This window comes from Dactylosporangium roseum (assembly GCF_025264685.1).
Taxonomy (GTDB): domain Bacteria; phylum Actinomycetota; class Actinomycetes; order Mycobacteriales; family Micromonosporaceae; genus Dactylosporangium; species Dactylosporangium roseum.
Genome location: NZ_CP073721.1, coordinates 1,149,771 through 1,248,299 on the forward strand (window position 1 = coordinate 1,149,771; position 98,529 = coordinate 1,248,299).

Here is a 98,529-nt window from a genome sequence, read left to right on the forward strand (position 1 = left end):
GCCGTGACCGCTGGCTCAAGCGCCTCAGCCTGACCCGTGACCTGCGCAAGTCCCGCAGCATGCGGGCCTCGGTCAACGGCCGTAGCATCGGCTGATCAAGCCGTTTCGCAGAACCCTGTTGCCGCCCGCAGCGACGCGTGCTGTCCTTGGCGCAGCAAATCCGGCTCCCCGTAAGCAATTCCGCCCGGGGTGGCGGTAGCCTGTGCGACGACATGCGCTCGTAGCTCAGTGGATAGAGCAGGGGACTTCTAATCCCAAGGTCGTAGGTTCGAGTCCTACCGGGCGCGCAACACCCCTCCTGCCAGCGGAAACGCTGGGCAGGCGACGACACGCGTAGTAGTACGGCGCTAATACAGCAAAAGAGTGCGGCAAACGCGTATCGTGCCAGCATGCGAGCCCAACGCGTCGCCATCCCCAAGCACCACCTCGAGGAGGACCCCAACGGGCTGCACTGGACAGGCTTCCGCCGCTCCCTGCGTGCCGCCCGCCGATCCGAGGACACCATCACCGCCTACCACCGCGACCTCGCCGACCTCGCCTGGTTCCACGCCGGCAAAGACCTCGCCGACCTGAAAAAGATCGACATCCAGGAGTACTTCAGCGCACGCCTGGAGCGCCTCGCCGCCACCACCATGGCCATCCGCTTCCGCAGCCAGCGCGCCTTCTACAACTGGATGGTCGAGGAGGACATCATCCAGGCATCCCCGATGAAGGGCATGAAGGAACCCGCCGTCGACGATGTTCCGCCCCCGATCGTCGAGGACTCCGACCTGAAAGCCCTCCTCAAGGTGTGCTCCGGCACCAGCTTCGAGGAACGCCGCGACCATGCCGTCATCCGATTGTTCTGCGAGGCCGGCTCACCCAGGGTCGGTGAGATGGCCGGCATCCGCCTCGAGGACGTCGACCTGCGCACCGACGAGGTCACCGTCCGCGGCAAAGGCAACAAGACCCGCAAGGTGCCGCTCGGCCCGAAATGCGCCCAAGCCATCGAACGGTACATCCGGGTGCGTGCGAAACGCCCTAACGCGGCGGCGTCGCCGATGTTGTGGCTGAGCACCCTACGGAAGGAGGCTCACGACCACCTCACTGTGTCCGGGATCGCCCAGATGCTGGAGCGGCGTTGCGGCCAGGCCGGCATCGCGAAGATTCACCCCCACCAGCTACGGCACACCGCCGCGCATGTGTGGATGGACGCCGAAGGTTCGGAGGGCGACGCCATGGAGCTGTTCGGCTGGTCCTCGGATGCGATGCCGAAACGGTATGGGCGCAGCGCAAAGAACTCGCGTGCCCGGCGGGCGGCGAAGCGGAAGACGATCGGCGACCGCCTGTAGGGCGGCCCGGGCGGGGTAGTGGGTGGACGGGCCCGGCGGGTCACGGAGCGGGCTGCTACTCCATCACGTGGTTCCGCCGGGCCGCCCTCGGGGTCGTCCGGAGGCGAACCCGAGCCTGTTCGCTCGGATAGTTGCCCCTGATTGTCCACCGATGTGATTTCTTGCACTGACCCGGACGGCACCCATGCGGATCGATCCGCCGGGATCATCGGCCAGGTGGCAATCAGCCAGTTGGCGAGCAATTCCGGATCATGGCGGGAGCGGGTCGGCAACGAACGTGCCGGCCCTTGTCCGGTCGGTGATCAGGCCCTCCGTCCGCAGCACGACCTTCGCGGTGTCGATAGTCTGCCGGGCCACCCCGTACATCTCCGCGAGTTGCTGGTTCGTGGGCAGCCTGGAACCCGGCGGATACTCGCCGCCGCGAATCTTGGAACGCAAGTCTGAAGCCACCTCGTGATACGAGGTGGCCTTGTTTGCGGGCATATAGGTACTCCCGAGTCGGCACGGGTAGTAGACCATGCCCTTCGCATCGCCTGCAAAGAACTGCTGACCTGCCTGTACGTCTGGGCCGTCCTTGGTTTCTCCTAGGCAAATCGCTACGATCTCGGCGAGGCTTCCCGAGTCGGCAAACTTTGGGCGGGCCTCCGGTCGGCGCGGCCTTCCTGCTCGGATAGTCGCCGCGCCGGCCGCCCCCCGCACCGTGGCGGTCCCGCACCTCCACCCGGCCGTCGCGCCCCCTCTGGAGGTGCCGTGCCCGAGTCCGCGCCCCGTCCGCGTGGCCGCGCCGAGTTGGAGCACCCGGCCTGGTGCGAAACCAGGCTGTGCAGTCTCGAGATGATCGGTGTCGGCGGCTGCCATCAGCGCGAGTGGGTCGTGACCGACGACGAGGGACGCAAGGTGGCGTCGGTGCTGCTGCGCCAGTACGCGTCGGGTGCGGTGACGGTCGGCGTGGTGGGGTGGCGTGGGCGCCAGGAGTGGCTGGCGGCGGCTGCGGCGCGGGTGGCGCTGACGATGATCGAGGCGCGGCGGCATGCGGCCCGGGTGAGCTGACTACTGCTCGGCCGCCTTCTTCACGCCGCCGACGGCATGGTCGACCCAGGTGCGGGACCACTCGTGGTCGATGCCGCGCAGAATGTCGGCCTTCTTCATGCCGTCGGCGTATGCCTCGCGGATGGCCTGCTTGAGTTCGTCGCTGGCCTTGGCCTTGATGTCGTCGGCGCGCTTCTGCTCGCGCCGGTACCTGGTTACGGCACGGCGGAGCTTCTGGGCGCGTTCGTCCATGGTCACGATGATTGCACACTCCAGTTGGCACAGCAATGTGCTCCAAGTGCGGTTGACAGCAACAACTCCAGTTTGCAAACTGGAGTGAGCAGTCATCGAGTCGCTGAGGAGCCCCATGGATCTGTCCACCGTCGACCGCCGGACCCGCGACACCCTGGCCTACCACCTGCGGCACGTCGCCGCGATGGGCGGCTGGGTCACTGCCGCCTACTTCAACCGGATCTCCGAGCACAAGCCCGTCCGTGACCTGGCGTTCACCGAGGGACTGATCGAGCGCGGCGCGCGGGGCCGCATCCCCACGTTCGAGCTCACGGACGCCGGCCGCGCGTGGCTGGCGGGACTGGACGCCTGATGCCCGGCCTCAACGCCTACGTCACCACCAACGCGAATTTCCGGCTCACCGCGGACAGCCGCGTTTACGTCATGCCCCTCGACGACGCCGACGCCCCGCTTGTCCCCGAACGGTCTCCGGTCGGCGGTGTCCTGTTCTGGCACCGCGTCAACGAGGCCTTGGCGACGGTCGGCTGGCGGGTTGACGGGCACACCAGCCACCGCGAGGAGGACGTAACCGCGCTGGACCTGCCGTACACGCACGTCATCCATTTCCGCGCCGCGCCGAAGGGGTCGTGATGGCCGACGTTCACCGCACCCACGCACTGAAAGCCCTCGACGAGATCGGACGCTCCGAGCCTGGCGCCCGGCTCCTGGCGACGAGGGCCGTCCGGTCGGCGACCGGCTGCGACCTCCAGACGGCGCTCGCTGCGGTCGACTGGGCCATGGCCCGGCCGCCGGCGGCCAGCCTGCCGCTGAGATCGGTCATTGCCACTGACTTCGCTGTCTTCCTCAAGTCCGGGGTCACCTCCGAGCCCTCGATGCCATGGGTTGGGACCACGGACGTCATGTACGTCAACCTCTACGACGACGCCGAGGTTGACGATCTGATCCGCTCCGGACGGGCCACCATCCTGCGCGTCGGGGGCGGTGCGTCATGACCGCCACCTACCAGATCGTCGGCGACCACGGCCCGCAGGAATGGCCGCAGCACGAAATCGACGCCGCCGCGGTGCTGCTGATGGACGGCCATGACTGGCTGGATGTGCCCCGCGTGCTGCGTGAGCAGAACCCGGCTATGACGAATGCGATCGTGGTGACGGTTGCCGCGAAGCGCTGGATCGAACAGGGGTGCCCGGCATGACCCGCGACGCGGCGATCGACGCCGAGGTGGTCCGCTACGTCGACGCGGCCCGCCGCCACGACATCCACCTCGCCCACATCCGGCTCGCCACGCCGCGCAGCCTGCGCGGCCTGGCCCCGTACGACTCCGCCCGGTTGGCCGACGACACCGCCGGTGACGCCATGTTCGGCGATGACCACACCATCCGGGCCGTTGAGCCTGTCGCAGCCTGACGAGGAGACCGACATGCCACGGTTCGAGACGGTCCGCTCCAACGCGTACAAGCTGCTCGGCGACGCCCAGGACTGGCTGCACTCCGACGTCGACGACCCGCCGCGTGGCGACCGCGCGGAGGCGCTGCGCCGGGCCCGGCAGCACATCGCCGCGGCGAAGGAAGCGCTCAACGAGGCAGCGCAGGGGTCGCCGTGACCGCGACCCCACCCCCGGACGTCGAGGGCTTCCTGCGCCTCCTCGCTGCGGAGCCGACCCTGTTGCCGCCCGCCCCGGCGGACGGGATCGGCGACGCGACCCGCCGCCGCACCCAAGACGAGATCCACTCATGCCTCCGGTGCGGCCGGCGGGCGCAGGAGGCGTTCATCGCGGGGACCAGACTGGGGCCGCGGTGGCTTGACCTGTGCGCCGCGTGCGGGCACTGGCTGAGGACGTCGGCGCCGTGATGCGCACGGTCGCCGGGACCGGCCACCGCCCGGCGACCCGCACCAACCCGGACGGCATCACGCCCGCCCAGATGCCGTGGGTGCGGGCGAAGGCCAGAGCCGGGCTGTTGTGGCTGGCCGAGCACCACGACACCGAAGAGGTGTGGTCAGGGATGGCGTTGGGCTGGGACCTTGTGCTGGCCTCTGCCGCCGTCGATCTCGGCATCCCGCTGCGGGCCGTCATCCCGTTCGAGTCGCAGCCGGAGGTGTGGCGCGACCCTCGCGACGTCGCCGAGTGGCGCCGGCTGCGGGCCGCCGCGGAGTCGGAGATCGTGTGCGGGCCGAATCCCACGTCGAATCAGCACGCCGCCGCGCTGCTGCATGGCCGCAACGACGAACTCCTCCGCGCCGAAGGGCTGTTTGCGTGCTGGGATGCCCGGAAGCGCAGCGGCGGCACTCACTCGGCGGTGAAGAAGGCGGCGCGGCTCGAGCTGCCGGTCGTGCACCTCGACCCGGCCGCGCAGGTGGTGTGCGGACTGGGCTGCTCGTGCGTCGAGACGCTGAAGCCTTCAACCCTCTTTTAGCCCGCCGGCTAAATCTCACGCAGCTCGCCCACGTCGATGCCGTGCTCGGCGAGCGCCGCGACGAGCGCGTTGAGGCTCGGCAGGTTCCGCCGCACACCGGGCCCGTGCAGCGTGTACCAGACGACCACGGTCCCGGTGCCGCCGACCTCGACCCGCCACTTCCCGTCGGCCGTCTCCATCGCCCCCATGGCCTGAACGTACGACGCCCGCCGGCCCTCGTGGGGCTCGGCGGGCGAACTACACGGCTGTAGTTATCCACAGGGGTTATCCACAAGGCTGGAAGATGCTGGAACCTCAGTCGATCAGGAGCCGCTCCAGCTCGGCACCGGTGGCTGCCTCTAGGTGCCGGATCTTCTCGTCGCGCAGGTGGCTGAGCACGAACGCCTTCAGGTGCTCGAACGGCACCTCGACCCGTTCGACGCGGCCGGGCGTGTGCACCGATATGGTGACGTCGCCACTGCCATCGGCGTTGGCGTGGAACCGCGTCTCGACGCCGTCCCCGGTGGTGTAGCTGGTGGTGTGCGACATGCTGACCATCCTTCCTCAGGTGGCGTCGCTCGGGTCCGCGAGCCGCTCCGACCACCGCCATCCAGGCTCACTCCGTACCTGCTGCTCGTGGCTGACGCACAGCCGGGTGTACGACGTGGCCGGCTCGAACACGCCCTCGGCGAGCATGCCGACCCGGTAGTTGTCGAGGCACACGTAGTGCGCGGCCAGCTCGGGGCAGCGCGGCGCCGTCGACGACCATTGCTCGGCGAGCACGACGCTGCACAGGCGGTTGTCGGGGCGGCTCGCGGTGAGTAGCTGCCGGGCGGCGACCCGCAGGCGCTCGACGTCGGCGGCCTGGTTCGCGGCGGTGTAGTCCATGGCGGGCTCCTTCAGGCGGGGATCTCGGCCGCGAGTCCGGCCCATGCGGTGAGGTAGAGGGGGTCGCCGCCGAACCAGGGGTCGGCTTGCGGCGCGCGAGGGGCGGGGCGGTACGGGTCGGTGATGCTCGCGCGGATCGCGACGAGCACGTCGGCGGCGGGGTAGTGGCGCAGCATCGGGCTGAAGTTCATCGGGGTGCTCCTCAGGCGGCTTTGGTGCGCGGGTAGACGGCGTACGTGTCGTCGGCGTACCGGACGCCGATCGTGGTGAGCGTCCGGTCGACGCGGTGCACAACGATCGGGCGGCCGGTCCGCGGGTGCGCGACGGTCGCGCCGATCTCCGTGGCGGGGGCGGTGTCGACGTGGACGGCGCGCCGGGTGAAGTCAACGCCGCCGGGCCGGAACCCGACGCAGTTGACCTCGGCGTAGTTGCCGGTCCACGTGTGGATGGCGCCGGCGAGGATGTGCAGGACCGCGGCGGGCTCGTCGCTCATGGCGCCGTGCGGGTTGGAGACGGCGACGGCCAGGCAGGCGCCGTGGTTGAGGCACGCGGCGATGTCCTCGACGAGGACGACCTTGGGGAGCTTCACCGGCGTCTGGCGCTGCAGGTCGGCGTCCATCTCCAGCAGGTCGAGGGTGCGGATCCGGTCGGCGGTGTTGGTGACGGTGCGGCGCATGGGGGCTCCTCAGGCGGCGACGTTGATGGTCAGGGCGGTGGCGAGCCGGGCGGCGTGCTCGGCCACCTCGCGCTCGGCGGCGGTGAGCTGGTTGAGGCGGGTGCGGCCGGGGCCGGTGATGGTGCCGCCGGTGACGACGCGGCGGGCGTCTCGGCGGCCGGTCTGGTAGGTGAGGGCCAGGTAGCCGCGCTTCGCGAGGGCGGTGAGAACCTTGACGGACGCCTGGCCGGCCTTGCCGCCGCGCTCGACCCGGCCGTACATCTCGGCCACGGCCAGCGCCGTATGGCCCGGGTCGGAGACCTTGGTCTGGCGGCCCTTCGCGACGGGCGCGAGGCGCTGCGCGGGGATGGCGGGCGCGGCCGGGGTCGGCTCGGGCGCGGGGCTGGCCGGGTACTGCTCGAGCAGGGCGGCCCAGACGCGGCGCGCGTCGACCTCGAAGGTGTGGGTGGAGCACAGCTCCGGGGCGATGAAGTCGTTGCGGCGGGCCTCGATGCGGAAGCCGGCGACGGGGTGGGGACGGACGGCCAGAACGACGTCGCCGTTGGTGTGGACCAGGCCCTCGGCGGGGATGGTGAGCGGGGCGGTCGCCGTGTGCGTCATGTAAAGCAGTATGCAAACTGCTTTACAAGATCACAAGAGTCTACGGTCGTCCAAACGTGTAAAGTCGTTTGCATAGACGATCGCATTTCAGCGTGGGATACTCGCGCACATGGAGTATGACCTGACCCGTCTCACCAGGCTCGGCAAGCGACGAGCCAAACTGCTTGCCGACACCAAGGAGAACCTCAAAGAGATCCAGGACGAAATCCCCGTAGCCCGACGTGCTGGAGTCACCCAGGAGAAGATCGCCGCTGCTACCGGGCTAAGTCGAGTAACAGTTGCAAAGTACGATCCGGTCTCCGGAAACGACTCCGACAAACGGGGGGCGGCAGCGCCATGATCCAGGTTCACATCGCGCCGAAGACGGCCCCCGAGGCGCCCTTCCACGACTACATCGGCGAGTCAGGTGACGTCCCCCGGGTCGGTGACACGATCAGCATCAACCGCGACGACTACAAGGTCACGGACGTCATATGGTCGTTCGCTCCGGGAGGGTTTCAGGCGCCACCAACGCGGGTCACCGTCGTTGTGGAACGATCGCCGGTGGACTAGATTCCGCCACCCACCGCACCGTCATGCCCACCGACGCCAGCGCGCCCCCGACGAACTGGTGGGTGCTCGGCGGGTCGGCGGGCAGCAGCGGCAGCGTGACCACTGTCCCGCCTGGCTCGTCGGCGAGCAGCGCTGGGGAGAACAGCTCGCCCGGGTCGACCCGCATCGCGGCCGCGGCCCCGGCGAGCACATGCAGCGGTATCCGCTGCCGGCCGGCCTCGACGTTCGCCACCGACGACCGGGTGAGACCCGCGGCCGCGGCCAACTGCGCCTGCGTCAGCCCGGCCGAACGCCGGGCACGGTTGATCCGCTGCCCGGCATCGGCGTAGAACCGGTCGATCTGGTCCTCGGTCACGCCGGCCGCCTCTCGTCCTCGACAACCTTCAGCACGATCCGCCCCTCGCGGTTCTCGCGCAGCTCGCACTCCACGTCCCGGTCGGTGCAGCGGCTGACGCCCCGGGCATGCTTCGGCGGCCGGCACTCGCAGGTCAACGGCAGCTCGTCGCCGACACGGCGTGGGTCAACCGTCGACATTGGGCGCCTCTCGAATCATCTGCGCCTGAATCTCGGCCGTCATCGGCCCGTACTGGGCCCGCCGCACCGGCTCGTCGCAGCCCTCGCCGGCCGCCAGGACGTGCACCTTCGCCCGGATCGTGAACGCGCACCCGTCACTGCTCGACGGCTCGTCATGCACGCACAGCGTCGCACCGACCGGCATAACCGCCGCAAGCTCGTCGAGGCGCTCACGGTGCCGGCGGGCCGCCTCACCGACGACGCGGGCCAGCTCGCGCTGGTAGGCGTCCGGCCCGGTCACAACCCACCCGGCTCAACGATCCACGATTCGGCAGCCCAGTCGGCTTCCTCGCCGAACTCCAGCCACACCTCGACCTGCTTGCCGGTCTCGTCGGCCTGGCGCTGCGCAGCGGTGAACGCGGCATCCCGGTCCGGGTATGCCCGGCCGTCCAGCTTCCACGACTCGGTGAGCTGCGCTGCCGCGTACTGCTCAGGTGTCACCCCGCACTCGCGGAGAAGCCGGATCGCATCACGGACGGCAGGGTTCGCCAGAGGACTGTCGCTCATGCCTCCCACCATCGCAGATCCTCCCGGGACGCCTCGTGCGTCAGCCCCGGATCGTCGGCCTCGGTGCGCGCCCAGTCCCGCTCGACCGCGTCAGCCGCCGCCGTCCGCTCCTCGGTGGTCATCTTCTTGGTCAGCCACCGCCAGTCACCGTGCAGCCACACCGACGCCCAGGCCCCGTCCTCGACCCGCCGCACCTCATCCGGGTCGACGTCCATCGCGGCCATCGCCCGGGCGATGCGGTCCAGATCGGTGCCGAGGTGGCTCATCGCGCCGGCGAACCGGCGGACCAGCCCGGTCGCGGCAGCATTCAATGTGGCGCGTTCCGTCGTCAGCTCGCCGATCGGCGCGATCCCATACCCGTGGCTGGTCAGCGCGTCGTGCAGCGCCTGCCCGGCCTCGGCCGCAACCGCGTCCTCGGCGTACTCCTCGAACGTCTCGGCCAGGACCGCGGCGAGGAACGTCGGGCCGGCCCCGGTCACGCCGGCACCACCCAGACCTTGAACACGCCGTCATCGTCCGGCAGTTCCACCGAACCGGGATAGCTGTACGCGAATCGGTACCCGACCTTGGCCAGCGCCTCGGTCAGCTTCTCCTCGGCGGTAGGCTCCTGAGGGGGCACACCTGCCGGGATGTCGATGGTGACGCCGTCGACGGTGAGCGTGCCACCGGCGAGCAGGTTTCCCGGCAGCACTGGATGGTGGCCTCGGACGTACGCGGCGGTGACATTCACGACGTCCTCCCCGCCGGCGCCAGCGCCACCCCGTAGTTCCGGCCCCGCTTCCGCACGATCCACGTCTCCGCTTCCGTGCGCCCATCCCGGATGCCCGTGTTCGAGCGCCGCAGCAGATCGAGCAGGTCGGCGACGAACATCGGGTAGCTGCGTCCGCTGCTGTCGTTGAGCAGCACATACTTCGCCGACCGGCCCGACCGCATGCCGTCGAGCGCCATCACCGCCAGGAACGGCTCGTTCGCACGCCACTGGGCGTCTTGCCAGCGGTCGGCGTAGTGCAGCAGGTTCCCGTCGGCGTCGTACGGCACGTCGGTCACGGACGTCATCGCGCGTACTCCTCGTCGTCGTTCACGACCCCTCCTCGATCTGCCCGGCCAGCGCCGCCAGTAGCGCCCGGCCCTGCTCGTCCAGCCGGGCGACCGCCGCGAGCCGCAACTGCTCGGCCTGCTGCGGCCGGTGGGCGCACAGGCTCGCCAGCGACAGCACGGCACCGGCGAACTCCTCGGCGATGCACTGCTCCGTCCACGACAGGCTGGTCAATCTCCCTCCTCGGCCCATTCGATCGCCGCCCGTCCGGCGGTGATCCCGTTTGTCTTCACGTGCGGCGCAGCCTGCCGAGCCATCTCGAGCGCTGTCTCCAGGTCGAACCGGGTCCGGGCCAGGAACTCGTCGGAACGCTCCGACGGGATCGACTCGTACACCCAGGCGCCGTCGGCGGTGAGGCAGCGGTGCCGCCGGCGGTGAGGCAGCGGTGCCGCCGGCGGACCGCCCACCGGCCGGGCGCGACCCGGTCGACGGTGATCGCGAAAAGCCCCCAGTCCTGCACCGTCTCCGGGACGGCGCACACCGTGTAGCTCGTCGGCTCTGCCCACACGTCGGTCACGTCGCCGCCCCTCCGATCGCCCTGATCTGCGCGGCCCGATGCTCGGCGGTCACTGCGGGCCGCCCGTTGGGAACAGCCGCGCGGCGAGCCGCATCAACCCGGCGAGAATGAACACCACGCCGGAGATGACGGCGACCGACACGAACGCCGCCGGGGAACCGGTCAAGATCCACAGCCCGATCGACATCAGGTACAGGCCGGCCATGACCGAGCCGACCACGAACACGATCTGCTTGACGTCGTTGGCGAGACTCCGCCACCAGGTGGTCACGCCGACACCTCCACGGCGGGCAGTGTCTTGATCTCGGCGAGCTTCGCCTCCACCTGCTCAGTGGTCAGGCCCTGCGCGGTGCACAGCTCGCCGTCGTCGCTGTCCCATTCGACGTCAAACCGGAACGGGTGCACCGTGACGTGCGACGGGGCGACGCCGACCTCGCGGCCGTTTGGGAACTCGTACTGCCACCACAGCGTGCTGCCGCTGCCGTGGTTGGCGAGGTTGTCGACGAGGTACGACTGGTCAACGGGCATGACAGCCTCCTTCAGGCGTAGGGGTCGAATCCGACTTGGCCGCCGGGTTCGGTGATCGTGACGTCGCAGTCCATGTCGGAGATGGCGTGGTCGAGGAGGTGGTCGACCGTCCCGTCGGCTTTCGCCTGCTCGTACTCGGCACGGTTGACGGTGACGGTCGTGGTGCCGTGCTGCTCGATGGTCAGGGTGATCGTGTCGTCGGACATGAGGGCTCCTCAGGCTTGTTCGATGTCGTATTCGGTGATGACGAGCGCGTCCTTGACTTCGGCGATCAGCTCGTCAACGACGGACTCGTACTCGGCGAGCAGCGCGGGGCTGACGGCGGCGTACGGGTCGAGTTGACGCAGCCTTTCGATCCGGCGGACCTGCTGAATGGCGCGGGCCACGCGGGCGTCGGCGCTCACTGATGCCACTCCGGCATGGCCATGACCTCGGCGGCCAGCCTGTCAACTTCCTCCACCGCCGCCGTGACGGTCACCTCTCCGCCTGGGCCGTCGTAGGTGACGATGGTGACGATGGTGTTGTCGCTGCCGACTTCGGCTTTCAGGACCATTCGGCGCCTGTTCGGGAACTCGTAAAACTCCCAGCCTGTTGCCCAGTCCTGCCGGTACTGCAGGAGGGAATCCCAGAACTCCCGGCGTGCTTGTCGATCCATTGGGGCTCCTTCATCAGATGTAGCCGAGGCGTTCGGCAAGGGCCTGAAATGCCTCGGCGTAGTCGGGGCGCTCGGCCGCGAGGTCGCGGCACGGGCCGGCGAGGATCGTGTAGATCGCGGCGTCGGCGAGGCTGTCGTGCTCACGGCCGCCGGCGGCCTGCGCCTGGATCGCGGCCTCGACACGGTCGAACGCGGCGGGCATGTCGGTCATAGCGCACTCGCCGCTGCGTAGGCCGCGCGCTCGATCTCGGCGACCGCGACGATCACGGCCGGGTCGGTGACGATGCCGTGCCGATACAGCGCCTCCAGCATCGGCAGCCGACCGGGGCCGACGCACAGGTCGGTGTGCTCGCCGCCGCGGCAGCCGTTGCCCTTGCAGTGGGCGTCGCAGATGACGCCGACCAGGCGGAAGCAGGGGCACATGGTCAGTCCTCCTCGTCGGGGTTGCACCAGGTGCATTCGGGCAGGGTGATCGCCTTCTCCCACGTGCCTCCGACCAGCCGGTAGACGCACGAGCAGCCGAGGACGGAACCGGGCTGCGGCCCCGCGTAGTAGGACCACGGTGGCCGGGGTTCGGTCGGGCAGCGCAGGGTGACCGTGTCGCGCGGGTCGAGGTTGTCGACGTTCAGGCGGTCGAAGCCGGGCCAGGTGATCAGGGACCGGTCGCGGTGGTCGACGGCGACGACGACACGGACCGTGCCACGGTCGGGGACGAGCCGGTCACCGACACGGATCTGCCACGCGGCGGCCGGCACGTCGATGTAGTCGGTCACTCGGCCAACTCCTCGTCTCGGGCCTGCCGGACCTGCTCGAACAGGCTGCTCGTGAACCGCTCCATCGGGCCGGGGGCGTGCTCGGCGCGGTAGACGATGTTCTCGGCCTCGCGGACGGCCCGCCATTGGACGGCGGCCTCGAAGCTGCGCGGGTCAAGTTCGGGGTCGACGCCCCACTCGCTGGCGCTCATTGCAGCCTCCTGCGGTCGACCATTAGCGTCTCATTTGCAACACTAACAGTTAAGGAGGTTGTGTCAAGTGAGACAGCAGAGTGGTACCGTTCCACGCATGATCAGGCCGAAGTGGCAGCCGGCGAGCGAGGAGCAGCGGAAGGCGCTGGCTGCCGCTGCGGCAGCGGCACGAAAGGCCGATCGAGCCGAAGAAGAGACCTGGAAGCTGATCCTCGAAGCCCGCGACGCAGGCGTGCCGGACACGGTCGTGTGCGACCTGACCAACCGCAGCAGGGCAACGCTCAACCGAAAGTACGGACCACGGCGCGACAACGACTGATTACGACCGGCAGAGGGTTGCCCCATGGACATGGTGCTGTTTAGCAATCTCTCGCTCGACGAGACCCTTCGAGGAGCGGCCCGGAAGATGGTCGCCCGACTTGAGAATTGGGAAGCGAATTCTCTACTCGGAACCCCGGTGGCCGACGTAATCGATGAGCTGATGGACATCGGTTCCGTCGACTGTCCGCGCCTGCATCGCGACCAAGCGTGGCAGGAAGACCCGGTCGAGGACGTCGAACGCCGCGGCCACCACCCGTACCGGGTCGAGAGGCGCTTCACCAAGTTCATCCTCGTGGTGCCGTTCAGCGGCAACCGCTCAGTGCTCGACCTCCGAACCTCGAAGCACACGGGCAGCTATCCGTATGTAGAGAAGATGCGTGAGCAGGAAATATGGGTCTCTGCCGTCGGCGACGGCAAGAGCGCATCCACAGTCGAGGCCGAGCTCAACGCGGCAGTAGACAAAGTCGAGATGTACCTGGGATGGGCGCGGGAAGAGATCGAACGCCATAATGGACAGTTGCAAGCAGAGCTGCCCGAGATGGTCGAGCGTCGGCGCGCAAAGCTCTTGGCTGACCGAAATCTTCAGGCTGCAATCGGATACCCGATCCGGCGCCGGGCCGACGCGGACACCTACGCAGTCCCCATCCAGCGGCGCGCTATCCGGCCGCAGCGCGGTCACCGGCAATCGGCCGCCCCTTTCGTGCCAGAGCCTGTGATGGCCGAAGCGGACTATAGGGCGGCACTCGCGGTACTCCGCACCTCGCGAAACGGGCTGGAACGGTCACCGCGCCTGGCCGCAAAGCTGAATGAGGAAGAGATTCGAGACTTTCTGCTTTTCAACTTGAACAACAACTTCGAGGGTGCCGCAGCAGGTGAGGTGTTCAACGGCGACGGCAAGACCGACATCCTGATTCGCGTCGAGGACCGTAACATCTTCATCGGTGAATGCAAGGTGTGGAAGGGTCCGAAGACGATGGACGAGGCGTTTGACCAGCTCTTTGGCTACCTAGTCTGGCGCGACACCAAAGCGGCGATACTGCTGTTCATCCGCAGCGCCAACGTAACAGACGCGATCCGGAAGGCCGTAGCGAAGATCAAGGCGCATCCCAACTACAAGCGGCCGGCCCCGCCGCCAGCCGAGGGTGAGCATGCGTTCGTCATGCACGCCAAGGACGACCCGGAGCGCGAGATCCACCTAGCACTTCTGCCGTTCGCGCTCCGGCCGCCAAGAGCTACAACTTGACAAGCTGGTCGTGTAGCCGATTCAGCGCCGCGTTCGCGACCCGGATCGCTGCTTCCCGGGCCGCCGTCGAGTCCTCCGGATAGCAGTCGACCCGCCACCGGCCCGGCTCCACGTACAGCTTCCCGCCGAACCCGAGCGAGCCCATGAACCGGAACTCGGTGCAGCCGTGCGTCAGGTGGTGCACGAACTCGTCCCGGCCGTCCCCGCGGGCGCCGGCATGCCGGACCAGGATGTCGTAGACCGCGGTCGCCTGCTCCGGGGTCACACCGGCCTCCCAAACGCCCGGCAGCCGAGCGTGCGGCCGTCCAGGTCCCGCACCACCTCGTGCGGCACGAGCAGGTCGTCGCGGTCCCGGTTGACCATCGCCACCGGGCGCGACACGACCAGCCACACGCCCCGCTCGGGCGCCGGAAGACCCTCACCGCCGCCGAACCGGATGTCGACGACCGGCACCCCGTCGACCGGCCGCACCCTGCCGATCTCCGTCTCGCCGAGCCGCGGCGGGCGGTCACACGGCGGTAGGATCACGACCGGCTCGACGGCGCCGGGCACGATCCGGTCCGGGCAGGTCGACGAGTAGACGTGCATCGGATGCGGGGTCAGGTTGATGATCACGCCACACATCCGGCCAGCAGCACCTCGCGGGCCCGGGCGTACTTCCGTCGCAGCCGGTCTGCGGTCGCCTCGTCGAGGAGCGCCAGCCGCGCCTCGTCGCTGTTGGTCGCGTTGTCTGCGAGCTTCACGAGCCGCCCCAGCGGGTCCGCCGCCGCCCGTGCGATGAGGCCCATGTAGTCCTCGCCCTCGCGCCACGTCACCGCGTCCACGGCCCGCACGACAGCCTCGGGGAATCCCATCGCCCGTAGCTGGTCGAGCGTCACGTCGGTGTCCTCGACGATGTCGTGCAGGTAGCCGGCCATGACCGCCTCGTCGCTGTGATACTCCAGCCGGCGGGCAACCTCGGCGACATGCTCGAAGTAGGGGCGGCCGGCCTTGTCGACCTGGCTGCGGTGCGCCGCATAGGCAAGCTCGCGGGCGTCGTTCACTGTGCGGGTCATGGTGGCCTCCTCAGCCGATGTTGGCCAGCGGGTCGTAAGACTGCCAGGACTCGCTTCCACGCAGCGCAAGAACGGCCTGGTACTGAGCCATGAGCCAGCGCACGTCGCCCATCGCCGTGTGGCGGTCGAACGCGTCCGGGTCAACGCCGATCATGCGGGAGATGTCGTCGGACTTGAGGCCAGCCCCGGCCGGGACGCCGAGCGCGCCGGCCACGTAGGCGGTGACGTCCCACGGGTGATAGTGCCACGACGGGCAGAGTCCATACCGGCGCAGCAGGCGGTCGAGGTGCAGGTCGTCGAACGCGGGGTTCCCGCCGAGCAGCATCGCGCCGCGGGTCATCTGCTCGACCTTGCGGGCGGCGGAGAACTCCGGCAGGTATTCGCCGTCGGCGTCGCTGCGGTCGTCGTGCTGCTGCCGGTACCGCTCGTGGAAGCGGCCGAACTTGAGGGACTGCGGGTCGGCGTGAGTCAGGTCGACGTCGGCGATGAAGAACTCGGCCTCGGTCTCGGTGCCGTCGGGCTCGCGGCGGACCATCGCGATCTCCCAGGCGAGGCGGGTCTCGCGGTGGAGCGAGATCGTCTCCGTGTCGGTGAACGTGAGGGCAAGGGGGGTCATAGAGTCTCCTTGATTCGGTCATTCAGGGCTTGGCTCATGTCGTCGGTCCACCGCCACGACGGCAGCCAGTCGTACATCGGGTCGAGTCGCCCGTCGGCAACGACCGCGGCGGCCTCGAGCGTGCCGATCTCCACCTCGACGAGCGGCCGCATGTCCTCCGGCAGGCCCGGCAGGTACTCGCGGCGCCCCGCGGCGGCGTACCGGAGCAGCGCGGCCAGGTCGCCGGGCGCCGGTGGCGTCCACACGGCCGGCATGAACGCGGCCCGGCCGGCGTCGGTCAGCCGGGCCCGGAACGTGCGTGGCTGCTGCCCGGCCATGATGTCGACGAGCCCGGCGTCGGCGAGCGCGAGCAGCGCCCACTTCACCTTCGCCGGGATGTGCCACCACGTTTCGCCGGTGCGGTGCCGGGCGGCCAGCAGCTCGCAGATCAGGTACTGGGTCGGGGGCAGCCAGTCGACGTCGGTGCCGGCACTCACGCCAGGTCTCCGTCGCACTCGGGGGTGCACACCTCGTGCGTCTGGCCGGCCGGGCACGCCAGGTTGTTGCAGTAGTCGCCGCACTCGCCGTGCATGTAGCCGTGCCGAGGACCGTCCGGCCCGTGGAAGCCGGTGCACTGGTGACGCTGGACCGCGGCCAGTAGCTCGTCCCAGGTGTCGCCGGGTTCGACGGACCGGATCTGGTGGCCGTGGCACTCCAGCCAGAGGGTGTCGCCGTCGGTGGTGATGTGGACGTTGCTCAACGCTCACCGCCTGGGTGCGTCACGGTCATCGACCGCCAGTCGACCCGCACATGCCGGGTGTTGGCCTCGGTGTGGGCGCGCTCATAGTCGGCGTCGCCGAGATACCACAGCGGGCAGCCGCGTCCATCATCGCGGAACCGGATGCCCTCCTCGTGCTCGAACGTGAACGAGGCGACCGGGCCGCGTGGCGCCGTCTCCGGCGAGATCCGGTCGGCCCAGCGGCGAAGCAGGCCAGCGAATCCCGACAGGTAGGTTCCCGAACTCACCGCAGCACCGCCTCAGTCGCCAGCCGCAGCGCCTCGCGGCAGCCCGCGAACTCGGCGCGCATCGTGACCGCGTCCACGTCGGGCAGCTCACCCTCGGCGTACGCCAACGCCAACTGCAGGGCGTCACGAGTCTGGCCGAGCAGCGCGTGGAGGCGGTCGTAGTGCTCCAGCAGGTCGATCGCGTCGTCCTCGGTCACCACGTCGCCGTCGGCGAGCTGCCGGCGAACCCACGCAACCTTTCCGGGCTCGGCCATCAGGCCGCCACCTCCGTCCCCGCGTAGGCGGCCAGCACCCGGTCGACGAGCTCGGCGCGCAACTCCATGAGCACCGGGAAGTCGGCGGCGTACGCCAGCAGCTCCTGCTCCTGCATCTCGTACCGGGCCCGCAGTTCGTCGACGGTGACACCCTGCGCCCGCAGGGTTGTGCAGTCGTTCAGGATGTGTGTCAGCTTCGGCATCAGCTTGTCCAGTGCCCGCACGAACCGGGCCTCCGGTAGCAGTTGGCGCTCGTACTCGCTGATCGTCTGGTCAATCCACGGCAGTTCCAGCCCGAACTCGCTCATGATCCGCGAGTAGGCGGCGTGCTCGCGGGCCTTCTTCTGCGCCTTCTGGTCGCTGCTCAACGCGCGAAGGGTGGGCATATCACCGGCGTACGCCTCGACGAGGTCGTGCACCAGCGCGAACTGGGCGACCAGCCCGACGCGCAGGCCGGGCACGTGCTCGGTGGCGAACGCGCACGCGGCCAGCCCGAGCATGACGGTGTGGTCGGTGTCCGACTCGGGCGTGGTGCCGTCCGCGTGGAACGTGATCCGGTCGATGGTGCCGAACAGCAGCGACAGCCGGGCCAAGTCGACGAGCCTGTCGGCGAGGATCTGCGTGCTCACAGCGTCGGCCTGCTTCCGAGAGCGTCGTTGAGGGCATCCAGGGCATTCCGCCACGGGCAGTTGTCGGAGGAGTGCCCGCCGAAGTCGACGCCGAGGAACTGCCCGACGGCCTCGGTCAGCTTGTTGGCGACTTCCTCGGCCTGGTCGCGCTCCTTCAGAGTTTGGTCCCACATCTGGTCGTCGGTCGGGCGGAGAGCCTTCAGGCGCGCCTCAACGCGCTCCTCGACGTCGGCGGAGGTCAGTGTGTAGCCCATGATCAGTGCTCCTTCGGTTCGTTGATGTAGTAGGTGACGGGTCCATCCAGGTCGGGCAGCGCAGCCAGCAGCGACCGCCGACCGGCAGGCACCGCACGGACCGCGTCCCAGTCGATGTCCGGGCAGGCCCGCAGGTCCCGCAGATCCTTCGCCCGGAACAGCGCCACCCGCGATCCCCACTGGCCGTTCACGTACAGCCGCGGGCGCAGCCAGCCTTTCGCGATCAAATGCCGCCAGTCGCGCTCCCGGCAGCCGAGCAGCGTCATCGCGTCGACGGTCGGCATGAGATAGCCGTCGATCTCGGCCTGGTTGAGGACGGCGACGTCAGCGAACGCCTCGATCGCCCGGCCGTCGTACAGCCGGTGCGTCTTGTACGTGCCGGCCGCCGGGATCACACCGGTGCGGCACAACTCCCGGACCGCGTCGGCGGAGACGGGCAGACCCAGCCGCTCCGACAGAATCTCGGCCGCCCGGTGGACGCCCATGTCGGGGATGCTGCCCGCCCGGGCGGCGAGGGCCTTGCGGCGCCGGTGGAGGCGTTTCGCCACCGCCTGCGACCAGCGCCCGCCCGGCACATCGGGGGCGGGGATGGCCTTGCCGAGCCGCTCCACCTGCCACTCGGCAAGGCCGAGCAGATCCCGCAACTGCACGGGGCCGTAGTCGGCACGCCACTGCACACGCACGCCGGTCATGGCGCTACTCCTCTCGAGGGCCGGCAGGGCGTCTGGTCCATGCCGGTGTTGCGGCAGTTGCCACAGCCCGGCCCGGGCGTCTGGTAGTCCGGCGAACACGACAGGCACACGTGCGTCCAGAACGGCTTCCCGCAGGTGCAGGGCCCGCCGCCGGTCGCCGCGGCGCGGATGTCCCACGGCGTGATCGACAGTTCGCGGATCTTCGCATCCCCGGCAGGCCAGTCGACGGCGTCGCAGCCGTCCGGGTTCGCGTTCAGCCGGCCGATCATCGCCACCACCATCGCCTCCGCGCCGGCGGCCAGCTTCCGGCACGTCTCGGCGTCCAGGCGCCGGTTCGCGCGCGCCTCGTTCGCCTGGGACGCCAGCCACCGGGCGACCGCGTACGCGCCGGTCACATACCCCTGTTCGATGCCGTCGACAGTCACCGGTTGCCCACCACGCTCAGCACGAAGTAGTCGCCGCCCGCCTCGTACCGGTGCACGACCCGGTATACGCCCGGCCCGAGCTGCAGTTCCCGCGCCGGCTCAGGCCAGTCGGGATGCCCGACCAGCCAGCACTCGTCCAGCGGCGTCGACCAGCCCATGTCCAGGTTGCGGTGCCGGATGCCGTGCGCCTCCGGCTCGTCGTCGCCGTCCTCCTCAGACCACTCCAGCACGTCGCGGTCGCAGTCGGTGTCGAGGCACTCCTGCCAGGCCCGGCACGTGTCGGTCACGCCGTCGCAGGTCAGCGTGTACGTCAGGGCGCCGTCGACCTCGGTGATGGTCAGGGTGTGCGGCGGGAAGCCAGTGATCGTGAAGTCGGCGGTCACCGGGCAGCCGCCTCGATGACGCGACCGAACTCCCAGCCGAACGCTGACGTCTCATGCCACGTCCCGGTCGTCCGGTTGATCAGCGTGTCGAACCGGACCCGATGCCGGCACCAGTCCGGGTTCTCCTGCGACGGCTCGCAGCCGCCGAGGATGGTGGCGTCGTAGCCGTGCAGGATGCGGCGCTCACCCTCATGCACCAGGCACGTCTCGGCGGTCACCGGGCACCCGCCCCGGCCCGCAGCGTGCGCCACCGGTTCAGGTCGGCGTCACGGTCGGCGGCGTCGCTGCACAGCCCGCACAGCCGCTTCGCCCACGGCTGACCGTGCTCGCGGCCGATCCCGACCACCTCGCCACCGCAGCGCCGGCACTCGTACGGGGCCGTCGGGTCAAGCGTGCCGGCCAGCACCTCGGCGGCACACGGCAGGCATCGCGGCTGCTGGTCGCCGCCGAGCACCTCGGCCTCGTGGACGCCGCACTCGACACAGCAGCGGGACCCGTCGGTGCCGTTCGACGTCCACCGTGCCCGGCACTGCGGGCAGTAGAACCGGTCACCGTCGTGGGAGGTGGCGACGTGGCAGAACTCGCAGTCCGGCGGCGGGAAGTCCAGATCCGCCACCTCGACCCTGTCCAGCTCGGCGAGCCGGTCCGTGAGCGGGTGAACGCGGACGTTCGCGAGGGGCGCGAACTCGCCCGACGACGGGCGCAGCGTCGGCACACCCTTCAGCAGGTAGGCGTCGGTCCAGGTGGTGCTGGTGGTCCATGCGGCGGCAGGCGTGCGGCGCCACTGGATGAGGGTGCCGGGCCTGTGGGCGGCGTTCCAGGCCGCAACCTCGGCGGCCTGGTCGGTGGTCGTGGTCATCGCCCCGACCCCCGCAGCGTCTCGTGTAGGTCGCGGAGGGTCGAGTCCAGGCTGTCGAGCTGGTCGGCGACCGCGAGGGTCGCGTGCGCCTGGGCTGCGGCGATCTGCAGGTCGTAGTCGAGGCGATCCGGCTTGGGCAGGCCGGCGAGGATCGCCTCCGCCTGGGCGTAGTGCGTGGGCTTGTCAGGTGTGGTCATCGTGGTTCCTTCCGTTGGGGGAATCGGGCCGGTCACACGTGCTCGCGGCTGGCCTGGTGCAACGCCGCCGCAGCGATGGCGCAGAACAACGTCGCGGCGCCGATCGTGGCCCGAACCAAGTTCTCCAGGCCCAGGTGCACGACGGCCGCCACGAACGACGAACCGATCCAGGCGGCAAGCAGCGAGGGCGGAATCCACGCCTTGCGAAGCTTCTTCAGGCAGAACGCCACACCGGCAGCAGCGGACCCGAACGAGGCGAGGGCCGCCACGAGCAGCCAGAACGTCGTCATCGGTTCCGCACCCGCCCCGACACCGACGACGCGTCCAGGTCGATCCCGCCGGCCGCCCGGACCGACCCCGACACCGTCCGCGCGTCACACCGCGCCGACGACGGACCTGACACGTCGATCGACCCCGACGTGGAGTTCAGCCGCGCCCGGCCCGACACCCGCTCGACGCTGATCGAACCGGAGACGGTACGCACGTCGACGTCACGGACCGCACCGAGCTCCACCGAACCCGACGTGGAGTTGACGTCCGCCCGGTCCAGGTCGCCGACGACGCCGACATCACCGGAGATGGTGTTGACGCCGATGCTCGAACCGGACGGGACGCGGGCCACGACGTGTACCGGCGACATCGACACGAATGTGCCGCCCGACACTGGCCGGCCGTTGACGAACACGCCGCCGCCGGCCTGGATGACACCGAAGTTGTCGCCGGCGATGAACACCCCGCCGACGCTGTTGACGCTCACTGACCGGAAGCCACGACCCGACTGGATGACGGTCGTGCCGGCGTTCTGCGGGAAGCGGACGGTGAGTCGGTCGCCGGAGGCGTCGAGGGTTGCGGCGTTCACCGCGTCGGCCGACGAGCCGGAGTCGTCGGTGGTGGAGATGGTCAACTCGGCGTGGGTGCGCTGCTCGGCGATCACCGACAGGGAGAACGCGCCGAGAGAGGCGTGCAGCTCGATCGGGCCGGGGGATTGTGCGGCCAAGGTTCGGGTCGTGGGCATCGAAAGCTCCGTTCTGCAGGTCAGGCGCCAGGGGTGGACAGGACGTCTTCGCGGCATGAGGTGCAGACCGCGAATTGGTAGATCAGCGACCCGAACTGGACCACCGACGGGTAGATCGGGTCGTCGGCGCCGCCACCGGCGCATTCGTGGCCGCACGCGTCGCAGGTCCGGTCGGCCACCGACCCCTTCTTCGGGACCAGCAGGTACGTGCAGGCCAGGCAGACGATCGTGTTCAGCCGCCACGGTGCCGCGGTCACAGGCTGGGGCCGGTCGACGGTCGGGTTGTGCATGCAGGTGTCGGCGGTGCCGGTGCAGTAGGCGATCCACGCCTCGATGACGCCGAGGCGCAGCCAGCCGGGGACCTGTTCGGCGGTGCCGCCGATCCGGGTGCCGTTGAGGTAGGCGCCGATTTCGGTGGCGAGGTTGCGGGTGTGCCGGTTCGCGGCGCCGTGCTGGTCGGCGACGGCGGTCGGGAGGAGGTTCTGGCAGTGCTGGGCGATCTCGACGAACTGCGGGTGGAGCATCAGTTGCTCCAGCGCCAACGTGAATCGGGTGTCGGTCTTCATCGGGCGGACCTCCGGTTGTGGGCGGTCGGGCTCAGATCGGCGGCGAGGAACTGGCAGAGCGGGTGTCCGTACGGACCTCACGGCCGCCATCAGGCGGCCTCGACGGCGGCGGGGCACTCGTCGTGGTAGCCGGACGTCACGTCGATCAGGGCGACGAGTGCCCCGCCGCAGCGGGCGCACGCCGGCTGTTCTCCGGCAGTTCCGGCAGAATCGCCGTACTCCCCCCCGTGCGCGAGATATAAAACGCCCTGTACGTCACCGTCAGTGCCCTCGACATCGCGCGTCTTTCCGGGGTTGGGGACAGTGCGCTCTGAAACTGCCGGAACTGCCGGGGCAAGATCATCGTCGGGGGCTTCGGTCGGCCACTTCTCGTCCGTCTCGGTACGCAGCGTGATGTTCAACGCTCGGATCGAGCCGGGCGTCCGACGCACCTCGAACACGCCGTTGATGCTGGTCACGCGGTCGATAACCTTGCGCTCGCCCATTGGCTTCGCCTGCTGCTGCTCCGCCCAGCGGTTGAAAGCCTGCGCAAACGCACGCTTCGTAATCGTCAGGCTCCCCGGCAGTTCCGTCCCGGCAATAACTGCCGAGCCGTCCGGCGTAACTGCCTGGACCTTGCACTGCTCGGCGACAAACTGCCGGACCCGATCCGACCGCACCTCGAACTCGCGGCGGATCTGCGGGTCGGTCTTTAGGTAGCCGCCGCGGGCCGTCATCCGCTGCCAGGCAGTTACCCAGCGCACGAGAATGCCGGGCAGCTCCTCGGCGATCATCTTCGCCTCGATCGTCGGGTCCTCGCGGCCGGCGAACGACTTCAGGAACCCGAACGGCTTGATCCGCTCCACGTACGCCGACGACGACTCGCCAACCGTCGGCAGCTCGTTGGCGGAGAACGCGAACAGTGCCCGGTTGACGAACGCGAACTGACTGCCGAACTTCCGATCCGCCTGCACCGGATCCTCGCCGGTGAGCATCTTGAAGACGCTCATGTCCTCGACGTGCGCCGACGACAGGTCCGCCGCGCAGTTCAGGATTTTCCCGTACAGGTTCGCCGCCGCGAACCGGTTCTCGGACAACTGGTGCAGCGTCACCGCCGAGTAGTTCTCATCACCGGCGATCTTCTGCATCAGCCGTAGATAGGTGCTCTTCCCCGACCGGGACGGCCCGAACAGGAACACGGCCTTCGTCGGGGTCCGGGACGGGTCGAGCATGGTGGAGGTGGACTCTTCGAGGTCGTTCACCTGGTCGCCGATCGCCTCAGCGAGCCACCTGTCGTAGGTCGGGCACTTCGCGTCCGGGTTCCACTCGATCGGCAACTGCGTACCCGACAGGTAGATCGGGTCGTGCGGCTTCAACGTGCCGGTCGCAAGGTCCAGCATGCCGTTGCGGACATTGAGCAAGGCGGTGTCTCCGTGTTCGGGTAGAAAGCGGCTGATGTTGAACAACTGGCCGGCGGCGAACTCCTCGGCCGCGCCGCGATGCCCGGGCCGGTATCGGTCGCCGAGAAGATCGGAGATGACGCCGACGAAGGCGGTGCCGTCGATGTGGAAGACGCCGCTGCGGTACAGGGCGACCTTCCGTTCGCGGGTCAGCGCGGCCGGGTAGCGGTCGACGATGGCTAGGTAGAGCCGCTGGACGAGTAGTCCGTTGTGGTCGAAGAACCCGATGTCGCCTGCGGTTTCCTGGCGGTCGGTTCGCTTGGACGGTTTGCGGGGGAGCCGGGGCTTCGCCTGGGCGATGAGGTTGGCGAGGTAGGTGGTCCGGCGTTCGGCCGGGCGGGAAGTGAGGACGGTGGCGAGCCGGGCGCGGCCGGGCAGACTGAGGTAGCGGACGCTGCTCGCCCCGTCGGCCATGAGCGCGTCGGTCAGCGCAGTTGCCGCCTGGTGCGCCTGCGGATCGCCGGCAACGTCCATGGCGAAGGCGACGACGACGGGTTTGCCTTCGACGGCAGAGAGGTCTTCAGGCGGGCTGTCGCTGGTTGCCCAGCTTCGACAGCCCGCCACCCCGAGGACCTGCACGCCCGGGGGAGCGCACTCCTCGGCGACTTTGGCCTGCTCAACGCCTTCGACGACGAGGATCGTCGGTGCTTCGTCCGTCACGTGTCCCCCCGCGTGCCGGCCGCCCGCAGGGATGCGCCGCTACGGGCGGCCGGCTGTGTGTTGCGCATGGAGGAGAACCCCTTCCTTGGGGTCAGGAGGGGTGCTGTCAGAAGATGCGGTGCACGGACAGCAGCGGCGCGGCGTCGCGGAGGGCGGCGCGCAGCTCGTTGCTGTAGACGGCGTCGCGGCGACGGTTGCGCTGCTGGCGGTCCTCGCGGCGGGCGCGGGCGTCGGTGGTGATGGTGCGGGTGGTGCCGATCTTGCTAGGCTGAGCGTGAGACATGACGGAAGCTCCATTCCGTTAGGGCCCAGCGCAAAGGTGGTCGGACACCTGCTGGGCCTGTTGTCGTTTCTGGGATAGGGGTCAGGCGGCCTTCGCCGGCTTGGTGCTCTTGCGGGCCGCGCGGCCGTCGAGGGCCTGCTCTAGCTCGCCGAGAAGCTCCGCCCAACGGATCGCGGGTTCGCCGCGGGGGACAGCGAGTCCGTTCTCCCAGCGGGACAGCGCACCGACGGTGACGCCGATCGCGCCGCAGACCTCGTTCATCGACAGCTTCGCTCGCTGCCGGATGGTCCGGCCGCTGCCGCTTTCCGCGTGCTGGCGGGCCGCCATGAGGCTCAGGATGGCCTTGGTGGACATGACCCCATGCTGGCAGAAAATCAAGAGGTTTGCAACATCTGAAGACGCGGACAGACATCTTCGGATCGAACTTGACGCAAAGGATCCTTTGCAGACCTCTTAAAAGGCCATACCTTGGTCCGCGTGGGGGACATGACGAGGTCAGGGCATGCGCCCGCAAATGTGGACGCAACCAGGGAAGACCTGGACGGGCTTGAGCTCGAGCACTTCGCCGAAGACGACGTCACGCTGACCTTCCAGCGGTACCCCGACGACAACGGGCCATGGATGCTGCGCATGTACTGGCAGACCATCGACGGCCGGCGTGAATGCGTCGGGATCAAGCTGTCCTCCATGGCCACCCGCGCCGAGAACCGGGCCGTACCGCCGCCGCTGCAGATGCCGGCCACCGGCGTTCCACTCACCCCGGGCATCGTCCGCGAGTTGAGGATCGGCGACCTGATCCGGGCCGAGCGTGAGCGGCTTGACGAGACGCGGGACGCGCCTGCCGTGCGCCCGGCCGGGCTGCGTGAATCCACGTGGCGGCGCCTGCAGGAGGTGGCTGCCATCTACCGTGCCGCGTACTCGGCCGGCGGCAAGCCGACCACCGCAGTCGCCGAGCGCTTCGGGCTGACCGTCGGCGGCGCGTCGAGCCTCGTGTCGCGGGCGCGCGACGTGGGGTTGCTGCCGCCGACGTCGCGGGGGGCGTCACAGGGGTAGAGGGCAGCATCCAGGGGATCGGGCTGCGAGCCGGGGATCACGGTAGGGGAGGCGTGGCGGCGACGCCAGCCGCGAGGGCCATACCGATCCCGCCCGGGCGCTACGCTGCGCGCGTGACGATGGAGGCGCGGTACGGCGGGACCTGCCCGTTGTGTGAGCGGCCGTACCGGATCGGGCAGGACATTGCCCGAGTCCCCGGTGGTCGGCAGTGGGGTCACCCCGAGTGTGCTGAGGCGGCGGCGAACACGCAGGCGATCCTCGACGGCAAGACGTTCCGCGGGCACAAGCCGTCCGACTGGCGGCTCGGCCGTGGCCCGGGGTCGAGCCGCAAGCAGCGGTGACGACTGTCGCCGCATCGGGTTACCACTAGGCGGCCCGGGGAGCCCGAGGCCAGCCGCGGGGGCCATACGTGGTCGTCGATCGGTGTCCAGCCGTGACCGGCCGCCCGATGCGTTCCGCCCCCTACCGGGTGGACGATCCGACCATGACCCCTCTCCGTCTCATCGCCGCCGCTGCCCTGGTGGTCGCGTTGGCCGGCTGCGGCCCGGACAAGCCGGACAGCACCGGGAAGAACGCGGTTCTGTCGTCGCCGAGCCCGTCCGAGTCGCCGAGCCCGTCGCCGAGCCCGAGCCCCTCGCCGTCGCCGAGCGACGTCACCGCGCCCACCGCCGGGGCGCCCACCGCGGGCCGGACCACCACGAAGCCGCCCGCGCCGAAGACCACGAAACCGCCGGCGCCGAAAACCTCCGCCCCGCCAGCCGGTGGCCACACAGTCACAGCGGGCGCCTACTGCTCGCCGGAAGGCGCGACAGGCGTGACCGTGACGGGAAAACCCATGCGGTGCACGCGGAAAGCGGGAGAGGACCGGGCACGGTGGCGGTCCCCGTGATGCGGCTGGCCGGGATCTCGGCGCCGGGGAAGACCCCTGCGCCGGAGCTGTGTGTGATCTGCGGTCATGGCGCCTATGCGCACCGGGTGCGGGCCGAGGCGGGCGGTTGCGCGCTGTGCCCGGGCTCGGTGTGTCAGCCGCGGGCCGGTCGTGCTTTCACCACCAAGCGCGACCCATCCACCTGATCCGTTCCGGGTCTGGTAGGTGGACCATCCGACGGGTGATCCCTGCCCGATCCCTCGCCGCCGCGGCCGCCGTCCTGTACCGGCAGTGGGCGGGGTCGCCGGTGCAGGATCAGTGTGGGCATCGGGTGGAGGTGCCGTGACGATCGCACCGCCGCACGCCTGCAAGGACATCCCCGACGAGCAGTTCCTGACCGCGGTTGACGACGCGATCCAGATCCGCAGCGACGACGACGGCCGCCAGTGGGTGTGGGCGACCCGGTGGGATGTCGCCGCAGTCCTGGCCGGCCGGCCCGACCTGGTCGGCATCGGCGAGGCGTGCGACCCGAGTCTGTTCCCGCCGGACCTGCTGTCGGCGAAGATCGGGCAGTTGGTGCGGCGTGGCGTGCTCGACGGGTGTGCGTGCGGGTGCCGGGGTGACCTGTCGCGGCCGGGCGGGACGGAGCCGGAACGCATCCTCCGTTCGGACAGCGCCTCTTGAACTTTGCTACGCGACGTAGCATAGTGACTGGCGTGGGAGCTCATGCCACCACTGCCATCAGGAGGGCGCAATGATCGAAACCCGCGAACGCCTCATCGCCGCAGGCCTCGACCCGAGCCTGATCGAGACGCCAGGACCCCTCGTTCCGCAAGGGTCCCTCATCATCAACGGCTGGACCGTACGTCAATGGGCCACGGACCGCTGGGAAGTGACCCCGCCCAGCACCAGCTCCCACACCGGATTCGGCCCCGACGTGCTTACCGCCGCCGATGTCGTGTTGATCGTCCGAGACCGCCCGCCGGTCATGAGCGGCCTGCGGATGAACGACGGCCGCACCACGCCCGCCGCGCAAGCCCGCCCGGTGGCGGGCTGACCGCCGTATGGCAGTCCACATCATTCCCGCCGCCACCGCCGGGGCGCGGAGATCCTGGCGCAAGACCATCACCGGCGTCGACCCCGGCCAGACCAAGGGCTACGCCGTCCAGGGCGACTTCGTCGAGGCCGGCGCCGCCTACGACCTGCCCGCCGGGTCGCTGCTCCTCGGCGTCGACAAGACCGACGACGGCACCGTCGTCACCGTCTGGGAAACCACAGGCGACGAACTGCGCCAGATCAAACAGCTCACCCGAAAAGGCCCCTGGGCGGGCAAGGCCACCATCAGCACCCTGACGAAGCTCGCGGCCGCCCACCCGTGGCCCGCCGGCGCCAAGCCGCGCAAGACGCGGCACGCCACCAACACCACCACCGCGGACTGCCGCCACTGCCACCAGCCCGTGGCGCCGGGTGACGGCATCCAGGGCCGCAACGAACGCGGCTACCCGTACGCCGAGCACCGGCAGTGCCCGCCGCTGCGCAACGCCTACCCGGGCGCCTGCAAGCGCTGCTCCGGCTGGATCGACGTCGGCGAGGGTGTGCTCCACGATCGCCGGGATTTCGAGATGTACGGGCGGCTGGGGGCAGGACTCCCGCCGGTGACCATGGAGCAGTACCAGTCGCTCGGCGGGTTCGTCCTCACCCACGACGGACACTGCCCGCCCGCCGGCCCGACCGCCGACCACGTGGGCGCGTGCCGGCAGTGCGGCGCCGGCCTCGCCGCGGGTGATGGTCTGCACACCCACAAGACCTGCCCGCCGGCCAGCCGCAAACCGTCACCGCCCCCGCCGAACCGGTACACGGAGTCGTGCGCCCTGTGCTGGCAGATCGTCCCGATCGGCCGGGGCATCTACGCCAACCGTGCCGTCACCCACGCCGGGCAGTGCCCACCCGGGTACGACGGGCCGACCTGGACGGTCAGCTACGGCCATCCGGGCCGGTTCCATCCGCGCCCCGACCGCGGCTACACCGATGGCCAGGCGCTACGGGCCACCGTGTGCGACGACGTCCACCCGGTCCCGGCCGACGCGCCCGGCTACCGCCGCGACGGCAGGCTCGTGTCGATGATCGGTGTCGTGGTCGCCGAGGCCAAACCCGTCTACGTCCGCGACGAGGACGGCAACAGCCCGGCCGGCCTGGTCGGCACCGACGGCTGGTTCTTCCAAGCCAAGGTCCGTGTCGCCACCCCGGAGGAGGCCGCGGCGGTGCTCGCCGGCGAGGCGCACGTCGAGCACCGCGCCGTGTTGCGGGCACGGGCCGTGATGGAGTTCGTCCGCGCCGCCGACGCCGAGATCCCGGCGGCCGCCGGCGGGCTGCTCGAGCTGCCCGGTGTCCGGGTCGAGCCCCGCAACCCAGGGTCCCTGGCCTTTGCCGCATCGTTCGGCGCGTTCCTGCACCTGCGGGTCGACCGACCGGGCGGCTGGGTGTGGGTGTTGCAGTACAACGGCGCCGACGGCGACGACTGGTCCGTGTCGAACTACACGACCTACATCGCCCGCCGGGTGCCGCTGACCGGCGACCGCGCGCAGCTCGTCGACGAGCTCGGCGAAGCATTCGGGAGCCTGTGATGGCCCAGTACGACATCATGCACTCGTGCGGGCACGAGCAGACCCACCAGATCTACGGCACCGACGTCCGCGGGGAGCGGAAGCGCGAGGCGGAACGGCTGGCCCGTCGGCCCTGCAAGGACTGCTGGAAGGCCGGCCGTGACGCCGACCGGGCCGCGAAGGTCGCCGCCTACGTCGACGTGACGGCGCTGCCCGCGCTGACCGGCAGTGAACGGCAGACGGTGTGGGCGGCGAAGATCCGTGTCGACGGGCTCGCCGAGATTGTCGAGGTGGTGGATGCCCCGCCGGTCCCGGCGTACGGCACCGCCATCGCCGCGGTCAAGGCCGGGCACCCGGCGCCGATGTTCGGTCCGCAACTGCACCGGCTGCGGCCCGGCGACCGGTCAGAGGTCATTCGCATCCTGCTCGGCGCGGCCCTGCGGCAGACCGCCGCAGGGTGGTGGATCGATCACCGCGGCCGGGTGGCGTGGGCGGCGATGGACGTCATGTCCGAGGCCGAGCACGACCGGCTGGCAACCCTGCTGGGACACCCGGCGTGAAGGCGGCGTTCGCCGCGGAGGCGATCGGGCTGCGGCCCGCCGACGACCGGCTGTACCGGCAGCTCGGCATCCGCGGGGAGATGCACCGGGCGCGGCGGCCCTGGGTGGCCCGCCTCGAAGGTCTGTGCCCGGTCTACGGCTACCGTCGGGAGTTCCTCGACCCGGACATCGACTACACGGACGCGAACGGCAACGGCAGCCGTGGGGTGGTGTTCCGGTGGGTGCTGGAGTCCGGCCGGTTCTACGAGACCCGCTACCCGGTGTCGTGGTCGCGGATGGGGCACCGGTTCCTGACCGCGACGCCGGAGGGGGATGTGGTCGACGTGACGGAGGCGCAGATCAGGGCACGGTGGGAAGAGGAGGAGGTGCGGCGACGGTGGGCAAACGAAGCCTCGGGGTTGACGTTCTGACGGCGGCCCGGCAGCGGATCGCGCGGGTGTTCGACGACTTCCCGCGCATCTACGTCAGCTTCAGCGGCGGCAAGGACAGCGGCGTAATGCTGGAGCTCGTCGCCGACGAGGCCCGCCGCCGTGGCCGGCGGATCGGGGTGCTGTTCGTCGACCTAGAGGCCCAGTACCGGCTGACGATCGACTACGTCGCCGAGGCCTACGAGCGGCACGCCGACGTGATCGAACCGTACTGGGTGGCATTGCCGCTCAACCTCCGCAACGCGGTGAGCCAGTTCGAGCCGCAGTGGATGTGCTGGGATCCGGGCCGCCGCGCCGACTGGGTGCGTGACCCGCACCCGTCGTCGATCACCGATGAGGAGTTCTTTCCGTTCTTCCGGCGCCGGATGGAGTTCGAGGAGTTCGTGCCCGAGTTCGGGCACTGGTACGGCGGCGGGAAGCTGACCGCCTGTTTCGTCGGCATCCGTACGGCCGAGAGCCTCAACCGGTGGCGGACGATCGCGTCTGGCCGGAAACGGCCGTTCGAGGGCCTGCAGTGGACGACGTGGATCAAAGGCGGCCCGACGTACAACATTTATCCGATCTACGACTGGGCGACCGAGGACATCTGGACCTACTACGCCCGGGAGCGCCGCCCGTACAACCGGCTGTATGACCGGATGCATCAGGCCGGTTTGACGATCCATCAGGCGAGGATCTGCCAGCCGTACGGCGATGATCAGCGCAAAGGTTTGTGGCTGTATCACGTGATCGAGCCGGAGACGTGGGCGCGGGTGGTGGCCAGGGTCAACGGAGCGAACCAGGGCGCGCTGTATGCGCGGGAGGCGGGGAACATTCTGGGCCGGATCAAGGTGACGAGGCCGGATGGGATCACCTGGGAGGAGTTCGCGCATCGGCTGCTGGAGTCGATGCCGCTGCCGCTGGCGGACCACTACAAGGACAAGATCGCCGTGTTTCTGCGCTGGTATCAGGTGCGCGGATACCCGGACGGCGTCATTCCCGACGAGGACGTGATCGCGAAAGGCAAGCCGTCGTGGGCGCGGATCTGCAAGGTGCTCTTGAGGAACGACTATTGGTGCAAGGGACTGACCTTCAGCCCGCCGAAGTCGAGCCCCGGCGCGTACGAGAAGTACAAGAAACTCATGACGAAACGACGGGCACAGTGGCAGTTGATATGACGACCACGATTCAGCGGATGACGAACCAGAGCCGCAGCTTCTACCGGCTGCTGGGTCCGTTCCTGGCCCGGCGCGAGGTCGTCGCCGAGGTCGGCGGCCCGATCTGGGACGAGGATGACAAGACGTGGTTCGTGGCCCTCGCAGACGGGGTCGTGGTCGGTTTCTGCGCCGCCCGCGAGTCTGGCAGCGTGGTGACTCTGCAGTCGGCCTATGTGGTGCCCGGCTATCGCCGCTCGGGCGTATATCGGGCGCTGTTCGCTGACCGGCTGGCGTGGCTCGGGGACCGGCCGGCACGCGCGGTGTGTACCGAGGCGAGCCTGCCGGCATTCCTCGACACCGGCTTCACCGAGGCCCGCACGCGGGGCCGGTTCACCGAGGTGCGCCGTGGCTGAGGGTTTGCATGCCGCGTTGTGGGAGGCGCTGCCGAAGCGGATGCCGGGCATGGTGCCCGGTGTTGTGGCGCTGCGGGTGCCGGGCGTGCCGCTGCCGGTGGTGGTGGCCGCCCTGGAGGAGATGGTTGGTGACGGCCGGGTGATCCGGGTGGTGCGCCGCAAGCATGACGTGTACTACCGGGGCCCGTGGTCGCGGCCCGATACTGCGGCACCAGCCGCCAACTACGCAGAGGAGACCCCGCTATGGACCTGATCGGACAGCAGCTCGTCGAGCGCGCCAGCGCGCTGTTCGCCGAGCTCGACCAGATCCCCGAGGCTGAGCGCATCGACGTCATCAATGAGGTGCGGCTGGCGTTGCGGGAGCATTCGCCGATGCAACGGGAACCGGTCGACTGCGTGCTGTGGGTTGACGCGGATCAGGTAGCCGGAAACGAGTACAACCCGAACGTCGTGGCGAAACCGGAGATGGACCTCCTCAAGTTGTCGATCATGTCGGATGGGTTTACTCAGCCGATCGTGGCATGGCCGGTCGACGACGGGGCGTTCGAGGTGGTTGACGGATTCCACCGACACCGGATCGGCAAGGAGGTCGGAGCGATCACGAAGCGAGTCCGGGGGCGCCTGCCCGTCTCGGTGATCAACGCGGAGCGGACGGCGAAAGAGGACCGGGTCGCGGCGACGATCCGACACAACCGGGCCCGTGGCGTGCACCAGGTCGACGCCATGTCGGAGATTGTCGTCGACCTGGCGCGGCGGAACTGGTCGGACGAGAAGATCGGCAAAGAGCTGGGCATGGAGCCTGACGAGGTGCTGCGCCTCAAGCAGGTGACCGGCCTGGCCGAACTGTTCGCCGACCGGGGGTTCTCGGAGGCGTGGGAGGCTGAGCCGCAGGAGTCGCATCGGCGTACGACCCGGACGGTGGTGCGTCGCCGGTGACCGGCCCGCCCGAGACGCTGACGACGAGCGAAGTCGCGGCGCTGCTGCGGCTCGGCTCGGCGGCGGCGGCCCGCGTGCAGCTCGCCCGGATGGGTGTCGCCGCGGTGGGCCGGGACGTGAACAGCGGCGAGAAGCTGTGGCCGCTCGCCGAGATCAGCGCCAGGCAGGCGGAGCGTGACAGGCAGGGCACGAGAAATGATCTACGGCTCCGGAGGGGCGAGTTGAAGTTCGAGCGGTTCCTGATTGCCTCGAACTGGATCGGGGAGGCCCCGACCGGTTTCGAGGAGGCGTACTGGCTGCTGACGACCCCGACCCGGGACGGCGCCCGCCTGATGCCGCAGGTCGCGGCGATCCTCGGCCTGGATCAGGCCCGGCCCGGCCGGCCGAGCGCCGAGGCGGAGGTGCGAGTCGTGCTCGGCGACGGGACGGCGACCCTGCACGCTCCGGGCGGGCAGACGCTTGCAAGGCCGGTGGAGGGCGACTGGCCTGCGGTCGCGACGGCCCGCCGGCAGGTGGTGCTGGTGGTCGGGCTGGAGGCGATGCCGGTCGGGGCGCACCCGTGGGCGTATGTGGAGCGGCACGGGGACCGATGCGTGATCGGTCTCGTTCCGGTGCCGAGATTCGATGACAAAGGAGAGATGCTGTGACTCGTCCGGCCCCCGCCAACGATTTCGGCCTGGTCGCGACAGCGACGTTTGACGACTGGACCTCGAGCCCGCCCTTGTTACGGCAGTTCGCCGAGCAGAGCGTTGAGGTGCAGATCAGGGACTTGCCGCTGATCGCCGGGATGGGCGGCAACGCGCAGTTGGTGTGCTATGTGTCGCCGAGGACCGGGAAGCCGATGACGGTGCTGCTGGTGCCGCACCGGCCGGCTGTGGACCAGTACGCCGAGGACTACTTCTATTTCGAGATGGCGGCGGAGACGGCACTGGCGGGTGATGTGGATGCCCGCTGGGCGGAGCTGTACGACAGATGCATGGCGCTGTCCAGGGGCCACGGCGATACAGCTTGACGCGGTACAGGGTGACGCTGTAGCATTGTGGGTATGACGCAGATCGCCACCTACCAGCCCGGCGCCGAGATCGACATCGACGGCACCGCGATCATCCTGTGCCGCCGCAAGGGCAGCACCGGCATCCGCTGGACGTGGCTCAACCCCGAGACCAACCAGATGGGCGAGGCGTACCAGGCCACCCCCGAGGCCGCCATCGACCACGCCCGCCGCGCGCTCGGCAACCTCTGCGGCTGCGGCAACGTCGCCACCATGACCGCGTCGACCCGCCGGACCTGCGTGGACTGCTACGACCGTCACGCCGACTGAGGAGCCAACCCCATGACCCCCGCCCCCGCCCCCGCCCCCGCCCCCGCCCCCGCCTGCTCCGGCGTCTGCGCCACCCACGGCCGGCTCTGCGAACTCGACGACGGCCACCCCGACCACCACGAATGCGTCACCTGCCCCGACTACAAGGCCAGGCAGCGCAAGGCGATGATCGCCGACCGGGTCGCCGCTCACCGCACCTACGTCGACGTGATCGAAACGACCCCCGACGAGGACTGAACGATGATCGTAGACATCCACATCGGCGACCAGCCGGTCAAGGTCGACCTGGACCGGCTCACCCCGACCGCCCGGGCGCTCGCCGAGGCGGTCGCCGACCACCCCGCCCGCTCCACCGTCGACATCTGGATGGAGGCCGACGCCCCGATCCGCGACACCACCCCCGACTGGCATCTGTGGTACACGGAGGCCGAGGCCGCCAGGCCGGAGCGACGGCCGTGGCGAGGCTGGTCCACCAAGCCGCTCAACGGCACCGGCCCCCACGAGCGGCTCGAGGACGAGGCCGCGAAGATCCCGCCCGGATGGCACGTGCTCGGCGCCCACCCGGCCAGGCCGGTCCCGTCCGGGCCGGTGCGAGAGGCGACCAGCGCCCAGGTGTTGACCTACCTGCGGGAGCACGGCCGGGATATCACCGCAGCCACGTGGAGCTCGTACGTCGCCCGGAACCAGGCGCCGCAGCCGGTGCGGAAGGTCGGCCGGACACCGCTGTGGGACCTCGACGAGGTAGAGAGGTGGCATGCGCGATGACGTACGCGAAGCAGTTCTACGTCTACCAGGGCGAGTTCCGCGCCGAGGCGAAGCGCCTCGGCGTCTACGACTCCGACGTGCCCGCCGGCCCGTGGCTGCGCATGATCCGCGAGTATTTCGACGCGGACATCCCCGTCGCCGAGGCGGCCGCCTGGTACGCGCTCCAGCTCGGGCCGAGCGTCGCCCGGCTGCTCCGCGCCGCCGACCACACCCCGGCCAGCGCCGGCGCCTACATCGAGCGGATGCGGACGTCGTCACGCCTCGACGACCTCGGCCTGATCGTCGAGTGGATGGCCGCCAGCCGCCCGGTCGAGGACGCCGTCGCATGGGCGAACCTCGGCTACCTGCCGTCGGAGGCGGCGCCGCTTATCGCGCAGGACGTCACTCCGGAGATGGCCGGCGTGATCTCGGACGCGGCGGTCGCCGTCGACGGCGGGCCCGAGGGGCACCTGCGCGCCCAGGTGCTGCGACTCGCCGAGGACATTCCGGGCCTGCTCATCGACCCGGACTTCGCCGACCGGCTCGGCCTGGACGAGCCCGACGGGCACTGAACTCCGCTGCCGCCGTTGAGGGTCGCTGTCCGCGACGGCCCCAGGCCGGGCCAGGTGGCCGATGGCTTCCGGGTGCCATCTTCGGCAGGATCGGGTGTCCGCCCACCCCGAGGAGACGTCCGTGACCCAGCCCGCCCGCCGCGCCGGCGGCATCCCGCCCTTCGCTGCCGCCCTCAACGTTCTCGCCGGTGTGTGGGCCATCCTCGGCGTTGTCATCGGGCTCAGCCCCTGGCCGGCCGCCGACAACGGCTACACCAAGATCCCGGCCGAGGCGAAAGCCCCCGCGATCACGGCCATGTTCGTGGGTGGGCTCGCCGCCACCGTCGCGCTGGCTGGCGCCGCGGTCGTCGCCCAACTCGCCAAGCGCGAGGCGGGGGAGTCCTGATGCGTGCGGCCGGGATCGTGCTGCTCATCCTCGGCCTGGTCGTCGTGCTGTGCGGCGCAGGGTATGCGGTTGCCTACTACGCGACCAGCGGATTCTTCGACGGTGGTCCTGAACAGCTCGCCGACCTTGGTTACGGCAACCTGGCCGTCGCCGGGAGCGGCCTGTGCTGCGGCGCCGTCCTCGCCGCGGTTGGCGGGATCATGATGGTCGCGGCGAAACGGCGGCAAGGCTGACTCGGCGTCCCGGCTGTGCAGGTCGAGCGGCTAGGTGAACCTCCCCCGCCTGAAGGCGGGGGCTTCTCGGGGCGCTCATGCCGCGTCCCGATGGGCAGTTCCTGCCCGGAGAATGTTCAGGGCCGCGTTGCGGTCGGCGTGGTCGACGTGACCGCAGGCGAGGCACTCGAACTTGGCCTGTGCGACGCGGTTGCCCGCTGCTGTATGCCCGCATCGGGCGCAGCGGCGGGACGTGTTGGCGGGGTTGACGAACACGACCTCCCGCCCAGCTTCTTCCGCTTTGACGAGAATCGCGTTCACCAACACCCCCCATCCCGCGTCGAGGATCGACTTGTTGAGCCCGGACTTCGCGGCGGCACCGTTCGGCGCGAACGTGCCGTCTCCGTTCGGGACGGGCTTCGGCCGCTTGGTCATGTTGGCGGTCTGGAGGTTCTCCAGCACGATCACGTCGGCGTGCCGGACCAGCGCGAGCGCGGCCTTGCGGGCGCCGTCGACCCGTTGGCGGCGGACCTTGCCGTGCAGGGCGGCCACACGGTCACGGGCCTTGCGGCGCCGGTTCGATCCGCGTTGGCACCGGGAGAGCGCCCGCTGGGCGGTGGCGAGCTTTTCGGTGGCCGTGCGGGCGTGGCGCGGGTTGGGTGCGTGCCCGTCGTGGTCGGTGAGGTCGGGGATCGGCTCGCTGGCGGTGAGCAGGTGTGCGACGCCGAGGTCGACGCCGACCGTCCGGCCGGTCTCCGGCAGTGGTGCCGTGTCGACTTCGACGGGCAGGGCGACGTACCAGCGGGCGCGCGGGCCGGCGCCTTCGCGTTTGACGGTGACCTGGCCGAGCTTGGCGCCGTCGGGCAGGTTGCGGTGCATGCGGACCTTGATCACGCCGACGCCCTGTACGCGGAGGGTGGCGTGGCCGGGGCTGGACTTGGTGGCGTCGAACTTGATCCCGTCGCCGTGTCGGAAGTCGACGGAGTCGAACCGGTGCGCGGACCGGAAGCGCGGGTAGCCGGGCTTCTCTCCGGCCTTGATGCGGCGGAAGAACGCCTTGAATGCCTTGTCGAGGCGGCGGATCGTCTGCTGCTGGGATGTGAACGACCACACGGCCTGGTCGGGCCGGGCGGCGCGCATGTCGGTGAGTTCGGCCATCTGCTCGACGGCTCGGATGCTGGCACCGGCGCGGCGGTATGCCTCGCGCCGGTGTTCGAGTGCGGCGTTGTACAGCTCGCAGTGGTCGTGGAGCATCGCGGTCAGCCGGTCACGCTGCGGGGAGGTGGGGTAGAGCCGGAACACGTAGTTCCTGATCACGTTCACCTCCCTTATGGTAACTGACTTACCATAGAACTCTATCACAACTGAGCTACCACAAGCCGGTATGCTGGCCGGATGCTGGAAGGGTTCCTGACCTCGGACGAGGCTGCCGCGCACCTCGGGATCGCGAGGCAGACCCTCTACAACCTGGCCGCCACCCGCGACGACTTCCCCGAACCGAAACGCGTCGGTCGCACCCTGCTCTGGTCGGTCGCCGGACTCGACGAGTGGCGCGGGAAGCACCCGGCCCGGAAGCGACGCGATTCCCCCGCCCCCTGAAGGGTGCGACCCCCTCGCGCTACTTCGGTGGAGCGTGACGGGTGTGACGGGTTTTCGGCGTTTCTGGGCATGGAGCTGTCATACGCATGAGGTACATGCCGGGAAATCGCGAAAACCCGTCACACCCGTCACGCTCCATACTCCCCAAGCCCAAAAGCTCAGCGAGGAACAGCGCCGAACGGTCCGTGCGGACCCTCGCCCCGCGCCTTCCTCGCCGCCTCGACCCCAGCCACGACGAACCCGGAAGGCCCAGCAGTCCAGCACGACGAAAACGCCCCGCACCTCAAGAAGGGCGGGGCGCTGTTGCGTCTCCAGCTATAGCGAGCTCAGCCAGCGCATCGCGTCGACGATCAGCTTCCGTGCGGCTTCGCCGGTGACCGCCTCATCTTTGATCCGATCCATCGCGTCACTGAATGTCCTCGCCTCGTCGCCGGTCAGCGTGACATCGCCGGCGAAGTGCTCGACGCTGACCTCATCGTCGATCTGCATGAACCGGATCTGCGGCACGAACGGGATGTTGACACCGAACGGCACGATGCCGAACCAGATATGCGACGGTCCGCGGGTCGCCTCTAGGAGGCGGCCGAGTTGGCCGAGCATTACGTCCGCCGGGCAGTACGCCATGCGTAGCGCTGCCTCGTCGATGGAGAACTCGAACTGCTTGCTGGCATCGTCGAGCACCTGCTGGCGCTCGATTCGAGCCGCGACCGTCACGTCGAGCTCGGCCGGGTCGAAGCCGGCCGTCGTCAAGCCCTGTATCGCCTGATGCCTGGCGTAATCGGCCGTCTGCAGCAGGCCGGGGATGACGTTGTTCTCATGATTACGGATGCGATGCGCGGCTCGCACTCGCTCGTCGTAGCTGCGCTGAATAGCGGCCTGTCCAGCGTTGCGGCCACGCCGCCACGACCGGGTGATGACGCTGACCTGTTCACGTAGGTCCAGCAGCCGCTCGACGACGGCCTGATCGAGGTTGAGCGCGGTGCCGATGGCGCGGATGTCGTCGCTGCTGGGTAGCTGCCGGCCGTTCTCGAGCTTGGAGATCCGCGGCTGTGTCCAGCCTTCACCGAGTCGTTCGGCTAGGGCCGCGCCGGTGAGGTCCGCTTCGTCGCGCAGGCGTCGTAGTTCGCTGGCGAGTCCGCCGGGCTGCAAGAGCCTGGCTTCCGTCGGGTTGGTCATGCTCGCTCCTCAGGCTGCTGCGCTGCTGGTGAACGGCGCGCTGTGGTGGACTGCCAGGTCACGCCACGTGCAGTACCGAGAGACGATCGCGGGATCGGTGAGAATGGTGCCGCCGAGCGGTGTGCCGTCGTCGGCGAACCGCATGACGGCGACGGCTTCACTGTCGAACAGCCACCAGTCGGTGTCGGCGGGCAGCCCGGCCTCGACGGCGTCGGGCCTGCTGATGGTACGGAGGGTTTCGCCGGCGGCGACGTTGTACCGGGCCATGTGGAGTTCGAACGCCTGGTAGTCGGTGGGCGGGGTTTCGATGATGCGTACCCGCTCGAGACGGCGCCCGGCGGCGGTGACCTCGCGGACCTTTTCGAGCCAGGTGGCGTAGTAGTCGTAGTCGGTGGCCGGCCGCGGCTCACCCCGCAGGTAGTCGTCGAATGCCTCCCGCTCGACGTCGACGGTGTAGACCGGCCGCGCCTCCAGCCGGAACGCGTCGCGCCGGAAGTACCTGAAGGCGTCGTCGAAGTCGCGCGGGGTGAGCCGTGTCGTCATGGCTACTGGGCCGCCACGATGCCGGCGATGACATCCGCGGGGACAACGATCGCGTCCTCGTCGGGGGCGAGGTCGCGCAGTTGGGCACGCTCCTCGTCGGTGATCCTCCAGCCCTGGATGACGAACCGGCCATCCTCCCGCTTGTAGAGGGCCGGGCAATTGCCCGTCGTCGACTCGGCTGTTTTGCGGATGAACTCGATCTTCATGCCGCGCTCCTTGAAGGTCGCAGGGTCTCGCCACGTGCCCCCGATGCTCCCGCACCGGGGGCTTTTCCGGCAATAATTCGCGGCCCACGCGGGATAGGTGTCGCGTTTGCCGGACTTGGCGGACCTGGCGAGGCAAGTGTATGCGCATAATTCTTGCTATTGATCTCTAGTATGCGCATAATCAGTTGCGGGCGCCACGATCCCGGCGCCCGCAACGACTACCCCTGAAGGACCGACGTGGACGCATCAGCCGGCACCCTCGCAGCCCTCGACGGGCTCAGCGACGCCGACCGCGACACCTACGCCGCGTTCGTCCGCATCGCCGACGACGCCGAGCGCGCGGCCGCCATCACCGCCTGGGGGCGCCAGCGCGGGAACCTCCGCAAGCCGTTCACGACCCTGCGCACCGACGCTCTGATCAAGGCACGTCGACAGGCAGAGCGGGACGGCCGGAAGCTCACGCGGCTCGCCCGCCGGGTCGGCTTCGACCCGTCTCGCCTGTCACGCCTTACCAGGGCATCCTCCGAAGGAGCCGCAGCATGAGCACCGAGTCCACCGCCGCCCGCTCCGCCGCCAATCTCGGCGACCCGCTCAGCCGGACCGCGCTCGCCGCCAGTTTCCGGGACGCCGCCGGCCTCTGCATCGGCACCCGCGACGGGCTCGCCGCAGCCCCCGTCGAGATCGGCCTGCGGATCGACCCCACGCTGATCAGCGACCTCGGCGAGGTGCAGCAGCTTCTCGCCGGCATCGCCGTCCTGATCGAGTCCGGCGACGTGTACGCCGCCAGCCTGCGGACGGTGACCGCGTGACCGCCGCCGTGATCGACTTCGTGACCCGCCGCCCCGTCAACGTTGAAGCGACCGTGATCCACACGCCCGCGTGGTGGACCTGCCCCACCTGGTGCAACGGCGGCGACGACTGCTACGGCGGCGAGACGATCCGCTTCCCCAACGGCGGCGAGATCGTCACCTCCAGGCACCACGCCGGCGTCATCTGGTCCGACACCGTCCACGACATCGACGGCAGCCCCATCGACGTCCGTGTCGAGGTCGCCGCCATCGAAGACGCCGACGACGGGTTCATCGACGGCACGGTCGTCGACATCACCGTGTCGACGGTCACCACCGACCCCGGCACCGTCGAGAAGCTCGCCGACGCGCTCCGCGCCGCGGCCCGCGTCGCGCGGCAGCCGCTCCCCACCAGCCCCCGGCCGTCGTCAGAGGGCGACGGCCGGGCTCCAACGTCCGGCCGGGACGTCCCCCCGTTCGTCCCGGCCGGACCCTCCCTCACCACGGTGGAGGTGCTGTGACCGGCCAGACCGTCGAGTGGGGCGTCCAGCTCACACTCCCGACCGGCGGGATCACCGTCGAGCGGTTCGCCACGTGCGCGATCGCCACCAACTCGGCGGTTGCCTTCAACCGGCGAACGCGTCCTCGGGCCGGGATCTTCGGGCGTCGCGCCAAGAGTGACCGCGCCAAGGTCGTGTTCCGGGTCGTCCGATACGGCGACTGGACCGTCGGCAGTACTGGTGACGAGTGGGGCGTCCGCGAAACCTGGACCGACGGGTACGTCGAGATCCGGGCCTGCCTCGACCGCGACCACGCCGACTTCAGCGCCGGCCTCACCAAGAACGGTTCGACCCGGATCGTCGTGTCCCGCACCAAGCAGACCGGCCACTGGCAGCCCGTAGGGGTGGTCACGTGACCGCATCCCTCACCGAAAGCCCCTGGGCGGCCGGGCCCCCGCCGGTCGCCCAGGCCAACGGCCACCGGCCGATCATCGACCTGCCGTCGTGGACGAGCCGCGACGCGGTCGACGAACCGACCGACGTCGTGCCGGTCGAACCGACCGCCGACCGACCGACTGTCGAGGCGCCTGCCACCCAGTCGGTCACGGAGGCCGACAGCCAGGCGGTCGACCGACCGACCGGCGCCGGCACCGTCAAGGCAGTCGCCCCGCTCGTCGTCGTCAACGCCCTCGCCGTCTACGGCCAGCTCGCCTACGCGCTCGAGCACATCGCACCGACCGGCTGGATTCTGCCCGCCCGGGCAGCACTGTCGGTCGGGTTCGCCGCCGCAGTCGAGTCGGTCGCCCTGTACGTCGGCTGGCACGCCCACGACGCCCTCCTCATCAAAGCCCACGCCACCGCGCGTCGGTTGCGCCGCTGGTCGTTCCTCATCGCCGCGGCGGTCGCTGCGATGAACTACGCCCACTTCGCCCATCCCGGCCTCCGGCCGACCGCCGCCGCGTGCGCGTTCGGTCTGCTGTCGCTGCTGTCGCCGTGGATGTGGGGACTGCACACCCGCCGCCAGCAGCACCTCCAACTGGTCAAGGAACGGAGGGTCGACGAGGCCGGCGCCGAGTTCTCCGCCGAGCGTCGCCGGAACTTCCCGATCCGCGCCTGGCAGGCACGCCGCTGGTCGATCGACCACGGGGTGACGGACCCGCGGGAGGCGTGGGACGGGTACAACGCCGAGCGTCGCCGGAAGGCGGACGAGAAGTGTGACCGACGGGCCGACCGACCGACGGGCCGACCGGATCAGGCGCCGACCGCCACCCGTCCGGCCGACCGTGGCGCCGACCGTCGACCGTCCCCGCGACCGACCGTTGCCCCGACTGCCGGACCCGACCGTGAGTCGACCGACCGACCGGCCGCCGGGGCGACCGACCGACCGACCGGGAAACCGACCGCCGTACCGACTGTCGACCCGACCGGCCCACCGACCGCCAAGGCGACCGACCGGGCCCCGGCCCGCCGCCGACCGACCGTCAAGGCAGTCGGTCGCCACTCGTCGGCAGCGGTCGCTAACGCGGCCATCCTGCGCGAGCGGTACGGCGACCGACTGGCCCAGTCGGAGTACGCGATGCGGCAGGCCCTCGGCTGGTCGCACGGGCGGATGGTCGCCGCGGTCGCCGCGCACAAGGCAAAGGCCGACCTGCCGACCGACACCCCGACTGGAGGTGGAGGCAAGTGATGAGCACGGACCGACCGACTGCCCAGTCGGTCGACAGCTACCGACTGCAGGTGCATACGGCGTCGATGTTCGCCGCGGTGTTCGCGGCGGTCGCCGTGTTCGTCGATCGTCTCGGCTACACCGCGGAAGGTGTCGCCGGTGTTGTGTTCGGCGCGGTCGCCTTCGGTGTGGCAGTCGGTTCCGCCGCGCTGTACGACCGGGCGGTCGCCCGGCAGTCGGTCGGTGGTGTCGCATGAGCAGTCGGCGGACCCAATACCGGTGGGTGTGGCCGGTGCTGCTGGTCGGCATGCCTGCCCTGTTCGCCCTGGCCGCCGCTGTCGGGTGGTGGGCGTGATGGCGCTGCGAGGCACCCCGCAGGAGCGCCGGGAGCAGAAGGCGCGGCAGCGGGCAGCGAACCGGGTCGCGCACGTGCAGGCCAGGGCCGGTGCGGCGCGCGGCGGTCACCAGCTCGTGGTTGTGGCGTGCAACGCGGCGCTCGCGGCGAGCAAGCGGATCAACGACGAGGCCCGGATGCGGCTCGCGCGGGCGATCGCCGAGGTCGTCGAGCGGCACGACACGGCAGAGAACAGGAAGGAGAACCGGTGACTATCAGTGACGCGTTTCCGGTGGCTGCGGCGGCGGCAGACGCTGCGGCAGACCCTGCGGAGCGTCCGGAGAAGGCGCGGGTGCATGCCCGCATGCGCGCGCGAGAATACCGGTCACTCTCGGTGTTGGTCAACTTCCGGCGTCAGGTGTGGGCCGACCTCCGCGACGCGTGGTGGATGCCGGCCTCCCTGCCGACATTCCAGACCGCGTGGGCGGAGCGGATGCCGGACCGCGACCGTGTCCCCGGCGGCAACGGTGTGCTCTACGCCGGCTGGGTGGCCTACAACCACACCGTCGGGCTGCTCATCCCGGCCGTCGCGCTCGCCGTCGTCGGCGCCCTCACCCCGATCCTGTGGGCCGCCCGGCACCCGGCGCGGCTCGCCCTGCTCACGGTCATCGTGACCGCCCTCTACGCACTCACCCTCGGCTGAAGGAGGCCGCCATGAACCAGATCACCGCGTTCCTGTCCACCCTCAGCGGCCTCGTCCTGTTCGGCGCCGCCTACTACATCCACCAGAAAGTCCGGCTCACCCGCACCGCCTGCGTTATCGCCGCCGCCGCCGGGCTGCTCACCTACACCTCGGCGATCGGCACCTGGGTCAACAGCATCGCCGCGAAGGCCAGCATCCTGCTCGTCGCCGCCGTGGTCGTCGGGATCTGCGTCATCGTCGCCGACGTCAAAGGCAAGAAGAAGGGCGCCGACCGGCCGGCCCTGTTCGCGTTCTTCCTGGTGCCGCTGTTCCTCGTCGCGTTCATCTCGACGTTGCCGAACGTCCTCGACCAGGTCGGCGACAGCGTCGACCGCGTCACGCAGCAGACGGTGAAGTAGCCATGGAGGGACTTCTGGCGGTCCTGATCGTCACCTGGCTGCTGTCGAAAGCGGTCGGCGACACGATCGTCGATACGACCCTGGCGAAGCAGGGGAAGGTGTCGCCGCGCCTGGAGGCGAAGTACGGCGACAAGGCCGGAGCGATGGTCAAGAAGTACGGTCCGCTGGACTTCTTCCGCGACGCATGGAACGACTACTGGCCGCGGCGGACGGAGGCGCTGATCGCGGCCAGGGACGCGAAGGCGGCGAACCCGGGCGAGCGGGTTCGGCTGCGGGACCGGTTGGCTGCCGCGAAGGCTGCCGTGACCGCGAAGGCGGCACCGCTCGTAGAGAAGGCCAAGCAGTCGCCGGTCGTGCAGAAGCTCGTCCAGCCGGTCGGCAAGTCCAAGCCCACCGCCGTCTCCGAGCCGGCCGAGTCGGAACCGGTCCCGCGGATCGTCGACGGCGACGACGCAGACGAAGGCACCCGCCGGTTCAACGACGCTGGCCAGCAGGAAGAGTACCGCGACGGCCGGTGGCAGCCAGTCCCGAAGAACCCCGACAGTCCGCCGGAGCCCCCGGCGAAACAGCCCACACCCAGCACGGGAGGACCCATGACCGCACCGACCGGTGAGGCCGTCAACTACGAGACCACCGTCGCCGAGCTTGAAGCGCTCGCGAACGAGCAGCGCGGACACGTCGACCAGTGCGCCGCGGCGCTGCAGGCGATCGGGTCGGCGAAGGCCGCGATCGGCGACATGCAGGAGTCATACCGGGCGTCGGCCGCTGCGGCCGCCAGCACCGCCGAGCATCTGGCGGCGAAGAACCTCGACGGGGTCACCCTCGCCAACGCCGGCACGACCGTGGATGCGATGCCCGCCGGGAAGGTCGACGAGATGTTCGACCAGCTCGAGCTCATGGAGGCCGAGGCGCAGCAGCGGCTCGCCGACGCGGAGGTGGCGTTGGCGGCCACGGAGACGAACCTGCAGCACATCCAGGGCACCTACGGCGACGCGCACGCCACGGTCGCCGGGAATCTCGGCGGCGACTCGTCGTTCCTCGACGCTGGCGGCGGTGCGGCGCCGATGGGGGCGCTGGAACGCGAGATCCGATTCGACCCCAACGACCTGGGGCGGTGGGACGAGCCGCTGTTGATCGTGACACCTGCCGCAGTCAGCGGCTCGTCCCACCGCCAGCCGAACGGGGATGCCGCGCACGACGCGGCTCACACCGCAGCCCGCGAGGCGGGCATGCAGGCCGTCGACGACCGTGGCACGTCACTGAGCACGGTCGAGCAGCAGGAAACCTACCGGCAGGCGTACGACCAGGAGATGCGGCAGCGAGGGTTCGGCCCGGACGGGACCGCCAGCGTCTGACCGTTTCCGCCGGGCCGGACCCCCGTGCCGGCCTGTGCGGTGACGGCCAGTCAGGAGAAGGAGCAGCATCATGACCGCGCCCACCGTCGCCCCGCCGACCGGGCAGCCGTCGGGCCAGCCCGGCCGCCCCGGGCTCCCGGCGGGCACCCACAACATGTCCCGCACCTACTACGACGAGGAAAACCGTCGCCGAACGGCTGCGAAGCCGGTCCCGGTCACCGAGTACGGCCGCATCAACGGCGTTGAGTGGCAATGCCGGAAGACGAAGCGCAGCCGCTGGTACGGGCTGGCCGCCAAAGGCATCCCGGTCTGCGACTGCTGCGGTCGCCAGATGACGAAGCTCGGCGTGAAGCGGGCGCCGCTACTGCCGTGGTCCGACATCTGGTCGGCGGCGAACCGTCCACTGCGCCCGGTGTGGGCGCTGGCCGGGACGGCCTCGGCGGGGTTCGTCATCGACGCCGCGCAGATCCCAGCGCTGCCGCTGGCGGTCGCCGCGCCGCTGGCCGGCTGGGCCGCGACGAAGGCCGCCCGGAAGGTGCTCGCGAAGCCGGAGTACGCGAAGGGCCGCCTCGAGCACGAGGACCCCGACGGCGACAAGCGGCTTCGTGCCGCGATCGACCGGTGCGCCCGCACCGTCGGCTACTCGGCAGCGGGCGGCGTGGCCGCCCTAGCGATGGCCGCGGCGCTCGGCCTGGACCCGTCGACGTGGGTCGGCCGGATCGCCATGGCAGCCCTGGTCGCAGCGTGGCTGCTGCCGGCTGCGACGTGGTGGCGTGCCGAGCGTGAGCGCCGAAACCAGCCGGAGCCGGTCGTGGTCGAGGCGCCGGAGCGTCCGCAGCCGCAGATCGACGAGGTTGAGGCCGAGGTTCGGCGGCGGTGGCGGAACAAGCTGTCGTTCCGGCAGGGAGACCAGGTCGTCGACGACACCGGCCGCACCGTGGCCGCTCAGCGCGACGGGCGGCTGGCCGGTTGCCGTCTCGACGACTGGCACAAGTTGCCGGGCGGCTGGGGCGGCACGATCGTCGGCCCGATCGGCGCGTTCCAGTCGGAGCAGTTCGAGGCGGCCCGGGGTGCGATCGCGTCGGCGATGTCGATGAAGAAGTCGATGATCACGATCATGCCGGATGGGGAGGACGAGAACCTCGCCTACATCATGGCGCAGCGCACGAGCCCGATCACCGACGTGGTCCGTTGGGCCGGACCCGAGTCGATCGACGTCGCGAAGGGCACGGCGCCGCTTGTGCAGTACGCCGACGGCGAGCTCGGCAACTATGAGATCTACCGGCCCGGCTGGGGCGTGCCGCACGTCGCCGTGTTCGGTACCACCGGCTCCGGGAAGGCGCTCGCGCTCGACACACCGATCCCAACGCCTGACGGGTGGACCACCATGGGTGCGCTCGCCGTCGGCGACCGAGTCTTCGACGAGAACGGCAACGTCTGCAACGTTGTTGCAGCGACCGACATCATGCACGACAGGCCGTGCTACGAGGTGGAGTTCTCCGACGGAACCGTCATCGTCGCGGACGCTGAGCACCAGTGGCGGACGACGACGCAGCGGGGTCGGTGGCAGCAAGGCAACCTCCTGCGCCACCCGAACCCCAAGCGTGACCGAACGACACGGCGGGTCATGCTCGATGTTGAGCCGGTTACCACCGAGCAGATCGCGGCGACCCTGTACGCGCCCCGGGGTGGGAGTCAGCCGCGAGCAGTCAACCACGCGGTCGACGTGTGCGGCGCGCTCGACTACCCGAAGCGGGACCTGTCGATTCAGCCGTACACGCTGGGAGCGTGGCTCGGCGATGGCAACAGCTACGGTGCGACGATCTCCAACCCGGACCCGGAGGTACTGGAGGAGATCCGCCGTGACGGCTACATCGTGACCGACCACTCCGACGGGATCGGCCACGGCATCCTCACCGCCAAATTCAACAAGGGTGAGCCGCGTCCCGTCGGGCACCGGTCGTTCCAGGCGCTACTCAAGGACGCTGGCCTGCTGCTCAACAAGCACATTCCCGAGGAGTACCTGCGCTCGTCGATCGGGCAGCGTCGTGCACTGCTAGCCGGCCTGCTCGATACGGACGGAACCTGCGCCCCCAGCGGGGTTGTGTCGTTGGCCTTGTGCCACGAGCGGCTGGCCCGCGACGCGTTCGACCTGGTTCTCGGCCTCGGTTTCAAGGCCACCATGCGAACGAAGCGTGTCAAGGGGCGCACCGAGGCGACGTCGACCTGCTACACCATCGCATTTACAGCTCACGAGCCGGTGTTTCGGTTTCCGCGCAAGGGCGACCGGCAGCGCCCGGTGCCGGTGACATCGACGAGCCGGAGGCGCTACATTGTTGATGTTCGGTCGATCGAGTCGGTGCCGGTGCGTTGCATCCAGGTCGACAGCCCTCGCCACATGTACCTGGCGAGTAGGGCGTGTGTCCCGACACACAACTCCGAGCTCCTCAATGGGCTCTTCACCATCGACCGATGGGCGCACTACGTCGACGATCACGGCCAGAAGCGCGGCATCGTCGCGAACTTCCTCATCGACCCGCAGCAGGGCCAGAGTTTCGCGCCGTTCCTTGACAGCTTGGCCGCGCCGGTCGCGACGACGCTCGCCGAGGCGACGCTGCTGGTGGAGGCCTTGACGGCGGAGATGCTGCGGCGCAACCGCTATCTCGCGCGGGTCGAGTACCGCGACGAGCGTGGTCGGAAGCGGCGTGGTCGGAAGTGGTGGAATCCGCTGACGGACGGGCCGATCCTGTCGCTGACGATCGACGAAGCCCACGCCTTCCTGATCGACAAGGCGTTCGGTGGGATGGTGACCGCGGCTGGCCGGATGTGGCGGAAGTGCGGCGGCCAACTGCGGATCGCGACGCACACGCCGCTGCTCACCGACCTCGGCGGGTCGATGGCGCTGCGGGACATGCTGACCGGTGGCTACGTGTGGGTGGGGCGGACGGCGAACTCACTGTCGGGGCCGACGGCGTTCAACGGCCGGTTGCCGGTGGACCCGCGCACGATTCCGCAGGTGCCCGGCATGGCGTACGTCCTTGCCGGCGCCGATCCGAAGCCGATGCTGTCGCGGGCGATGTGGGAGCCGGACTACTACGACTGGGTGTTCGACGCCGACGACAACCCGATCGGCTACCCGGCTGTCCTGCCGCGGATCACGCTCGACACGTTCGGTCAGGAGTACGCGGCTTGGGTCACGGCGACCACCACCGAGCCGGGCTCGTGGACGCCGGAGGAGAAGACAGCACTGAAGAAGCCTGCGGTCGGCGGGAAGGCGGTCGACGCCGTGCTCGCGGTGTTGGCCGCCGCGAGCACGGCGATGGACATGGACGAGATCGATGCCGCGCTTAACGGTGCCGGTACACCGTTCGCGACGCGGACGGTCCGCGAGGCGTTGAAGGTCCTTCGGGATGAGCGGGGGCTGGTGTTCTCGTCGAAGGGCCGGCATGAGTTGACGCCGCAGGCCCGCGACGAGGATCAGGCGGTCCGGACGGAGCAGCAGGCGCTGTTCGATGCCGAGGCCGGGGAGTGACGCGGCTACCGGCTGCGGATGGCGTCGGCGATGGAGCCGAGTCCCCGTTCTATCGCGGCCGCGACGCCTTTCCAGCCTTCGGCGTGGACGCGCATCAGGTCGCGGTGGCGCTGGTCGGTGTCGCGGTCGCGTTTGTCCTGGTCTTGAGTCCAGCGGAACACGGCGTCGGCGTTCTCGATGATCCAGTCCTCGCTGATGATGCCGCGTCGCAGTTCGATGCCCATGCCGGTCAGGGTAGCGCCCGTCCGGCAATTTGACGTGCTCGCGGCGTAGGGCCGCGGGCTGAGGAGAGGAGCGCGATGAGCGCATACAAGGTCAACTCGGATGGTTCGGTGACCCTGCCGGGCGACAAGAGCGTCGACGACTGGCACATCCGGCCGGAGCAGGGCCGCGTTCGGGGTGGAGGTGCCGGCGTGAGCGCCTCGGTGTTCCGGAACGCGGACGGGTCGGCGCGGGTCGTGAACGGGGCCGGGAACTGGCGGGTGTGGCGGTCGCACCGCGGCTGGATCGCGGTCAACGACGGCCCCGGTGACCGGACGATCACCGACGACAACGGCTCGACCCGGGTGTTCGCGTCGGCCGGCAGGGCGATCGACTACCTGGTCGCCGAGTAGCTCAGCCTCCGGGCCCGCCCACAGCCGGCAAGCACGCGGCGGGCCCGGAGCACCCAACCCCAACAGGAAGAAGGGCATCATCATCATGACTGACTCTTGTGGTACGTGCGGGGCGCCGATCGTCCTGGACGGCAACGTGTGGTCCCACGTGGACCCGAGCGATGACCTGTCTCCGCACGTGCACGGGCCGCACCCGGCCGACCGGGGGAATGGCCGGTGACCGCCCACGAGCTGAAGCCCGGCGACCGGGTCCGTGACCGGCAGTGGGGCGGCAAGTACACCGGGACCGTCCGGCACAGCGACGGCGTTGACGGGGTGTTCGTCGCGTGGGACAACTCGTTCGTCGAGGACCAGATGGCCACGTCCGACGTCGAGCTCATCGAGGACCCGTCGTGAGCGCGTGGCAGCGCCGCAGCCCGGAGGTGGCGGTCGCCGGGCAGGTCGGTGGCGACTGGCAGATCGGTGTGGCGTACGACGCGAAGTGGGCCCGTCTGCTGCCGGGCGGGCTGTGGGCGATCGTGATCCGCACCTGTTTCCGGCAGGAGAACGACGGCGGGGAGTTGTTGACGACGGACACCGACTACAGCGTCCGTGACCACGCGGATGCGTCCGGTGATGCGGAGATCGCTTCGAACGGTCGGGTGTTCGGCACGGATCGGCCGGGCCGGTTCACCGACGCAGACGTGCAGGCCGAGGCCCGGTATGCGCGGGCACCGACCGACGCCGAGTGGAACGCGGCGATGCCCGACTGGACGGTGGCCCGATGATCGTCACCCGTGAACAGATCATGGCCGCGATCCGGCAGGGGCACGCCGACATCCAGGAGATCGGCGACCACCTCGGTGTCGGCGTGTGGTGGCTGCGTGAGCCGCTCGCCTCGATGGAGGCCGACGGCCTGATCTCGTCGTCCGACGGCGGCGGTGTGGTCCGGTACCGGGTCGAGCAGCGGAGGGCGGCATGACGACCGCGCGTGTCACGCTGCACGACCGGTGGCTGACGGTCGACTCGACTGTCGAGATCACCGACGGGGACGCCACGACGACGGTCCGGTGCGGCGACGTGCGGCGCGCGGCCGCGATGGTGGCGTGGACGGGCGTGCCGGGCCGGCTGCCCTGGTCGGCGGTCATGGTGGTGTGCATCGCCGCCGGCTGGAAACCGTCCGGTGATCCGTGGTCGTGGCTGCCGCCTGACGACGGCCAGGCCACCGCCGACGTGCTCGAGGTGCCCGTCGAGCCGGAGCGGGCCGTCGACCCTGGGGTTCTCCTGTGACGCAGGCGTTCCGCCGTGTCCCGGGCCAGCGTGCTGACGTGCGCCGGCCCGGGATCGTCTACGGTCTCAACATCCTCGACCCGGTCACCGGCCAGGTCCACGCCGACTATGTCGGGCAGACCCGGCAACAGTTGCTGAGCCGTGAGCGGCAGCACCGCGACGAGCGACCGTTCGCCGATCTGATCGTCGGGGACGCGTTCGTCGTCGAGCAGGGATCGTGGACCGACGCCGAGCTCGACGAGCGGGAGATGTTCCACATTGCTCGGCTTCGGCCACGGATGAACCACGACGGGAACCTCGACAATCCGGCGCGGATCCCGATCTGGCGGCAGCGGCAGGACCGTGACGTACGGGACCGGGCGAAGGGGCTGCCGGCGCGGCAGTGGCCGGACCCCCGTCCCGGTCCGGCGCCGGTGCCTGCGGTGCGCCGGTCGAGACTGTCGCCGCGGTGGCGTCGCCGCCGAAGCTGGGCGGCCGGGTTGGTCGCGGGCTGGCTGGTGGCGACGGTGCTGCTGTGGTGGGCCGACGTGACGACCGCGGCCGTGGATGTGCCGGGCCGCACGTACCCGATCGTGGGCGCCGGGCTGGTCGCGTTGGTCCCGGCGTTGCGGGTCCGCCGGATGCGGGACCGGCGGTGGGCCGTGGCCGTTATCACCGTGGCGTGCGCTGCGTTGTGGCTGGTCACGGGCTAGCGTCGTCGCGGGGGTGGGGGTATGGAGCTGGTGACGTTCGAGGCGTTACTCAAGGAGCGGGTGGAAGCGACCGGTCAGGTCGAGGTGAGGACCTTCATGGAGCTGTCGGTCCCGTTCCTCTACGGCCTGGTGATCAAGGTCGATGGTGGGGCTGTCGCGTTCCGGCTCACGAAGGGTTCCGGCACCGGTGACCCGCCGGCCACGGGGGAGGAGCAGGCCGCGCACGACGCGAACGTGGCCCGGCTCGACCCGAAGGCGACCATGCCCCGGCTGCAGCACACGCCAGAGCGGGTACAGAAGGCTTCGGGCCTGATCCGGGACGTGCTTGCTGCCGATCTGCCGGCGGGTGCGGTCGGGGTTGAGGGGCGGGCTGATGGGCGCGAGCTGCCCGGCGTCAAGGTCGTCTTCAAGACGGGTTCAGAGATCTATGTAGTGCCGGTCGGCTAGCCGTCGCCGGGAATACCCTAGGGTGTTGCGAATGCCAACACCCTAGGGTATTGTCATGGTCATGGTCGAGACGTTCTACCGCCTCCACAACAACACCGCCGCACCGGCATTCAGCGCCGAGCACGCCTACAGCGGACTGTGGGGCAGCGAGTGGAGCGAGGACGGCACACAGACCCGCTGCCACGAGTGTGATGGCGGCGCCCTGCTCGGCAGCATCATCGACAACTGCCGGACCTGCGACAACACCGGATGGGAAGACGCGCAGTACGGCTACTCCTGCTGCTGGTCCGGCGCGGACCTCATCGCCTACATGGACGAGCACGGCATCGTCGCCGACGACGACCAGGTGGTCGTCTTCGAGGGCCAGCGGGTCGGCACCGGCGGCGACGGCGAGCCCCTCGCGGTCCCGACCGGTCAGGTCCGGTGGACCACCTACGGCGCCCTGCGCGCCGGGAAGGAATGACCATGACCATGCCCGCCGAGCTGGCCGCAGCACTGACCGCCGTCGGCGTCGACGCGGCGGCATTCGAGGTCGACCCCGACGACCCCGACGCCATGGACTACCTGACCCCCGAGACGGTCGAGCACCTGGCGAGCACCACGTACGTGATGGACACGGACTGGGGCTGCGTCTACCTCAGGGTCTACAGGAAGGGTGATTTGAGTGTTTGGGGATGCGACAACGACGGCGAGAGCTGGGACGTCTACGACGGCCAGGATCTCGCCGAGATGGCCGCTCGGGTCGCCGCGGAGTGCAAGTGATCGCCGTGGAGTACGTCAACCTCACCGGCCACCCGGTGATCATCATGCCTGAGGACGGCGAAACGGTCTCGATCCCCCCTACAGGGGCCGTCCTCCGGATCGCGGAAAACGTCCGGCGTGTCGACGGACGGGCCGTCGTCGAACTCGGCGAGATCGCCGGGCTGCCCGATCCGGTCGACGGGACCGTCTACGTCACGTCGATGCCGGTGCTCATGGCGCTCGCGGCCAAGGGCATCCACCGGCCGGATCTGACCTACCCGTACGGGCGGGTCAAGGCCGACGATGGACGCACCCTCGGCTGCCGGGAACTAGCCACGCTGAGGGTCGCATGACCGCCCCCGGCGAGGGCTGGCCGACCACCCCGGCCGACGTGATCGCGTGGCTGCGCGCCCTCCCCGCCGCCGAGCGGTGGCGGGTCGCCGGGCTGCTGGTCGACCGCCACGTCACCGAGGCGGCGATCGGGCTGGAGCGGGCGGGCGCGGTGCACGAACTGACCCGGACCGCGACCTGGGAGGTCGTCGCCGAGCAGTTGGGGACCAGCACCGCGAACGTCAACAAGCTGGTCACCCGCTACCGTGGTGCGCTGGCCCGCGGGGAGTGCATCGCCTGCGGTGGGCCAGGTCCGGCCGACGACATGTGCGACGTATGCGCCGCCTCCGTCGTGCTCGATCCGCCCCACGGCGAAGAGCAGGAGGAGACAAGCGACGCCCCCGGCACCTGACGCAACGACGAAAGAGCGCCCGCCCACCGGTCCGTAGACCAGGGGCGGGCGCTTCACGTTGGTCGGCCGGGAAGGCGCCCGGTCGCGACGTCACGCTACCGCTTGATGTCGAGGCGCAGCCACATCGCGGTGTTCGCCGCGGTGGTGGTCGTGGTGTTCACCCACGACGTCACCTCGTTGCGGGGACGTGGCAGCTCAGGCGAGCCGACGAGGGTCTTCATGCCGCGTCCGTGGCCTTCGAGTCCTCGACAACCGACGGCGAGCCGACCGGGCCGACACCGGAGGACACGATCGACGTCAGCACCGACGCGATCGCGGCGAGCAGGCCGACGGAGCCGACCTGACCCCAGTCGACGTCAAGGACGCCGAGTCCGTCGCCGGTGAGCAGGGCGAGGCCGGCTTGGGCGAACGTCTTGACCGCGCGTTCGGCGGCGGCCTTCCAGAAGCTGGCAGTGAACATCGGTGGACTCCAATCGGGGAAGCGGTCTGCGGCGGTGCGTGATGCGCCACGTGCTGCGTTCGGTGGTGCAGGTGCAGGTCGGATTCAGGCAGGCGTTGGGGTAGCAGGGCCCGGCCGCGCCTCGCAAAAGAACGGCAGGACGTAGAACCCGCCGCCCTCGACCTTCATCCGGCCCGAGTTGTAGAGGTCGATGAACTCGGCGCGCTGGTCGGTGCTGAAGTGCTGGAAGTAGAACTTCGCCACCGTCTCGCCGCGCGACGACCCGAGCGCTACCTCGGCGATCTGCTCGATGTCGGCGGCGATCTGCTCGGCGGTCTTTCCGTCGCGTTCGCCGAGTTCGCGGACCGCGCGGACGGTCGGGTCGTTCGCTTCCCATCGCGCGCGTCGTTCGGCGAGTTCCGCAGCCGAGTAGGGCCGGGCGAAATACGCCTTGTATGCCTTGTCGGTGGGGCCGACGATCCAGCCCTCGGCGACGAGCCGCATGAAGTCGTCGGGGTGTAGCGACCCGCAGAACGAGCACGATCGGCCCGCCTGCGCCTGGCCGACGAGTCCGTGGCCGCTGTCGGCCCAGTGGTCGAGGTTCTCGGCCCGTTCCCATGGTCCCCAGTCGGTCATGCGGCGCTGGCACGTCTGCTGCTCGGGCATCGGCGTGGCGTCCGTGCTCACCGGCGGACCTCGACGTTCCCGGCGATCGGCGCGGTCAGGTTGGTGTCGAGCGCGGCGCGGACGAAGCAGTCCTTCGCCTCCAGCAGCTTCCGCAGGCCTGCTGTGAGTTCGGGCCCGTCGGGCAGCGCCTGGACCATGGCCTGGGCCAGGTCGGCGCACGGCCGGGACACGGTCTGCAGATGCTGGGGCAGATGCCCGTAGCTGAAGTAGCGCAGCAGGTGGGTGGTGCCCGGGTGCCGGTCAGCGGCCATGGTGGTGCTCCGATCGTCGATGGAAATGTCGTACGGGGCGGTTACGCTGCCTGGTTTCGGATGAATCTCGTACGGGCCCGTACGTGTGTGCGAAACTGCTGGTCATGCCCGACGAGTTAAAGGTGACCCGGCTCTCGCGGCCGGAAGGGCTCGCCGTCGCCCGTATCACCGGCACAGCGGAGAACTGCACCCTGCACCTCGGGCAGACCCCGAACGAGGCGCTCCAGCGGATCGCCGCCGAACTCGCGCCACTCGACCCCGCACGGCACCAGCTCGTGCTCAGCCACGCCGCCGCGACCTACATCGAGGGCGACCACCAGTACCAGGCCGACTGCCTCGCGATCCTCGGGCGGTCCGGCGCCGACCTCAACCTGGCGCTGCGCATCGCGATCCACCGCGCGTCACTGCCGAACTGGATACCGACCGACGAGGCGCGACGTGCCCGGCTGTTGGGGCTCGGCCAGTCACAGCCGGAGCCGCCCGGCTGAGATCAGAGCCGGCCGTTGACCTCGCCACCGCCGACCAGCGCCCGCAGCCGCTCGAGCGTTGCCGCCGGCGCCATGATGGCCCCGCGCAAGTTCCGCAGGTCCCGGGCCAGCGCCTCAGCCTCATGGCGGCATTCGGCGAGCTCGCGGCGGACCTCGGCAACCTCGCGACGCGCTTCCGCCGCGTCGAGCCGGGCCCGCTGAGTTTCCTCCTGGAACTCCTGCACCCACTTCAGTGACGAGTCGGACAGCCGGTCGGCGACCTCCGCCTTCCTCGCACGGCGGCCCGTGACGGCCTGGATGATCGCGACCAGCCCGCCGCCGCCGAACAGGATCGACGCGACCGTAAGCAGCGCCGTCAACCAGGTCGGCATCATCGGGGACCTCTCAGGTCTCGGCGGATCTGCACAGCGCGCACCACGTTCGCCGCCGCCCACGCGAACGCGATCCCGCCGGCGAACAGCGCACGCCAGCCAAGCGGCGTAACCGCCGCGCAGTACCAGACCAGCGACCCGGCGCCGACGAGCATCCCCGCCTGCTCCAGTTGCAGCGACCACGGCCGGCGGGAATACACGCCGACCAGACCGATCGCGCCGGAGACGGCCAGCCCGGCAGACCAGACGTGCAGTGCCCAGCCGGGCAGGAGCGCGGCGATCGACTGCGGCGGCGGGGCGCCGATCGTGTAGGCGATGCCGGTGATGAGGGAGACGACGAGCAGCAGGATCTCGTGGGGCCGGTGCCGGCCGCTGACGATGACCAACGGCCGCGGCATGGTCAGCTCCCCGGCACGCCGTTGAGGCCGGCACGCTCGGCCGGGCTGAGGTTCGCCTCGGCGGCTTCGCGGGTCGCGGCCAGCTCGGTCTCCAGCTCGGCGATCCGGGCCGCCTGCTGCTCGACGAGACCGGTCACGTCCGCGGTCCGCTGGTCGATCCGGGCCAGGACGGCGGCCGTGTCGACGCTGGTGCCGCTGGCCACGATCGCGTGGAACGCGTCGATGAGCGCCTGCTCCCGGTTCGCGCTGGCCGCCATCGCGGCGTCGATGGCGTTCAACCTGGCGTGCAGCCGGTTACGGGACAGCTCGGGCGCCTTGTCCGGGGTGAACCGGCCGCCGCGGATCTGCGGCTGGTCGCCGAAGATGGCGTCCATGCGCCACTGCAGGTCATCCCACTGCTGTGGGTCGATCATGTCGTCGTCCTTTCCACGCATGCGCGCGATGGGGTCGTAGTCGTCGGCGCGGGCGTCGTCGTCGACGTCGCTGCGGCCGGAGATGTGGATGTGGCCGTTGTCGGTGGACGAGCGGGTGACGTGGCCCGGTGTCCACCGCTCCTGGCGGCAGGTGCCGTTCTCGTCGGTCCAGTTCAGATACTTGATCCACATGACGCCGGGTACGCCCGCGGTCCGGTCACGGATGATCTGCCGCGCGATGTCGGCGTTCTCCTTGCGGTGCGCGTACGACTCGGACCGCGGCATGACGTCGAGCGCGCGGGCCTTCCACCTGGCGTTCAGGCCGGGCCAGCCGGTGACGGAGAACGGCGTGTGATCCTCGGGCGTCGACGCCGTGAGATGGGCGTCGTTCGGGTAGTCGTACACGGTCAGGCCGTAGGCACGCAGCTTCTTCTGGAGCGCCTTCGCGGGCCTGATCAAGGAGTACGGCTTGCCGGCCTTGAGCCAGTCGCGGTATCCCTGCGAGGCCATGTCATTCCTCCTCGTAGATCTCGTCGATCTCGGCGCCGGGCGCGGCTAGGGGGACTGGACACCCACGGCGTAGATGAGGGACGACCCGACAGATCCCGCACCGGAGGCCACCCGCATCTCGACATCCGCCCGGAACTGGGCCATGTGCGCCACGCCCCCAGGCAGCGGGCCGGTCAGCGTGACGTGCGTGGTCGCGCCGTCGGCAATGGCCAGCGGGCCGGCGATGACCGTGTCGGACACCGGGTCACGTACCTGGATCTCCCCGGTCACGCCGACGTCGGACGACACGAGCAGGTGCGCCTGCACGTTGGGGTGCTGCCGGATCCCGGTGACCGTCCACAGCGCCACAAACGTGGGGCTGGTGGTCGACTGCTGTGGGCTGGCGTGCCATGTCGTGGGGACGCCCTGCAGCGGAATCCACGGCGTGGCGAGGCCGGGCCCGCTGGTGTTGTCCGACAGCAGGAGGTTGCCCGCACGGTCGTAGACGCCGACGAATCCGAGGTCGCCGCTCTCGCCGGTGCCGTGGACCGCGATCGCGGGCGCGCCGCTGCCGGGCCGGTACAGCAGCACGCCCTTGAGGCCGGGCCCGTACGGCGACAGGTCGCCGAGCAGGCCGACGGTGCCTCCCGACTGGTCGAGCAGCCGGATGCTGCCGCCGTCCCGCACGGTGATGACCCCGCCCGCGCCGACGCTGGCCGACTCCAGCCGGCGGGCGGCCCGCAGCTCGCGGAGCTGGGCCTCGAGCCGGTCGACACGTTTGAGCAGCGCCGCGACCGGGTCGGTCTGTGCCTGGTCGGCCCGGATAGCCATCACGCCTCCTGTAGCAGGATCGGGCTGACACGGTCGGCGGCGGGATCCCATTCCCAGCCCCACGCCCTGGCCGTCACCATGACCCCGCCGCGGTGGCGGGGCGACGTGATGACGTGCAGGCCGACGGTGTCGCCGAGCCCCCAGTCCCGGCCGAGCCTTGGCGCCGTCGATGCGACCGCGTTCACGGTCCAGACCTGCGCGCCGGCCCGCATCGCCTCCAGCGCGGCGCGGGCGTGTCCGTCCAGCACGTCCTGTGCCCGGATCGACGTGCCGGGCGTGTAGCGGTGCTCGTAGCGGGGCCAGCCGGCGGCGAGCAGCTCACTGGCGACCATGTCCGCCGATGTGTGCCGGTCTTCGCCCTCGCCGTCGCCGCGTGCCCGGACCAGGTTGGCGCCCTTGCCCGTCTCGTACGACTCGGCGAGGGCATAGTCGGCGACGTTTCCCGGATGGACGAAGACGGCGCCAGGCTGGGCGGGCTGCACGCCGATACGGTTGCGGACCCTGGCCACCAGTTCGATCGTGGTCGGGCCGACTCCCGCCCGCCATCGCGGCTCGACCGTAAACTCGGGGCCGCCGTCAATGTCCATCAGCTCCTGTAGTCGGGACAAGACTGTCGCGTCGGCATCGTCCGTGTACTGGCGGTTCCGCGGCGTGCCGGTGGCCGGGGCGTCGATGGTGAGGCCGAGCCCGTCGACCTGCGTGTCACCGATGAGGCCGGCGGCGATCACCGACGCCTCGTCCTGCTGTGTCCATGCGTGGTTGCCGGCGTATCGGCGGTCGAAATATGCCTCGGGGGTCGCGCATCCGAGGGACGCGGTCGGTGCTGACCCGCCGGTGCGGGTGAGGATGATCCCGGCCCACACCGGCATGTCGTCGGCCAGGGCCACGATCATCGTCCGGCCGGGGTCGGTCGCCAGTTCCCACCGTGCCGGCGCGCCGGCCAGCGGCAGCGAGAAGCCGACGGAGGTGGGGCCGCCGATGCGGCGGGAGATCGGCACGGATGGTGCGAGTGCCGGCAGTTCGGCGGCGATCCGGCCGGTGGCGAGGTCGCAGCCGAGCCACGTGACGGTCATCTACGGCAGCCCGTACAAGGCGAACGATGACCCGGCGACAAAGTTACCCGAACCGGTTAGCAGCGTGAGCGAGTTGACCGCTGCGGTGTTGCGCCACCGGCCGGACCAGTGCTTGCTCTCAAAGCTCCCGCTGGCCGTGCCCAGGATCAGACCGTGGCTCACAGTCACCATTTTGTGCAGCAGTGTGCCTCGATACCACGGGATGTTGATCACGTGGACGGAGCCGGACCCCGCCGGGGTGGATGCCCCGGCGGTCTCGCCGACCAGCAGCCCTGACCCGGCGATGTTCTCGAACGCCGCGACGATCGCTGACTTGCCCGTGATCTGCTGCGAATCGTAGGAGGCGGTCGTGTCCCCGTTGATCCTCAGGATCGTTTCGACAAAGGCCAATGGCGCGTCTCCGCGGGCCGCCACCCATAGCTGCAACTGCCGGTATGTGGTGGAGATCGACGAGAATGTCACGGAGGCCGCGGCGGCGCCGAGGATGTTCTCTGCGATCTTCGCGGGGCGGAACTCCAAATACCCCGACCCGTCGGAGACCTCCAAGCTCTTGCGGTCCTGCCGCCACACCGCCAGGCCGTCGTAGGCGTCGACCGCGTCCCGCTCGGCCTGGTCCCGCACCGGCAGGATCCCGCCCGACGCTACGGTCCATCGCCGCCGGTCGGTGACCGCTACGGGACCGGTCGTGGGGACGAGTAGATCCCCGAGGAGCAGCGACCGTGGCGGCAGGGTCGGCGCCGCGGGCGTGCTGCTCGGCGTGCCAGCAAGGTACTCGATGTCAGCCTTTCGCTGCCCGGACGCGTCGACAGCGTGGTCGTACACGCGCGCGTAAACGCTGTCGATGCGGTTGAACGTGCCGTCCGCTGGGGGGATCGTGCGGGTCTCGGTCGCGGACGAGGCGATCAGGTAGGCGGCCTGTGTCGTCGTCACCGCGGCGTCGACGACACAGGCGCCGGTCTGGATCGTGGCGGTCGACCCGGACGCGGTGACCCGCAGCCCTGTCCCGCCCGGCCGCACGCCGGAGCGGGCGCCGAGGTTCGTCGCGCCGGGGGCGAGCAGCGCCGAAAGAACCTGCCGCACCCGCAGCGCCGAATACTCGACGGTCCCGTCGCCGGGGTCGTCGATCATCCATGCGGTGACTACCACCGTCGTCTCCTCACATCCACGCCGACCGCCACGAGCACGTCAACACGGCTGACGTGTAGTTCGCGGCGGTGAAACCGATCTCGGTGATACCGGGGTCCAGATCGAACCAGTCGCGGGCAGTCATCACCCCGTTCCTGGACGCCTGCCCGTTGATCAAGCTCGTCTTGAGGTCGACGTCCACGTCCAGCCACTGGCCAGCCGACAGGGTCAGGTCCCATCCGAGGGATCGCTGTGAGGCGATGTGCACGATCCGCGGCCCGACCACCGGGCCGTCGATCCGGAACGCCGGCCTCGTCGGGAAGTCCCCGGCGTTGTTCGCGCTGATCACACCGGAGGCCACCGTGGCAACCGACCGGAGAGGCGCCCGCACCGGCGCCCGCAAACCGCCCGACGACAATGGCAGGCCCGTCGATACCGCCGACGGCGACGCCGCGTACTTGCGCGGGTCCGGGGCCTCGACCTGTACCGACCACTCCACATCGCGGGTCGAGATCCACGTGGGGATCACGTCGTCCTGCCGGCGCACCATGCAGGTCCGCGCCAGCCCCGCCTCGGTGATCGTCAACGGTGACAGGGTCAGCGGGATCGCCCGGTAGAGCCGGGACAGGGCATCCACGGCCGCGGCCGCGGACGGCGCCATCAACGTTCCCTTGATCACCATGATCCGCGGGACCAGGTATGCGTCCCCGCCCCAGCCGCCGTGATCCCCCGACCGCTGCGCCACGTCCAGCGTCGAGCCGGGCGACCCCCAGCCCTGCACGTCTTCGCAGATCCACAACACCCCGGCCTCGTCCGGGGTCACGCTGCACAGGATGTCGCCGATCTGCACCAGCGGCATCGCCTCGTCCCCGCCGATCGGGGCCGGCACGTTGAGCACCTGGTCGATGGCGCTGTTCACTGCGGCGATGTAGGCCGCGAACGCGGCGGTCCGCTGCCCGGACTCCCGCATCACCCGGGACGTGTCGCCGCCGGGGAAGAACGCCTCCCGCTGCGCGGTCGACAACTCCAACTGCACGCCCGCACCCCTACGGGACAGGTTGGCGATGTTGCGGGCCTGCTGGCCCTGGATCTCGGGCCGGTCGTCGGCGGCAAGGGTGGCCGTGAACCCGGCGCGGGTCAGGGCGGCCCGGATCGCGTCACGCAGTTCAGTGTCGAGACCGCCGACCCATGTCTGCGCGGTGCCGCCGGACGCCCCGTGCCACGACACGACCCGTTCCACCGAACCGACCAGTTGCAACGCGAGCGGCTCGTCGAACTGGGTCGACGTGATGTGCAGCACGGAGTTGCCGGACGGTTTGAGGCCCTCGAAGGTGTAATAGCCGTGCCGGTCGTCGCCGGAGGCGGCGTCCGCGGCCTCCGTCGTGCCGACCTCGATCCCGCCGCCGTGGATTGAGATGTGCGCCAGTTGCGAGCGGCCGTAGCGGCGTGCAATGCGGTAGTCGACGCCCGCCACCTCGACGCCCGCCAATTCGGCGTAGTTGGCGTAAACCATCAGCGCACCCCCAGGGCAGCGAACCGGCGGGCGGACATCATCGCCAGGGCCCGCTCGTCGATCTGGGCCGCCGGGTAAAAGTTCTGTACCACGGGCCGCGCCGTCGCCGCCTGTTCCATGTCGCCCATCTGCCGGCTCGTCAGGACCTGCTCGGGGCGGCCGGTGCCGTTGTAGGCGATGCTGAGGCCCTGCGGCAGCCGACCACCGGAGTCGTAGACCCCGAACGGGACCGACGCTCCGACGAGGCCGCCGGTTCGCATCGCGATGTGGATGTGGTTGCGGTGCTCCTCCATCAACCGATTGTTGAAGGAGCCCTTGTCCCGGCCGCGGGTGTATGCGTAGTCGCGGGTGTTCGTCCGGTGGATCAGTTCCAGCGGTCGTTGCCGGGCAAGGAACGACGCGAGCGCGTCCTGGTTGTAGCCCATCCAGTCGACCGCCCGGCCGCTGTTGCCGGTCAGGAAGATTTCCTCGCCCTGTCGGGCCGTCCACGTGCCCAACGTTGTGGTCGGGCACCACACGTCCGCGATCCGTTTGTCGACGACGCGAAGGTGCCGGCTTTTGACGACCGGGGTACGGAACCCAATGCACTCCAGTGGCCGGGTTCCGAACCGGTCCTTGTCGAACATGGTCTTGACCCGCGTGTCGGGCCGGTACCCCTCCAGGTAGGCGGCCACTTTGATCGCCTCGGCGACCGGCCCAGACACCTGGAACGCGGCGTAACCGAGCCGCTCGTCGCTGGTGCGCGGGTCGCGTGTGCCGTCCGCGGCCAGGAAGCCCCGGACGAACGCCCGTCGCTGCGACACGGACAGGCTGTACACGAAGTCCAGCGCCTCGGCCTTGGATGCCTTGGACCGGGCCGACAGATCCTGCCAGCACTCCCAGGTCAGGGCGAACCGGAAAACCTCGTACTTCTGGTGACCCTCGGCCGGACGCCGGTACACGCGGTGCGGGAATCCCGCCATGAACGTACGCAGATACCGCACCTGCGCCGGCTTTGACTGGACGATCGTCGGCCCGTAGGGCTCCATGTAGCCGTCCGCGAAGATCCAGCCGATCAACTCGGCCTCATCGTCCGTGATAGGCAGCCGGCTGCCGAGATCCGCCGGCTTCGCCAGATGGACCCGCGTCGACTGCTTGAAGTCGCGGGTCGCGACCAACTGCTCCTCGTATCGCTCGCGGCGCGGAGTGAGCACCCCGTGTACGTCGGCGCGGTGTTTTGTCATGCCGCGCCCTGTGGCAAACTCCCGCCCGCACTCGGTACAGACCGTCTCGGTTTGTACCGTCACCTGCTGATCAGCAAGCCACTTGTGGTCTGGCGTCACCTCGGCCGTGAACCACGAGTTCTGGAGCCTCCAGACCTCGGCGTCCTCGTAATGGTGCAGGGCGACGATGAGGGTCCACTCGTTTTTGCCGGTCTGCGGGTTGTAACCGACGGTCTCATCCTTTCCCACGACGACGTCGTCGTAGGTGAGCCAGCCCCGCCGGGTCAAGATTCGGGTGTCCATCGGTACGCAACCGTGCCAAAGCGGATCTCCCGGCCGGTACGCATTCCCAAACTTGCCGGAAAGCGGCCCAGTGCCCTGGATCATCCGGACGACCGCGCGCCACACGCCGCTGTCGCCGCGCTGCGCGGCGGGGCTCGACGGCCACGTCGAGGTCGAGAACACGTACCTGACCGCGGCCGCGACCTCGGCACGGCTCGGGATTCTGGTCTGCTCCACACCAACGGGATACGGGTAGTGCTCGGCAAGGATCTGCTGAACCAGGCCGCCGTCCGCGTAGCCACGGACAGCCTGCCGTGGGATGGCGCGGCGCCGGATCGCCTCCATGAAGCCCTGACCGTAGTAGTCGACCGACGCGGTGGGCTGCACGAATTCCCCGTTGGACAGCCAGAACGGCGCACCGGTGCCGCGTTCCATCGCGGGCACGTCATCGGAAGTGCCGGTGCCGGGCCCAACAACCGGACCGCCGGTGTGCAGGTGGCCGCCGCGTGACTGGCCCTTGCCGCCGGGCGACGTGATCTGTGGCGAGACCTTGTCGCGGGCCTCGGCGAGGGTGATGCCGGTCCGCAGCGCCAACTGGTAGGCGAGCAGTTCGTCGAGCTGGCTCCTCGTCGCGTCCAGGCCGCGGATCGCGACATCGGTAGTCGCGGACGGGGGCACCTTGCCGTAGATGTCGATGAGGTGCTGCACAGCGCCGGCGTTGACGCCGTGCTGGGTGGCGTTCTTCTTGAGTGCCGCAACCTCCTCGTCGTGCTTCCTCGTCGCCTCCTCGATCGACATGCCGTTTGCAACGTTCGCCCTGAATGTGGCATTGATCGCGCTGAGTTGATCCTTGAGGGACTCCCGTAGCCGCAGGCCGGCATCGGTGTTGACGTCGAGCTGCTTCGCGCCCTTCGCGGTAATCGCAGCCCGATCGTCGAGGACCTTGTTGGTGTTCTGGACCGCGCGGGCCTGGTCGACAGCGGCCTGATCGGCATCACGGGCAGCGCCGAACAGGGCGTCCTCGGCGTCCTTCAACGCCTTGGCCTTATCCGCAGCGGTCGACGTCGAATCCGACAAGATCTTGTACGAGTCGGCGAGGGCCTTGACCGTCGGGTTGGCCTTACCGAACGCCTCCGACGTCATGTCGGTCGCGTCACCGGCCCGCTCGGCGGCGCCGGCGTAGGCGTCGGCGTAGAGCTTCGCGTCGTCATACGACTTCTGCAGCGACTTGACCAGTTCACGGGACCGTTCCGCGCGCTCCCGGAGTTCGGTGTTGCTGCCGAAACCCAGGTCGTCCTGGAACGCCTTGCGGTAGGCGGCAGCGTCCGCTTCGGCGCGTTCCCGGGCGGCGGCGAGGACCCGCCCCTGCAGTGCCAGGTTGCTCTGGTAGGACCGCCCGAGGTCCTCGACGGTGAGGCCCTGGTCGCGGAGGATCTCGGTCAGGTCCCGCAGTTGCGGGTTCTGCCGCACCATCTGCGCTATCGACTCGGCCGAGACCTGACCGGTTCGCTTGTACTCGTCGCCGATGTCCCCCAATGACCTGGCGTTGGCGTCGATGCGGGCCTGCACCTGCTCATACGACGTGATCAGGCTCATACGACGTGATCAGGTAGCCGATCGCGGTGATTCCGAGGCCGATCGCGATGCCCCACGGTCCGCCGAGGAACGCCGAGGTTGCCGAGAGTCCTCGCTGAAAGCCGGTGGTGGCCTTGCCCGCCTCGTCGGCGACAGTCTTGTACCGCACCATCCCGGCTGCGCCGGTGAGCATGTCGGAGTTGAGGAGGCGTTGCGCTCCGCCGGTCACGAGCGTGACCGTCTTGTATGCGGTGAGCGCGGCAACGAGCGAGGTGATCACCGACACGGGGATGGCGTTGATGACCTGGCCGAGGATACGCAGCTCGGTGACGACGACCGACCCGACCGGGGCGTACGCCTGCACGATCCGCAGGCCGGCACTCGCGAGTTCGCCGATCGTGGCGAGGACGCGGGGGCCTTCGGTTTCCGCGTACCGGACGAAGTTTTGGAAGCCCTGATTCGTCTCCAGGCTCCGGGACCAGTCGCGGAACCGCTCCGAAAGGTCGACGAGACCGCCGCCGACCTGCCGTTCGACGGGCGTGAACTCCAGTAGGACGCGGGCGAACCCCTCGGAGACGTTGATCGACGTCTCGTACATCTTGTCCAGGGTCGGGGTGGCCTCACCCGCGAGGTAGCCGAAGAATTGGCGCCAGAACGGGTTCGTGAAGGTCCGCGCCGCGCGAACCTCGAGGTCGCCGATGGTGCCGGCGACGTCGCCCACAAACGCGTCGAGGTCACCGAAGTAGGGCAGCAGGGTTTCGATCGACTGCTGCGCGCCGGGCAGGATGCCATCGGCGGCGGTCTCCTGCAATTCGTCGAGACGTGGCTTCAGCCCGAACAGGACCCGCGCGAACGCCTGCGCCGAGACGGGCAGCGCCCGCATTGACTCGTCGAGCTTGTCGACGGCCGCGCCGCCGGTCGCCGCCGCGGCGACCGTGGCAGCGCCCGCCGCCCGCTGCGCGTTGATGACCGCCTGCTGTGCCTGCGCGATGGCAAACGCCGACTGGCGGGCTTGCGCCGCCGCCTGCTGCCGGGCTTCCGTGACGCCGCGCTCGGCGGCGGCGACCCGCTCCTGCGCCTTGACGATCGCGTCCTGCGCGGCGACGACCCGCTCGGACCTATCGACACCGGTCTGGGCGTTGCGGTGCTGCTCGGCGGCCAGCCGCTCCCCGGCGACCCGCAGTTCCTCCTGCCGGAGCAGCGCCTCGTCGAGCGCGTCCTTCGTCCGTTCGCCGCCGCCACCCGCGGCGGCCTCGGTAGCGGCCTCGACCTCGGCGGCGGCCCGCCGCTGGTCGATCGCGTTCTGCCGCAGCCGGAACGCGACGTCCTGCTGGGAGCGCCGCTCCTCCTCGCGGGCGTCGTTGAGCGACTGCTGGGCGCGCAGCACTTCCCGCTGCGCCTGCCCGACCTGCCGTTCGGCGTCAGCGATCTGCTGCAGGCTGCGGCGTTGGGCGTCGGCGGCGTTCGCCCTGGTGTTCGCGAGGCTCGCCTCGGCGGATCGGACCTGGTCAGCGGAGGAGGCGATCGACCGCTGCTGCTGGGCGAGGGTGCCGCCGGTTTTCGCCGACTCCTGCTGGGCGGTGGAGAGGGCCTTGACGGCGGCACCGACCCCGCGGAACGCGAGTGCGATCACGCCGACAGCCGGTGCGGCGGACAGGGCGGCCGAGCCGAGGGCGAGAACACCGGCTGCGGCGGCGGCAGCGGCGGGCACGATCGCCGGGCCGAGAGCGAGCCCGGCACTGACCAGCGCCTGCATGTGCCCCATCGCCGTGGGGGCGTTGGTGTCGACGTCGACGGTGGCGTTGGCGCGGCGCCCGTCGAGGCGGGCGATCTCCCGGTCGACGGCGGCGAGTTCGATCGCGGCGTTGGCGGTGTCGACACGGACCTGCGCCGACGGCGACGACCCGGCGAGCCGGTCGAGTTCGGTCTTGAGCCGGCGGACTTCCTCAAGCGCTTCGGTGGCGCCGATGTCGACGCCGATGCGCTTGCTGGCCAGCGACGCGAGTTTGCCGCGCAGGTCTTTGAGCCTCTGTTCGGCCTCGGTCGTCGCGACACCGATCTGCGGTGTCGGCAGTGACCGCAGCGCGGCCTCGATCCGGCGGCGCGCGGTGTCGGCGAACGTGCCGCCGAACTCTTGCCCGTAGCGGCCGCCCTGGGCGCGCAGGCCGGTGCCGCCGGCACCGAGCCCGTCGCGGACGCCCCGGGCGATCCGCGCCGCGATCGCCTTGCCGATCCGGTCGCCGAGGTCGTCGCCGGCTTTCGCGGCCCCGGCCTGGTTGTCGGCGACGAACTTGGCCCAGAATCCGCGAGAGTTGGGTTCGACCTTGACGTAGACGGAGCCTGCGGAGATCCCTTCGTCCTCAACGGCCATCGACAGCCCCCTCCGCTGCTAGGTGGGTGGGTCGTCCAGGCTGTAGCCGTGCAGTTCGGCGTGCTCGCGGGCGATCTCCGCGATCTGCGCCTTGATGGCGGGATTCGACCGGCCACGACGGCGGCGGACGATCCCGGGCCGGTGATACGGCTCGGGCGGCTTCTCGTAGGCGTGCAGCGCCCAGCCGACGACACCGAGCCGGTCGATGATGTCGGCGAGCAGCAGGTCGGTGTGTGACCAGCGGCCGTGACCCTGCGGCGGCTCCGACGCCAGCTCGGCCAGATCGTCGTCGCTGAGCGCGTTCCGGACGGCCGTCTTGTACAGCGACTCGCCCGGCAGCGCGTCGAGGAGCACGTCCAGGCGCCGCGCGGTGAGCCGGGACGCGCCGCCGCCCTTACGGAGCAGGTCTCGCAGGTCGACGCCCTTCAGGAACAGGTCGCCCTCGATCTGCCGGGTGTAGCGGGCTACTTGGTCGGCGAGGCGAGCCGCGACGCGAAAGGGAGACCGGTCACCTTCTCCAGGTCGGCCATGAATGCGACGACCTGCCGGTTCGTCGGGTCGATCTTCGACCAGACCTTGGCAAAGTCGTCCTCGGCGAGGATCTTGCTCGCCCAAGTGGTGATCCGCCCCAACGCCAGGTCGTCGTCCGCCGAAGCCGGCCAGTCCAGGAAGTGCTTGACCTTCACGGCCGTGTCGGCGAGCGGCACGATCATCGTTTCATCGGCTGCATCCGGTTCCGTGGCGACCTCGGCGCGCAGGGCGTCGAGGTCGCCACGGTCCGGCGTGTCGGCGGGTGTGGTGGTGTCGTCGGGGGTTGTCATGGGCACTCCTAGCCGAGGTTGGGCAGGGCGAAGAACGGGTAGATGGCGTTTCCACTCGTGTCCGGGTAGGCGGTGAGCGTGACGCCCCAGTCCAGCGACTCCGAGCTGGCGATCTTCACGTCACCTTGGCCAGTGACCTCGACCGACGGGCAGTAGAACCGGACCCGGTTCACCCCGTCGACCATGTCGATGACCAACGCATACAGTTGCCGGCTGTAGGCGCCGGCTGCAACGCCGAAAGCACCAGTGACCGCGGCCGGGGTGATGGAGTTCAGTGCCCTGCGCCAGAAGACCTCCATGGTGCGGGCGTTCGTCTCACCAAACACCACGTCAATGGTGCGTTCCTGCTCGGTGACCAGAGTCCGCTGGATGTCGGTCGACCCGTAGAACTTCTTCTTCGTCGTCGAGATCGACTGCTTGATCGAGACGCCGGCCTCGGCCTGGCCGCCCATGTTCTTCCACGCTGCGGCGAGCGTCGTCGTCGCGTCGGTGGGGGCGGTCGATCCGGGCTGGGCCATCCAGACGAGGCCGGTGCCATCCGCGCCGGCGGCGCTGATGCCGGCGAGCAGGTTCCTGTTGTCGCTCACGGGCGCGGTCCTTTCAGGTGCACGAAAAACCCCGGCCGCTGGTGCGATCCGGGGCTGCGTGGTGGGTGCTGGTGTCAGCCGATGCCGGTGTACTGGTGGACGGTCATCTGGTAGCGCGCGCTGGCCCGGAACACGCTGGACGCGGACCAGGGCACGAGTTGCGGGGCGGACATTGTCTCGACCCGGCCGACGACCGCCCCGCCATGCTGGTAGCGCGGGAGCCTGGTGCGCAGCGCGGCGCGTACGTCCTCGCCGAGCTTCTCCGCCGCGTCCTCGCTGGAGGCGAACACGTCGATCTGAATGCGGGGACGATCGATGGTGAGCTTGTCGTCGGCGCCACCGAACCGGGCGATGACCAGCAGCGGCACGTTCGTCGCCAGGTTGCCGGGCGGCCGACGGTGGACGTTCTTGAACACGGCGACCTGGTCCGCTTCACCGATCTCGGCAAGGAACGCCTTCAGTAGGGCGTAAGCGGTGATATAGCCGGCCACAACGCCCCTCGACGTCAGGCGGTGGTGTCTGTGGTGCCGGTCTGCTTGTCCGGCGCCGCGGTTTCCGCCTGGTCAGGCGTGGACTCCGCTTCCGCGCTGCTCGACACCAGCAGCGCGTCGGGGTTTGCCGGGAGCGGCTCGGACTGCGGCTGCTGTTGGCCCGCCCGGCGACGCGGCCGGGCTGGGCTGGGGGCCGCGTCGACCGAGCCGATCGGCTCGGCACCGCCGGTGCGGTCGATGATGTCGGCGAGCAGCAGGTCGGTGTGTGACCAGCGGCCGTCGAAACCGGGGGCACGGTCCCGGTCGTAGGTGTCGAGTTCCTCGACGGACGGCTCGCGGGCGGTGCCCATCTGCAGCATCTTCACCGCCACCTCGTCAGGGATGTCCTCGACCTTGCCCATGCGGTCCACGTCCATGCCGGTGTTGTCGGCGTTCGGGACGACAACGATCGTGACGAGCATCGCGGCTCCTTGGTGATCAGATGTGGGTAGACAGAGCATCGAGGGCGTTTCCGAGCGTGCGCCGGGCTTCGACGTGCTCGTTCCCAAATTCCTGGGCTACCCCGTAGGGGTATCCTGTGGGATGGTTTGCAGACGGCACCGACCGGACATCGTTGGAGACGATGACGCTCGCCTTCCCGTCCCGGATCGCGGCGTCGACCTTGAAACCGCCGCCGGTCACCCCTGGGTCGTGGTTGGTGCCGAACGCGTACGCGCCGGTGTCGACGGCCGCGGTCCGTTCGGCGTCGATCCGAACCAGTTCGCCGAGGTGCTCCATGGCGGCGAGCATCTCCGGGGTGCGCAGCATGGCGGCGACACCGCGGCGGTTCTCGCGGAACTCGACGTCTCCCACGGCGTCAGCCGACGACCTGTGCGGTCACGCCAGCGGGCGCTGAGTAGTTCACCACGACCTTGTTCGAGGCCTGGTTGATGTAGCCCTTCAGCGCCGTCCGGCCCCATGACCTGGATGTGTTCGCCGCGACGGTCACCGGCGGCACCGTGCCGGCCGGTGTCCCAGCAGGCGTCTTGCCGGGGTCGACGAACGTGACGTCCGTCGGGGTGCCGGCGGCGAACACGGTGAACACGCCACCGTTTTCGATGTCAGCGCCGTCGATCCGGTCCCCGGACGCCACCGAGACCGGGGTCGAAACCAGGGAGACGGCACCGGTCGGGAAGACACCAACATAGTCGGTCATGGATTCCTCCAGTTCAGAGCAGCAGGTCGCCGTGGGCGGGTGCGGGCGGGAACGAATAGAGCGGCACGATCTCGAACACGGCGTCGGGGTCGTCGGGGTCGACGCCGGTGAGGGACTCGTTGCGGGCGGCGAGCTGCTTCAACATCTGGTCGGCCTGCTTGAACAGCCGATCCGACGTCTGGTTCGCGGTGTCTTTCGTCGGATCGTTGCGCTCGGGATAGCCGAGCTCAACGAAGGCGGCGGCCCTGATCGCGGCGCACGCGTTCGCCGACTGGTGCAGCGTTTTGTCGAGGTCGCCGGTGGAGTCGGTGACCCAGTTGACGGCGTCCATGATGATCACGTCGACTTGGCTGCCGGTGGGTCTGGTCGAGGCGTCGAACGTCAGCAGATCGGTGTTGCTGCCGTCCGCAGCGGGTACCAGTGGCCGTGACGGCACGTATGAGGCGACCCGGGCGCGGCTCGGCGTCCACTCCGGTCCACCGGCGAGCGGGTTGGGGGCGACGAAGAACCGCTCGTCGGGCTGGCAGGCGCCGACGCCGGTGACGTTCCAGGCCCGCACCCACCAGCCTGCGACGGTGTACTGGACTGCGGTGGCCGTGAACCGCTTCACCGCCTTGCCGTCGTCGTTGGTGAGCCCGACCCCGCCGTCGACGGGGATCGGTGTCCCGGTCGTGTTGGGGTCGGCGGGCGAGTGAAGCGTCAGGGTCACTGCGGTGCTGACGTCATACGGTGCGACGTCGAGGCATGCGGTCTCCCAGTCGCCGACCGACAGGTCAGGGATGGTCACAGTGCCTCCCGTCCAGTGCCGGTCTGGGTGTGCGGCCGGGTCGCGCCGGCGCGGGTGTAGGTGCGGGTGGCGCCGGGCTTGGCATAGGCGCGGCCGGCGTGCATCCGCACGTACCGGGCGGGGGCTGGACCGGGAATGGCCGGACTGAGGAGCGCGACCGCGACATCAAGCTCGAGCGCTACCGTGATGTGTCGCCGCTTCCCGCGGCCGGGTGTCCCGGCGCTGCTCGTGTCGCCCACGACAGCGATGAACCGCCGTTTCGCTGCCGCGACCGGCCGTGCGGTGTCGAGCCCCCCGGCCGTTCCGATGGCACGGCTGGCCGGGTTCCCGATCGGCAGGGCAGTACTGGTGTCGCCTGCGGCAGCGACACCACGGGCTTTGGCCCAGCCGACGGGACGAGCCGAGTCGGTTTCCGCGGCGGCGCCGACTGTCCGTGCCTTCGCCCGCGGAGCCGTCTGGGCACTGTCGGTCCCGCCGGCGGTCCCGACCTGGCGTGCCTTGCGCCGGCCAGCAGCGACCGTGGTGTCGGATTCGGCTGCCGGGCTGATGGTGCGGCTGTTGCCGCCGCCGGCGGCGAGCGCTGTGTCGGTCTCGGCCGCGATGCCGACCGTGCGCCGCTTCGCCCGGCTGGCAGGCCGGGCAGTCTCAGTGTCGCTGGCAGTGCCGACGGCCCGGGCCTTCGCGCGACCGACCGGGACCGTCGTCGCGGCCTCTGCCGCTAGGCCCGGAGCGCGGACCTTGACCCGGCCGGCGGGTGTGGCTGTGCCGGTTTCGGTGGCCTGGCCGACGGTTCGCCGCTTCGACCGGATCAGGGTGGCGGCGGCGTCCGTCTCGGCCGCGATGCCGACCGTGCGCCGCTTCGCCCGGCCCACGGCGACGGCCGTGTCGGGCTCGACAGCCTGGCCGGCGGCCCGCCGCTTCACCCGATTGAGCGTGACGGCGGTACCGGTGTCGACTGCGGCTCCAACCGCGACGGTCTGTCCGGCACCCCCACCGGCGTGACCGACAGCGACCTGAGGGCCGGAGCCATAGGTGAACACCGGCACTGAGCTCGTCGACACGGCCGTGCCGGCGATCGCCTGCTGGGTGGCCTGACCGGCCAGGTCGATGACCTGCTGAGCCGTGGTGGCCTGGTCGAGGAGTAGCAGCATGTCCGGTGCCGCCACGTACCACGCCTGCAGCGAGTAGGCAAGATTTTCGATCTCGTCCGGGGTAAGTTGCCGCTTCCAGACACCGACGACGGCGAGGTCGCCGACCCACGGGTCTGCGGCCGCCCACCGGCCGAGCTGCACCTTGCCGCCGGTGAGGTCGGCGCTGGACCCGCCGACCGACGTCCCGGCGGCGCTGTGCGTCCACGTGTTCGTGGCGTACACGTACTTGTGGCCGTTTGGTATGCCGGTGCCGCCGGACTTGTCGACCGCGAGGAGGCACCAGCCGTCCGCGACCGTGAAGCTGACCCCGGTGTCGACGTCCGTCGCCGACGAGACGTACGACAGCTTGTTGACGTTGGATATCTCGACACTCAGCGCTGGGTTGCCCGCGGACGGCTGAACGGCGACCGGGCACTGCCAGACCGAGTCGGCGCCGCGCCTCGCGATGATCGCGATGGTGTTCGCGCCGGCGGTGATCCCGACGAGGGTGCCGATCGTCATGTCGACGTGGTCGCCGGACGCCCACGTGCGCGCCATCGCTACTGCCCTTCGGGGAGGGTCCTCCCGGACCGCCACCAGCACACGAGCGCGAGCAGCGCCGCCTTCTGGGCTGAGGTGGCGGTCGTGCGGAAACCGGCGTTGAGTGAGGCGTTGTACGACGTGCCGGGCACGGTCGTGGCGGCCGAGTCGCACCAGTCGTCGACGTTGTCGACCGCAGTCCGCAGCACCGACTTCACGAATGCGCATGGCTCGCCGACGACGGTGCGCATATAGGCCCGCGTGACCGCGTCACGCTGGCCTGTGGTGAGCGCCATTGAACCCTCCTATGCCGTGTAGGTGAGGGCCGCGCCGACCATCTCGGCGTCGCCGGTGGCGGTGTCACCTGCGGCCGCGCCCTGTCGGGCGAGCCGGACCACCACGAAGTCGCCGGCGGCGAGCGAATCGGCGTTGGCGATCGTGATGGACGCCTCCTTCAGATAGCCGACGGTGCCGGGCACGGTGACGGTCGCCGTGTTCGCCACGGCGAACACCTTGGCGTCGACGTCGGTGGCGTCGCCGTCTGTGACGGCGGCTACCTGCGCGGCCCACACGACGTCGCCGCTCGTGGCGGACGTCATCTTGAACTGGACCTTCAGGACCGGCGCGGACGCGTAGTCGGCGGGCATCCGAAACGCCCAGGACGCCCACTCCTCGCTGGCCGCGTCGTACAGCAGTTGCAGGAAGTAGGGTGCAGGTGCTGTGCCGCTACTCTTGGCCCGCTGCATGGCAGGCGCCAGGTTGGTTGTGGTCCCGTCCGGCAGGATCGCCGAGCCCGGCGTGAGCAGGATGCTGCCCGTGGCCATCAGGAGGTCCAGCCAATCAAACAATACATAGCGGGCCTCCATCAATGTCTAGTCGGCGGCAGCGACCTGCCGGTCGAGGTAGGCCGCCGCGGCGCGCAGCCTTGTCGGGTCGTCGCCGAATAGGCCCAACGCGCGGTTGCAGTTCGAGCAGAGCAGACCCCGGATGCACTTTCCGCATGAGCGACTATCCGAACAGCACGAGCGATCGTGGTCGATCTTGAGCAGGTCGCTGTGATGTTTCGTCTCCGGTTGATTGCAGATGGCGCAGACGCCGCCTTGCGCAACCGTCATTTCCTCGAAGCGGTCGAGAGTGAGGCCATACCTGCCGAGATGTGCTACCCGACGACGACGAACTCGCTCCGCCTCGGCAAGACGGGCGCGGTGAGCATTGCTAGAAGCCCGGGCTCGTTCCCGTGTTCGCTTCGCCCGGCATTCGGGGCTGCAGAACTCTGGCGGTCGACCACACCGTCCGGACGGCAGTGTGAACTCGAATGGCTCGCTGCACTCAAGGCAAGTTGAGCTCTTCGTCGTTGACCAGCCGCGCTTACGGCGTACGTGTTCCTGCGATGAGATGGAGTTGCGTTTGCGGCGGCACGACTCCTCGCCGCAGGTGCTTGGGCGACCTCCGCCGCGCGGCTTCCACTCGAAGTGATTCCCACATATCACGCACGGCAACGTCACGCATCTATGATATCGCTACCGGGCAGCACTTTTACGATGCGCGGTAGAACACGTTTATCTGTGCTGTGGCATCACTTGAGTCCGGAGTGACAGCGAAATCGTGCTGGGTGCAGGGCCGGATCGCCGAGTCGGTACCCGTGGTCGAGTCGGAATCGTAGCCGATCACAAGGTCGGTGACCGCCGTGCCGGCACCGAGCGCCGTCCACGTCTGGTCGGCGATGTCGACGTCGACCCTGTCGTTCGTGTCGTCGACGGTGATCGTCATGCCCGACGCGTCGGTGATGACCTTGCGGGCGTAGTTGGCGTTACTGCCGGAGGTGAGCTCGGCCGTGTTCGCGTCGGCTTCGATCGCGGCGAAGTCGTCGAGGTCGCGCAGCGTCGCGTCCGTCGCCGACGTGTTGATCAGCCCGATGACGAAGACACTGTTGGCCGGGTCATTGGTGTTGATCCGGTTGGCGTACTCGGCGACACGACCCTTACTGATGTTGTAGACGAAGTCGGCCACGTCACGCCTCCCGCTGCAGGCCGTAGAACCAGTCGACGCGGGTGTCCCCGGCCACGTAGTGGTCGCGGGTTACCGGGTCGTCGTCGCTGCCATCCGCGACGTACTTGTCCGGCTGGTGCGTGATCCGGTAGCGGATGTCACCGGCGGCCGCGTGAATGACCAGCACGTCGGCGTGCACGAACGCGTGCGTGAGCGAGTGCGGGTCGCCGGCCGGGCCACCCGGACGCCGGACGAGCCTGGCGCATTCGAGCGTGATCCAGCCCTCCGACACCGCCCGGTCGACCCACCCGGTCGGCACGGCGCACTCGTCGGGAGCGTCGATGACCTCAACACCGGCGAGCGGCCAAGGTTCGTGATCGTCGCCCGGCGTTGCCGGGTTGACCAGCCTCTTGACGCCAGTCTCGGGGTCGTAGCGAACGACGCGCTCGCCGACGGTCTTGTCCGCCAGCTTGCGGACGGTGAGCAGGTTACCCACGGTTGACCCCCTCGGTCAGTTGAATACGGCGGCCAGCACCGGCCAGAAGAACGCGAGCGCGACGGCGCCGAGCATCGCCAGCGACACGTGCCGGGCCATCACCCCGCGCGCGGCGAGAACCAGCAGCAGCACCCCGAGCAGGGCAAGCAGAGCCTGGGCCATCGCACTCTCCATCTACGGCTTGAGGGTTCCCGCCGCCCGCTGCGAGGCGAGCAGCGCGTTGAGGGTCGTCCGCAGTGCGATCACGTCGTTGCGCAGCGCGTCGTACTCGGCCTTCGTCGGGTTCGCCCCGGCCGCCGCGACCGATGTGATCGCGGCAGCGTCAGCGACGGCCGCGGCGCCCTTGTCGCCGTAGTAGGCGGCACGTCGAATGGGAGGCATGTCAGGTTCCCTTCTTGGCGGCGGTGGCGCGCCGGCGGGTCGTCTTCGGCTTGGGTTCGTCGGCGGGCGCCGCCGCACTGGCAGGCGGGTCGGGTTCGCGGAGCTCGACCGGGTGCGGCCCGGGCCGCTCGTCGGCGGCGGGTTCGGGCTGGCCGTCCTGCCGGGCGGCGAGCATCTGACGGATCAGGTCGTTCTGCTCGGCGAGCAGGTCGGCGACGCGGCCGAGCTGCCGGCTGTGGTCGGCGTAGAACTCCTGGTCGATGCTCACCGCCCTGGGCAGGCCATCCATCGGGTCAGACTCCGCTTCCGTTGGAAGCGATCGTCATCCGTGTATCGATGAAGCTGCCCCCGAACACGTGGACGATCTTCTTCTCGGCCGCCTCGTGGTTGAACGACCACGGCACCTCGCCGCCGCCGATGCGGCGCATGTCCGGCAGCTTCTCGTACAACGCCGGCGCCTCGTAGCCGCGCAGGTGGCCGATCTCCAGCGCCGGACGGCCCGAGTTCGGGTTCGCGAACAGCCACCACGACGTCGCCGCATTCCCGCCGGTCACCACCGACGGAATCCACTTGTTGGTGTTGACGCGCAGGTTGCCCGCGACGCCGTTGCCCGCGATGACCGTGACGTCACCATTCGCGGCGACCGCCCGGTATTCCTTCGCGTCGAGGATCTCCCGCGCGGTCAGCGTCAGACCCGGCCCGACGACAAGCTCGACGGCGTCGATCTCGATCGGGTTGTTGTTGTCGTCGGTGCGCTGCATCAGTGTTGTGATCGCCAACTGCAGGTTCGACCGGGTCAGCGGCGGATTCCCCGTCATCAGGTTGCCGTTGCCGGTGCTGTAGTAGGTGGCGTTCGGGCCGGTCGCGTCGGCGAACAGGGTCGCGGCGAACCGCTCCTCGCTGTCGGTTGCCGAGTCGGCGAGATCCCGCGGGAGCCGCAGGAACATGTCGAGGTCGTCGTTGATCATCATTTCCCAGGACAGGGCAAACCCAGCCTCGTACTTCTTGACGGCGTACTCGTACTTCGCCTCCGTCTGCGCCCGACGCTTGTGCTCCTCGAGCTCCTTGACCTCGGTCAGGATGCCCCGCACACCGGACGTCGCGAACCGCTTCACCTTCCGGAAGTCGTTCACGGTCGCCGCGCGGACGTAGTTCCGCCACGTCGGCGTCGAAGCCGTGTACGCGCCGTACAGTTGGCGATCCAACGAGTCGGCCAGGTACAGCGGGAAGTCGGAGGACGACATCGCCTCCTGGAAAGCGCTCAGCCGCCGGCGACCTGTCTTGATCTGGTCGAGGAACCGCTCGGCCTCCAATAGCAGCTCCGGCTTGAGCTCCAGGCGGCGCGCCGCGACCGCCTGCTGGTCGCCGAACAGCGCGCCGAAGCTCGCCGCCTCGGCGTCCATCGCGGCGATGGCCGTGGAGAACAGGGTGTTCGTGGTCATGGTTGGGTCTCCTCAGCCGGCCAGGCGGATTTCGATGGTGGCGGTGGCGCCGGACCCGACGGCGCCGTTGGCGTTGCCGATGCGGGTGCTGTTGGTGCCGTTCGACTTCTTGGAGACGGGCGGGGTGTCGCCGTCGGTGTAGAACAGGTCGTCGCCCTCGGCGACCGCGACGTTGCCGCCGTTGCCGATGCCCTTGACGGCGAGGGTGGCGCAGCCGTCGAACTTGACGGTGGTCTTGCCCGTGACGGTGTCCTCGTCGGTGAGCGCGACCCCGGCCTTGTTGCCCCATCGCACCGGGTCGCCGGAGGCCGGGGTCGCCGGGTGGGAGACGGTGACGGCGAGCTGGTTACCGATCTCGCGCGTGATGTTCTTCGCCATGTCGTTCAGTCCTCTCTCAGACCGCTCGCCCGCGCGCCGCCGCGACAGCGGCTTCGGCGCTGAGTCCCCGGTTGCGGTATGCCTCCACCAGGGCGGTGTTCGGCTCGGCGTCCGGCGTCGCCCACGGGCTCGCCGGGGCCTGGCCGGTCGGCTGCGCGGTCTGCCCGAACCCGGCGACACGGCCGGCACCGGACGCCTCGGCGAGCTGCGCCAGGTACGTCTTCTCCGCGGTCGCCTCGGCCTCGACGAGCGTCTTCAGCGCAGCCTCGTCGAGCAGGCCGGCCTCCGTGAGCGGCACCCGCGCCACGACACCGGCGACGACCTTCGCCTGCGCGGCCCGCGGGAGGCCGGCCTCGGCGAGCTGGGCCTCGATGATCGGCCGGGCCTTCTCGACGGCGCGGAACCGGGCGAGCTCCTGCTCGGCCCGGGTGGCGCGGGCGGTCGCGTCCGCGGCCTCCTGCAGCGCCGTGTCGCGCTCCCGGACAGCGGTGTCACGCGCGGCCGCCGCCTCGCGGGCCTCGATCTGGATCGCGGCGGTGTCGACGACCGTTGCCGTCCCCGCCTGCCCCGGCTGTCCGCCGGTGTTGGTTCCCGACATGTCGGGCTCCTGTTCTCTCGGTGGGTTGGGTGAGCCGGTCGGCGGGGCGCCGTCCGTCACATCTGTGGTGGTGGGGGCCGGTTCGGCGGACTCGACGTAGTCGGTCACGACCACCGGCCGGTACACGGTTTCGGGGAGAACCTGACGCCGCGGCCCGTACAGCTCGATGCCGGTCGCGTGATCCCGGTACGGCTGCTCCCAGCAGGCGCTCTCGCCCGCGCCGCCGGTCTCGAACCACACGACGCCGCGTACTGGGTCGAAGTCGCGCACGTAGGCGTAGCTGCGTTCGCCCGACACGTATGCGGCGCGGATCGCGTGGTCGAGCAGCGTGCGGGTAGCTTCGGTCGGCGACTCCCGCAGCCGCGTGCGGGCCGACTCGAGCAGCGCCAGCACCTTCCCGCCCCGGCCGGCGCGGGTGACGAAGTCGACGGAGGCCGCGTCGCGGATCTCCTGCACGATCAGCCCGTCGCGGCCTTCGGCGGTGCCGTACTCGGCGAGCCCGCCGGCCCTGATACTCAAGCCGACTGCCTCGACGAAGTCCTTGTCGGAGAGCAGGTCACGGTAGGTGGGGAGCGGCTTCGCGAGAGCGACCAGCGCCCGCCGGTCAGCGTCGTAGCGGGCGTCCTCGGTGAGCACGGCCGCCAAGTCGCGCACCGACCGTTCGGGCCGGTCGTGTTCCTCACTGGCCGACGGGTGGTCCAAGTAGAGGTGCAGCCCTGCCGCGAATCGCCGGTCTCGGGCGGCCTGCTCCAGCACCGCGCCGGAGTAGTAGCCGGACGACCCCCAGCCTTCGGAGATGAGCTGTAGGAGCATGCGCCCGTCGTCGCTGGAATGTGTCACCGCGGCACCGCTGACCGTCTCCTGTAGCGGGGACACCTCGACGGCCAGCGCGGACTCGCGCAGCATGGCCCGGAAATGCGGAACCGCCGGTGTTTGGCCGGCGGTTCGCGGGGTGAACGTGCGTCGATATTTGGGCATGCGCGACCTCCCGGCGCGTCAGGACAGCGGCTGATGGCCGGATTTGGGCATGCAAGAGGCCGGGTCAGACGACCCGGCCTACTGGAAGATCAGAGAATGTTCAGTTTGGCGGGAGGAGTCGGCGTGTGGGTCAGGACAGGCCGGCGAACCGCTGCCAGGCATCGAACAGGTCAACGCTGTCATCGGCTGGGGTGAATACGAGACCGTCCTGTTCGTCGCCTCGGGGCTTGCGGTGATCGGCGCCCATGGCAATGTCGAACGGGATACCGGCCGGGTATGCGGCACAGCGCACCACAAGCGGCATCCCGTTCGGGTCGCTCGTCGCTTCACGGTGCTGGCACGACAAACACAGCGCCGGCACTTGGCTGGTCATGTCCTCACCATATCCAGTTCTTCGGCGAGGTGGCGCAGCGCGTCGCCCATCGCCTTGATGTGCGGGCGCGGGTTCTTGCTGGTGGTGTACTCCCGCCAGACCTCAGCCGTCAGTTCGTGGCCGTCCTTCGCGCCGTACTCGCTGACGGTCCGCCTCGCGCTCGACCGGCCACCGGCTAGCAGCCACGCATCAATAGATCTTTTGATGTCGCCGGATGTTCGCACGTGCTGCACGAGCCACCCGTTCGCGCCCAGACCATCGTCGAGCGCTTTGGTGAGTTTGGTGCGCTGCCGGCGGTCGGCGAGGGACAGGATGCGGAAGAACACGTGGTGACCGAACTCGTGGGCAGCCGTGCCCGCCGCGCCGGTCGCGTCCGAGTGCACCCACCAGCCCGATGCGCGTGCCCGCCGTACCGCCTCGTCCATCTCGCCGCGGTCACTGTCCCACCGTGGGTTCATGGAGATCGAGCGGAAGCTCGGGTTGTAGTAGGCCATGACACCGTGGCCGTGACTGCCGTGGTCGAACCTGCTCAGGTCGTCTATCTTGCCCAGTTCGAGCATGCTGCGCGGCGCGGTTTCTCCCTGACGGGACAGTTCCCCGGATAGCTCTTCGCGTAGCTCCGCGGACATGCCGGCCTGCGGCATGACCTTGTCGACGTGTGCCTGGATCTGCTCCTCGGACGGCGTGCCGATGACCCGCGCCGCGGCCTGCTCATCCCAGTGCGGCGACTCCCAGTTGTAGAACTCGTCCGACTTCTGGTCGATCCGCTTCTTGACGTAGAACAGCTTCCGTTCGAGGTCCTCCCGCTCCCGCGGGTCCTTGGTGGCCTGCAGTTGCGCGGTCAGGTCGTCGTGCTCCCGCCGGGCTTTGATCTTCTCGAATTCGCGGCGGGTGATCGGCTCCATGCGGGCGCCCGACACCTTGGGCTGCTTGCGGGCCGCTGGTGTTGCGGACGTTTTCGCTGGTGGCGGCTTCGGCGCCTTCGCGTTGCCGCCGAGGTCGGTGAGGAGTTTCGCCGCGATGCTGTCGCGGTCCTCGCCGCGGCGCAGTTCGATCCCGCGGGCCTTGGCGACCCTGCGCAACTGCTCGCGGCTGTAGCCGTGCAGCGGGTGTTTGTCGCCGTGTTCGCCGCGCCGGTGTGCGGCGATCGAGTCCTTGACCCGGTCGACCATCGGCCGCCACTGGCCGCCCTTCGGGTGACCTTTCGGGTAGCGGGCCTGGCCCGCGTCGAACACCTCGACCAGCACGCCGTCGAGTTCATCGAGTGCGGCGAGGAGGATCTGTTCGTCGTCGCCGAGCGGTTCCGCGTCGGTCAGGTCGTCGGGGTGGACTGGCTCGAATCCGCCCGATTCGACGATCGCAACCTCGACGAGGGTCGACGCGGGCGCGGCAGCGGCGAGCGGGATGTCGGTGGCCTGGCCGCCGAACGCGATCCGGAGCCGGTCGAACCGGATCGGCCCGGTCCGCCCGGAGATCTGCCCGGCCAGGGTCGTGTCGCCGGTGTACGCGAGGGTCACGTGCGGGAACCACGGTGTGCGAGGCTCGGGCATCGTGAACTCGACTGCGCCGTCGTGGAGGGCCTCCGAGACCATGCCCCGTATAGCGCCGAGCGTCTCGCTGGCGTTGTCCGGGTCGTCGCCGGCGAGGAGCACCCAGCACGGCTCCTCGCCATCCGGGTTGAACAGCGCCGGCGCGAACGCCTGGGCTTCGACCGGGAGCAGTTCGCGCCGCTCAACCATGTCGGTGACGGCGGTGATCAGTGCCGTGCGGGTCGACTCGTCGATCGCTGCGGCCTTCCCCAGGTAGTACAGGGTGAGGTGCAGCTCGTCAGCCGGTTCGCCACCATCGACGGCGATCTGCGCGGCGTCGGCTTCGGACGGAATCAGAGCGATCATCGCACCGGTGTGCGGCCCGGTCACGTCGGTGGCGTCCACGACTCGACCCGCTGGAACACGAGCAGCTTGCCGTTGGGGTCGACGCCGACCGGCTGGTATCGGTAGGTGGCGGCGACAACGATGTCGCCCTCTGGCCCGGCGGTGACCGCTCCGACCCTGCACATGTCGATGAAGGCGTCCATCTGGACCGCGATGATGTGCGCGTCATGCTCGTCAGCAATGACGATCCGGTCCCCGTCGCGGGTGGTGTTCAGCCATCCGTAGATGAGGTTCACGTCGACCTCCACGCTGGGTTCAGTTCCGGTTGCTGACGGGCCGGCCGTGGCCGTCGTCGCTGGCGGTATCTGAATCGTCCGGGTCCGTAGGCTGTGACGGTCCCGCGGCGGGCGGAGCCTGCTGGGCAGGTTTCGACGGCCACTGGAACTCGCCGTCCACGACCATCGCCTCGATGATCGTGTCGGCGTTGCGGACACCGAGCGCCGCCAGCAGCAGCCGCAGGATCTCCTCGGGCGGGATCGTGCCGGTCTCGTTCGCGGAGACGATCGCGTCGACGGCCTCCTTGACGGAGGTGTCGTCGAGGTCGGGCCAGACGGTGTCGATGGTGGTGTCGGTGTCGCCGTCGAGAGTGACGACCTCGCGGTCACGGAACCGATCGCGCTTGATCTTGCCCTTGAGTGGGCCCTGCGGGGCACGAACCGCTTCCGCGATGACGTACTGGCAGATCCGCTGGTCGACGCCGGTGTGCAGGTCCCGGCGCTGGCCCATCGTCAGCTCGGTCGGCTGGTCCAGTGTTTCGGCGACCGCCCGCGCGCCGGTCTGCCCGGGGTCGGACAGCAGCATCGTCACCGGCAGGCCGACACCGGCGGCGACCATCATCGCCAGCGGCCGGCCAGACTCCGAGTCGATCGTCGCGCCCGACTTCGGAATGGCCTCAAGGGTGTGGCCGACGCCGGTGACGGCAGTGGCACCGACCGCGTTCGGGTCGCCGTCGCCCGGATAGCGGGGCCCGGCGGCCGTCACCGCCGCCCGGATCTGCCGGGCCTGCTTAGCGCCGTCGGCGGTTGCTCGCCAGGCGAACTTCGACAGGGCGGCGACGAGCGACGCCCACTGCTCCAGGAACACCTTGTATGCCCTGGCCCAGTTGATGACGCTGTACAGGTCGGGGATGCCGTGCTGCCAGTGCTCGGGCCGGTTGACGTCCACGTGCAGCATCGGCGCGTCCCAGGCCACGTCGACCGTACCGAACCGTTTCGGCCTGGTCGCCGGCCGGTAGTTGACCGCCGGGTACAGGCGTTCCCGCTGGATCTGCTCCTTGTTCCCGCTGGCCGGGTCGAGGGTTTCCTCGATCCAGATGCGCCGGTAGTACCAGGGCTCGGTGCGGTCCTCGGGGTTGGTGATGATGTCGTCGATCTCGTCGGCGAGGACCACGCGGACCTGTACCTCGCCGGTCAGTGGGCGGGTGAACAGGGTGAGGAAGTATGCACCGTCGGTGGCGAGGGTGTGTTCGAGGCGGTCGCGGGCGGCGGCACCGGTGTAGGCGCGCTGGTTGCCCTCATCAGTGAGGAACGCGGAGACGACCGCCTGGACGTTCTGCTCCCCGTCGTGGCCTTTGCCGTTGGCGCGGGCGGTGATCTGCACGCCCTGGCCGTGGATGTAGGCCGACCGCAACTGCGTCGCGCGGACCAGCAGGGGGTTGGCGACGGCCATCAATCGGCAGACCGACCGCATCTGGCGGCGGCCGGCCGGCGTGAACTCCTGCTCTGTCAGCGCGGTGAACCGCTGCCAGCCGGGGTCGATGAGCCGTTGCTCCAGCTCGGACACCGACTCCCGTAGCGGCGCGCTGTCCTGTAGGCGCCGCTCGGCGAGCTCGTAGTTCCGGGCAGCGACGACCAACTGGGTGCGGGCGTCGGCCTCGGTGAACTGGGCGGCGGCAGGCCGGCGGCGGTTGCGGGAGCGGCCCAACGTCGACACCCCCGGTTCTACCAGGGGCTGATGCTGCCCTCTGCCTCGTACTGGTCGGGGTCTTCGTAGACGTCGGCACTGTCCGGCGGGGTAGCGGTCGCGGTCAGCATCAGCGCGTCGGCTCGGTCAGGCGATGGAAGGCCGCGACGCTTCATCTCATCCTTCGACTCGATGACGATCTGACCCCGCGACGTGTACTTGAACCGCAGCGAGCACAGTTGCGAGGCAAGCTCGTCGTCTTCGGGGTCCAGGTCGATGTCGCCCTGCTCAAACCGTTCCCTGAGGCCCCAAAACCACTCGGCCCGTGCATTGAGAAAATGCTCGGTGTCGATGGCGCTGGCGCCGGACTGCATGTCGACGACGTCGTATCCGAGCTCGGCGAGCCGATCGACGACGCCAGCCCCGACGCCAATGCCGTCGACGCGGATTTCGTCGACGGCATTGTCCTGTGTGGCGGCGATAACCTGGCCGGTGGTCGTCATCGTGTCCTGCTGGACGTGGTCGCCGATGATGCGGGCGACCGGTCCCCGGCGGTGTGCAAAGACCGTTCGGTCGGAGCCGTATCGGGCGACATCGACGCCGAGGATGCTGTACGGCCCGGGTGCGAGGTCGCGGTTACGGGCGGCCTCCACCCAGCGCGGCGGGATGAGCACGTCCTCGGAGATCTCCGGGAATTCGCCGAGTACCTTCGCGATGTAGCGGGGCGAGGTGACGCCCCACCTGCGGCGCTTGTCCTCCACCCAGTCGGGGGAGAGCATGAGGGGCCGGAGCGAGTCGGGGATGTCTTCGCCGGTGAAGTTGGGGGTGTCGAACGCAGAGACAGTGATGACGTTCCAGCCGGAGCCCGGCTTGCAGATGTCCCCGAATTCGGTGTTCGGATCGTCCGGGTTGCCGATGGCGAGGATGTGGACGTCGTCGGTGGTGGTGATTGCCTCGACGGCGGTCCATAGCTGTCGCGGGATGCCGCACGCTTCATCGACAATGACGAGCATGTGTCGGCGGTGGAAGCCTTGGAAGCCGTGCTGGTCGTTGTTGGCCGGCTTCCGGCCCCTGCCCACCAGTTTGCCGTTGTCGAGTTTCCACTGGTCCGAGTCGAGCACCCGGCCGGGCAGCTTGTTTCCGCGTGCGTCAGCCACCATGGCGGCGTCGCGGATCTCTTCCCACAGAAGGTCATGAACCTGCGGGTATGTGGGGGCGGTGGAGATCACGATGCCGTTGTCTTCGCCGTACGTATCGACGAACCACGCTGCGATTCGCGACGCCACCCGGGTCTTGCCCATGTTGTGACACGACTTGACTGCGGTCTTTTTGTGGGTCGCGACCGACTCGGCGACCTCGCGCTGCTTCGACCACAGGAACTCGCCGAGCTTGTCCCGAACCCATGCGACGGGGTCGGTGAGGTATGGGCTGGGTGGCTTGGGCTGGAATGCTTCGGCGAGCTTCTGGAGGGCGAGGCGTTCGAGCGGCGACAGTTGCGGGGCGATGGTCACCGCCGGCCACCTCGCTCAGTCGACGCCGAGGGTCGGGCCCTGCCGGACTTTGGGGGGAACAGGCAGGACCCGACCGTGGCGCGCGACCGCCCACCCCTCGAAGACGGTCGGCGCCGCCCGGCACATCGCGGCTGATCCGACCCCGAAGCAGGTCAGCGGCGGTTCCCGGGGCATGAAAAAAGCCCCGCATGGTGGCGGGGCTTCCTAGCGCTGTACATAATCCAGCACCATCAGTCGCGGACTTTACTGGACGGCCTAGCGTTTTGTCTAGGCACCATGCCGCAGAGTGCTTTGTCGACGTCCTCGCGCCGATAGCGGACGCTGCCGTCGGGGTGCCGATAGCGTCCCCAGTGCTCGGCGCTTGCCATCTTGTAGACCGTCGACTTCGCTACCCCGTAGATCTGAACGATCTCGTTGACAGTTGCGTAACCGAATCCGGGCATGTCGCCTCACCGCTCTGCACAAGGTCTTCAATGTGGGACCGGAGGCGTGACGACAGCCTGAACCACTCCGTTCGTGGCGTGCGTTCGGCGGCGAACCTGCGGTGGTAGCTCTTTTCTACCTCGTAGGAACCGGGGATGGTGTGGATCACCGCTCCTGGCGGGAGGTTGATCGCCATAAAGCGCTCGATCAGGTTGGTTGTCGTCCCGATCTTTACCTGGTCCCCGACGAGCGCGAAGTAGACCACCGGTTCATGCTTCCTCGGCCCCAGTTCTGCTGGGTGAACAGCAGGTGCAGAGTCTAGCCGAACCAACCAGTCCGGCTTGTTCGGCTCACTGTCGAACGTCGTCTTGTACTCGCGGCCAGCCCGGACCCAACTGGAGGGTGGGTAATTCGCATAGGTGTCAGGTAGGAGCGCCAGCGTCATCTCCTGGACGTGGGCGCCGCAGAGCGGAACGACCTCAGTGCGTTCGGCGGCCAGGTCGCAGCCCGCCGCTGCGCATCGGATGGTTTCGGCTTCATGTGCGACTACACGGACGCCTGCGCCACATCCACACCTGAAGGTGCCCTTCGGAATGGCGCGAGGCTTCATCTCCCGCGAGCAAACGCAGGTCACGGTAATCTGCATTCGTCGACTCCTTACAGTCGGCTGAACCCCGGGTGTTACAGCACCTCCGGGGTTCGCTAATTCTCTCTCAAATGCGTATCTACCTGTGACTATGCTGCGGCCTGCAGCATGCGCCGGCCGAGCTTCAGCCACTGCGACGCCGGCCACTGGTGCTCGTCGTCGTGGTTGCACATGATCTGCGGCGGGAGCCGGTCGCCGTCACGCCGCAGGATCGTCCACAGGTTTCCGGGGCACGGTTCGCTGTCGTCGACCTTCTCAGGGCAGGCCAGGTACCGTTCGCCGTTCAGGCCGGGCAGCTCGAACACCCGCACCCCCGTCGGGAACGCGGTCCGATGCGCCTCCCGGGACAGATCCCGAAGTGCGGCGGCATGCTCGCCGGCGCGGTCGTGGGCGGCGAGCCAGTCGGCGGACCGGGCGACCAGCCGGGCGAGCGCCGGCACCCGGAACGTGTGCCGGGTGCGGATGGTGGCGGGCATGGGGCCGATGAACCCGTGCGGACGCTCGGCGATGGTGGTTGTGGTTTCGGTTGGCCAGCCGAATCCGCGCTGGCTGCAGACGAGCCGGGCGAGCTGGTTGAGCAGCGTTTCGATGTCGCGGCGGACGGCGGCGGCGCGCAGGTTGAGGTTGATGTTGGGGTTGCGGTTGCCGCCGGTGGTGCGTTCTCCGGGCTGTCCGGTGCGGTGGAGGGCGAGGGCGAGCTGCCGGTGTCGGGCGGCGATGGTGAGGGTGTCGATGCCGATACAGCGGGTGTGGTGGGTGCAGAGTTTGAGACCGTCGGCGGCAAGTCCGGGGAGGCAGCCGTGGCATTTGGTGCGGTCTGGGCAGGTGTCGGTGTGCCGGTTGGGGATGGTGCAGGCTGTGACGGCGCACAAAGGACGGGGGTTGCGCATGTTCGACTCCTGTATCCGCTGGTGACGCGTACGATCGGCGGATCAAGAGCGCTGGGTGGCGGGCTTGGTGGGCGGCGTCCGGCGGGCAGGTCGGGCGCCGTCTTCGTGTCAGGCGTCGTTGAAGCGGTACGTGACTGCGTCCGGTAGCGGCTGGCGTGCGCCGTAGGCCCGGACGCCGGAGAAGATGCTCGGGTTCGCGTCCTCCAGCTCGCCGGCACACAGCGAACACAGGTCGATCGGCGCGCTGTCGCTGACTTCGCGGTCGGTGAGTAGCCTCGGCGGCCAGCATCGCCACTGTCCGCTGGAGTCGTTGTCACAGTCGGGCATTTCGCAGGTAGGAACGTCAGCCGTCATGGCTCTCCTCGGCAGGTGTCAGAGACCGGCGACGATGGGGCCGTCGTCGGGGCGGATGTGCCGCCAGCACACCCACTGCTCGGCGTGATGGCAGTCGGCGGTCGTCAGCGCCGGGTTGGACGTGCACGGGATCGGCTCGGGCGCGTCCGGCCCGCCGGTTTCGAGCACCGCATATACGACCTCGGCGGCGTTCAGCGGCTGCCCGCAGCGGGGCACGGCGCACGGGTCGCCGGGGCGCGGCATGCTGCCGTGGTCGGCGGGTGTGGTCGACGCCCACGCGTTGAGCAGCGGGTACGTCTTCGTGTGCGTGCGGGTGATCGTTCGGATCACTGCGCACGCTCCGCGCGGAGCCGGGCCAGTGCGGCCGCGTAAATCTCGTCCCGCCGGGCGGCGAGGGCCGTGATTTCGTCGTCGCCGACCGGCTCGGCAAGGTGACCGTATTGGCGATGCCAGTCGAGCCACGCCTGGAGCTCCGCCTTGTCGCGCGCCGTCACCATGCTTGCAGCAGTCACGCCGACGAGCTGACACACCCGCTCAGCGGCTTTCAGGCGCTGCTCCAGGTCTTCGATGCTGACCATGTCGACCCTCCTCGGTCGCTGTTGGGTTCGTTGTCGCTGGTCAGGGCAGCGAGTTCGGCCTCAGCGGCACGTCTCTCGTCGTCGGTGAGGTCGCCGCGGCGCAGCCACTGCTCGGCCAGGAGGATCTGCTCCCAGCGGGGCAGGGTCTCGTCGATCTGCGGCAGGACAGCGAGCGGCGTCCGGGCGCACAACGCGTCGCGGCGGTGCCTGCTGGGCTCGCAGCCGTCGTCCTCGGTGACGGTGCCGTCCGGCAGGTGGATCAGCGTGGTCACGGCATTCGCTCCATCAGGTGCCAGACGAGCGCGCCGCCGGGGACGATCGCGGTCCCGACGTGCTGGACGGGTTCGGTGACCGGCTGGCCGGTGCCGTACACCCGCAGCGTGCGGGTGACCGCCGTCTCCGGCTTGGCGTCGGAGTGCAGCGTCCACACCTCGACGACATGCGGGTCGCGGGTGGCGACGTGCACGATCGGCCCGGGTAGCGGCACGTCGTGCCAGGCGTCGTCGACGGGGATCGTGTGGCGCAGCACGAAGCTTGCTGCGGTCACGGCGTCACCACCGGCTCGTATGCGGCGACGAACTGCTCGTCGGTCATGCGCACGTACCCGCCGCCCGGGTGGGTGACGACCCAGTCGCTTTCGCGGACGAGCACCCACGTCGAGTGCGGCGCAGCCAGCAGTTGTGCGGTCGCGTCGGGGTCGTCGTCGCTGGGCTCGTCAAGCCGCCAGAAGTCGGGGCACAGCTCACGGACGTGGGCATCGTTGTCGCCGAGCCACTGCCGGCCACGGACATGGGTATGACGAGATGCGTAGGTGTCGTTCACGGTTTGATCTCCTCTCGGGGAATCGGTCGGGGTTGGGCAGCCTCGTGCCCGGCGGCCCAGCCGCGGAGACGGGCGGCCTGAATGAGCGCGAGCAGCCACGCGGCGAACAGTGGCCCGCGGACGAGACCAACCGCGACGAGCAGCCGTTCGTCGGTTGCGGCACTGCTGGCGGTCCGGGCGGCCACCCACAGGGCGAACCCGACCGCGAACGCGACAAGCCACCGGCGGGCGGTCCGCTCCGCTGCGGCTGCCCGGGGTGTCACCGGGGCTCCTGGGCTTGGAGAGCGGCCACCTCGCGCCGCGGGTCCTCCCACAGGTTCGGCACGTGCACCGGCCTCGGTAGAGTGTCGCGCAGCCAGTTGTAGAGCAGGGTGCCGGTGCGCCCGTTGCCGTCGCGGAACGGGTGAATCTCCTCGTACTGCCGGAACCACTCGGTGGCCTCGGCCTCGGAGCTGACAGGCTGCCGCTCCAACAGATCGTCAAGTGCGGCAGGCACGAGATCGTGATGCATCTTGACGTCCCAGCCGACCCGGACGCCGGCCTTGCGGAACCCGCCGCGGTTCTTGCGGGGTTCGACGAGCCGGCCGAGGGCGAGCACATCCCGGACCGTGATCGGCTTGAAGCGGTGCCGGTGGGCGTACCGCCACGCGTCGACCATGTCGGCGACGGACACCTCGCCGGACTGCTGCCACGAGCATTCCTCGGCGCAGTAGCGGACAACCTGGGCCGTGACGATGCTCAACAGGTCACCTCCTCAGGCAGCCAGAACCGGGCCGCCGCCTCCACGGCCGTAGTCAGGATTTGCAGGGTCGTGGTCGCGGTGAGGTAGTCGCGGTGCCCGCACAGGTTCGGGCCGCATCGGGCGACGTGCTCGGCGAGGTTCCGGCCGGCGGAGGCGTACGCGGTGAGCAGCGCCCGGTCGCGGGCGATCAGCCGGGCCATGAACTGCCGGTGGCGGCAGTCACAGCCGAACGGGCCACCGGACAGCAGGAGAGCGCAGCCGCCGAAATGCCCGCCCTCGTAGAGTTGCTCGGCGCGGTCGAGGGCCTCGGCCAGCCGGGCGGCAAGATCAGTCATGGTGGCCTCCGTGATCGATGCCGAGTTCCAGGGCGATGGCGGCCAGCACCTCGGACGGCGGGATCAGGTCAACGTCGGTCAGGCGCCCGTCGACAGCGTCGGCCTGGTGTGCGACGCACAACTCGACGACGGCGCGCAGGGCGGCGAACACCTTCGGCGGATCGTCACGCAGCCCGTACCAGGCCGGGTCGCAGCGGGTCAGGACGCGTTCGTGCAGGCGCCGCCGGTCGCGGGGGAGCGGTTCGGCGGCCGCCGGGGCCTCGGCGTCGGGTCGGTTCGCGGCGTGCCACCGGTCCGGGCAGCCGCCGGCGGCGCCGGCGTCGAGGATGGTCCGACAGGCTGGACAGCCGAACGGCTGCTCCTCGTACGGTCCGAGCCGGTGGTGGCACAGGCAGATGCACGCCTGGTCGTCGCAGCCGTCGAGGCCGTTCGCGCACCGCATCGACGTATAGCCCCACAGGCCAACCGAGGTGTGAACGTCAGCCACGGGCACCTCCGGGCAGTTCGACGTTCTGCCCCCAGCCGCAGCGCAGGCACCACACCGTCGCGGTGTGTGAGTGCACACCGCGCGGGCCTCCGCGACCCGCCCCGCAGCGGGGGCACTCGCGGATATCCCACTGGTCGCGGATCGGCTCAGCCACGGTCGCTCCCCTTGGGCTGCTCGGCGGCCCTCTCCATCACCAGGCCCTCATTGACCGCCCACCGTTGATAGACCCGCCGTACACGGTGCGCCGGGCAGCCCTCGACTGCTCGCGGTGTCGGATCCGGCGGGTCGAACACGTCGGCCGGGTCGCAGATGCACCGGAACTGGTCCGGGTGTGGCTGGCTCACCGTGCACCGTCCTCGGGCTGCTCGGGCTCGCGGATAATCGCTCGTGCGACGATGAGTGCCGCCGTGCGCTCCCTGACGCGTGGGGCAGTCTCTGGCTCGGTCTCTTCGTCGATGGCCACCGCAAAGAGCCACCCAGCGATGGCCACGGCGACGGGCGGATGCATGGTCGCGATGTACTCGGCGTCGAGCCACGGCACGTTGTCTGCCACGAGACGGGCGCCGGGGAACGTGTGAACGTTGCACGGCCGCATCGGGTCTACGGCGTTGCCGATGTGCCACGGGCCGTGCTGGGCGTCCTTCGCACGCTGATATAGATGGGAGGCCGCGCGGCGCAGCAGGTCGGCGGTCATCGGGCATCACCCTGGGCGGCTGCCTTGGCTGCGCAGTCGGCGCACCCCGCCTGCGGGCCTCCGAGCTCATGGGCATGCAAGCGGGGGTCGGGGGCGACGTCGACGACCGGGGCGGGCTCGGGCTGCTCGACGGAACTGGTCTCCCGCCAGAGCCATGTCGCGTCGTCCCATGTGCGACCTGACGGCGTTACCGTCTCCAACTCGACGTGGACTCGCCCTGCCGAGAACCTCCACAGCTCGGCGATGCCACGCTCTTCGGCGAGGCGTGCGAAGCAGGATGGGCAGACAATGCCGTCGAAGGCCTCCTCGCCGTTGATCGAGCCGCCCCGCATGACCGCGTTCCACAGCGGGGACGGTGCAGACCATGCGATGTTCGGGCCGCCGCAGCGGTGGCAGATCGCTTCCGGGTGCTCGGGCTGCTCGGCGGGCCAGGTGATCTCTCCCAGCCCGAATAGGGCGTGGTCCGTGAGGTCGTCCAGCGAGACACGGTCGGCCTCCACCGGCTCGGGCTGCTCGGCGGGCTCCCGCGTGCCGACGAACGGCTTCCACCGCAGCACGGTGTACGGCCGCTGCAACGAGACCATGACGCGGGCGCCGAGGTCATCGAGGTGGTACCAGCGGCCGTGGGCCAACTCCAGTTCGTGGTAGCCGTCGCCGAGGTCGCGTGGTTCGGCACCGTATGCGTCCCCAGCAGCTTGGCCTTCGCCGAGTTCTTGATCTTCTGTTGGGATACCGAGCTGCTCGGCGATGACCCGCATCTCCTCGCACGGGGCGTTGACCGCCGGACCACACGCCTTGCAGATGAAGTGACCGCCCGGGTCCTTGCAGCCCTGCCAGCGGCACGGCACCGGCTTGTGGCGCTCTACGACAGCCCGAAGAGCGTCGAGGGCTCGTGGTGGTTTGTCCGCCAGTCCCCACCAGGCCGGTTCGCAGCGGTTGAGTAGACGCGTGTGAAGGTCGGCCATCTACGCCACCGCCTCGAGGCCGTCACGCTTCACGGCAGCAACGAAAGCCGTCCACGCCTCCACGTCGAACGCTGTCTTCTCGCCGCCGTCCTTGGTGTCGTCGACCGTGACCTTGTCGGTGAGCGTCACCTGGACGCAGGCGGAGGAGGCGCATCGGGTGGAGATGTGGGGCTGGTTGGGTGTGAGCATCAGGACTCCTTGAGCTTGCAGTGGTGGGGGGCGAGGCGGTGCTGCTCGCAGGTGGCCCGGTCGCAGTGCAGGCACAGGTACCGGGCGCCCGCGTCGAGGCAGCCGCAGCCGAGCCGGACCGGTTGGGGCTCGCGGTAGCCGAGCAGCGCGTCGAGCCAGGCGGTGAGGCGGTGGATCAGGGCGGTCACCGGGGCCTCCCGATCACGCAGGCGCTGCCGTCGAGATGCCCCGGGTGCGCCGCCTCCGCACAGCCCCGGCAGCACATGTCGCCCGGCGGCTCGCAGAACCGGTTGTGCATATCGCAGCACGGCAGGACGACCGGCGGGGCCGCGTCGACGGTGGCGGCGACACGGCGCAGGTCGGATTCGAGGGCGTCGTCACTCGACATCCGCAGCCCTCCCCACCGGGTACGGCCCGGTTGTCGTCTTCGTCAGCCGCACCAGCATCTGAACGAGGTGCCCGGTGCCGGACTGTCGGGCGTCGACGAGGACGTGGTCGGCGACGCCGACGGCGTCGAGCTCGCGGACGAAGTCGCGCAGCGCCGACACATCCAGCCGTTCGCCGACGATCGACTCGATGAGCAGTTCGCTGTTAACGGTATGGGTCACTGTCGCCATCAGCACGCCTCCTCGGCGCTCAGAGCCTCTGAGAGGCATCGGGGGTCGCTGCGGTATTCACCGAGGGGTTTCGGGGCTCCAGGGCGGGCCACGCGGCCCTCGTTTGCGGCATCCCGTCGCGGTGAGGTCCCGGCCATCACGCCGCGACCCCGTCGATCTGCTTCGGCTGCGCCCCGGCGAGCACGGCGATCTTCGCGACCATCCGCGCCCGGAACAGCTCCGGCAGCCGGCCCGGGTCCGGCGTCTCCGCCGCCAGCGCCGCACACTCCGCCATCAGCTCGTCCAGCACCCGCTGCAGGTTCGTCGCGAACTTCGACGCCAGCGCATCCCTGGCTGTCTCCAGCCCGATCCGCACGATCTCCACGCCCAACTTCGCGTACTGCGCCTGCACCCGGTCGAACTGCTCCAGCAGCGCGTTCGGCCCAGCCTTCGACTTCCGCTCGAACTCGGCCGCCGAACCCGTCCGCAGCGGCACGCCGTCCTCACCGTCCTCCCCGTCCGGGCTCCGGCGGTCAACCTCGGACTCGACACCCCAGAACAGCGACTCCTCCGGCAGTTCGTTCACCCGCTGCTCCAGCCAGGCGACCTGCCCGGCGTAGCGGTGGTACTGCTCCAGGACCCCCTCAAGCGGGTGCACGGTCCGGGGCACCGAGTAGCGGCCGGCGAGGTCGGCGATCTGGGCGCGTTCGGCGGCGATCTTGTGGGAGGGCAGGTTCCCGCCGTGCCTTTCGCAAGATCCCCTTCCGAGGTGGTCGGTGCCCTGACCTGCCGTCCACGTGCAGAAACCCTCCTCCCGACGCTTCTTCGCCCCACACAGCGGACGACCCTCCGGCCAGCGCCGCGACCGCTCGCCGACGTACCGATCCCCACCTTCCGCGCGGCCGGCGCCATCTCCCACCTCAGGCACGGCCGCCGCCGAGGTCCAACTGCCCGGCCCGTTCGGCACGCCTCGCCCGCTGACGCTCGTGCTGGTCCCGCATCAACGCCAGCGCGGACCGCTGGTGCTCGGTGAGGCCCGGCCGCACCCCGAGCGCCGGCGCGTCCGTCGTCGGCTGCTGCGCCAGCCACCGGTCCACGGCCTCACCGGCGGCACGCCAGTACTCGATCTCGGCCCGCACGTCGTCGGGCATCGGCTCGCCCGGCCACGGCCACTCACACGGGTCGACAGCGTCGACGGTGTGCCCGACGACCTTCGCGGCGAGGTTGTAGACGACGGGCTGCCCGCAGGTGCCGCACGTGCCGTGGTTGACGGGGACGTTCGCCGCCCAGTGACGAACGGTCGGGCGGTCGGCGAGGACGGCCTGTTCGGCGTCGGTGCGCTGCCGGGCCACCCGATGCTCGGGTGCTTCGCCGCGCCGACCGGGCGTCCACCCGCACGGCAGCGGTTCGGCGGGGCCGTCGATGAGCATGCCGTGCTCGCGGAGCAGGCGCCGGTACTCGGCGCCGTCGCCGCTGGACTGCTGCCACAGCTCGGCGGGAGACGGGGTGCGTTCGGCGGTCACCGGGCCACCTCCCGGGTCGGCGCGGTCTGGGCCCGGACGCCGGGGCAGTCTTCGGCGCGATGGGACTGCCGGATCGTCTTCGTGTGGCCGTGCTGTTCGCAGGCCGGCGGGTGGGCGCGGTCGACGAGCCCGCAGGGCGCCTTCGGGCAGGGGCAGTTGTTTTCGAGGGTGGTGCCGGTCCAGGACCGGCCGACGTGGTAGGCGCCGGGGTTCGGTGTTTCGGCGGGGAAATGCGGATCGGGCATCGGGTCTCCTTGTCGTGGGTCGGTGACGGGCTGGCCGGTGAGGATGCGGTCAGCGACGGCGGCGTAGTGTTCCTCGGCGCTCATGCGGCGGCCCTCACCGGCTGCCGGGAGCGTTGGATCATGCGGCGGGGGTCGAGGATCAGGCAGGTCTTCTCGGCCCTGGTCGCGGCCGTGTACCGCCAGGACGCGGCGGCCTGCCGGAACACGGACGCCTCGTCGACGACGGCGACCCGCGGCCACTGGGAGCCTTGCGCGGAGTGGCAGGTGATGGCCTGCGCGAACGTGGCGGCGATCAGCCCCGAGTCGCGGTCGCGTTTCGCTTCGTCCTGGCCTTGCTGGCCGTGGAAGCCGCGGCCGTCGACGGGCCAGGGCAGCACGGTGCCGTCGTCGGTGCGGACGGTGAGCGCCCAGTCGCCGTCGTCGCCCTCAAACGCGTCGATGACGGTGGCTTGCTGGCCGTTGACGACGTTGTGGTCGGGGTCGTTGCGCAGGACCATGATCCGGTCGCCGGGTTCGGGGCGGCCGGGTTCGCGGCCGGCGGCGTCACGGAGGTGTTCGATGATCTGCCAGCGGGTGTGGTTGCGGCCGACGATGACCTGGTCGTAGTCCTTCAGGTCGGCGGGTGTCCAGGTGTTGCGGGTTTGTCCGGCGGTGCCGTTCCAGCGTGGCGCGGGCCGGTTGTTGCGCAGCGCGGTGGCGAGGTCGATGAGCGGTGCGGTGTCGCCGAAGCGGTGGATGGTGGTGAGCAGCGCGTCGGGGTCGCCGGCCTGCCAGTGGGCGTGTCCGGCGACGGGCGGGAGCTGGTGGGGGTCGCCGAGGGCGAGGACGGGGATGCCGAAGGAGAGCAGGTCGGTGAAGATCCGGTCGTCGACCATGGAGGCTTCGTCGAGGACGAGGAGGTTCGGCTTCCGGCCGCCGAACGCCTTGCCCGGTTCGCGGAGGGTCCAGATGGGTTGGGCACGGACTTTGGCGATCGCCTGCTCGAGCTTCTCTCGCTCGGTGGTCTGCCACAGCGGGGTGGCGTCGAGTGCGGCTTGAAGGGCGCGGATCTGCTGGGTGCGTTCTCCGGCGGGGGCGTAGATCGCGGAGTGGATGGTGCCGGCGTCGGCGCAGCCTTTCGACCGGAGGACGGCGGCGGCTTTTCCGGTGGGGGCGATGTACGTGGTGGAGCCGGGGGCGAGCTTGTCGGCGATCTGGCGGACGGTGGAGGTCTTGCCGGTTCCGGCGGCGCCTTCGAGGCGGAAGTAGAGCCGGCGGCGGGCGGTGTACCAGTGGACGGCGCGGTCGACGGCGGCGTGCTGGTCGGGGGAGAGGGGTGTCACGGGCGCTCCTTGAGCGTGATGGACGCAAGTTTGGGCCCAGGTAGACGGTGTCGGGGGCCGTGTCAGGCGGTGTCCGGGGCCGTGTCCGGACGTGTCAGGCCCGTGTCTGGCCGTGTCCGGCCCGTGTCCGGCGACGTTTTCGCAGGTCGCGCGCTGTTTTGGCCTGGCGTCCGGGACGCCGGCACCTATTACGCACCTGGCGTATACGCCACGAAAAAACATATAAACGGACAGTGACAACCGGTAACGCTCTGTTGAACGTTTTTTTCTGGTCCTTGTCACTTCACCGCTCAGAAGGGAGAAACGCCCGGACACCATGACACCGCAGGTCAGAGCGTCCGGACACGGGCCGGACACGGCCGGACACGGGCTCGGTGTCCGGGCGGTGTCCGGACACGGCACCCACCGCGGCGGGTTCACGGTCGCTCCCCGAGGCAGTTGATCGCATGGGATTGGGTGTCGTACTCGAAGCCGCACGTGCCGCAGGTGGGCACTTCGTCGATCAGGGCCGGCTGGTGTCCGGTGTCCGGCCGGTCCGCCTCGGCGTCGTCGCCTTCCTCCTGACCCAGACGCAACCCCTGCACGTAGTAGGGGCGCGGCTCGCCGCGCTTCCCGGGCCGAATGACCCGGACCTTGCCGTGATGCGCCGACCGCAGGTTCGCGCCGAACGTCTCCTTCGGGGTGACATGCTGCCGGCCCTCCCGCGTGGACCACCGCGTGAACTCCAGGTACAGCGTGTCCAGCAGCACCCGGTCGTCCTCGCCGAGCGTGCACATGTCCTCGACGAACGCGTACTCCGGCGACGCCGCCCGCCGGACCTGCTCACTGACCTCGGTGCCGCACGCCGGCTCCACGAACCGGCCGCGGGCATTGAGCGTCCGCAGCCCGTCGATGGCCCAGTTGAAGATCCCGGGCAGTTCGGCGAGGAGCTTGTCAGTCAGGTCCGGGTCTTCCCGGCCGACGAACGACTGCTCGAACACGAGCTGGATCATGCGGATCGCGAGGGCGCCTGACGCGTCGGAGAACTTGGGCGGGTCGTTCGACATGACCAGGAAGCGCAGGCCGAGCGTGCCGTGCCACGCGACGCGGTTCTTCCGATGCACGTCGTGGGCATCCTCGCCGGTGATGGCGAGGAAGATGTCGATCGCTTCCGCGGCGGCCTGCGTGTGCCACCGGACGTCGCCGAGGATGGCGAGGGTTTTGCCGATGAAGCTTTCCTCGCCGAACTGCCCGGCCATGTTGCGCAGGGTGGGGGCGACCACGTTGGCCTCGCCGAGGAGCGCCTTCAGGACGCGGGCGACGGTGCCCTTGCCGCATCGGGGCGGTCCGACGAGCGAGGCCAGTTTTTGCAGGTCGGTACGCCCGGACAGGCTGTAGCCGAACCACTCGCGGAGGAACTGCTGGCCCTGCTGCTCGGGCGGCACCCCCTCGATGTTCGGCAGCACCTGGTCCAGGAACTGCAGCCACAGGGGGCAGGTGGCGTCGGGGTCGTACGCGTAGGGCAGGGAGATGAGGTTGAACCGGCGGGGGTTGTGGGGGAGCAGTTCGCGGGTGGCGAGGTCGTAGACGCCGTTGGTGCAGGCGATGACGTGTTCGGCTTCGTCTTCGGCGGCGCGCTGGATGAGGGCGGTGCCGAGCGCGTCGACGACCTTGTTGACCTTGTCGCGGTCGGGCTGCCACGCCACGATGCCGCGGACTTCACCGGCGTCGTATTCGGCGTGTTCGGTCGCCCGGTAGATCCACTTCCGGACGGACGAAACGGGTTCGACGACCCACCGGGTGCTGTCCCACCGGTAGAAGTCGTCGCGCCACCATGCCCGGTGCGGGTGTCCGGCGGTCCGGGGCTCTTTGTCCATGAGGGCCCGGGCGACGGCGAGCGGGTTCGCGGGCGACGGCATGATGACGCCCTGGGCGATCGCCGCGTCGAGCCGGGCGGCGTGCCCTGCCGCGCGTTCGGCGGCTTCCCGGGCTTCCTGCTCCTTCTTGCGCCGGTCGGTGACCTGCTTGACGATGGCATCGAATTCGCCGACCGACAGATGCCCGTGGCCTTTGAGCAGGTCACGCCAGTCGCCGAGAACAGCCTGTTCGGCTCCGGTCTCGGCGACGAGCTTGGCGATCTGCCGGGCGCGGCTCCGGGCGGCGTTCTCGTTGGGGCTGAACGCCGCCAGTTCCTCGGCGGCCTGCTCGGGGGTGGGCGGTCCTTCGCCGGGGGCGGCGAGCGCGGCCGCTGCGGCGGGCCGGTCGACGCTGGTCGCGTCGCTGCCGGCCCGCTGGAGGGCCTCGAGCTGCTCCTCGAAGGACGTCACGCGGCGGCCTCCCGCCGGATGGTGTCGCCGTCCCGCGGCACGTGGGTGGTGGTGTCCCACCTGCGCCGGGTGGCGGCGGCGTCGAGGGCCCGTAGGTGCCGGTCCCGGATCTCGGGCCAGGGGAGTGCCTGGACTTCCCGCCAGGCGGCGGCGCGGGCTCCGGTGCTGGCGCCGGCCCACGCGAACCGCAGGCCGGGCATGAGCTCGCCGGCGAGGCTCTCCCGGCCCCGCCAGTAGGCGGCCTCGATGTCGCGCTGGGCGGAGGTGAGCCCGGCGGTGTAGCCGACGGCGAGGGCTTCGGCTTCGCGGCGGGTGCGGGCGGTCCAGGGCCCGCCGACGGTGGGGACGGTCGGCCAGTCTGGCGGGTCGCCGGTGATGTGCCGCCGGACGACGACCCGCCGGGCCCGGCGGAGGCGCCGGCCTCCACCGAGCCTGGTCGCGATCGCGGTCGTCATGCCGCGTCCAGGTCCATCAGGTCGAACAGCGTCGGTGCCGACAGCTCCCGCTCCTGCGCTCGCAGGTAGCCGACTCCGTCGCGGAAGTAGCCGCTGTTGAGCTCGACCGCCCGGCCCTTCCGCCCAAGCTTCATCGCCCGGACCGGCACCGTGAACAGCCCACCGAACGGGTCGAAGACCAGCTCACCGGGGTTCGAGTAGCGGTTGATGAGCCGGTCGACGATGTCGAACTGCAGGGGGCAGACGTGCATCGCCTGCGCCCGCCGGGACTGCTCCGTGTTGAGGGTGACCATCCGGTTGACGTCGTGCCACACGTCGGGGTGGTGCGAGCCGGGCGCCAGCGACATGAACGTCGCTGGCAGGGCGCCCTTTCGCTCGAGCTCCTCGCCGGTGGCGATGTGGTGCTCGTAGTTGTACACCTCGCGCAGCGTCTGCTCGGTGAACAGCCGCGACATCTGGTCGGCCGGCAGTGCGGCGAGCTCCTCCGGTGTGAGCGGCCGGTTCCCGGACGAGCGCCAGAACGCGTGTGCGTCGACCTGCCACCGGGCCCGGGTGTAGTTGGCCTTGTCCTTGACAACCGGGACGTCGGCGTATCCCTTGCTGCGGTCGGTCTGCGGCTTGTGGAACAGCAGGATGTACTCGGGGGAACCGGCCCCCATCTTGGTGCCGTCTTTGCACTGTTCGGACCAGCCGAGCCGGTACGTCTGGTTGTTCTCCCGCACGACGTCGGTGACGACGGTGATCATGCCCATGTAGTCGAAGCCGTGCCGCCGCGCGTGGAAGATCGCCTCGGCGTGGAACGGTGACACCGTGGGGATGCCGGCGCCGGTGACGTTGCCGAACAGGATGCGGTCTTTCACGTGGCAGGCGTAGATCCGGCCCGGTCGCAGGACGCGCAGCAGGTTGGGCGTCAGGTGGTCCAT

At 69.7% G+C, this 98,529-nt stretch carries 176 protein-coding genes and 1 tRNA gene (2 of these 177 running past the window's edge); 59 read left to right on the forward strand and 118 right to left on the reverse strand.

From position 1 onward, the window contains the following. The 3 genes from gntD to Drose_RS05585 form a co-directional block, all read left to right on the forward strand. Positions 1-95: the end of a guanitoxin biosynthesis L-enduracididine beta-hydroxylase GntD gene (gene gntD, locus Drose_RS05575; protein WP_260727092.1), read on the forward strand. The gene continues 925 nt to the left of window position 1, outside the view; only the last 95 of its 1,020 coding nucleotides appear in the window; the start codon falls outside the window, past its left edge; it ends in the stop codon at positions 93-95. Positions 96-214: 119 nt separating this feature from the next. Beyond that, positions 215-287, forward strand: a tRNA-Arg gene (locus Drose_RS05580). Between the two features lie 102 nt (positions 288-389). Continuing rightward, positions 390-1,331 carry a tyrosine-type recombinase/integrase gene (locus Drose_RS05585; RefSeq protein WP_260727093.1) on the forward strand — a complete coding sequence of 314 codons (942 nt, stop codon included), beginning with the start codon at positions 390-392 and terminating at the stop codon, positions 1,329-1,331. 249 nt (positions 1,332-1,580) lie between these two features. On the opposite strand, the gene Drose_RS05590 is transcribed toward Drose_RS05585, so the two are convergent. Beyond that, a complete protein-coding gene (locus Drose_RS05590; RefSeq protein ID WP_260727094.1) occupies positions 1,581-1,769 on the reverse strand; it encodes a winged helix-turn-helix domain-containing protein in 189 nt (62 codons plus the stop codon). 312 nt (positions 1,770-2,081) lie between these two features. Here Drose_RS05590 and Drose_RS05595 point away from each other — a divergent pair, with 312 nt between their 5' ends. After that, positions 2,082-2,381, forward strand: coding sequence for a hypothetical protein (locus tag Drose_RS05595; protein ID WP_260727095.1), 300 nt, complete (start codon positions 2,082-2,084; stop codon positions 2,379-2,381). Here Drose_RS05595 and Drose_RS05600 read toward each other — a convergent pair whose 3' ends face one another. Then, the gene (locus Drose_RS05600; protein ID WP_260727096.1) at positions 2,382-2,612 is read right to left on the reverse strand and encodes a hypothetical protein; all 231 of its coding nucleotides are present in this window, start codon (positions 2,610-2,612) and stop codon (positions 2,382-2,384) included. It abuts the gene before it with no gap. A gap of 115 nt (positions 2,613-2,727) precedes the next feature. Here Drose_RS05600 and Drose_RS05605 point away from each other — a divergent pair, with 115 nt between their 5' ends. Genes Drose_RS05605 through Drose_RS05640 form a run of 8 tightly spaced genes read left to right on the forward strand, consistent with a single transcriptional unit; the run spans position 2,728 to position 5,026 of the window. Further along, positions 2,728-2,964 carry a hypothetical protein gene (locus tag Drose_RS05605; RefSeq protein ID WP_260727097.1) on the forward strand — a complete coding sequence of 79 codons (237 nt, stop codon included), beginning with the start codon at positions 2,728-2,730 and terminating at the stop codon, positions 2,962-2,964. Then, a complete protein-coding gene (locus Drose_RS05610; protein ID WP_260727098.1) occupies positions 2,964-3,242 on the forward strand; it encodes a hypothetical protein in 279 nt (92 codons plus the stop codon). Before Drose_RS05605 ends, Drose_RS05610 begins: the two co-directional genes overlap by 1 nt. After that, a complete protein-coding gene (locus Drose_RS05615; RefSeq protein WP_260727099.1) occupies positions 3,242-3,604 on the forward strand; it encodes a hypothetical protein in 363 nt (120 codons plus the stop codon). The genes Drose_RS05610 and Drose_RS05615 overlap by 1 nt, the downstream gene beginning before the upstream one ends. Next, positions 3,601-3,807 carry a hypothetical protein gene (locus Drose_RS05620; protein WP_260727100.1) on the forward strand — a complete coding sequence of 69 codons (207 nt, stop codon included), beginning with the start codon at positions 3,601-3,603 and terminating at the stop codon, positions 3,805-3,807. The genes Drose_RS05615 and Drose_RS05620 overlap by 4 nt, the downstream gene beginning before the upstream one ends. Next, the gene (locus tag Drose_RS05625; RefSeq protein WP_260727101.1) at positions 3,804-4,019 is read left to right on the forward strand and encodes a hypothetical protein; all 216 of its coding nucleotides are present in this window, start codon (positions 3,804-3,806) and stop codon (positions 4,017-4,019) included. The genes Drose_RS05620 and Drose_RS05625 overlap by 4 nt, the downstream gene beginning before the upstream one ends. A 13-nt stretch (positions 4,020-4,032) precedes the next feature. Beyond that, positions 4,033-4,215 carry a hypothetical protein gene (locus Drose_RS05630; RefSeq protein ID WP_260727102.1) on the forward strand — a complete coding sequence of 61 codons (183 nt, stop codon included), beginning with the start codon at positions 4,033-4,035 and terminating at the stop codon, positions 4,213-4,215. Further along, positions 4,212-4,463: a hypothetical protein gene (locus Drose_RS05635; RefSeq protein WP_260727103.1), complete on the forward strand. Its 252-nt coding sequence runs from the start codon at positions 4,212-4,214 to the stop codon at positions 4,461-4,463. Before Drose_RS05630 ends, Drose_RS05635 begins: the two co-directional genes overlap by 4 nt. Then, on the forward strand, positions 4,430-5,026 hold the full coding sequence (locus Drose_RS05640; RefSeq protein ID WP_260727104.1) for a hypothetical protein: 597 nt from the start codon (positions 4,430-4,432) through the stop codon (positions 5,024-5,026). Before Drose_RS05635 ends, Drose_RS05640 begins: the two co-directional genes overlap by 34 nt. An 8-nt stretch (positions 5,027-5,034) precedes the next feature. Here Drose_RS05640 and Drose_RS05645 read toward each other — a convergent pair whose 3' ends face one another. The 6 genes from Drose_RS05645 to Drose_RS05670 form a co-directional block, all read right to left on the reverse strand. Beyond that, a complete protein-coding gene (locus Drose_RS05645) occupies positions 5,035-5,214 on the reverse strand; it encodes a hypothetical protein (RefSeq protein ID WP_260727105.1) in 180 nt (59 codons plus the stop codon). Between the two features lie 106 nt (positions 5,215-5,320). Then, entirely contained in the window at positions 5,321-5,554 is a 234-nt protein-coding gene (locus Drose_RS05650) for a hypothetical protein (RefSeq protein ID WP_260727106.1), read from the reverse strand. A 15-nt stretch (positions 5,555-5,569) separates the two neighbouring features. Then, positions 5,570-5,893 (reverse strand): hypothetical protein, encoded by a 324-nt coding sequence (locus tag Drose_RS05655; protein ID WP_260727107.1) that lies wholly within the window; start codon positions 5,891-5,893, stop codon positions 5,570-5,572. 11 nt (positions 5,894-5,904) lie between these two features. Next, the gene (locus Drose_RS05660) at positions 5,905-6,084 is read right to left on the reverse strand and encodes a hypothetical protein (protein WP_260727108.1); all 180 of its coding nucleotides are present in this window, start codon (positions 6,082-6,084) and stop codon (positions 5,905-5,907) included. A gap of 11 nt (positions 6,085-6,095) precedes the next feature. Further along, positions 6,096-6,569, reverse strand: coding sequence for a hypothetical protein (locus tag Drose_RS05665; protein ID WP_260727109.1), 474 nt, complete (start codon positions 6,567-6,569; stop codon positions 6,096-6,098). A 9-nt stretch (positions 6,570-6,578) separates the two neighbouring features. Next, entirely contained in the window at positions 6,579-7,169 is a 591-nt protein-coding gene (locus Drose_RS05670; protein WP_260727110.1) for a hypothetical protein, read from the reverse strand. Positions 7,170-7,278: 109 nt separating this feature from the next. Between Drose_RS05670 and Drose_RS05675 the strand changes: the two genes are divergently transcribed. After that, a complete protein-coding gene (locus Drose_RS05675; RefSeq protein ID WP_260727111.1) occupies positions 7,279-7,509 on the forward strand; it encodes a hypothetical protein in 231 nt (76 codons plus the stop codon). 177 nt (positions 7,510-7,686) lie between these two features. Here Drose_RS05675 and Drose_RS05680 read toward each other — a convergent pair whose 3' ends face one another. The 18 genes from Drose_RS05680 to Drose_RS05765 form a co-directional block, all read right to left on the reverse strand. Then, positions 7,687-8,076, reverse strand: a complete 390-nt coding sequence (locus Drose_RS05680; protein ID WP_260727112.1) for a helix-turn-helix domain-containing protein — start codon at positions 8,074-8,076, stop codon at positions 7,687-7,689. Then, the gene (locus Drose_RS05685; protein ID WP_260727113.1) at positions 8,073-8,255 is read right to left on the reverse strand and encodes a hypothetical protein; all 183 of its coding nucleotides are present in this window, start codon (positions 8,253-8,255) and stop codon (positions 8,073-8,075) included. Before Drose_RS05685 ends, Drose_RS05680 begins: the two co-directional genes overlap by 4 nt. Further along, positions 8,242-8,535: a hypothetical protein gene (locus Drose_RS05690; RefSeq protein ID WP_260727114.1), complete on the reverse strand. Its 294-nt coding sequence runs from the start codon at positions 8,533-8,535 to the stop codon at positions 8,242-8,244. Before Drose_RS05690 ends, Drose_RS05685 begins: the two co-directional genes overlap by 14 nt. Further along, complete coding sequence (locus Drose_RS05695; RefSeq protein ID WP_260727115.1) at positions 8,532-8,801, reverse strand: hypothetical protein; 270 nt, start codon at positions 8,799-8,801, stop codon at positions 8,532-8,534. The genes Drose_RS05690 and Drose_RS05695 overlap by 4 nt, the downstream gene beginning before the upstream one ends. Next, on the reverse strand, positions 8,798-9,280 hold the full coding sequence (locus tag Drose_RS05700) for a hypothetical protein (protein WP_260727116.1): 483 nt from the start codon (positions 9,278-9,280) through the stop codon (positions 8,798-8,800). Before Drose_RS05700 ends, Drose_RS05695 begins: the two co-directional genes overlap by 4 nt. After that, positions 9,277-9,531, reverse strand: coding sequence for a hypothetical protein (locus Drose_RS05705; RefSeq protein ID WP_260727117.1), 255 nt, complete (start codon positions 9,529-9,531; stop codon positions 9,277-9,279). Before Drose_RS05705 ends, Drose_RS05700 begins: the two co-directional genes overlap by 4 nt. Next, positions 9,528-9,857: a hypothetical protein gene (locus Drose_RS05710; RefSeq protein ID WP_260727118.1), complete on the reverse strand. Its 330-nt coding sequence runs from the start codon at positions 9,855-9,857 to the stop codon at positions 9,528-9,530. The genes Drose_RS05705 and Drose_RS05710 overlap by 4 nt, the downstream gene beginning before the upstream one ends. A 22-nt stretch (positions 9,858-9,879) precedes the next feature. Further along, positions 9,880-10,071 carry a hypothetical protein gene (locus Drose_RS05715; protein ID WP_260727119.1) on the reverse strand — a complete coding sequence of 64 codons (192 nt, stop codon included), beginning with the start codon at positions 10,069-10,071 and terminating at the stop codon, positions 9,880-9,882. Continuing rightward, complete coding sequence (locus Drose_RS05720; protein WP_260727120.1) at positions 10,068-10,304, reverse strand: hypothetical protein; 237 nt, start codon at positions 10,302-10,304, stop codon at positions 10,068-10,070. Before Drose_RS05720 ends, Drose_RS05715 begins: the two co-directional genes overlap by 4 nt. A gap of 159 nt (positions 10,305-10,463) precedes the next feature. Then, positions 10,464-10,685 carry a hypothetical protein gene (locus Drose_RS05725; protein WP_260727121.1) on the reverse strand — a complete coding sequence of 74 codons (222 nt, stop codon included), beginning with the start codon at positions 10,683-10,685 and terminating at the stop codon, positions 10,464-10,466. After that, positions 10,682-10,942 (reverse strand): hypothetical protein, encoded by a 261-nt coding sequence (locus Drose_RS05730; protein ID WP_260727122.1) that lies wholly within the window; start codon positions 10,940-10,942, stop codon positions 10,682-10,684. The genes Drose_RS05725 and Drose_RS05730 overlap by 4 nt, the downstream gene beginning before the upstream one ends. Positions 10,943-10,953: 11 nt before the next feature. Continuing rightward, the gene (locus Drose_RS05735) at positions 10,954-11,148 is read right to left on the reverse strand and encodes a hypothetical protein (RefSeq protein WP_260727123.1); all 195 of its coding nucleotides are present in this window, start codon (positions 11,146-11,148) and stop codon (positions 10,954-10,956) included. Positions 11,149-11,157: 9 nt separating this feature from the next. Then, positions 11,158-11,346 (reverse strand): hypothetical protein, encoded by a 189-nt coding sequence (locus Drose_RS05740; RefSeq protein ID WP_260727124.1) that lies wholly within the window; start codon positions 11,344-11,346, stop codon positions 11,158-11,160. Beyond that, the gene (locus Drose_RS05745) at positions 11,343-11,597 is read right to left on the reverse strand and encodes a hypothetical protein (RefSeq protein ID WP_260727125.1); all 255 of its coding nucleotides are present in this window, start codon (positions 11,595-11,597) and stop codon (positions 11,343-11,345) included. Before Drose_RS05745 ends, Drose_RS05740 begins: the two co-directional genes overlap by 4 nt. A gap of 13 nt (positions 11,598-11,610) precedes the next feature. Beyond that, a complete protein-coding gene (locus Drose_RS05750) occupies positions 11,611-11,808 on the reverse strand; it encodes a hypothetical protein (protein ID WP_260727126.1) in 198 nt (65 codons plus the stop codon). After that, positions 11,805-12,020, reverse strand: coding sequence for a hypothetical protein (locus Drose_RS05755; RefSeq protein WP_260727127.1), 216 nt, complete (start codon positions 12,018-12,020; stop codon positions 11,805-11,807). Before Drose_RS05755 ends, Drose_RS05750 begins: the two co-directional genes overlap by 4 nt. Before the next feature lie 2 nt (positions 12,021-12,022). Next, the gene (locus Drose_RS05760) at positions 12,023-12,370 is read right to left on the reverse strand and encodes a hypothetical protein (protein WP_260727128.1); all 348 of its coding nucleotides are present in this window, start codon (positions 12,368-12,370) and stop codon (positions 12,023-12,025) included. Next, entirely contained in the window at positions 12,367-12,561 is a 195-nt protein-coding gene (locus Drose_RS05765; RefSeq protein WP_260727129.1) for a hypothetical protein, read from the reverse strand. The genes Drose_RS05760 and Drose_RS05765 overlap by 4 nt, the downstream gene beginning before the upstream one ends. 97 nt (positions 12,562-12,658) lie before the next feature. Here Drose_RS05765 and Drose_RS05770 point away from each other — a divergent pair, with 97 nt between their 5' ends. Continuing rightward, positions 12,659-12,880, forward strand: coding sequence for a hypothetical protein (locus Drose_RS05770; RefSeq protein ID WP_260727130.1), 222 nt, complete (start codon positions 12,659-12,661; stop codon positions 12,878-12,880). A 24-nt stretch (positions 12,881-12,904) separates the two neighbouring features. Then, positions 12,905-14,125 (forward strand): hypothetical protein, encoded by a 1,221-nt coding sequence (locus tag Drose_RS05775; RefSeq protein WP_260727131.1) that lies wholly within the window; start codon positions 12,905-12,907, stop codon positions 14,123-14,125. Here the strand turns inward: Drose_RS05775 and Drose_RS05780 are convergent. The 22 genes from Drose_RS05780 to Drose_RS05885 form a co-directional block, all read right to left on the reverse strand. Further along, positions 14,115-14,390, reverse strand: coding sequence for a hypothetical protein (locus Drose_RS05780; RefSeq protein ID WP_260727132.1), 276 nt, complete (start codon positions 14,388-14,390; stop codon positions 14,115-14,117). The two genes, Drose_RS05775 and Drose_RS05780, sit on opposite strands and share 11 nt — an antisense overlap. Further along, the gene (locus Drose_RS05785) at positions 14,387-14,740 is read right to left on the reverse strand and encodes a hypothetical protein (RefSeq protein WP_260727133.1); all 354 of its coding nucleotides are present in this window, start codon (positions 14,738-14,740) and stop codon (positions 14,387-14,389) included. Before Drose_RS05785 ends, Drose_RS05780 begins: the two co-directional genes overlap by 4 nt. Continuing rightward, positions 14,737-15,180 carry an HD domain-containing protein gene (locus Drose_RS05790; RefSeq protein WP_260727134.1) on the reverse strand — a complete coding sequence of 148 codons (444 nt, stop codon included), beginning with the start codon at positions 15,178-15,180 and terminating at the stop codon, positions 14,737-14,739. Before Drose_RS05790 ends, Drose_RS05785 begins: the two co-directional genes overlap by 4 nt. Positions 15,181-15,190: 10 nt before the next feature. Further along, complete coding sequence (locus tag Drose_RS05795) at positions 15,191-15,796, reverse strand: hypothetical protein (protein WP_260727135.1); 606 nt, start codon at positions 15,794-15,796, stop codon at positions 15,191-15,193. Next, positions 15,793-16,272, reverse strand: coding sequence for a hypothetical protein (locus Drose_RS05800; protein ID WP_260727136.1), 480 nt, complete (start codon positions 16,270-16,272; stop codon positions 15,793-15,795). Before Drose_RS05800 ends, Drose_RS05795 begins: the two co-directional genes overlap by 4 nt. Continuing rightward, positions 16,269-16,535 (reverse strand): hypothetical protein, encoded by a 267-nt coding sequence (locus Drose_RS05805; RefSeq protein WP_260727137.1) that lies wholly within the window; start codon positions 16,533-16,535, stop codon positions 16,269-16,271. Before Drose_RS05805 ends, Drose_RS05800 begins: the two co-directional genes overlap by 4 nt. Beyond that, complete coding sequence (locus Drose_RS05810) at positions 16,532-16,801, reverse strand: hypothetical protein (RefSeq protein WP_260727138.1); 270 nt, start codon at positions 16,799-16,801, stop codon at positions 16,532-16,534. Before Drose_RS05810 ends, Drose_RS05805 begins: the two co-directional genes overlap by 4 nt. Continuing rightward, entirely contained in the window at positions 16,798-17,055 is a 258-nt protein-coding gene (locus Drose_RS05815) for a hypothetical protein (protein WP_260727139.1), read from the reverse strand. Before Drose_RS05815 ends, Drose_RS05810 begins: the two co-directional genes overlap by 4 nt. Further along, positions 17,055-17,684, reverse strand: coding sequence for an HD domain-containing protein (locus Drose_RS05820; protein ID WP_260727140.1), 630 nt, complete (start codon positions 17,682-17,684; stop codon positions 17,055-17,057). The genes Drose_RS05815 and Drose_RS05820 overlap by 1 nt, the downstream gene beginning before the upstream one ends. After that, the gene (locus Drose_RS05825; protein WP_260727141.1) at positions 17,681-17,938 is read right to left on the reverse strand and encodes a hypothetical protein; all 258 of its coding nucleotides are present in this window, start codon (positions 17,936-17,938) and stop codon (positions 17,681-17,683) included. The genes Drose_RS05820 and Drose_RS05825 overlap by 4 nt, the downstream gene beginning before the upstream one ends. 2 nt (positions 17,939-17,940) lie before the next feature. Further along, positions 17,941-18,630, reverse strand: a complete 690-nt coding sequence (locus Drose_RS05830; RefSeq protein ID WP_260727142.1) for a hypothetical protein — start codon at positions 18,628-18,630, stop codon at positions 17,941-17,943. After that, complete coding sequence (locus Drose_RS05835; RefSeq protein WP_260727143.1) at positions 18,627-19,055, reverse strand: hypothetical protein; 429 nt, start codon at positions 19,053-19,055, stop codon at positions 18,627-18,629. Before Drose_RS05835 ends, Drose_RS05830 begins: the two co-directional genes overlap by 4 nt. Continuing rightward, positions 19,052-19,438: a hypothetical protein gene (locus Drose_RS05840; protein WP_260727144.1), complete on the reverse strand. Its 387-nt coding sequence runs from the start codon at positions 19,436-19,438 to the stop codon at positions 19,052-19,054. Before Drose_RS05840 ends, Drose_RS05835 begins: the two co-directional genes overlap by 4 nt. Next, entirely contained in the window at positions 19,435-19,656 is a 222-nt protein-coding gene (locus Drose_RS05845) for a hypothetical protein (protein WP_260727145.1), read from the reverse strand. The genes Drose_RS05840 and Drose_RS05845 overlap by 4 nt, the downstream gene beginning before the upstream one ends. Then, the gene (locus tag Drose_RS05850) at positions 19,653-20,297 is read right to left on the reverse strand and encodes a hypothetical protein (RefSeq protein WP_260727146.1); all 645 of its coding nucleotides are present in this window, start codon (positions 20,295-20,297) and stop codon (positions 19,653-19,655) included. Before Drose_RS05850 ends, Drose_RS05845 begins: the two co-directional genes overlap by 4 nt. Next, positions 20,294-20,494 carry a hypothetical protein gene (locus Drose_RS05855; protein ID WP_260727147.1) on the reverse strand — a complete coding sequence of 67 codons (201 nt, stop codon included), beginning with the start codon at positions 20,492-20,494 and terminating at the stop codon, positions 20,294-20,296. Before Drose_RS05855 ends, Drose_RS05850 begins: the two co-directional genes overlap by 4 nt. A 32-nt stretch (positions 20,495-20,526) precedes the next feature. Then, positions 20,527-20,784 (reverse strand): hypothetical protein, encoded by a 258-nt coding sequence (locus Drose_RS05860; protein ID WP_260727148.1) that lies wholly within the window; start codon positions 20,782-20,784, stop codon positions 20,527-20,529. Further along, a complete protein-coding gene (locus tag Drose_RS05865) occupies positions 20,781-21,509 on the reverse strand; it encodes a DUF4097 domain-containing protein (protein WP_260727149.1) in 729 nt (242 codons plus the stop codon). Before Drose_RS05865 ends, Drose_RS05860 begins: the two co-directional genes overlap by 4 nt. Before the next feature lie 20 nt (positions 21,510-21,529). Then, a complete protein-coding gene (locus Drose_RS05870) occupies positions 21,530-22,075 on the reverse strand; it encodes a hypothetical protein (RefSeq protein WP_260727150.1) in 546 nt (181 codons plus the stop codon). An 89-nt stretch (positions 22,076-22,164) separates the two neighbouring features. Next, positions 22,165-24,174 (reverse strand): DNA primase family protein, encoded by a 2,010-nt coding sequence (locus Drose_RS05875; RefSeq protein WP_260727151.1) that lies wholly within the window; start codon positions 24,172-24,174, stop codon positions 22,165-22,167. 106 nt (positions 24,175-24,280) lie between these two features. Beyond that, positions 24,281-24,457: a hypothetical protein gene (locus tag Drose_RS05880; protein WP_260727152.1), complete on the reverse strand. Its 177-nt coding sequence runs from the start codon at positions 24,455-24,457 to the stop codon at positions 24,281-24,283. 81 nt (positions 24,458-24,538) lie between these two features. Continuing rightward, the gene (locus tag Drose_RS05885) at positions 24,539-24,811 is read right to left on the reverse strand and encodes a helix-turn-helix domain-containing protein (RefSeq protein WP_260727153.1); all 273 of its coding nucleotides are present in this window, start codon (positions 24,809-24,811) and stop codon (positions 24,539-24,541) included. A 162-nt stretch (positions 24,812-24,973) separates the two neighbouring features. Here Drose_RS05885 and Drose_RS05890 point away from each other — a divergent pair, with 162 nt between their 5' ends. Both Drose_RS05890 and Drose_RS05895 read left to right on the forward strand, forming a co-directional pair. Further along, the gene (locus Drose_RS05890) at positions 24,974-25,510 is read left to right on the forward strand and encodes a hypothetical protein (protein WP_260727154.1); all 537 of its coding nucleotides are present in this window, start codon (positions 24,974-24,976) and stop codon (positions 25,508-25,510) included. Positions 25,511-25,623: 113 nt separating this feature from the next. Beyond that, positions 25,624-25,851: a hypothetical protein gene (locus Drose_RS05895; protein ID WP_260727155.1), complete on the forward strand. Its 228-nt coding sequence runs from the start codon at positions 25,624-25,626 to the stop codon at positions 25,849-25,851. Positions 25,852-25,972: 121 nt separating this feature from the next. Here the strand turns inward: Drose_RS05895 and Drose_RS05900 are convergent, their stop codons facing one another. Continuing rightward, positions 25,973-26,287, reverse strand: coding sequence for a hypothetical protein (locus Drose_RS05900; protein ID WP_260727156.1), 315 nt, complete (start codon positions 26,285-26,287; stop codon positions 25,973-25,975). 433 nt (positions 26,288-26,720) lie between these two features. On the opposite strand from Drose_RS05900, the gene Drose_RS05905 reads away from it, so the two are divergent. The 17 genes from Drose_RS05905 (at position 26,721) to Drose_RS05985 (ending at position 35,709) form a co-directional block, all read left to right on the forward strand. Continuing rightward, on the forward strand, positions 26,721-27,062 hold the full coding sequence (locus Drose_RS05905) for a hypothetical protein (protein ID WP_260727157.1): 342 nt from the start codon (positions 26,721-26,723) through the stop codon (positions 27,060-27,062). A gap of 70 nt (positions 27,063-27,132) precedes the next feature. After that, positions 27,133-27,435, forward strand: a complete 303-nt coding sequence (locus Drose_RS05910) for a hypothetical protein (protein WP_260727158.1) — start codon at positions 27,133-27,135, stop codon at positions 27,433-27,435. Between the two features lie 7 nt (positions 27,436-27,442). Continuing rightward, positions 27,443-29,002 (forward strand): hypothetical protein, encoded by a 1,560-nt coding sequence (locus Drose_RS05915; protein WP_260727159.1) that lies wholly within the window; start codon positions 27,443-27,445, stop codon positions 29,000-29,002. Further along, the gene (locus Drose_RS05920) at positions 29,002-29,541 is read left to right on the forward strand and encodes a hypothetical protein (RefSeq protein ID WP_260727160.1); all 540 of its coding nucleotides are present in this window, start codon (positions 29,002-29,004) and stop codon (positions 29,539-29,541) included. The genes Drose_RS05915 and Drose_RS05920 overlap by 1 nt, the downstream gene beginning before the upstream one ends. Further along, positions 29,538-29,951, forward strand: a complete 414-nt coding sequence (locus Drose_RS05925) for a hypothetical protein (RefSeq protein WP_260727161.1) — start codon at positions 29,538-29,540, stop codon at positions 29,949-29,951. The genes Drose_RS05920 and Drose_RS05925 overlap by 4 nt, the downstream gene beginning before the upstream one ends. Then, entirely contained in the window at positions 29,918-31,126 is a 1,209-nt protein-coding gene (locus Drose_RS05930; protein ID WP_260727162.1) for a phosphoadenosine phosphosulfate reductase, read from the forward strand. The genes Drose_RS05925 and Drose_RS05930 overlap by 34 nt, the downstream gene beginning before the upstream one ends. 17 nt (positions 31,127-31,143) lie before the next feature. Next, entirely contained in the window at positions 31,144-31,518 is a 375-nt protein-coding gene (locus Drose_RS05935; protein ID WP_260727163.1) for a GNAT family N-acetyltransferase, read from the forward strand. Then, positions 31,511-31,771: a hypothetical protein gene (locus Drose_RS05940; RefSeq protein WP_260727164.1), complete on the forward strand. Its 261-nt coding sequence runs from the start codon at positions 31,511-31,513 to the stop codon at positions 31,769-31,771. Before Drose_RS05935 ends, Drose_RS05940 begins: the two co-directional genes overlap by 8 nt. After that, entirely contained in the window at positions 31,762-32,454 is a 693-nt protein-coding gene (locus tag Drose_RS05945) for an IbrB-like domain-containing protein (protein ID WP_260727165.1), read from the forward strand. Before Drose_RS05940 ends, Drose_RS05945 begins: the two co-directional genes overlap by 10 nt. Then, positions 32,451-33,101 carry a hypothetical protein gene (locus tag Drose_RS05950; protein ID WP_260727166.1) on the forward strand — a complete coding sequence of 217 codons (651 nt, stop codon included), beginning with the start codon at positions 32,451-32,453 and terminating at the stop codon, positions 33,099-33,101. The genes Drose_RS05945 and Drose_RS05950 overlap by 4 nt, the downstream gene beginning before the upstream one ends. Beyond that, positions 33,098-33,466: a hypothetical protein gene (locus Drose_RS05955; protein ID WP_260727167.1), complete on the forward strand. Its 369-nt coding sequence runs from the start codon at positions 33,098-33,100 to the stop codon at positions 33,464-33,466. The genes Drose_RS05950 and Drose_RS05955 overlap by 4 nt, the downstream gene beginning before the upstream one ends. Before the next feature lie 33 nt (positions 33,467-33,499). Continuing rightward, complete coding sequence (locus tag Drose_RS05960) at positions 33,500-33,775, forward strand: hypothetical protein (protein ID WP_260727168.1); 276 nt, start codon at positions 33,500-33,502, stop codon at positions 33,773-33,775. A 12-nt stretch (positions 33,776-33,787) separates the two neighbouring features. Beyond that, positions 33,788-34,012 (forward strand): hypothetical protein, encoded by a 225-nt coding sequence (locus Drose_RS05965; protein WP_260727169.1) that lies wholly within the window; start codon positions 33,788-33,790, stop codon positions 34,010-34,012. 3 nt (positions 34,013-34,015) lie between these two features. Then, positions 34,016-34,540: a hypothetical protein gene (locus tag Drose_RS05970; protein ID WP_260727170.1), complete on the forward strand. Its 525-nt coding sequence runs from the start codon at positions 34,016-34,018 to the stop codon at positions 34,538-34,540. Then, the gene (locus Drose_RS05975) at positions 34,537-35,091 is read left to right on the forward strand and encodes a hypothetical protein (protein WP_260727171.1); all 555 of its coding nucleotides are present in this window, start codon (positions 34,537-34,539) and stop codon (positions 35,089-35,091) included. Before Drose_RS05970 ends, Drose_RS05975 begins: the two co-directional genes overlap by 4 nt. Before the next feature lie 121 nt (positions 35,092-35,212). Next, positions 35,213-35,476, forward strand: coding sequence for a hypothetical protein (locus Drose_RS05980; protein WP_260727172.1), 264 nt, complete (start codon positions 35,213-35,215; stop codon positions 35,474-35,476). Then, complete coding sequence (locus Drose_RS05985) at positions 35,476-35,709, forward strand: hypothetical protein (RefSeq protein ID WP_260727173.1); 234 nt, start codon at positions 35,476-35,478, stop codon at positions 35,707-35,709. The genes Drose_RS05980 and Drose_RS05985 overlap by 1 nt, the downstream gene beginning before the upstream one ends. A gap of 75 nt (positions 35,710-35,784) precedes the next feature. Here Drose_RS05985 and Drose_RS05990 read toward each other — a convergent pair whose 3' ends face one another. After that, a complete protein-coding gene (locus Drose_RS05990) occupies positions 35,785-37,011 on the reverse strand; it encodes an RNA-guided endonuclease InsQ/TnpB family protein (RefSeq protein ID WP_260727174.1) in 1,227 nt (408 codons plus the stop codon). A 72-nt stretch (positions 37,012-37,083) separates the two neighbouring features. On the opposite strand from Drose_RS05990, the gene Drose_RS05995 reads away from it, so the two are divergent. After that, positions 37,084-37,287 carry a helix-turn-helix transcriptional regulator gene (locus Drose_RS05995; protein ID WP_260727175.1) on the forward strand — a complete coding sequence of 68 codons (204 nt, stop codon included), beginning with the start codon at positions 37,084-37,086 and terminating at the stop codon, positions 37,285-37,287. Positions 37,288-37,602: 315 nt separating this feature from the next. Here the strand turns inward: Drose_RS05995 and Drose_RS06000 are convergent, their stop codons facing one another. Genes Drose_RS06000 through Drose_RS06010 form a run of 3 tightly spaced genes read right to left on the reverse strand, consistent with a single transcriptional unit; the run spans position 37,603 to position 39,212 of the window. Next, on the reverse strand, positions 37,603-38,463 hold the full coding sequence (locus tag Drose_RS06000; protein ID WP_260727176.1) for a helix-turn-helix domain-containing protein: 861 nt from the start codon (positions 38,461-38,463) through the stop codon (positions 37,603-37,605). A gap of 9 nt (positions 38,464-38,472) precedes the next feature. Next, the gene (locus Drose_RS06005) at positions 38,473-39,006 is read right to left on the reverse strand and encodes a DUF6879 family protein (protein ID WP_260727177.1); all 534 of its coding nucleotides are present in this window, start codon (positions 39,004-39,006) and stop codon (positions 38,473-38,475) included. A gap of 2 nt (positions 39,007-39,008) precedes the next feature. Then, positions 39,009-39,212 (reverse strand): hypothetical protein, encoded by a 204-nt coding sequence (locus tag Drose_RS06010; protein ID WP_260727178.1) that lies wholly within the window; start codon positions 39,210-39,212, stop codon positions 39,009-39,011. Positions 39,213-39,449: 237 nt separating this feature from the next. On the opposite strand from Drose_RS06010, the gene Drose_RS06015 reads away from it, so the two are divergent. The 11 genes from Drose_RS06015 to Drose_RS06065 all read left to right on the forward strand — a co-directional run bounded on the left by Drose_RS06015 (position 39,450) and on the right by Drose_RS06065 (position 48,488). Beyond that, positions 39,450-39,755, forward strand: a complete 306-nt coding sequence (locus tag Drose_RS06015; RefSeq protein ID WP_260727179.1) for a hypothetical protein — start codon at positions 39,450-39,452, stop codon at positions 39,753-39,755. Continuing rightward, positions 39,752-40,021 carry a hypothetical protein gene (locus Drose_RS06020; protein ID WP_260727180.1) on the forward strand — a complete coding sequence of 90 codons (270 nt, stop codon included), beginning with the start codon at positions 39,752-39,754 and terminating at the stop codon, positions 40,019-40,021. The genes Drose_RS06015 and Drose_RS06020 overlap by 4 nt, the downstream gene beginning before the upstream one ends. Continuing rightward, positions 40,018-40,521 (forward strand): hypothetical protein, encoded by a 504-nt coding sequence (locus Drose_RS06025; RefSeq protein ID WP_260727181.1) that lies wholly within the window; start codon positions 40,018-40,020, stop codon positions 40,519-40,521. Before Drose_RS06020 ends, Drose_RS06025 begins: the two co-directional genes overlap by 4 nt. Next, a complete protein-coding gene (locus Drose_RS06030) occupies positions 40,518-40,916 on the forward strand; it encodes a hypothetical protein (protein WP_260727182.1) in 399 nt (132 codons plus the stop codon). Before Drose_RS06025 ends, Drose_RS06030 begins: the two co-directional genes overlap by 4 nt. Then, the gene (locus Drose_RS06035; protein ID WP_260727183.1) at positions 40,913-42,187 is read left to right on the forward strand and encodes a PT domain-containing protein; all 1,275 of its coding nucleotides are present in this window, start codon (positions 40,913-40,915) and stop codon (positions 42,185-42,187) included. The genes Drose_RS06030 and Drose_RS06035 overlap by 4 nt, the downstream gene beginning before the upstream one ends. Then, a complete protein-coding gene (locus Drose_RS06040; protein ID WP_260727184.1) occupies positions 42,187-42,423 on the forward strand; it encodes a hypothetical protein in 237 nt (78 codons plus the stop codon). Before Drose_RS06035 ends, Drose_RS06040 begins: the two co-directional genes overlap by 1 nt. 97 nt (positions 42,424-42,520) lie before the next feature. Then, complete coding sequence (locus Drose_RS06045; RefSeq protein ID WP_260727185.1) at positions 42,521-42,772, forward strand: hypothetical protein; 252 nt, start codon at positions 42,521-42,523, stop codon at positions 42,770-42,772. Continuing rightward, the gene (locus Drose_RS06050) at positions 42,769-43,203 is read left to right on the forward strand and encodes a hypothetical protein (protein ID WP_260727186.1); all 435 of its coding nucleotides are present in this window, start codon (positions 42,769-42,771) and stop codon (positions 43,201-43,203) included. Before Drose_RS06045 ends, Drose_RS06050 begins: the two co-directional genes overlap by 4 nt. Positions 43,204-43,214: 11 nt before the next feature. Next, a complete protein-coding gene (locus Drose_RS06055) occupies positions 43,215-43,601 on the forward strand; it encodes a hypothetical protein (RefSeq protein WP_260727187.1) in 387 nt (128 codons plus the stop codon). Between the two features lie 2 nt (positions 43,602-43,603). Then, positions 43,604-44,956, forward strand: a complete 1,353-nt coding sequence (locus tag Drose_RS06060) for a hypothetical protein (RefSeq protein WP_260727188.1) — start codon at positions 43,604-43,606, stop codon at positions 44,954-44,956. A 70-nt stretch (positions 44,957-45,026) separates the two neighbouring features. Beyond that, entirely contained in the window at positions 45,027-48,488 is a 3,462-nt protein-coding gene (locus tag Drose_RS06065) for a hypothetical protein (protein WP_260727189.1), read from the forward strand. 5 nt (positions 48,489-48,493) lie between these two features. Here Drose_RS06065 and Drose_RS06070 read toward each other — a convergent pair whose 3' ends face one another. After that, complete coding sequence (locus Drose_RS06070) at positions 48,494-48,712, reverse strand: hypothetical protein (RefSeq protein WP_260727190.1); 219 nt, start codon at positions 48,710-48,712, stop codon at positions 48,494-48,496. Positions 48,713-48,787: 75 nt separating this feature from the next. Here Drose_RS06070 and Drose_RS06075 point away from each other — a divergent pair, with 75 nt between their 5' ends. The 11 genes from Drose_RS06075 (at position 48,788) to Drose_RS06125 (ending at position 52,993) form a co-directional block, all read left to right on the forward strand. After that, the gene (locus tag Drose_RS06075; protein WP_260727191.1) at positions 48,788-49,102 is read left to right on the forward strand and encodes a hypothetical protein; all 315 of its coding nucleotides are present in this window, start codon (positions 48,788-48,790) and stop codon (positions 49,100-49,102) included. Positions 49,103-49,318: 216 nt separating this feature from the next. Then, on the forward strand, positions 49,319-49,498 hold the full coding sequence (locus Drose_RS06080) for a hypothetical protein (RefSeq protein WP_260727192.1): 180 nt from the start codon (positions 49,319-49,321) through the stop codon (positions 49,496-49,498). Next, positions 49,495-49,869, forward strand: a complete 375-nt coding sequence (locus Drose_RS06085) for a hypothetical protein (protein ID WP_260727193.1) — start codon at positions 49,495-49,497, stop codon at positions 49,867-49,869. The genes Drose_RS06080 and Drose_RS06085 overlap by 4 nt, the downstream gene beginning before the upstream one ends. Continuing rightward, entirely contained in the window at positions 49,866-50,063 is a 198-nt protein-coding gene (locus Drose_RS06090) for a (2Fe-2S)-binding protein (RefSeq protein ID WP_260727194.1), read from the forward strand. The genes Drose_RS06085 and Drose_RS06090 overlap by 4 nt, the downstream gene beginning before the upstream one ends. Then, positions 50,060-50,371: a hypothetical protein gene (locus Drose_RS06095; RefSeq protein WP_260727195.1), complete on the forward strand. Its 312-nt coding sequence runs from the start codon at positions 50,060-50,062 to the stop codon at positions 50,369-50,371. Before Drose_RS06090 ends, Drose_RS06095 begins: the two co-directional genes overlap by 4 nt. Next, positions 50,368-51,063 (forward strand): hypothetical protein, encoded by a 696-nt coding sequence (locus tag Drose_RS06100; protein WP_260727196.1) that lies wholly within the window; start codon positions 50,368-50,370, stop codon positions 51,061-51,063. Before Drose_RS06095 ends, Drose_RS06100 begins: the two co-directional genes overlap by 4 nt. A 21-nt stretch (positions 51,064-51,084) precedes the next feature. After that, positions 51,085-51,510: a hypothetical protein gene (locus Drose_RS06105; protein ID WP_260727197.1), complete on the forward strand. Its 426-nt coding sequence runs from the start codon at positions 51,085-51,087 to the stop codon at positions 51,508-51,510. A gap of 55 nt (positions 51,511-51,565) precedes the next feature. Next, positions 51,566-51,973: a hypothetical protein gene (locus tag Drose_RS06110; protein WP_260727198.1), complete on the forward strand. Its 408-nt coding sequence runs from the start codon at positions 51,566-51,568 to the stop codon at positions 51,971-51,973. Positions 51,974-51,975: 2 nt separating this feature from the next. Continuing rightward, positions 51,976-52,272 (forward strand): hypothetical protein, encoded by a 297-nt coding sequence (locus Drose_RS06115; protein WP_260727199.1) that lies wholly within the window; start codon positions 51,976-51,978, stop codon positions 52,270-52,272. Beyond that, positions 52,269-52,604, forward strand: a complete 336-nt coding sequence (locus tag Drose_RS06120; RefSeq protein ID WP_260727200.1) for a hypothetical protein — start codon at positions 52,269-52,271, stop codon at positions 52,602-52,604. The genes Drose_RS06115 and Drose_RS06120 overlap by 4 nt, the downstream gene beginning before the upstream one ends. Further along, positions 52,601-52,993, forward strand: coding sequence for a hypothetical protein (locus Drose_RS06125; RefSeq protein ID WP_260727201.1), 393 nt, complete (start codon positions 52,601-52,603; stop codon positions 52,991-52,993). Before Drose_RS06120 ends, Drose_RS06125 begins: the two co-directional genes overlap by 4 nt. Positions 52,994-53,088: 95 nt before the next feature. Here the strand turns inward: Drose_RS06125 and Drose_RS06130 are convergent, their stop codons facing one another. The 4 genes from Drose_RS06130 to Drose_RS06145 form a co-directional block, all read right to left on the reverse strand. After that, positions 53,089-53,214: a hypothetical protein gene (locus tag Drose_RS06130; protein ID WP_260727202.1), complete on the reverse strand. Its 126-nt coding sequence runs from the start codon at positions 53,212-53,214 to the stop codon at positions 53,089-53,091. Then, positions 53,211-53,453 (reverse strand): holin, encoded by a 243-nt coding sequence (locus tag Drose_RS06135; RefSeq protein WP_260727203.1) that lies wholly within the window; start codon positions 53,451-53,453, stop codon positions 53,211-53,213. The genes Drose_RS06130 and Drose_RS06135 overlap by 4 nt, the downstream gene beginning before the upstream one ends. A gap of 84 nt (positions 53,454-53,537) precedes the next feature. After that, complete coding sequence (locus tag Drose_RS06140) at positions 53,538-54,119, reverse strand: hypothetical protein (protein WP_260727204.1); 582 nt, start codon at positions 54,117-54,119, stop codon at positions 53,538-53,540. Further along, the gene (locus tag Drose_RS06145) at positions 54,116-54,370 is read right to left on the reverse strand and encodes a hypothetical protein (protein WP_260727205.1); all 255 of its coding nucleotides are present in this window, start codon (positions 54,368-54,370) and stop codon (positions 54,116-54,118) included. Before Drose_RS06145 ends, Drose_RS06140 begins: the two co-directional genes overlap by 4 nt. A gap of 104 nt (positions 54,371-54,474) precedes the next feature. On the opposite strand from Drose_RS06145, the gene Drose_RS06150 reads away from it, so the two are divergent. Beyond that, positions 54,475-54,858, forward strand: a complete 384-nt coding sequence (locus Drose_RS06150; protein ID WP_260727206.1) for a hypothetical protein — start codon at positions 54,475-54,477, stop codon at positions 54,856-54,858. 2 nt (positions 54,859-54,860) lie between these two features. On the opposite strand, the gene Drose_RS06155 is transcribed toward Drose_RS06150, so the two are convergent. The 21 genes from Drose_RS06155 to Drose_RS38990 form a co-directional block, all read right to left on the reverse strand. After that, positions 54,861-55,217: a hypothetical protein gene (locus Drose_RS06155; protein WP_260727207.1), complete on the reverse strand. Its 357-nt coding sequence runs from the start codon at positions 55,215-55,217 to the stop codon at positions 54,861-54,863. Positions 55,218-55,228: 11 nt separating this feature from the next. Continuing rightward, the gene (locus Drose_RS06160; RefSeq protein WP_260727208.1) at positions 55,229-55,627 is read right to left on the reverse strand and encodes a hypothetical protein; all 399 of its coding nucleotides are present in this window, start codon (positions 55,625-55,627) and stop codon (positions 55,229-55,231) included. A gap of 2 nt (positions 55,628-55,629) precedes the next feature. Then, complete coding sequence (locus tag Drose_RS06165) at positions 55,630-56,550, reverse strand: hypothetical protein (RefSeq protein WP_260727209.1); 921 nt, start codon at positions 56,548-56,550, stop codon at positions 55,630-55,632. Positions 56,551-56,595: 45 nt separating this feature from the next. Then, positions 56,596-57,360 (reverse strand): hypothetical protein, encoded by a 765-nt coding sequence (locus tag Drose_RS06170; RefSeq protein WP_260727210.1) that lies wholly within the window; start codon positions 57,358-57,360, stop codon positions 56,596-56,598. After that, positions 57,360-58,433, reverse strand: coding sequence for a hypothetical protein (locus Drose_RS06175; RefSeq protein WP_260727211.1), 1,074 nt, complete (start codon positions 58,431-58,433; stop codon positions 57,360-57,362). The genes Drose_RS06170 and Drose_RS06175 overlap by 1 nt, the downstream gene beginning before the upstream one ends. Beyond that, positions 58,434-59,579, reverse strand: coding sequence for a hypothetical protein (locus Drose_RS06180; protein WP_260727212.1), 1,146 nt, complete (start codon positions 59,577-59,579; stop codon positions 58,434-58,436). Positions 59,580-59,589: 10 nt separating this feature from the next. Then, positions 59,590-61,071, reverse strand: a complete 1,482-nt coding sequence (locus Drose_RS06185; RefSeq protein WP_260727213.1) for a poly-gamma-glutamate hydrolase family protein — start codon at positions 61,069-61,071, stop codon at positions 59,590-59,592. Then, a complete protein-coding gene (locus Drose_RS06190) occupies positions 61,071-64,151 on the reverse strand; it encodes a Hint domain-containing protein (protein WP_260727214.1) in 3,081 nt (1,026 codons plus the stop codon). The genes Drose_RS06185 and Drose_RS06190 overlap by 1 nt, the downstream gene beginning before the upstream one ends. Next, complete coding sequence (locus tag Drose_RS06195) at positions 64,129-66,501, reverse strand: hypothetical protein (protein WP_260727215.1); 2,373 nt, start codon at positions 66,499-66,501, stop codon at positions 64,129-64,131. Before Drose_RS06195 ends, Drose_RS06190 begins: the two co-directional genes overlap by 23 nt. A gap of 18 nt (positions 66,502-66,519) precedes the next feature. Then, positions 66,520-66,855, reverse strand: a complete 336-nt coding sequence (locus Drose_RS06200; RefSeq protein WP_260727216.1) for a hypothetical protein — start codon at positions 66,853-66,855, stop codon at positions 66,520-66,522. 110 nt (positions 66,856-66,965) lie between these two features. Beyond that, positions 66,966-67,322, reverse strand: a complete 357-nt coding sequence (locus Drose_RS06205) for a hypothetical protein (protein WP_260727217.1) — start codon at positions 67,320-67,322, stop codon at positions 66,966-66,968. 8 nt (positions 67,323-67,330) lie between these two features. Continuing rightward, the gene (locus Drose_RS06210; RefSeq protein WP_260727218.1) at positions 67,331-67,909 is read right to left on the reverse strand and encodes a phage tail tube protein; all 579 of its coding nucleotides are present in this window, start codon (positions 67,907-67,909) and stop codon (positions 67,331-67,333) included. A 74-nt stretch (positions 67,910-67,983) separates the two neighbouring features. Then, the gene (locus tag Drose_RS06215; protein ID WP_260727219.1) at positions 67,984-68,400 is read right to left on the reverse strand and encodes a hypothetical protein; all 417 of its coding nucleotides are present in this window, start codon (positions 68,398-68,400) and stop codon (positions 67,984-67,986) included. A 14-nt stretch (positions 68,401-68,414) separates the two neighbouring features. Continuing rightward, positions 68,415-68,861, reverse strand: coding sequence for a hypothetical protein (locus tag Drose_RS06220; RefSeq protein WP_260727220.1), 447 nt, complete (start codon positions 68,859-68,861; stop codon positions 68,415-68,417). A gap of 16 nt (positions 68,862-68,877) precedes the next feature. After that, the gene (locus tag Drose_RS06225; RefSeq protein ID WP_260727221.1) at positions 68,878-69,207 is read right to left on the reverse strand and encodes a hypothetical protein; all 330 of its coding nucleotides are present in this window, start codon (positions 69,205-69,207) and stop codon (positions 68,878-68,880) included. A gap of 49 nt (positions 69,208-69,256) precedes the next feature. Beyond that, positions 69,257-69,595 carry a hypothetical protein gene (locus Drose_RS06230; RefSeq protein WP_260727222.1) on the reverse strand — a complete coding sequence of 113 codons (339 nt, stop codon included), beginning with the start codon at positions 69,593-69,595 and terminating at the stop codon, positions 69,257-69,259. Between the two features lie 13 nt (positions 69,596-69,608). Next, complete coding sequence (locus Drose_RS06235; protein ID WP_260727223.1) at positions 69,609-70,382, reverse strand: hypothetical protein; 774 nt, start codon at positions 70,380-70,382, stop codon at positions 69,609-69,611. Further along, the gene (locus Drose_RS06240) at positions 70,379-72,070 is read right to left on the reverse strand and encodes a hypothetical protein (protein ID WP_260727224.1); all 1,692 of its coding nucleotides are present in this window, start codon (positions 72,068-72,070) and stop codon (positions 70,379-70,381) included. The genes Drose_RS06235 and Drose_RS06240 overlap by 4 nt, the downstream gene beginning before the upstream one ends. A gap of 2 nt (positions 72,071-72,072) precedes the next feature. Continuing rightward, positions 72,073-72,348: a hypothetical protein gene (locus tag Drose_RS06245; protein ID WP_260727225.1), complete on the reverse strand. Its 276-nt coding sequence runs from the start codon at positions 72,346-72,348 to the stop codon at positions 72,073-72,075. Between the two features lie 9 nt (positions 72,349-72,357). Next, a complete protein-coding gene (locus Drose_RS06250; protein WP_260727226.1) occupies positions 72,358-72,876 on the reverse strand; it encodes a hypothetical protein in 519 nt (172 codons plus the stop codon). A 48-nt stretch (positions 72,877-72,924) separates the two neighbouring features. Then, the gene (locus Drose_RS38990; RefSeq protein WP_390891331.1) at positions 72,925-73,167 is read right to left on the reverse strand and encodes an endonuclease domain-containing protein; all 243 of its coding nucleotides are present in this window, start codon (positions 73,165-73,167) and stop codon (positions 72,925-72,927) included. On the opposite strand from Drose_RS38990, the gene Drose_RS06255 reads away from it, so the two are divergent. Continuing rightward, a complete protein-coding gene (locus tag Drose_RS06255) occupies positions 73,084-73,395 on the forward strand; it encodes a hypothetical protein (RefSeq protein WP_260727227.1) in 312 nt (103 codons plus the stop codon). The two genes, Drose_RS38990 and Drose_RS06255, sit on opposite strands and share 84 nt — an antisense overlap. A 193-nt stretch (positions 73,396-73,588) precedes the next feature. On the opposite strand, the gene Drose_RS06260 is transcribed toward Drose_RS06255, so the two are convergent. From Drose_RS06260 to Drose_RS06445, 39 genes are all read right to left on the reverse strand, one after another. After that, positions 73,589-74,062, reverse strand: coding sequence for a hypothetical protein (locus tag Drose_RS06260; RefSeq protein WP_260727228.1), 474 nt, complete (start codon positions 74,060-74,062; stop codon positions 73,589-73,591). 1 nt (position 74,063) lies between these two features. Further along, positions 74,064-74,537, reverse strand: a complete 474-nt coding sequence (locus tag Drose_RS06265; protein ID WP_260727229.1) for a hypothetical protein — start codon at positions 74,535-74,537, stop codon at positions 74,064-74,066. Positions 74,538-74,552: 15 nt separating this feature from the next. After that, positions 74,553-74,699, reverse strand: coding sequence for a hypothetical protein (locus tag Drose_RS06270; protein ID WP_260727230.1), 147 nt, complete (start codon positions 74,697-74,699; stop codon positions 74,553-74,555). A gap of 12 nt (positions 74,700-74,711) precedes the next feature. Next, positions 74,712-74,918 (reverse strand): hypothetical protein, encoded by a 207-nt coding sequence (locus Drose_RS06275; RefSeq protein WP_260727231.1) that lies wholly within the window; start codon positions 74,916-74,918, stop codon positions 74,712-74,714. Position 74,919: 1 nt separating this feature from the next. Continuing rightward, entirely contained in the window at positions 74,920-75,207 is a 288-nt protein-coding gene (locus Drose_RS06280; RefSeq protein ID WP_260727232.1) for a hypothetical protein, read from the reverse strand. Between the two features lie 4 nt (positions 75,208-75,211). Beyond that, a complete protein-coding gene (locus tag Drose_RS06285; protein WP_260727233.1) occupies positions 75,212-76,360 on the reverse strand; it encodes a Mu-like prophage major head subunit gpT family protein in 1,149 nt (382 codons plus the stop codon). A 12-nt stretch (positions 76,361-76,372) separates the two neighbouring features. Further along, positions 76,373-76,738, reverse strand: a complete 366-nt coding sequence (locus Drose_RS06290) for a hypothetical protein (protein ID WP_260727234.1) — start codon at positions 76,736-76,738, stop codon at positions 76,373-76,375. 16 nt (positions 76,739-76,754) lie between these two features. Further along, positions 76,755-78,314 (reverse strand): hypothetical protein, encoded by a 1,560-nt coding sequence (locus Drose_RS06295; protein WP_260727235.1) that lies wholly within the window; start codon positions 78,312-78,314, stop codon positions 76,755-76,757. A gap of 130 nt (positions 78,315-78,444) precedes the next feature. Continuing rightward, the gene (locus tag Drose_RS06300) at positions 78,445-78,687 is read right to left on the reverse strand and encodes a hypothetical protein (protein ID WP_260727236.1); all 243 of its coding nucleotides are present in this window, start codon (positions 78,685-78,687) and stop codon (positions 78,445-78,447) included. After that, on the reverse strand, positions 78,684-80,621 hold the full coding sequence (locus tag Drose_RS06305; RefSeq protein WP_260727237.1) for a hypothetical protein: 1,938 nt from the start codon (positions 80,619-80,621) through the stop codon (positions 78,684-78,686). Before Drose_RS06305 ends, Drose_RS06300 begins: the two co-directional genes overlap by 4 nt. Further along, on the reverse strand, positions 80,603-80,857 hold the full coding sequence (locus Drose_RS06310) for a hypothetical protein (RefSeq protein WP_260727238.1): 255 nt from the start codon (positions 80,855-80,857) through the stop codon (positions 80,603-80,605). Before Drose_RS06310 ends, Drose_RS06305 begins: the two co-directional genes overlap by 19 nt. Positions 80,858-80,876: 19 nt before the next feature. Continuing rightward, positions 80,877-82,553, reverse strand: a complete 1,677-nt coding sequence (locus tag Drose_RS06315; protein ID WP_260727239.1) for a hypothetical protein — start codon at positions 82,551-82,553, stop codon at positions 80,877-80,879. Between the two features lie 8 nt (positions 82,554-82,561). Further along, positions 82,562-84,034 (reverse strand): hypothetical protein, encoded by a 1,473-nt coding sequence (locus tag Drose_RS06320; RefSeq protein ID WP_260727240.1) that lies wholly within the window; start codon positions 84,032-84,034, stop codon positions 82,562-82,564. A gap of 230 nt (positions 84,035-84,264) precedes the next feature. Continuing rightward, positions 84,265-84,477, reverse strand: a complete 213-nt coding sequence (locus tag Drose_RS38995) for a helix-turn-helix transcriptional regulator (RefSeq protein ID WP_390891332.1) — start codon at positions 84,475-84,477, stop codon at positions 84,265-84,267. Next, complete coding sequence (locus tag Drose_RS06325; RefSeq protein WP_260727241.1) at positions 84,423-85,103, reverse strand: GIY-YIG nuclease family protein; 681 nt, start codon at positions 85,101-85,103, stop codon at positions 84,423-84,425. The genes Drose_RS38995 and Drose_RS06325 overlap by 55 nt, the downstream gene beginning before the upstream one ends. An 89-nt stretch (positions 85,104-85,192) precedes the next feature. Beyond that, positions 85,193-85,993 carry a hypothetical protein gene (locus tag Drose_RS06330; RefSeq protein ID WP_260727242.1) on the reverse strand — a complete coding sequence of 267 codons (801 nt, stop codon included), beginning with the start codon at positions 85,991-85,993 and terminating at the stop codon, positions 85,193-85,195. A gap of 108 nt (positions 85,994-86,101) precedes the next feature. Further along, positions 86,102-86,347: a hypothetical protein gene (locus Drose_RS06335; protein ID WP_260727243.1), complete on the reverse strand. Its 246-nt coding sequence runs from the start codon at positions 86,345-86,347 to the stop codon at positions 86,102-86,104. An 18-nt stretch (positions 86,348-86,365) separates the two neighbouring features. Further along, positions 86,366-86,677 carry a hypothetical protein gene (locus Drose_RS06340; protein WP_260727244.1) on the reverse strand — a complete coding sequence of 104 codons (312 nt, stop codon included), beginning with the start codon at positions 86,675-86,677 and terminating at the stop codon, positions 86,366-86,368. Further along, a complete protein-coding gene (locus Drose_RS06345) occupies positions 86,674-86,925 on the reverse strand; it encodes a hypothetical protein (RefSeq protein WP_260727245.1) in 252 nt (83 codons plus the stop codon). Before Drose_RS06345 ends, Drose_RS06340 begins: the two co-directional genes overlap by 4 nt. Beyond that, complete coding sequence (locus Drose_RS06350; RefSeq protein ID WP_260727246.1) at positions 86,892-87,197, reverse strand: hypothetical protein; 306 nt, start codon at positions 87,195-87,197, stop codon at positions 86,892-86,894. The genes Drose_RS06345 and Drose_RS06350 overlap by 34 nt, the downstream gene beginning before the upstream one ends. Then, the gene (locus tag Drose_RS06355; RefSeq protein WP_260727247.1) at positions 87,194-87,472 is read right to left on the reverse strand and encodes a DUF7352 domain-containing protein; all 279 of its coding nucleotides are present in this window, start codon (positions 87,470-87,472) and stop codon (positions 87,194-87,196) included. The genes Drose_RS06350 and Drose_RS06355 overlap by 4 nt, the downstream gene beginning before the upstream one ends. Further along, positions 87,469-87,747, reverse strand: a complete 279-nt coding sequence (locus Drose_RS06360; protein ID WP_260727248.1) for a hypothetical protein — start codon at positions 87,745-87,747, stop codon at positions 87,469-87,471. Before Drose_RS06360 ends, Drose_RS06355 begins: the two co-directional genes overlap by 4 nt. Next, a complete protein-coding gene (locus tag Drose_RS06365; protein WP_260727249.1) occupies positions 87,744-88,010 on the reverse strand; it encodes a hypothetical protein in 267 nt (88 codons plus the stop codon). Before Drose_RS06365 ends, Drose_RS06360 begins: the two co-directional genes overlap by 4 nt. Next, positions 88,007-88,489, reverse strand: coding sequence for a Fic family protein (locus Drose_RS06370; RefSeq protein WP_260727250.1), 483 nt, complete (start codon positions 88,487-88,489; stop codon positions 88,007-88,009). Before Drose_RS06370 ends, Drose_RS06365 begins: the two co-directional genes overlap by 4 nt. Next, entirely contained in the window at positions 88,486-88,824 is a 339-nt protein-coding gene (locus Drose_RS06375; protein WP_260727251.1) for a hypothetical protein, read from the reverse strand. The genes Drose_RS06370 and Drose_RS06375 overlap by 4 nt, the downstream gene beginning before the upstream one ends. Then, positions 88,817-89,311: a hypothetical protein gene (locus Drose_RS06380; RefSeq protein ID WP_260727252.1), complete on the reverse strand. Its 495-nt coding sequence runs from the start codon at positions 89,309-89,311 to the stop codon at positions 88,817-88,819. Before Drose_RS06380 ends, Drose_RS06375 begins: the two co-directional genes overlap by 8 nt. Before the next feature lie 340 nt (positions 89,312-89,651). Next, positions 89,652-90,005, reverse strand: coding sequence for a hypothetical protein (locus Drose_RS06385; protein ID WP_260727253.1), 354 nt, complete (start codon positions 90,003-90,005; stop codon positions 89,652-89,654). Next, positions 90,002-90,970 carry a hypothetical protein gene (locus Drose_RS06390; RefSeq protein WP_260727254.1) on the reverse strand — a complete coding sequence of 323 codons (969 nt, stop codon included), beginning with the start codon at positions 90,968-90,970 and terminating at the stop codon, positions 90,002-90,004. Before Drose_RS06390 ends, Drose_RS06385 begins: the two co-directional genes overlap by 4 nt. After that, complete coding sequence (locus Drose_RS06395) at positions 90,971-91,159, reverse strand: DUF397 domain-containing protein (protein WP_260727255.1); 189 nt, start codon at positions 91,157-91,159, stop codon at positions 90,971-90,973. Then, positions 91,159-91,347 carry a hypothetical protein gene (locus Drose_RS06400; protein ID WP_260727256.1) on the reverse strand — a complete coding sequence of 63 codons (189 nt, stop codon included), beginning with the start codon at positions 91,345-91,347 and terminating at the stop codon, positions 91,159-91,161. Before Drose_RS06400 ends, Drose_RS06395 begins: the two co-directional genes overlap by 1 nt. Next, positions 91,344-91,547: a hypothetical protein gene (locus Drose_RS06405; RefSeq protein WP_260727257.1), complete on the reverse strand. Its 204-nt coding sequence runs from the start codon at positions 91,545-91,547 to the stop codon at positions 91,344-91,346. Before Drose_RS06405 ends, Drose_RS06400 begins: the two co-directional genes overlap by 4 nt. Further along, complete coding sequence (locus Drose_RS06410; RefSeq protein ID WP_260727258.1) at positions 91,537-91,776, reverse strand: hypothetical protein; 240 nt, start codon at positions 91,774-91,776, stop codon at positions 91,537-91,539. The genes Drose_RS06405 and Drose_RS06410 overlap by 11 nt, the downstream gene beginning before the upstream one ends. Positions 91,777-91,912: 136 nt before the next feature. Then, positions 91,913-92,683: a type 1 periplasmic-binding domain-containing protein gene (locus tag Drose_RS06415; RefSeq protein WP_260727259.1), complete on the reverse strand. Its 771-nt coding sequence runs from the start codon at positions 92,681-92,683 to the stop codon at positions 91,913-91,915. Next, a complete protein-coding gene (locus Drose_RS06420; RefSeq protein WP_260727260.1) occupies positions 92,676-93,278 on the reverse strand; it encodes a hypothetical protein in 603 nt (200 codons plus the stop codon). The genes Drose_RS06415 and Drose_RS06420 overlap by 8 nt, the downstream gene beginning before the upstream one ends. Next, the gene (locus tag Drose_RS06425) at positions 93,275-93,607 is read right to left on the reverse strand and encodes a hypothetical protein (protein WP_260727261.1); all 333 of its coding nucleotides are present in this window, start codon (positions 93,605-93,607) and stop codon (positions 93,275-93,277) included. The genes Drose_RS06420 and Drose_RS06425 overlap by 4 nt, the downstream gene beginning before the upstream one ends. Then, positions 93,604-94,845 (reverse strand): ATP-dependent DNA helicase, encoded by a 1,242-nt coding sequence (locus Drose_RS06430; protein WP_260727262.1) that lies wholly within the window; start codon positions 94,843-94,845, stop codon positions 93,604-93,606. Before Drose_RS06430 ends, Drose_RS06425 begins: the two co-directional genes overlap by 4 nt. A gap of 416 nt (positions 94,846-95,261) precedes the next feature. Then, positions 95,262-97,151, reverse strand: a complete 1,890-nt coding sequence (locus tag Drose_RS06435; RefSeq protein ID WP_260727263.1) for a DNA primase family protein — start codon at positions 97,149-97,151, stop codon at positions 95,262-95,264. Continuing rightward, positions 97,148-97,606 (reverse strand): hypothetical protein, encoded by a 459-nt coding sequence (locus Drose_RS06440; protein ID WP_260727264.1) that lies wholly within the window; start codon positions 97,604-97,606, stop codon positions 97,148-97,150. The genes Drose_RS06435 and Drose_RS06440 overlap by 4 nt, the downstream gene beginning before the upstream one ends. Continuing rightward, a protein-coding gene (locus tag Drose_RS06445; protein WP_260727265.1) for a DNA methyltransferase crosses the window boundary here: on the reverse strand, positions 97,603-98,529 show its 3' portion. The gene runs 2,679 nt beyond the window's last position; the window shows 927 of its 3,606 coding nt (coding positions 2,680-3,606); the start codon falls outside the window, past its right edge — the gene reads right to left on this strand; its stop codon occupies positions 97,603-97,605. Before Drose_RS06445 ends, Drose_RS06440 begins: the two co-directional genes overlap by 4 nt.

Excerpts from the sequence above, each read along its gene's own strand:
- Drose_RS38995 (WP_390891332.1), bottom strand. The coding sequence starts at position 84,477 with ATGCCCGGATTCGGTTACGCAACTGTCAACGAGATCGTTCAGATCTAC.
- Drose_RS05670 (WP_260727110.1), bottom strand. The coding sequence starts at position 7,169 with ATGACGCACACGGCGACCGCCCCGCTCACCATCCCCGCCGAGGGCCTG.
- Drose_RS05770 (WP_260727130.1), top strand. The coding sequence starts at position 12,659 with ATGATCAGGCCGAAGTGGCAGCCGGCGAGCGAGGAGCAGCGGAAGGCG.
- Drose_RS05695 (WP_260727115.1), bottom strand. The coding sequence starts at position 8,801 with ATGAGCGACAGTCCTCTGGCGAACCCTGCCGTCCGTGATGCGATCCGG.
- Drose_RS38990 (WP_390891331.1), bottom strand. The coding sequence starts at position 73,167 with ATGACGGTTGCGCAAGGCGGCGTCTGCGCCATCTGCAATCAACCGGAG.
- Drose_RS06160 (WP_260727208.1), bottom strand. The coding sequence starts at position 55,627 with ATGCCGCGGCCGTTGGTCATCGTCAGCGGCCGGCACCGGCCCCACGAG.
- Drose_RS06175 (WP_260727211.1), bottom strand. The coding sequence starts at position 58,433 with ATGACCGTCACGTGGCTCGGCTGCGACCTCGCCACCGGCCGGATCGCC.
- Drose_RS05750 (WP_260727126.1), bottom strand. The coding sequence starts at position 11,808 with ATGACCGACATGCCCGCCGCGTTCGACCGTGTCGAGGCCGCGATCCAG.
- Drose_RS06410 (WP_260727258.1), bottom strand. The coding sequence starts at position 91,776 with ATGGCGACAGTGACCCATACCGTTAACAGCGAACTGCTCATCGAGTCG.
- Drose_RS06075 (WP_260727191.1), top strand. The coding sequence starts at position 48,788 with ATGAGCGCATACAAGGTCAACTCGGATGGTTCGGTGACCCTGCCGGGC.
- Drose_RS06240 (WP_260727224.1), bottom strand. The coding sequence starts at position 72,070 with ATGGCGCGCACGTGGGCGTCCGGCGACCACGTCGACATGACGATCGGC.
- Drose_RS06205 (WP_260727217.1), bottom strand. The coding sequence starts at position 67,322 with ATGACAACCCCCGACGACACCACCACACCCGCCGACACGCCGGACCGT.
- Drose_RS05655 (WP_260727107.1), bottom strand. The coding sequence starts at position 5,893 with ATGGACTACACCGCCGCGAACCAGGCCGCCGACGTCGAGCGCCTGCGG.
- Drose_RS06190 (WP_260727214.1), bottom strand. The coding sequence starts at position 64,151 with ATGAGCCTGATCACGTCGTATGAGCAGGTGCAGGCCCGCATCGACGCC.
- Drose_RS06405 (WP_260727257.1), bottom strand. The coding sequence starts at position 91,547 with ATGTCGAGTGACGACGCCCTCGAATCCGACCTGCGCCGTGTCGCCGCC.
- Drose_RS06295 (WP_260727235.1), bottom strand. The coding sequence starts at position 78,314 with ATGCCCAAATATCGACGCACGTTCACCCCGCGAACCGCCGGCCAAACA.
- Drose_RS05795 (WP_260727135.1), bottom strand. The coding sequence starts at position 15,796 with ATGACCCCCCTTGCCCTCACGTTCACCGACACGGAGACGATCTCGCTC.
- Drose_RS05870 (WP_260727150.1), bottom strand. The coding sequence starts at position 22,075 with ATGAAGACCGACACCCGATTCACGTTGGCGCTGGAGCAACTGATGCTC.
- Drose_RS05625 (WP_260727101.1), top strand. The coding sequence starts at position 3,804 with ATGACCCGCGACGCGGCGATCGACGCCGAGGTGGTCCGCTACGTCGAC.
- Drose_RS05730 (WP_260727122.1), bottom strand. The coding sequence starts at position 10,942 with ATGCCCGTTGACCAGTCGTACCTCGTCGACAACCTCGCCAACCACGGC.
- Drose_RS06145 (WP_260727205.1), bottom strand. The coding sequence starts at position 54,370 with ATGGCCGCTGACCGGCACCCGGGCACCACCCACCTGCTGCGCTACTTC.
- Drose_RS05880 (WP_260727152.1), bottom strand. The coding sequence starts at position 24,457 with ATGTCTCACGCTCAGCCTAGCAAGATCGGCACCACCCGCACCATCACC.
- Drose_RS06385 (WP_260727253.1), bottom strand. The coding sequence starts at position 90,005 with ATGACCGCCGACCTGCTGCGCCGCGCGGCCTCCCATCTATATCAGCGT.
- Drose_RS05645 (WP_260727105.1), bottom strand. The coding sequence starts at position 5,214 with ATGGGGGCGATGGAGACGGCCGACGGGAAGTGGCGGGTCGAGGTCGGC.
- Drose_RS06300 (WP_260727236.1), bottom strand. The coding sequence starts at position 78,687 with ATGACCAGCCAAGTGCCGGCGCTGTGTTTGTCGTGCCAGCACCGTGAA.
- Drose_RS05935 (WP_260727163.1), top strand. The coding sequence starts at position 31,144 with ATGACGAACCAGAGCCGCAGCTTCTACCGGCTGCTGGGTCCGTTCCTG.
- Drose_RS05710 (WP_260727118.1), bottom strand. The coding sequence starts at position 9,857 with ATGACGTCCGTGACCGACGTGCCGTACGACGCCGACGGGAACCTGCTG.
- Drose_RS06125 (WP_260727201.1), top strand. The coding sequence starts at position 52,601 with ATGACCGCCCCCGGCGAGGGCTGGCCGACCACCCCGGCCGACGTGATC.
- Drose_RS06330 (WP_260727242.1), bottom strand. The coding sequence starts at position 85,993 with ATGCGCAACCCCCGTCCTTTGTGCGCCGTCACAGCCTGCACCATCCCC.
- Drose_RS05960 (WP_260727168.1), top strand. The coding sequence starts at position 33,500 with ATGACGCAGATCGCCACCTACCAGCCCGGCGCCGAGATCGACATCGAC.
- Drose_RS05945 (WP_260727165.1), top strand. The coding sequence starts at position 31,762 with ATGGACCTGATCGGACAGCAGCTCGTCGAGCGCGCCAGCGCGCTGTTC.
- Drose_RS06065 (WP_260727189.1), top strand. The coding sequence starts at position 45,027 with ATGACCGCGCCCACCGTCGCCCCGCCGACCGGGCAGCCGTCGGGCCAG.
- Drose_RS05815 (WP_260727139.1), bottom strand. The coding sequence starts at position 17,055 with ATGGCCGAGCCCGGAAAGGTTGCGTGGGTTCGCCGGCAGCTCGCCGAC.
- Drose_RS05920 (WP_260727160.1), top strand. The coding sequence starts at position 29,002 with ATGGCCCAGTACGACATCATGCACTCGTGCGGGCACGAGCAGACCCAC.
- Drose_RS06170 (WP_260727210.1), bottom strand. The coding sequence starts at position 57,360 with ATGGCTATCCGGGCCGACCAGGCACAGACCGACCCGGTCGCGGCGCTG.
- Drose_RS05910 (WP_260727158.1), top strand. The coding sequence starts at position 27,133 with ATGATCGAAACCCGCGAACGCCTCATCGCCGCAGGCCTCGACCCGAGC.
- Drose_RS06250 (WP_260727226.1), bottom strand. The coding sequence starts at position 72,876 with ATGGCCACGGGCAGCATCCTGCTCACGCCGGGCTCGGCGATCCTGCCG.
- Drose_RS06150 (WP_260727206.1), top strand. The coding sequence starts at position 54,475 with ATGCCCGACGAGTTAAAGGTGACCCGGCTCTCGCGGCCGGAAGGGCTC.
- Drose_RS05985 (WP_260727173.1), top strand. The coding sequence starts at position 35,476 with ATGCGTGCGGCCGGGATCGTGCTGCTCATCCTCGGCCTGGTCGTCGTG.
- Drose_RS05855 (WP_260727147.1), bottom strand. The coding sequence starts at position 20,494 with ATGACCACACCTGACAAGCCCACGCACTACGCCCAGGCGGAGGCGATC.
- Drose_RS05685 (WP_260727113.1), bottom strand. The coding sequence starts at position 8,255 with ATGTCGACGGTTGACCCACGCCGTGTCGGCGACGAGCTGCCGTTGACC.
- Drose_RS06280 (WP_260727232.1), bottom strand. The coding sequence starts at position 75,207 with ATGGATGGCCTGCCCAGGGCGGTGAGCATCGACCAGGAGTTCTACGCC.
- Drose_RS05620 (WP_260727100.1), top strand. The coding sequence starts at position 3,601 with ATGACCGCCACCTACCAGATCGTCGGCGACCACGGCCCGCAGGAATGG.
- Drose_RS05600 (WP_260727096.1), bottom strand. The coding sequence starts at position 2,612 with ATGGACGAACGCGCCCAGAAGCTCCGCCGTGCCGTAACCAGGTACCGG.
- Drose_RS06045 (WP_260727185.1), top strand. The coding sequence starts at position 42,521 with ATGGCGCTGCGAGGCACCCCGCAGGAGCGCCGGGAGCAGAAGGCGCGG.
- Drose_RS06390 (WP_260727254.1), bottom strand. The coding sequence starts at position 90,970 with ATGGCCGACCTTCACACGCGTCTACTCAACCGCTGCGAACCGGCCTGG.
- Drose_RS05775 (WP_260727131.1), top strand. The coding sequence starts at position 12,905 with ATGGACATGGTGCTGTTTAGCAATCTCTCGCTCGACGAGACCCTTCGA.
- Drose_RS06425 (WP_260727261.1), bottom strand. The coding sequence starts at position 93,607 with ATGAGCGCCGAGGAACACTACGCCGCCGTCGCTGACCGCATCCTCACC.
- Drose_RS06395 (WP_260727255.1), bottom strand. The coding sequence starts at position 91,159 with ATGCTCACACCCAACCAGCCCCACATCTCCACCCGATGCGCCTCCTCC.
- Drose_RS05665 (WP_260727109.1), bottom strand. The coding sequence starts at position 6,569 with ATGCGCCGCACCGTCACCAACACCGCCGACCGGATCCGCACCCTCGAC.
- Drose_RS06090 (WP_260727194.1), top strand. The coding sequence starts at position 49,866 with ATGATCGTCACCCGTGAACAGATCATGGCCGCGATCCGGCAGGGGCAC.
- Drose_RS06270 (WP_260727230.1), bottom strand. The coding sequence starts at position 74,699 with ATGGCCCAGGCTCTGCTTGCCCTGCTCGGGGTGCTGCTGCTGGTTCTC.
- Drose_RS05885 (WP_260727153.1), bottom strand. The coding sequence starts at position 24,811 with ATGTCCACCAAGGCCATCCTGAGCCTCATGGCGGCCCGCCAGCACGCG.
- Drose_RS05610 (WP_260727098.1), top strand. The coding sequence starts at position 2,964 with ATGCCCGGCCTCAACGCCTACGTCACCACCAACGCGAATTTCCGGCTC.
- Drose_RS05605 (WP_260727097.1), top strand. The coding sequence starts at position 2,728 with ATGGATCTGTCCACCGTCGACCGCCGGACCCGCGACACCCTGGCCTAC.
- Drose_RS06000 (WP_260727176.1), bottom strand. The coding sequence starts at position 38,463 with ATGACCAACCCGACGGAAGCCAGGCTCTTGCAGCCCGGCGGACTCGCC.
- Drose_RS06095 (WP_260727195.1), top strand. The coding sequence starts at position 50,060 with ATGACGACCGCGCGTGTCACGCTGCACGACCGGTGGCTGACGGTCGAC.
- Drose_RS06110 (WP_260727198.1), top strand. The coding sequence starts at position 51,566 with ATGGTCATGGTCGAGACGTTCTACCGCCTCCACAACAACACCGCCGCA.
- Drose_RS05965 (WP_260727169.1), top strand. The coding sequence starts at position 33,788 with ATGACCCCCGCCCCCGCCCCCGCCCCCGCCCCCGCCCCCGCCTGCTCC.
- Drose_RS05765 (WP_260727129.1), bottom strand. The coding sequence starts at position 12,561 with ATGAGCGCCAGCGAGTGGGGCGTCGACCCCGAACTTGACCCGCGCAGC.
- Drose_RS05975 (WP_260727171.1), top strand. The coding sequence starts at position 34,537 with ATGACGTACGCGAAGCAGTTCTACGTCTACCAGGGCGAGTTCCGCGCC.
- Drose_RS05860 (WP_260727148.1), bottom strand. The coding sequence starts at position 20,784 with ATGACGACGTTCTGGCTGCTCGTGGCGGCCCTCGCCTCGTTCGGGTCC.
- Drose_RS06115 (WP_260727199.1), top strand. The coding sequence starts at position 51,976 with ATGACCATGCCCGCCGAGCTGGCCGCAGCACTGACCGCCGTCGGCGTC.
- Drose_RS06020 (WP_260727180.1), top strand. The coding sequence starts at position 39,752 with ATGAGCACCGAGTCCACCGCCGCCCGCTCCGCCGCCAATCTCGGCGAC.
- Drose_RS05755 (WP_260727127.1), bottom strand. The coding sequence starts at position 12,020 with ATGTGCCCCTGCTTCCGCCTGGTCGGCGTCATCTGCGACGCCCACTGC.
- Drose_RS06040 (WP_260727184.1), top strand. The coding sequence starts at position 42,187 with ATGAGCACGGACCGACCGACTGCCCAGTCGGTCGACAGCTACCGACTG.
- Drose_RS05585 (WP_260727093.1), top strand. The coding sequence starts at position 390 with ATGCGAGCCCAACGCGTCGCCATCCCCAAGCACCACCTCGAGGAGGAC.
- Drose_RS05825 (WP_260727141.1), bottom strand. The coding sequence starts at position 17,938 with ATGGGCTACACACTGACCTCCGCCGACGTCGAGGAGCGCGTTGAGGCG.
- Drose_RS06105 (WP_260727197.1), top strand. The coding sequence starts at position 51,085 with ATGGAGCTGGTGACGTTCGAGGCGTTACTCAAGGAGCGGGTGGAAGCG.
- Drose_RS05970 (WP_260727170.1), top strand. The coding sequence starts at position 34,016 with ATGATCGTAGACATCCACATCGGCGACCAGCCGGTCAAGGTCGACCTG.
- Drose_RS06285 (WP_260727233.1), bottom strand. The coding sequence starts at position 76,360 with ATGACCACGAACACCCTGTTCTCCACGGCCATCGCCGCGATGGACGCC.
- Drose_RS05675 (WP_260727111.1), top strand. The coding sequence starts at position 7,279 with ATGGAGTATGACCTGACCCGTCTCACCAGGCTCGGCAAGCGACGAGCC.
- Drose_RS05660 (WP_260727108.1), bottom strand. The coding sequence starts at position 6,084 with ATGAACTTCAGCCCGATGCTGCGCCACTACCCCGCCGCCGACGTGCTC.
- Drose_RS05850 (WP_260727146.1), bottom strand. The coding sequence starts at position 20,297 with ATGACCACGACCACCGACCAGGCCGCCGAGGTTGCGGCCTGGAACGCC.
- Drose_RS05735 (WP_260727123.1), bottom strand. The coding sequence starts at position 11,148 with ATGTCCGACGACACGATCACCCTGACCATCGAGCAGCACGGCACCACG.
- Drose_RS06005 (WP_260727177.1), bottom strand. The coding sequence starts at position 39,006 with ATGACGACACGGCTCACCCCGCGCGACTTCGACGACGCCTTCAGGTAC.
- Drose_RS05745 (WP_260727125.1), bottom strand. The coding sequence starts at position 11,597 with ATGGATCGACAAGCACGCCGGGAGTTCTGGGATTCCCTCCTGCAGTAC.
- Drose_RS05865 (WP_260727149.1), bottom strand. The coding sequence starts at position 21,509 with ATGCCCACGACCCGAACCTTGGCCGCACAATCCCCCGGCCCGATCGAG.
- Drose_RS06345 (WP_260727245.1), bottom strand. The coding sequence starts at position 86,925 with ATGGTCAGCATCGAAGACCTGGAGCAGCGCCTGAAAGCCGCTGAGCGG.
- Drose_RS05650 (WP_260727106.1), bottom strand. The coding sequence starts at position 5,554 with ATGTCGCACACCACCAGCTACACCACCGGGGACGGCGTCGAGACGCGG.
- Drose_RS05915 (WP_260727159.1), top strand. The coding sequence starts at position 27,443 with ATGGCAGTCCACATCATTCCCGCCGCCACCGCCGGGGCGCGGAGATCC.
- Drose_RS06185 (WP_260727213.1), bottom strand. The coding sequence starts at position 61,071 with ATGGTTTACGCCAACTACGCCGAATTGGCGGGCGTCGAGGTGGCGGGC.
- Drose_RS06275 (WP_260727231.1), bottom strand. The coding sequence starts at position 74,918 with ATGCCTCCCATTCGACGTGCCGCCTACTACGGCGACAAGGGCGCCGCG.
- Drose_RS06055 (WP_260727187.1), top strand. The coding sequence starts at position 43,215 with ATGAACCAGATCACCGCGTTCCTGTCCACCCTCAGCGGCCTCGTCCTG.
- Drose_RS06195 (WP_260727215.1), bottom strand. The coding sequence starts at position 66,501 with ATGGCCGTTGAGGACGAAGGGATCTCCGCAGGCTCCGTCTACGTCAAG.
- Drose_RS06165 (WP_260727209.1), bottom strand. The coding sequence starts at position 56,550 with ATGGCCTCGCAGGGATACCGCGACTGGCTCAAGGCCGGCAAGCCGTAC.
- Drose_RS05790 (WP_260727134.1), bottom strand. The coding sequence starts at position 15,180 with ATGACCCGCACAGTGAACGACGCCCGCGAGCTTGCCTATGCGGCGCAC.
- Drose_RS05995 (WP_260727175.1), top strand. The coding sequence starts at position 37,084 with ATGCTGGAAGGGTTCCTGACCTCGGACGAGGCTGCCGCGCACCTCGGG.
- Drose_RS06070 (WP_260727190.1), bottom strand. The coding sequence starts at position 48,712 with ATGGGCATCGAACTGCGACGCGGCATCATCAGCGAGGACTGGATCATC.
- Drose_RS06245 (WP_260727225.1), bottom strand. The coding sequence starts at position 72,348 with ATGGCGCTCACCACAGGCCAGCGTGACGCGGTCACGCGGGCCTATATG.
- Drose_RS06135 (WP_260727203.1), bottom strand. The coding sequence starts at position 53,453 with ATGTTCACTGCCAGCTTCTGGAAGGCCGCCGCCGAACGCGCGGTCAAG.
- Drose_RS06440 (WP_260727264.1), bottom strand. The coding sequence starts at position 97,606 with ATGACGACCGCGATCGCGACCAGGCTCGGTGGAGGCCGGCGCCTCCGC.
- Drose_RS05615 (WP_260727099.1), top strand. The coding sequence starts at position 3,242 with ATGGCCGACGTTCACCGCACCCACGCACTGAAAGCCCTCGACGAGATC.
- Drose_RS06060 (WP_260727188.1), top strand. The coding sequence starts at position 43,604 with ATGGAGGGACTTCTGGCGGTCCTGATCGTCACCTGGCTGCTGTCGAAA.
- Drose_RS06225 (WP_260727221.1), bottom strand. The coding sequence starts at position 69,207 with ATGCTGCGCACCCCGGAGATGCTCGCCGCCATGGAGCACCTCGGCGAA.
- Drose_RS06290 (WP_260727234.1), bottom strand. The coding sequence starts at position 76,738 with ATGGCGAAGAACATCACGCGCGAGATCGGTAACCAGCTCGCCGTCACC.
- Drose_RS06130 (WP_260727202.1), bottom strand. The coding sequence starts at position 53,214 with ATGAAGACCCTCGTCGGCTCGCCTGAGCTGCCACGTCCCCGCAACGAG.
- Drose_RS06010 (WP_260727178.1), bottom strand. The coding sequence starts at position 39,212 with ATGAAGATCGAGTTCATCCGCAAAACAGCCGAGTCGACGACGGGCAAT.
- Drose_RS06335 (WP_260727243.1), bottom strand. The coding sequence starts at position 86,347 with ATGACGGCTGACGTTCCTACCTGCGAAATGCCCGACTGTGACAACGAC.
- Drose_RS06220 (WP_260727220.1), bottom strand. The coding sequence starts at position 68,861 with ATGCTCGTCACGATCGTTGTCGTCCCGAACGCCGACAACACCGGCATG.
- Drose_RS05630 (WP_260727102.1), top strand. The coding sequence starts at position 4,033 with ATGCCACGGTTCGAGACGGTCCGCTCCAACGCGTACAAGCTGCTCGGC.
- Drose_RS06230 (WP_260727222.1), bottom strand. The coding sequence starts at position 69,595 with ATGACCGACTATGTTGGTGTCTTCCCGACCGGTGCCGTCTCCCTGGTT.
- Drose_RS06375 (WP_260727251.1), bottom strand. The coding sequence starts at position 88,824 with ATGACTGATCTTGCCGCCCGGCTGGCCGAGGCCCTCGACCGCGCCGAG.
- Drose_RS05830 (WP_260727142.1), bottom strand. The coding sequence starts at position 18,630 with ATGACCGGCGTGCGTGTGCAGTGGCGTGCCGACTACGGCCCCGTGCAG.
- Drose_RS06325 (WP_260727241.1), bottom strand. The coding sequence starts at position 85,103 with ATGCAGATTACCGTGACCTGCGTTTGCTCGCGGGAGATGAAGCCTCGC.